A 113,372-nucleotide genomic window follows, 5' to 3' on the forward strand; every position below is an offset into this window, starting at 1 on the left:
CTGCTGCTGCGAAACCAGCCGCCAAGCCAGCGGCCAAACCTGCTGCTGCCAAGCCAGCAACACCTGCTGCCGCCCCGGCTGCAGCCACCGCTCCAACTGCACCGGCCAGCAGCACGCCTGCCCCGGTAGCGCCAAGCACCACCCCAACCAGCGCCTCCTAAGTGCTGGTGGCCGCGACGCGCAGCTGTTGCAGCGCGTCGTGGTCAAGGTTGGCGGTGTCCTCAGCCGCCAGTCCTTCCAACCATCGTTGCTGACCCTGCGCATCGCCTGTCGGCCATGTTTGTGCCAACGCTTCCAGGCGCTCCAGCAACTGCCGTTCGGCGTCCAGCTCCAGGGTCTTGACCCGCTCGCGTAAGCCCGCCAAATCCTGATCCTGCAGCGCCATGGCGCGCCATTGCATGCGCACCTGTCGTAACGGTTTGATTACGTGTGTCTGCCAAGTCCCGGCGATCTGTTTCAGCGCCTGCATGCGCTCGGCGGTCGCTATCACCGCACGCTGCTCGAGCCACGCACCACACAGCAACAGGCACACGTCCGCACCTTGCTCCTGCAAACGCAGGCAAGCGGCCTCGCATCCTGAGCGGGCGTAAGTCGAGAGGGCAAAGCTCCACAGGTCAGCGCACATATTCACACCCAAGCCAGCGGCCAACGAAGCTGGTAGACTCCGCCGCCATTATGATCCGACTTCAAAGCCTAACATTACAGCGTGGCCCGCAACGTCTTCTCGAAGACGCCGAGCTGACCCTGCACGCCGGTCACAAAGCCGGCCTGATCGGTGCCAACGGCGCCGGCAAATCCACGTTGTTCGCTCTGTTGCTGGGTGAGCTGACCCCGGATTCCGGGGACTGCCTGCTGCCGGCCGACTGGCGCATCGCCCATATGCGCCAGGAGATCGACACCCTCGACCGTATTGCAATCGACTACGTGCTCGATGGCGATCTGCGCCTGCGCCAGGTGCAACACGACCTGGCCGAGGCCGAGAAAGCCCAGGACGGCGCCGCACAGGCGCGCCTGCACTCGGAACTCGACAGCGCCGACGGCTACACGGCTGACGCCCGGGCGCGCAAAATGCTCGCCGGCCTTGGCTTTACCAACGAGCAGATGGACCGCCCCGTCGCCGACTTCTCCGGCGGCTGGCGAATGCGCCTGAACCTGGCGCAGGCGTTGATGTGCCCGTCTGACCTGCTGCTGCTCGACGAACCGACCAACCACTTGGACCTCGATGCGATCCTGTGGCTGGAAGACTTCCTCAAGAATTATCAGGGCACCTTGCTGTTGATCTCCCATGATCGGGATTTCCTCGACGCCGTGGTCGACAACATCGCCCACGTCGAGCAGAAAAAGATCACCCTCTATCGTGGCGGCTACACTGCGTTCGAACGCGCCCGCGCCGAACGCCTGGCCCAGCAGCAACAGGCGTACGAGAAGCAGCAGGCGCAACGTGCGCACATGGAAAGCTACATTGCCCGCTTCAAGGCCCAGGCCACCAAGGCCCGGCAGGCCCAGAGCCGGATCAAGGCCCTGGAGCGCATGGAAGAGCTGTCGGCGGCCCACGTCGACTCACCGTTCGACTTCGTGTTCCGTGAGTCGGTGAAGATCTCCAGCCCGTTGCTGGATCTTTCCGATGCGCGTCTGGGCTACGGCGACAAGACCATCCTGGAAAAAGTGAAGCTGCAGCTTACGCCGGGTGCGCGTATCGGTTTGCTCGGCCCCAACGGCGCGGGCAAGTCGACGCTGATCAAGAACCTGTCAGGCGAGCTGTCGCCACTGGCTGGGCGTCTGACCCGTGGCGAGAACACTGTGGTGGGTTATTTCGCCCAGCATCAGTTGGACTCGCTGGACTCCAAGGCCAGCCCGCTGCTGCACTTGCAGCGCCTGGCGCCAGCCGAGCGCGAACAGACCCTGCGCGACTTCCTCGGTGGTTTCGATTTCCGTGGTGCGCGTATCGACGAGCCGGTGCTGAATTTCTCCGGCGGCGAAAAAGCCCGTCTGGCCCTGGCGTTGATCGCCTGGGACCGTCCGAACCTGCTGCTGCTCGACGAACCGACCAACCACCTCGACCTGGAAATGCGCCTGGCGCTGACCATGGCCTTGCAGGAGTTCAGCGGTGCAGTACTGGTGGTGTCTCACGATCGCCACCTGCTCAAGAGCACCACCGACAACTTCCTGCTGGTGGCGGACGGTAAAGTCGAAGAGTTCGACGGCGACCTGGATGACTATGCGCGCTGGCTGACGGATTACCGCCTGCGCAACGCGCCGGTCAGCAACACCCCGGTCAACCCGGACAAGACCGACAAGAAAGCCCAGCGCCAGGCCGCCGCCGCGCTGCGTCAACAGCTGGCGCCGCACAAGCGTGAAGCCGACAAGCTGGAAGCCGAGCTGGGCAAGGTGCATGAGCGCCTGGCCAGGATCGAAACCAGCCTGGGCGACAGTGCCGTCTACGAGGCGGCCCGCAAGGACGAACTGCGCGACCTGCTGGCTGAGCAGGCCAAGCTCAAAGTACGCGAAGGGCAATTGGAGGAAACCTGGATGGAGGCCCTCGAATTGCTGGAAACCCTGCAAGCGGAGCTGGAGGCGCTGTCCTGATGGAAGCGTTGCAACTGCCGATACCGACGCAGTGGGTCGAACCCGCATGGGTCGGCGTGCAAATCCTGCTGATCCTGCTGGCCGGCTACCTCGCACAGCGGTTTGTCGCCAAGGGCCTGACTCGCCTGGGTGAGCGCTATCCGTTCCCGCCGCAATTGCTGATGCCACTGCGCGGTGGCTTGCGCTGGCTGATCATGGGCAGTGCGCTGATATTTGTGCTGGGTCGCCTGGGCGTGTCCGCCACGGTGTTGTGGACGGCACTCTCCGGGTTTGTCGCGGTTGCCGCCGTGGCGTTCTTCGCCATGTGGTCGGTGTTGTCCAACCTGCTGTGCGCCATTCTGATTTTCACCGTCGGGCCCTTTCGCCTGGGGGACATCGTCGAACTGGTGGATACCGTCGACAAACCGGGCGTGAAGGGGCGGGTCGTGGCGATCAACCTGCTCTACACCACGTTGGTCGAAGTGGCAGAGGCCGGTACCGACAGTGCGATGGTGCAGGTGCCCAACAGCCTGTTCTTCCAGCGCTCGGTGCGCCGTTGGCCAGGTACCCATGTCTTTCCGGGCGACCGCTAGTATTCACATCCTGTAAAAATCTATAGCCATCCTTTGGTCGGCGGAGTTAGCTTAAGGCACAACAGCAAACTCCCTCCTGAGGTGTGTAATGGCACTCGATACGTGGCTGGCCTTTTTCCTGGCCAGTTGGATCATCTCCCTTTCCCCTGGCGCTGGCGCCATCGCCTCGATGTCCAGCGGCCTGCAATACGGCTTCCTGCGTGGTTACTGGAATGCCATCGGCCTGCAACTGGGCCTGGCGATGCAGATTGCCGTGGTCGCGTGCGGCCTGGGTGCCATTCTGGCGACATCCTCCACCGCTTTCTATGCGATCAAATGGTTTGGCGTGGCGTACCTGGTGTACCTGGCCATCAAGCAATGGCGCGCCCTGCCCATGGACATGACCGATGACGCGGCCGTGCGCCCGATCGGTAAACCGATGGCGATGATGTTCCGTGGCTTCCTGGTCAACGCCAGCAACCCCAAGGCCCTGGTGTTCATGCTGGCGGTCCTGCCGCAATTCGTGAACCCACAGGCGCCGCTACTGATCCAGTACCTGATCCTGGGTGCGACGATGATCTGCGTCGATATGGTGGTGATGGCGGGGTATACGGGCTTGGCGTCGAAGGTGTTGCGCCTGTTGCGCACGCCTAAGCAGCAGAAACGGATGAATCGTACGTTTGCGGGGTTGTTTGTGGGGGCTGCGGGTTTCCTGGCCAGCTTGCATCGTGCCACGGCCTGACTGACGAAACGGGATTGAAAATGTGGGAGGGGCGAGCCCCCCTTCCACATGGGTGTCGATACCCACCCTCCAACTGTTCTGACAACTACCTTGCCTCAACCCACGACAAATCACTTGTGCCTTGAGTCAAACGCTTTAACGTTTGACAATGTGTTACTTCGTATTTCCATTTGAGACTCATTCATGACTGCCCCTTTTCGCTTTCTCGCCTGGCTGGTTTTGCCGGCGTTGATGTCGTGCAGCTTCAATCTGTTGGCCGCGACGGCCGAGGGTGCCCCACAAGCCCTGCATTTGCTGGATTACATTGGCGCTGACTACCCAGCGACGGTGGAGGCGGGCAAGGTCATCGATGAGTCCGAATACCGTGAACAGCTGGAGTTTCTCGGGGTGTTGCAGGGCCTGGTGGCAGAGCTGCCGCAGCGCCCGGAACGTGCGGCGTTGGTCAAAGGCGTCGACGAACTGTCAGCCGCTGTAACCGCCCATCAGGACGGTACGACAGTCGCCCGCCAAGCGCGTCAGTTAGGTGCCCAACTAGCCGTGGCCTACGAAGTCAGCCAGGCCCCGGCGATCACCCCTGATCCAACACGAGGCGCGCCGCTCTATGCCCAGCATTGCTCGGTGTGCCACGGCACCGCAGGTGCAGGTGACGGCCCGGCCAGCGTGGGCATGACGCCATCACCGGCCAATCTGCGTGACGCTGTGCGCTTGGATCGCCTGAGCCTCTACGCGATCTACAACACCCTGGGCCTGGGTGTTGAAGGCACCGACATGCCGTCTTTCGCCGATCAACTGGACGACCGCCAGCGCTGGGACCTGGCTACCTACATCGCCGGCTTTACTGCCGACCCGGCGGCTGCAAAAAGCGAGCAACCGTTTAACCTCGCCGACTTGGCCCGCCAGACCCCCAATGAAGTACTGGCGGCCAACGGCCCAGCCGCCGCCGCTACGTTCCGCGCCCAGCGTGCGCAACCGCCGCAGGTCAAGCGTGGCCCGGCGCAGTTGCTCGACTACACCGCGGCCACCCTGGACAAGAGTCTGGCGGCGTTCCAGAAGGGCGATCATGAGCAGGCCTACGACCTGTCTGTGGCTGCGTACCTGGAAGGTTTCGAACTGGTAGAAAGCTCGCTGGATAACGTCGACGCCAACGTGCGCAAGGACACCGAAAAGGCGTTGATGGCCTACCGGCAGTCGTTGCAGGACGGTCTGCCGGTTGAACAGGTGCAACAACGCCTGGACGTGGCCAAGGGCAAACTTACCGAATCCGCCGGTCTGCTTGGCGGTGATGGCTTGAGTTGGTCGCTGAGCTACATCTCCGGTTTGCTGATCCTGTTGCGTGAAGGTCTGGAAGCGATTCTGGTGCTGGCGGCGATCCTTGCGTTCCTGCGCAATACCGGCCAGCAATCGGCGGTGCGCAGCGTTAACGTCGGCTGGGGCCTGGCGCTGCTGGCGGGCCTGGCAACCTGGGCATTGGCCGCGTATGTGATCGATGTGAGCGGTGCCCAACGCGAGTTGCTTGAAGGCTGCACGGCGCTGTTTGCCAGTGTGATGGTGCTGTGGCTCGGCGTGTGGATGCACGACCGCCGCCACGCCGCCGCCTGGCAGGACTACATCAAGAGCAGCCTGGTAGGCGGCGGCGGGCGCTTCGGTTTTGCGGTGCTGGCGTTCTTCTCGGTGTACCGCGAGCTGTTCGAAGTGATCCTGTTCTACGAAACCCTGTGGCTGCAAGCCGGGCCGGCGGGGCATAACGCGGTGCTGGCGGGTGGCGCCACGGCGCTTGTGCTGTTGGTGGGCCTGGCGTGGGTGATCCTGCGGGGTTCGGCGAAGCTGCCGCTGGCGTTGTTCTTCGGCATCAACGCGGCGTTGCTGTGTGCGCTGTCGGTGGTGTTTGCCGGCCATGGGGTGAAGGCGCTGCAGGAGGCCGGCATCTTCGGCACCCGGCCGGTGGCGTTCTTTGATTTCGATTGGCTGGGCATCCACGCCGATGCGTACTCGTTGAGTGCACAGGCGGTGGCGATCCTGGCGATTGTGGTGCTGTACGGTCGCAGCCGTCTGGCCGAAAAGCGCCGGGTGGTTGCCTGAGCATGCGGGTGTGGATCGATGCCGACGCCTGCCCTCGGGCAGCCAAGGACCAGGTGGTGAAGTTCGCCCTCAAGCGCCAGTTCGAGGTGGTGCTGGTGGCCGGTCAGAGCCAGATCAAGCCGAGCTTCTCGTGTGTGAAGCTGATTGTGGTGCCCAGCGGCCCGGATGCGGCGGATGACTACCTGGTGGAGCACGCGGAGCCCGGGGAGCTGGTGATCTGCAGCGATGTGCCGCTGGCTGACCGCCTGGTAAAGAAGGGCGTTACGGCGCTTGATCCACGCGGCAAGGAGTTCAGCCCCGCCAACATGAGTGAACGGTTGGCGGTGCGCAATCTGTTCACTGATCTGCGTGAGCAAGGCCAGATGGGGGGCGGGCCACCGCCACACGGGGAGAAGGAAAAGCAGGCGTTTGCCAATGCGCTGGACCGCATTCTTACACGCTTGATGCGCCAACCCTGATCCGTGGCGAGCGGGCTTGCCCCGCGTTGGGCGGCGAAGCCGCCCCAATTCAAGCGATGCGGTGATTCCGTTAGACCATGGCTGCAGGTTTTAGGGCTGCTGCGCAGCCCAACGCGGGGCAAGCCCGCTCGCCACAACAAGCTGAGTCACCTACAAGCCTGCTCACCATAGGTGGGGCTATCAGTCGTTCTCGTGGGTCAGTTCCAGCACCCGATCCACCAGTTTGTTGATCCCTGAAGCGACCTCGCTGATGTTCTTGCCGAGCATATAGGCCGGGGTGCTCACCAGCTTGCGTGCCTTGTCTTCGACGATATCTTCCACCCCGCACTCCTGGTGGGTAGCGCCCATCTTGTCCAGTGCGGCGGCGGTGTCGGCGCAGTTGCCGATGGTGCAGGTCACGCCGGGGCCGTAGATTTTCGCCGCCAGGGCCGGGGAGATGCAGATCAGGCCCACGGGCTTGCCCGCTTCGGCAAAAGCTTCGGCCAGTTCCAGCACCTGCGGGTTGACGCTGCAGCCGGCACCCTCCACGGCAAAGTTCGAGAGGTTTTTCGCCGCGCCAAACCCACCGGGCACGATCAGCGCGTCGAAATCGCCGGCGTTGGCTTCGCGGATATCTTTCACGTCACCCCGGGCGATCCGCGCCGACTCCACCAGCACATTGCGCGACTCGGGCATCTCTTCGCCGGTGAGGTGGTTGATCACATGCAGTTGCGCAATATCCGGGGCAAAGCATTGGACCTGAGCGCCACGCTGGTCCAGGCGCAGCAAGGTGATCACGCTTTCGTGGATCTCTGCGCCGTCGTACACGCCGCAGCCGGAAAGGATCACTGCAATCTTTTTGCTCATGGGCATTTCTCCTGGGGTCTTGGCGTTAAATGTCTACTAATTTGTCATCTGTTGCCAATGGGATCTCACGCCGCTGCACCTAATCTTGATGTAACAAAAATAGACCGGACCAGACCATGGACTTCGTGCCTTACGCGGTACCGTTTTTCATTGCCTTGATCGTCGTGGAGTTGCTTGCCGACCGTTGGCGCGGCGAGCGTAACTACCGGGTGGCGGATGCCATCAACAGCCTCAGCACCGGGGTGCTGTCCACCACCACGGGGCTGCTGACCAAGGGCGTGGGGATTTTGACCTACGCGTTCGCCCTCAAGCATCTTGCCGTTATCGATCTGCCGGCCCAAAGCGTCTGGACCTGGGTGTTCGCCTTCGTGTTCTACGACTTCTGCTACTACTGGCTTCATCGCATGGGGCACGAACGCAACATCCTGTGGGCCGCACACTCGGTGCATCACCAGAGTGAGGACTACAACCTCAGCACCGCACTGCGCCAGACCAGTACCGGCTTCCTGCTGAGCTGGATTTTCTACCTGCCCTTGGCCGTACTCGGCGTGCCATTGGTGGTGTTTATCAGCGTGGCATCGCTTAATTTGCTCTATCAATTCTGGGTGCACACCCGGCACGTGCCGAAGCTCGGCTGGTACGAGTGGTTTTTCGTCACGCCATCCAATCATCGGGCTCACCATGCACAGAACGCTCTCTACATGGATCGTAACTATGGCGGTGTGTTCATTATTTGGGACCGGCTGTTCGGTACCTTCCAGGAGGAAGACGACAACGAACCGGTGATTTTCGGCGTAACCACGCCGTTGGCCAGTTGGAATCCGCTATGGGCCAACCTGCAGTTCTATGCCCAGTTGTGGAGTGATGCGCGGCGCACCGAGCGTTGGTGGGACAAGCTGCGCATCTGGTTCATGCGCACCGGCTGGCGCCCGGCGGACGTGAAGGCCAAGTACCCGATGGCCAGGCACGACCTGAGCCAGTTCCGTAAATTCGACGTGCCACTGGACGTGCGTCAACAGGTGTACATCGCACTGCAATTTGCGGCCTATGTTGGCTTTGGCAGCTATCTGATGAATTTCGGCGAAGGTTTGCCCACGGCGGCACTGATCCTCGGTTGGAGTGCCATGGCGCTGGGGCTGTTTACCTTGGGGGTGGCGCTGGAGAACCGGCCTTGGACGTTGAAGGCCGAGCTTTCGCGGCTGGTGCTGAACGTACCGCTGGTGTGGCTGGCACCGTTGGTCGGGTTATGGCCGGCCAGCAACCTGGGCTGGCTGGGCCTGCTGAGCTACAGCTTGCTCAGTGTGATTGGCCTCTACTGCTGCAGAAGCCGGTTTACTCGACTGGTGTCTTAGGCGGCTCGACCGGGTCCGGCTCTGCTGCGAGCCGGGCCTTGGCGTCGGCGCAGGCCTCGCGGGCGATGCGTGCATTCTTGATGCGACGGCGCAGCCACAGGCCGAAGCCCAGTATCAGCAAGGCACCCAATACCCACAGCTCGTATTTCTTGATGCTGCCCAGCATGCCTTCCAGTACGGCGCCGAAGTGATAGGCCGCAGCGCCCAAGGCCAAAGCCCAGATCGCAGCGCCAATGCCGTTGAGGATCAGATAGCGCAACGGTGGATAGCCGGAGAGGCCGATCGCCACTGGCATGACGGTGCGCAACCCGTACACGAAGCGAAAGCTCAGTACCCAGATATCCGGGTGCTTGCGGATATGCTCCAGTGCCTTGTCACCCATCAATTGCCAGCGTGGCTTGCGCGCCAACAGCTTGCGGCCGTGTCTGCGACCCATGTAATACCAAAGCTGGTCGCCGGCGTAGCTGCCGAAAAAGGCAACGACCACCACCAGGTTGATATCCATGTATCCACGGAACGCCAGGAAGCCTGCGAGAACCAGAATGGTCTCGCCTTCAAAGAAAGTGCCCAGGAAGAGCGCAAAGTAGCCGAAGTCATGCAGGAATTGTTGAAGCATGGTCTGGGGTGCTGGCGAAATGAACGCGCAGCCTACGCCTTCATGAAGATTCATGAAAGTATCGAGATGTGTCACGAAGTGAACAATTCCTACGGAAATGCCGAATGCGACTACAGGTCGCATCCTTAAGCACAACTGTCATACCTTCGTCATAATGGCCGCTTATAACTGCATCGCTCGCCCGTAAACCCGGGCTCAGGAGTCTGTCGTGAGCTTTACCCCTGCCAATCGCCTGTTCCCCGCCACCCGTCTGCGTCGCAATCGTCGTGATGATTTTTCTCGCCGTCTGGTGCGTGAAAATGTGCTGACGACCGATGATCTGATCCTGCCGGTGTTTGTGCTGGACGGGGAAAAACGTCGGGAAGCGGTGGCTTCGATGCCGGGCGTGGAGCGCTTGACCATTGATCTGCTGCTTGAAGAAGCCGCTGGTTGGGTCGAGTTGGGGATTCCGGCCTTGGCACTGTTCCCGGTCACGCCGTCTGAACTCAAGTCGCTGGATGCTGCCGAAGCCTGGAACCCGGACGGGATCGCCCAGCGCGCCACCCGTGCCCTGCGCGAGCGTTTTCCGCAGCTTGGGGTGATCACCGACGTGGCGTTGGACCCGTTCACCACCCACGGACAGGATGGCATTCTTGACGAAGACGGCTATGTTCAAAACGACATCACCGTCGATGCGCTGGTCAAGCAAGCCTTGTCCCATGCGGCAGCCGGCGCCCAGGTGGTTGCCCCGTCGGACATGATGGACGGCCGCATCCAGGCGATTCGTGAAGCCCTGGAGCTGGCCGGCCACGTCAACGTGCGGATCATGGCCTACTCGGCCAAGTACGCCAGCGCCTATTACGGCCCGTTCCGCGATGCGGTGGGCTCGGCGCTGAACCTGGGCAAGGCCAACAAGGCCTCGTACCAGATGGACCCGGCCAACAGCCATGAAGCCCTGCACGAAGTGGCGGCCGACCTGGCCGAAGGTGCTGACATGGTGATGGTCAAGCCGGGGATGCCGTACCTGGACATCCTTTACCGGGTCAAAGACCAATTCAAAGTGCCGACCTTTGTCTATCAGGTCAGTGGCGAATACGCCATGCACATGGCTGCAATACAGAATGGATGGCTGAGCGAAGGGGTGATCCTTGAATCCCTGACAGCCTTTAAACGCGCCGGGGCTGATGGCATCCTGACCTACTTCGCCGCCCGCGCCGCCCAATTGCTTAGAGAGCAACAATAGCCCTCACAGGAACACTCGATGAATACCGAAGGACTCACAGAAGTTGCCGTAAAAGACGCTCACCCGGTGGTTGAACAAGTCACCGAGACCCCGCCTGAGCATGAGCCCGCCGCGCCCGTCGTGGTGGCCGAACCGCCCGTGCCGGCCCCGGTAGCGGCGGTGACCAACCTGGATGACAGCAGCCTGTACATCCACCGCGAGCTGTCACAACTGCAATTCAACATCCGTGTGCTGGAACAGGCGCTGGATGAGTCCTACCCGCTGCTGGAGCGGCTCAAGTTCCTGCTGATCTTCTCCAGCAACCTGGATGAGTTCTTCGAAATCCGCGTGGCCGGCCTCAAGAAGCAGATCACCTTCGCCCGTGAACAGGCCGGCGCCGACGGTCTGCAGCCGCACCAGGCCCTGGCGCGCATCAGCGAGCTGGTGCACGGCCATGTGGACCGCCAGTACGCGATCCTCAACGACATCCTGCTGCCGGAGCTGGAAAAGCATCAGGTCCGTTTCATCCGTCGCCGTCACTGGACCACCAAGATCAAGACCTGGGTGCGTCGCTACTTCCGCGACGAGATCGCGCCGATCATCACCCCGATTGGCCTGGACCCGACTCACCCGTTCCCGTTGCTGGTGAACAAGAGCCTCAACTTCATCGTGGAGCTGGAAGGTATCGACGCCTTCGGTCGCGACTCGGGCCTTGCAATCATCCCGGCGCCCCGTTTGCTGCCACGGATCATCAAGGTACCGGAAGAGGTGGGGGGCGCAGGCGATAACTATGTATTCCTATCCTCCATGATCCATGCGCACGCCGATGACCTGTTCCAGGGCATGAAGGTAAAAGGCTGCTACCAGTTCCGCCTGACCCGTAACGCCGACCTGGCGCTGGACTCCGAAGACGTCGAAGACCTGGCCCGTGCCCTGCGCGGCGAGCTGTTCTCGCGGCGCTACGGCGATGCGGTGCGCCTGGAAGTGGCCGACACCTGCCCGAAACATCTGTCGGACTACCTGCTCAAGCAGTTCAACCTGGGCGAGACCGAGCTGTATCAAGTCAATGGCCCGGTGAACCTGACGCGCCTGTTCAGCATCACCGGCCTGGACAGCCATCCGGAGCTGCAATACACGCCGTTCACCCCGCAGATCCCGAAACTGCTGCAAAACAGCGAGAACATCTTCAGCGTGGTGAGCAAGCAGGACATCCTGCTGCTGCACCCGTTCGAGTCCTTCACCCCGGTGGTCGACCTGCTGCGCCAGGCCGCCAAGGACCCGCATGTGTTGGCCGTACGCCAGACCCTTTACCGTTCCGGCGCCAACTCGGAAATCGTCGATGCCTTGGTCGACGCCGCGCGTAACGGCAAGGAAGTCACCGCGGTGATCGAGTTGCGTGCGCGGTTCGACGAAGAGTCCAACCTGCAACTGGCCAGCCGTCTGCAAGCAGCCGGTGCGGTGGTGATCTATGGCGTGGTCGGCTTCAAGACCCACGCCAAGATGATGCTGATCCTGCGCCGTGAAGCCGGCGAGATCGTGCGTTACGCCCACTTGGGCACCGGCAACTACCACGCCGGCAACGCCAAGCTTTACACCGACTACAGCTTGCTGACCTCCGACGACGCCTTGTGTGAAGACGTCGGCAAATTGTTCAGCCAGTTGATCGGCATGGGCAAGACCCTGCGCATGAAGAAGTTGCTGCACGCGCCGTTCACGCTCAAGAAGGGCATGCTCGACATGATTGCCCGCGAAACCCAGTTCGCCCTCGACGGCAAGCCGGCGCACATCATCGCCAAGTTCAACTCGCTGACCGATCCGAAGATCATCCGCGCGCTGTACAAGGCCAGCCAGTCCGGCGTGCGCATTGACCTGGTGGTGCGCGGCATGTGCTGCCTGCGCCCTGGCATTGTCGGGGTTTCGCACAACATTCATGTGCGCTCGATCATCGGCCGCTTCCTGGAGCACACACGGGTGTTCTACTTCCTCAACGGCGGCGAAGAGCAGATGTTCCTCTCCAGCGCCGACTGGATGGAGCGCAATCTCGATAAGCGCGTAGAGACGTGCTTCCCGGTGGAAGGCAAGAAGCTGATCATGCGGGTCAAGAAGGAACTGGAAAGCTACCTCACCGACAACACCCACAGCTGGAGCCTGCAGTCGGACGGTCGCTACGTGCGCAACACGCCGACCGGCAACCAGAACCCGCGCAGTGCGCAGGCGACGTTGCTGGAGAAGTTGGGTAGCCCGATTCTGACGGTGAACTAAAACCCTGCGGGGGTCTAAAAATGTGGGAGGGGGCTTGCCCCCGATGGCGGTGTGTCAGTCACCAAATACTTGGACTGATCCACAGCTATCGGGGGCAAGCCCCCTCCCACAATTGTTTTGCAGAGTTCTTCAGATCAGCGCAGGTTCAGGCTGAACCCCACCCGCTTCAGCCACTCCGCTTCCAGGCCAAAATCCGCCTGGGTCAGCTGGTTCTCATCCAGCCAGCCTTTCGGGAATACCACATCCAGGCTGTCGCCGTCGGCGCGCAGGGTCACCTGGGGCATTGCCTGGGTGCCACGGATGTGGTGGAACAGGATCGCAAAGCGCAGCAGCACGCACAGGCGGATCAGCTTGATGCCTTCGTCGCCGAATTCAGCAAATTTGTCCTTGGGGATGTTACGGCGATGGCCGCGCACCAGCAGGGCGAGCATTTGCTGGTCTTCACGGGAGAAGCCGGCCAGGTCCGAGTGCTCGATCAGGTAGGCGCCGTGCTTGTGGTAATGGTAGTGGGCGATGTCCAGGCCCACTTCATGCACCTTGGCGGCCCAGCCCAGCAACTCGCGCCAGACGCCGTCTTCCAGGTCCCAGTCCTCGGCCACCTGGTCGAAGGCGTGCAGGGCTTTGCGCTCCACGCGGGCGGCTTGTTCCAGGTCGACGTGGTAACGCTCCATCAACGAAGTGAGCGTGCGCTCACGCACGTCTTCGTGGTGATGGCGACCCAGCAGGTCATAGAGCACGCCTTCACGCAGGGCGCCGTCGCAGTGGTCCATGCGTTGCAGTTCAAGAGCATCGAAGATCGCTTCGAGAATCGCCAGACCGGCCGGGAAGATCGCGCGACGATCAGGCTTGATACCGTCGAAGTCGATTTTCTCGGCATCCCCCAGCTTGAACAGCTTGCGCTTGAGCCACGCCAAGCCCTCGGCATTCACCTCACCCGTGCCATGGCCGCCGGCTTTCAGGGCCAGGCCGATGGCGCGGATGGTGCCGGACGAGCCGATGGCTTCATCCCAGGTCAGGCGGTGCAGGGCGTGTTCGATGCTCATGATCTCCAGCCGCGCCGCGGTGTAGGCCTGGGCGTAGCGCGCCGGGGTGATCTTGCCGTCCTTGAAATAGCGTTGGGTGTAGCTGACGCAGCCCATCTGCAGGCTTTCGCGCAGCAATGGCTCGAACCTTTGCCCAATGATGAATTCGGTACTGCCGCCGCCGATGTCGGCGACCAGGCGTTTGCCTGGTGTATCGGCCAGGGTGTGGGACACGCCCAGGTAGATAAGACGGGCTTCTTCACGGCCGGAGATGACTTCTACCGGGTGCCCGAGGATCTCCTCGGCGCGGCGGATGAATTCACCACGGTTACGCGCTTCACGCAACGCGTTGGTGCCGACGATTCGAACGGCGCCCAGGGGCATGCCGTTGATCAGTTGCGCAAACCGCTTCAGGCAATCGAGCCCGCGTTGCATGGACTCTTCGTTGAGCTGGCGCTCGTCGTCGATCCCGGCAGCCAGTTGCACTTTCTCTCCGAGCCGCTCAAGGATGCGGATTTCACCGTTCTGGGCCTTGGCCACGACCATGTGAAAGCTGTTGGAGCCCAGGTCGATGGCGGCGATCAGGGACAGATTCTTGGCTTGGGATTGCGGCATGGTTTGGGGTCTCGGTCGATAACCTGACCATCGTGCCACGATCGACCGCTGGCGCCAACGCGTAGTGCGCCGGTAATTTTCCTGCGGGTGTCTGTGAGGAATTCTTGTGGGAAATGTAGGGTGGTTTTCAGGGCTATCAACGAAAGCGGTTTTAGCTTTGTAGGAGTATTTAACTTTTTATTGTCATCATGCTGTTTATGATTTTGCCTACAAGGGAGCGGTTAATAATTTATTGATTTTGCATTTGTGCCTACTCGGTATTTTGACATGGCTCACTGCTTGTCTTTACGGTTCCCACAACAACTGGCGCCCCATCTGATTCTTTAATCACGAGCCAAAACGACAGACTGTCACCCGGCAATTTCGCCGTGGTGTTATTTATTTATGGTCGGAGTTTTCGGCTGTCGTAAATGCACCTACTCATTACAGATGACAGGTTGATCATGAAAAAAATGCTTGGTGTGACAGTGGGTGCTCTTTGCTTGGCCGCAAGTATTGGGGCTCATGCTACGAATGTTGCCGAACTGATTGTACGGGGGACTATCAAGCCAGTGGCTTGCAACCTCAGCCTCGCTGGAGGCGGCATCGTCGATTATCAGACAATTCCAGCCGCAAACCTGTCCCCGACGCAGTTCAATCCTCTTGCAGCTAAAACGGTCAGCTTGAGCATCAGTTGCGGCCAGAGCCCAGCGCAGTTCCGAGTGGCGCTCACAGACCTGCAACCTGCCCAAAGCAAGGTGGTAGGTATCCTCGGTGCCGGGTTCACCGAGGCGCAGAACTACAGCCTGGGCCTTGCCAATGGCAAGCGCACTGGTGGGTACTCCGTCACGCTCAAGGACCTGAGATCGTCCACTGGGAGCCTGAGCCCCATCATGCGGAGCAGTCAGGGCGCGTCCTGGCAGATCAGTGACGGTAAAGTCGCGCAATCGCCAGCCCAGTATTCATGGCGTAGCGGTGCCACTGCGGTACCTGCATTCGTTACCACGCTTACAGGCACGCTTGAAGTGAAGGCCGTTATCAACCGCGCGAACGATTTGGACCTGGCCCGCGATGTAACGCTGGACGGTCGCACCAGTCTGTTAGTGGATTACATCTAAAAACATCATTAACGGCCGACATTTAGCCAGAGATACTTACCTGTCTCTGTTAAATGTCGGTAGTTGTAATGTGTGCATTTGTTGGTGTTCGACTTCTTTTGGTTGTGGGGAAAATCGGTGAATGGTTTATCAATAACCGTTATTTCGTTGCTGCGATATATAGGTTTGTCTCTTTTTTTGTGCGGTATGGCCATGGCAGACGGAATGCAGCCCGAAACAACCGTTGTCATTCTGAATGAGGAAGAGGGCGAGGCAACGCTTAATGTTAAAAATACGGACCCTGGCCCTGCATTGCTTCATTCCGTCATACAAAACATACCCGAAGACCCCGAACACTTGTTGATCGTGACGCCCCCGATTACGCGGGTCGAAGCGGGCGACACCCAACTTGTTCGCTTTATCAGTACTACAAAGCAACCCCTCAAGACCCAGCGCCTGAAACGCGTTTCCTTTGAAGGTATCCCTGAGGCACGTGCACCCGGCGGTGCGACCATTGGTATCACCCTGCGCCAGAGCCTGCCATTGATCCTGCATCCCAAAGGCTTGCCCAGGCATGACGCGCCCTGGCAGTTGCTGACATGGGAGCGTAAAGGAGATCAGTTGAGGGTCCACAACAACAGCGCTTATGTCGTCCGCCTAGGGATGGAAGTGCAGCTGCATCCGCAGGCAAGCGTGGCAACGTTGCCGAGAACCTACATCCTGCCGGGCGAAGTGCTGACGCTCGCGTCGGCAGGCTCTGTGGCGGGAGTGGTGGCGGTGGAGATTCACCCGGCCACGGTCTACGGGTTTACGGTGGACAGTTACCGCGCACCCGTTACGGCTGGTGCGGATTGACGGGCCTATGAAAAAGATCAGGCCTACCCGTCGCTCTGCCAATAGCGTGCCGAGCAGTGTTTCCCAGGCTCGCTCCAGGATTCTGCTGGGGCTCGCGACGCTCTGGAGTCTGCCCGGCACCAGCGCAGCGGTTGGGCTGGGGCAGGGGTTTGACTTGGCCGCGTTGACCTCCCTTGGAATAGATCCACAGGTTTCTGAATACTTTCGCAGCGCAGCGCGCTTTCGCGAAGGTGTCCATGTCGTCGGGCTGCGAGTCAATGGCACGCCGCTGGGGTTGGTTGACGCGCGTTTCGATTATCAGGGCCAGTTGTGCTTCACTCCTGCGTTGCTGGCAAAAGCCGGTCTGGTTACCCCGTCCAGGCTTCTGCGCGAGGGCATCACCCCTGACCAGGCCTGCCATGATTTTGTTGGAGAATACCCGGCGACCATGGTGCGTCTGCGCCCTAGCAGCGATGAGGTCGCCCTGGTGGTGCCGACCCAGTCCCTGCGTGCGCCGGAGTGGGAGGGCGGGGATTTTTCCGAGGGTGGCGCGGCCGCCATCTTCAACTACGACGTATGGGGTTTTGATACCCACTCTCGCGGTAGGCCAAGTCGCGTCGTATCGGCCTATACGGAGGCGGGATTCAACCTGGGTAACTGGATCGTTCGCAGCCGCCAGTTCTATATCTCCGACAATGGCAAGACGCGTACCGAACAGGTAAGCGCCTATGCCCAGCGTGATATCGCGGCGTTGCAGTCGACCTTCCAGGTGGGGCAGATTTCCAGCAACAACCCGATTTTTGGCGGTGTGCAACTGACCGGCGTGCAGTTCTCTCCAGACGGCCAGCAGCGCAGCGGTGCGGGCGACAGCAATGTCGTGGTTGAAGGGCTGGCTCAAAGCCAGTCGCGGGTGGAAGTTCGTCAATCAGGCGCATTGATCCATTCCACCCTGGTGCCGGAAGGTCCGTTCAGGCTGACCGGTTTACCGTTGCTGAACAGCACCAGTGACCTTGATGTGAGCGTGATTGACGTGCGTGGGGCAACGCGCAGTTTCGTGGTGCCCGCTGCGTCCTTTCGGGGTGGGGCTCCGATCAAGCCGGGATATTACTTTTCCCTCGGCAAGGTGCGTGAAACGTCCATCGACAACCAGGATTCACCCGTGGTTGCCATGGGCAGCGGCACCTGGGGGCTGGGCCAGCGCTCGTCGTTGGGTTTCGGTCTGCTGAGTACCGATGAGTACCAATCGGCAGGTGGAACCCTCAGCAGTGTGTTTTTCCATCAGATGACCGTGGGCGTGCGCCATAACCTTTCCCGTGATGCTCAAGATGAGGTGGGTGGCACGCGTAGCACGCTGTCATTGGGGGCTCCTTTATTCGCCAATCTTGATATCAACCTGAGCGCTTCGGTACAGAGTCGCGGTTACCGGGAGGTACTGGACGCCGGTCAGGCTTCGCGGGGGTACAGCCTCGATGCCCGTTTCAAGCGCCAGTACACGGCAGGTTTGAGCTGGACGGCCCCATACCTGGGTGGATTCTCCCTCGGTTTCACCCGTAGCTCTCAGTTTGACGGGCAATCCAGCGATCACCTCTTTGCCTCGTGGAACGACACCTTCAAAGGCGTAGGGGTCGCACTGATTGCCGACGCCCAGGTCGGTGCGACCGCCCCTCGGCGCCATGACCCGGTTCGAGGTGGCCGCCGCGACGAGCGGCTGGACGAGGGCACGTCGGTCAGGCTGCAGGTCACGGTGCCCCTCGGCACTGATCGGCGCATGACCACTTACGTCAGTCGTCGAGGTGACCGGCTGGAAGCTGGCACCGCCCTCAGCGAGCGGGTCAACGACTATGTGAACTATGAGGTCGGTGTCGATCGGGACGTGAAAGAACGAGAACAAAGCGTGCGCGCTCGTGTGGGTGTCTTGCCGCGGTATACCCGCGTGACCCTGGGCGTCAGCCGTGACCCGACGAACACCAACTATTCCGGCCAACTGCAAGGCGGCATCGTGGCCCATGAGCACGGGGTGACCTTCTCGCCGTATACCGTGCAGGACACCTTTGGCATTGTGTCGGTGGGAGATATCGGAGCGGCCAAGGTCTCCACGCCCCAAGGGCCGGTATGGACCGATTTCAGTGGCCAGGCGGTGATCCCCGGGCTGCAGGCCTACAGCAACAACCACCTGCAGGTGCAGACCCAGTCGCTGCCCAAGCGCGTCGACTTGAAGAACGGCACCAAGGTACTCGCTGCCGGTCGGGGGTCAGTCAATATTCTCAACTTTGATGTGGTGAAAGTCCGTCGTCTGCTGCTTGAAGCCCAGGACGAACAGGGTCGGCCACTGCCACAAGGCGCCGCAGTGTTCGGTCAGGACAACACCTTTGTGACCAGTGTGGTGGGTGACGGCATGATTTTCCTCAGCAATATCGATGGTCCGCAAACCTTGAAGGTTTCACTGCCGGATTCGCAATCCTGCGTGCTGCAAGTCAACCCGGAGCAAGAGCCTGACGATGACAAACTCTATGAAACCGCACCGGTGGTCTGCCATGTTCGCTAAGCACAGGAACCTGTGGCTGTTGTGGGTAGCCCTGGTGACGACCCAGGCGCAGGCTGAAAACTGCCGGATGACCCTGAGTGAGCCCCGTGTCGACTATGGCGTGATTCGCCCTGCGCAAGCCTCCTCCGGCAGGGCGCTAATGACGCTGGACACGCCGCGTACGCTGCACTTGAGCGTGCTTTGCGCGGATCCTTCGGCAATGGCGCTGCGTTTCAGCAGTGTCGCCGCCGATGCACAGGGCTTTCAGTTCGGGCGACAAGGGCGTTTCACCTTGAACCTGAGGCAGGCTCAGGTCGATGGCAGGCCGGTATCGTGGCAGTCCGATGACACCTCCAGCGGACAGCTGCTACCGGGTCGTACGTTGTATGCAAGCGCAAGCGGTACGCCGGTGATGGGCCGTCGGCTGACAGCCCAAGTAGAGGTCACGGTTCAACTGCCGGCCAATGCCCTCGCGGTGCCTCGGGAGACGCTGCTGGAGGGCCATGGCCAATTCGAACTGGTCAGCCCGGCTGTTCCGTAGAACCAATGAAGCTCGCCAGCTCGGCGGTTTGCGGGTGGGCGAATAGCACTTTGGGATCGCCCACCTCATGCACTTTGCCCTGGTGCATGAACACCAGCTTGTCGCCGACTTCACGGGCGAAGCGCATCTCGTGGGTCACCATGATCAGGGTCATGCCGTCCTTGGCCAATTGGCGCACCACGCTGAGCACTTCATTGACCAGTTCCGGGTCGAGGGCCGAGGTGATTTCATCGCATAACAGCACCTTGGGCGACATGGCCAAGGCGCGCGCAATCGCCACGCGTTGTTGCTGGCCGCCGGACAAGCGATCGGGGTAAGCGTCGAATTTTTCACCCAGCCCGACGCGCTCCAGCATTTGCCTGGCCAATTGCGCCGCTTTGGCCTTCGATACTTTCTGCACCACTTGCGGCGCGAGCATGACGTTCTCGCCTACCGTCAGGTGCGGGAACAGGTTGAACTGCTGGAACACCATGCCGACTTTCTGCCGCAGGCTGCGCAGATCGGCGCGGGCGGCGTCGAGGTACTCGCCATCGACCTCGATCACGCCGTCGTTGATGGACTCCAGGCCGTTGAGCGTGCGCAGCAATGTGGATTTGCCCGAGCCACTGCGGCCAATGATCGCCACCACCTGGCCTTCATCCACGGTCAGGTCGATGCCCTTGAGCACATGGTGATCGCCGTAATACTTATGCAGGGCGGAAATTCTAAGCAGAGGCATGCAGTCTCCTTTCCAGGTAGCGGGCACTGAGGGACAGGGGGTAGCAGAGTAAAAAGTAACCAAGGGCCACCAGGCCGTAGACCATGAAGGGTTCGAAGGTGGCGTTGGCGAGCATGCCGCCGGTCTTGGTCAGTTCGGTGAAGCCGATGATCGAGGTCACGGCGGTGCCCTTGACCACCTGTACCGAGAAGCCCACCGTCGGCGCTACGGCAATGCGCAGTGCCTGGGGCAGGATCACATAGCGCAGTTGCTCCAGCGGGTTGAGCGCCAGGCTGGCCGACGCTTCCCATTGCCCGGGGGCGATGGAGTCGACGCAGCCGCGCCAGATCTCGGCGAGGTAAGCGCTGGTAAACAGAGTCAGGGCAATCGCCGCCGCCAGCCAGGGCGAGATATCCACACCCAGCAGGGCTATGCCGAAAAACACCAGGAACAGCTGCATCAATAGCGGCGTGCCCTGAAACAGTTCGATATAGGTGCGCGCCACATTGCGTGGGAAGGCGTTGCGGCTGATGCGCATCGTCATCACCAGCAAGCCGATCACGCCGCCCCCGACAAACGCCACCAGTGACAGCAGCAGCGTCCATTGCAGGCCGGTGGCCAGGTTGCGCACGATGTCCCAGAACGAGAAATCACTCATCGACTGTTCCTCATCACGAAGCGGCGACCGATCCAGTTGAGCAACTGGCGAATCATCAGCGCCATGCACAGGTACACCAGGGTGGTCAGGGCGTAGGTTTCGAACGCACGGAAGTTGCGCGACTGGATAAAGTTGGCGGCAAAGCTCAGTTCCTCAGTGGCGATCTGCGAGCACACCGCCGAGCCGAGCATTACGATGATGATCTGGCTGCTCAGGGCCGGCCACACCTTGCCCAGCGCCGGCAGCAGTACCACGTGGCGGAAGGCTTCGAAGCGCGTCATCGCCAGCGCCGCAGCGGCTTCCAGCTGCCCGCGAGGAATGGCCTGGATACCGGCGCGGATGATTTCCGTGGAGTAGGCCCCCAGGTTGATCACCATCGCCAGCACGGCGGCTTGCCACTCGGTGATCTTCAGCCCCAGCGACGGCAGGCCGAAGAAGATGAAGAACAACTGCACCAGGAACGGTGTGTTGCGGATCAACTCGACATAAACGCCGAAGAACCAGGCGAACGGCTGGATCTTCCACGCCCGCACCACAGCGCCGACGGTGCCCAGGGCCACGCCGAGGATGGCGCCGATGGCCGTGAGCTCGAGGGTGAACAGCGCGCCGCGCAGCAGCAGGTCGGTGTTGGCCAGCACCGGCACAAAGTCAAATTGATACGCCATGAGTCAGCTCCGCTTTCAGAGATCGGCGGGCAGTGGCTCTTTCAGCCATTGCATAGCGTTCTTTTCCAGGCTGCCATCGGCCTTGGCCGCGACCAGGATCTGGTTGACCTTATCCAGCAATGCCGGCTCGTTCTTGTTCACGCCCACGTACACCGGCGAGTCCTTGAGCTTTACCTTCAGCGCGGGTACGCGTTTTGGGTTGCGTTCGCTGATCGCCACCATTACCACGTTGCCGCTGGCAATCAGGTCGACCTGGCCGGCCAGGTAGGCGGCGATGGTGGAGTTGTTGTCTTCGAAGCGCTTGATCGTGGCTTCCTTGGGGGCGACGGCGGTCAGTTCGATATCTTCGATGGCACCACGGGTCACGCTGATGGTTTTGCCCTTGAGGTCGTCGGTGCTGCTGATGGTGGCTTCAGGCGGGCCGAACACGGCCAGGTAGAACGGCGCGTAGGCCTTGGAGAAGTCGATGACCTTTTCCCGCTCAGGGTTCTTGCCCAGGCTGGAGATCACCAGATCGACCTTGCCGGTGGTGAGGAACGGAATACGATTGGTGCTGTTGACCGGGGTCAGTTCCAGCTTGACCTTGAGCTGGTCGGCCAGCAGCTTGGCGGTGTCGATGTCCAGGCCACGTGGCTTCATGTCAGGGCCGACCGAGCCGAAGGGCGGGAAGTCCTGGGGTACGGCGACCTTGAGGGTGCCACGGGCGACGATGTCGTCCAGACCATTGGCCTGGGCGGGTGCCTGGCTCAGCATCAGGCTGGCAAACAGGGCAGTAAGCAGGGCGCTGTAGCGTTTGGTCATGGCAACTCTCCGAGAAGGGCGAAGGGATTTTCTGGGTTTGCCCAGTGCACAGCCCATGCCATCAACCTCAGAATGGTCTGCAGGGCCAGTATTTGTTGAGTTCTGGTGGTCGGACTGGTCTGAACAGTGTCGGGGCTTTGCGCACTGTTTTCGAGCGTCGGCAAAACCCGGCGAGCCCCTTTGGGGCGTGGCTTGCCGCCCGCCACGAATAGCTTTACAACTAGCCATTCAGCTGACTGGAACCTTGAGTTTTTTATGAATTCCATTGCCCAAGCCGTACCGGAAGCGGCCCTGCAGGCCATCCGCAAACTGATCAAGGAGCAAGGCTTCGGGCCGGGCGATGCACTGCCGTCCCAACGTGACCTGGCAGTGCAGTTGGGGGTGAGCCGAGCGTCGTTGCGTGAGGCATTGTCGTCCCTCAGTGCGTTGGGTGTGGTCAGTGTGCAGCCGGGCAAGGGCGTGTTCGTGCAGGCGGTCGAGGAGTCACCGGGGTTCGCCTGGCCCTTCGCGGCGCAGGCTACGCCACTGGATATCTTCCAGTTGCGCTATGCCCTGGAAGGTTTCGCGGCGGGGTTGGCGGCGGTGACGCTGACCCTCGATGAGTTGGACAGCCTGGAAGACAATGTCGAGGCCATGCGCAAGGTGCTCAAGGCCGGCGACTTCGAAGCCGCCGCCAGGCTCGACTTCGAATTTCACCAGCGCATCCTGCTCGCCAGCGGCAACCAGGCGATGGTGAGCATTCTGAGCGCGAGTGCCGAAGTTTTTCTGGAGAGTCAGAAGCTACCGTTCATCCGACCGGAGCGTGCCATGGAAACCTGGCAGGAGCATCGCCGGATAGTACGCGCGCTGGCCCGGCGCGCCAGCGCGGCGGCGCAAAAAACCATGCAGGAGCACGTACGCAATGCGGCGTTGCGCACCGGCATAGCCTTCGTGACTCCCATAACGCCCTGAGTTGGGCTATACCCAGACTCATGGGCCATCATAGGAAGACTCAATCAGAGGCGGCTTCCTGAACGGGGGAAGGGCGGCTATGATGGGCCACGTTTTTTTTGCTTACAATCCGGAGACATCCATGAGCAACGATCTTATCAAGCACGTCACCGACGCGACCTTTGAGGCCGAAGTACTCAAGGCTCAAGGCCCGGTGCTGGTTGACTACTGGGCTGAATGGTGCGGCCCTTGCAAAATGATCGCTCCAGTCCTGGACGACATTGCGACCACCTACGAAGGCAAGCTGACCATTGCCAAGTTGAACATCGACGACAACCAGGAAACCCCGGCCAAGCACGGCGTGCGTGGCATCCCGACCCTGATGCTGTTCAAGAACGGCAACGTCGAAGCGACCAAGGTAGGCGCGCTGTCGAAGTCTCAGCTCCAAGCTTTCCTGGACGCGAACATCTAAGCGTCGTCAAAAAGGCCCCGCAAAATAGCGGGGCTTTTTCGTGAAACAGGGCTAGACGCTCCGAAACTCAGGTGGTACATTCGGCCCCGCACTGGTTTCTCCACTGCCCCCTGCAAGCCGTCGCCGACGCATTCCTTTTCGATTAGTACGCGATCCTGTCGCCTTCTCTGCGGCGCGGCCTCATTAAGCCAAAAGCTTAATTCCCCCCTCCATAAATGATTACGTCATTCCTATATGAATCTGACTGAACTCAAGCAAAAGCCGATTACCGACCTGCTCCAATTGGCCGAAGAAATGGGCATAGAAAATATGGCCCGTTCGCGCAAGCAGGACGTGATTTTCTCCCTGCTCAAGAAGCACGCGAAAAGCGGCGAGGAAATCTCCGGTGATGGCGTGCTGGAGATTCTCCAGGACGGCTTCGGCTTCCTCCGCTCTGCTGACGCGTCCTATCTCGCCGGCCCAGACGATATCTACGTCTCGCCAAGCCAGATCCGTCGCTTCAACTTGCGCACCGGTGACACCATCGTTGGCAAGATCCGCCCACCGAAAGAAGGCGAGCGTTATTTCGCCCTGCTCAAGGTCGACACGATCAACTTCGATCGTCCCGAGAACGCGAAAAACAAGATTCTCTTCGAGAACCTGACCCCGCTGTTCCCGACCGTGCGCATGAAGATGGAAGCCGGTAACGGTTCCACCGAAGACCTCACCGGTCGTGTGATCGACCTGTGCGCCCCGATCGGCAAGGGCCAGCGTGGCCTGATCGTCGCCCCGCCGAAAGCCGGTAAGACCATCATGCTGCAGAACATTGCCGCGAACATCGCGCGTAACAATCCTGAAGTTCACCTGATCGTGCTGCTGATCGATGAGCGTCCGGAAGAAGTAACCGAAATGCAGCGCACCGTGCGCGGCGAAGTGGTTGCCTCCACGTTCGACGAGCCGCCAACCCGCCACGTGCAGGTTGCCGAAATGGTGATCGAGAAGGCCAAGCGCCTGGTCGAACACAAGAAGGACGTGGTGATCCTGCTCGACTCCATCACCCGTCTGGCCCGTGCCTACAACACCGTGATCCCGAGCTCCGGCAAGGTATTGACCGGTGGTGTCGATGCCCACGCCCTGGAGAAACCGAAACGTTTCTTCGGTGCCGCGCGGAACATCGAAGAAGGCGGCTCGCTGACCATTATCGCCACCGCACTGGTTGAAACCGGTTCGAAGATGGACGAAGTGATCTACGAAGAGTTCAAGGGTACCGGCAACATGGAACTGCCACTGGATCGTCGCATCGCGGAAAAACGCGTGTTCCCGGCGATCAACATCAACCGTTCCGGCACCCGCCGCGAAGAGTTGCTGACCGCTGACGACGAACTGCAGCGCATGTGGATCCTGCGCAAGCTGCTGCACCCGATGGACGAAGTAGCCGCCATCGAGTTCCTGGTCGACAAGCTGAAAACCACCAAGACCAACGACGAGTTCTTCCTGTCGATGAAGCGTAAGTAGTACGACGTTTCAGGTCGAAAAAATGGCGCACCAAGGGGCGCCATTTTTTTGCGCCAAAAAAGGGAGGTTTGTGCGGCATAAGTGTCAGTTAAGAAACAAAAAAGGGGAGTGAGGCTACGCTCACTCCCATTCGTATCAGGTTGACTACGTTTTATGACTGTTCTTGCTTACCGAAGAGACATCGATGGGCTACGCGCCGTTGCAGTGCTGGCTGTGGTGCTGTTCCATTTTGGGGTGCCCGGTGTAACAGGCGGCTTCGTCGGTGTAGATGTATTTTTCGTGATTTCAGGGTTCCTGATCACCTCGATCATCTGTCGGGAACGCCAGGCCGGGCGCTTCAGCTTTGTGGATTTCTGGGCGCGGCGTGCCCGGCGCATCCTGCCGGCGCTGTTTGTCATGATGGCGGCCACCCTGGCGGTGGGCTGGTTCCTGTTGGCGCCCAAGGACTACGAGGAGCTTGGGCGGTCGGTGCACTACCAGGCGATCTTCACCTCCAACCTGCTGTTTTCTCGCCAGCACGGTTACTTTGAGGCGGCCTCCGACATCAAGCCGTTGTTGCACACTTGGTCGCTGGCGGTCGAAGAGCAGTTCTACATCATCTTCCCGCTGCTGTTGACCTTGCTGGCCAGTCGCCTGAAGCATTGGCGCCTGGCGCTATTCGGGATTTTGCTGGTGTCGTTCGGCATGAGCCTGTGGGCGGTGGTCCATGCGCCGCAAAAGGCGTTCTACCTGTTGCATCTGCGTGCCTGGGAGTTGCTGGCCGGCGCCATGCTGGCGGTGATGCCCCTGCGTGAATGGCGAGCGTCGCCCGCTCTGGCCCAAGGGATCAGCCTGTTGTCGATGACACTGATACTGATCGCCGTTTTAGTATTTGATTCAGCCACACCGTTTCCCGGCGCGGCCGCGTTGTTGCCGGTGCTGGGTGTGGTCGGGCTGATCTGGGCCAACGGCCAGCAACCCACCTGGGTCGGGCGCCTGCTGAGTTCACGGGTGATGGTGGGCGTGGGGTTGATTTCCTACTCCTGGTACCTGTGGCACTGGCCGGTGTTCGTGTATGCCAGCTATGCCGCGGTTGATGGCCTGAGCCCGCTGGAACTGGGCGGTCTGATGCTGCTGAGCCTGGTGTTGGGCTACCTGTCCTGGCGTTTTGTGGAAACTCCGTTTCGGGAGAAGCGCCTGCTGCCCGGGCGTAAGGCGATTCTGGCGGCGGCGTGCGTCGGGATCCTGTGCCTCGGCATCACAGGTGTGGCGTTGCGCAAGGCCGACGGTGTGCCATCGCGCTTATCCGAGCAGGCCCTGCGTTATGCCCAGGCAAAAAAGTGGAGCCCGGAGTTGATGGCGTGCATGGCCGACAAAGACACGCCCGACGAGCGGCTGTTCTGTTATTTCGGTTCTAAAGACAGCGCGGTTTCCGCACTGGTATGGGGTGACAGTCACGCCACGGCCTTGATTCCAGCACTTGAGATGGCGGCCAAGCGGCACGACATCAGCCTGGTAGAGGCCAGTTTTGCGGGTTGCGTGCCTTTGGATGGCCTGGAAAACATTGCCCGCTGCGCCCATTTCAATCATCGCGTGGAAAAAGCGCTGGCCGAGCGATCCTTCAGCGATGTGGTGCTGGCGGCGCGCTGGAGCTTGTACCTCTATGGGCAGATGTCAGGTGACAAAGAGCACGCGCTCAAGGACCCCGCGACAGGTCAATACGTGCGTGCCATCGCTGAGCAACGCTTCGCTGAGGGGCTGCGCGAGCGCATCAAGGATTTGCGCGCCGCAGGCCATAGAGTCTGGCTGATCAAGGAGGTGCCGTTGCAGGAAATCATCGTGCCTTACCGTCTCAGTCGCCTGGCGATGATGCACCGGCCGGTGGACCGAGAAGGCCTGCCCGTGGCCGAGCACCTCAAGCGCCAAGCCTTTATCTCCCAGCTGTTTGACGAGTTGGCAGCGGCCGACAGCGGTGTCACGGTGCTCGACCCCGCGCCCTTGCTGTGCGGCGCCGATGGCTTGTGCCGGGTTGAGTTCAACGGCCGAGCGCTGTACACCGATGACAATCACCTCTCTGATGTCGGTGCGCGGCACGTCGAGGCCTTCCTGGAGCCGTTGTTTCGTTCGCTGCAATCACGAGGGCTAACGGCCAATTAAGCTGCCAGCCGCCCTCAGAGCAGGTAGGATGTACGCCTATTTTACGGGTGGCATGGTTAATGAAATTCAAGGATCTTCGGGATTTCGTGCAGCAACTTGAGCAGCGCGGAGAGTTGAAACGTATTCAGATGCCGATTTCCCCGGTGCTGGAAATGACTGAGATTTGCGACCGTACCCTGCGCAACAAGGGCCCGGCGCTGCTGTTCGAGAACCCGACCGGCTTTGATATCCCGGTGCTCGGCAACCTGTTCGGTACGCCGGAGCGCGTGGCCTTTGGCATGGGCGCCGAGTCGGTCAGCGAATTGCGCGAGATCGGCAAGCTGCTGGCCTTCCTCAAGGAGCCCGAGCCGCCCAAGGGCCTCAAGGATGCCTGGTCGAAGCTGCCGATCTTCCGCAAGATCATTGCCATGGCCCCCAAAGTGGTCAAGGACGCGGTGTGTCAAGAGGTGGTCATCGAAGGCGATGACGTCGATCTCGCCATGCTGCCGGTGCAGACCTGCTGGCCCGGCGACGTCGGCCCGCTGATTACCTGGGGCCTGACCGTCACCAAAGGCCCGAACAAGGACCGCCAGAACCTCGGCATCTACCGCCAGCAAGTGATCGGCCGCAACAAGGTCATCATGCGCTGGTTGAGCCACCGTGGCGGCGCGCTGGACTACCGTGAGTGGTGCGATAAGCATCCCGGCAAGCCCTTCCCGGTCTCCGTGGCCCTGGGTGCCGACCCCGCCACTATCCTCGGTGCCGTGACCCCAGTGCCCGACAGCCTGTCCGAATACGCCTTCGCCGGTCTGCTGCGCGGTAACCGCACCGAGCTGGTGAAATGCCGCGGCAACGACCTGCAAGTACCGGCCACTGCCGAAATTATCCTCGAAGGCGTGATCCACCCGGGTGAAATGGCCGATGAAGGCCCTTACGGCGACCACACCGGCTACTACAACGAAGTCGACAGCTTCCCGGTGTTCACCGTCGAGCGTATCACCCATCGGATCAAACCGATCTACCACAGCACCTACACCGGCCGGCCGCCGGACGAGCCGGCGATTCTCGGCGTGGCACTCAACGAAGTGTTCGTGCCGATCCTGCAGAAGCAATTCCCGGAGATCACTGACTTCTACCTGCCGCCGGAAGGCTGCTCGTACCGCATGGCCATCGTGACCATGAAAAAGTCGTACCCAGGTCATGCCAAGCGGGTAATGCTCGGTGTGTGGTCGTTTTTGCGACAGTTCATGTACACCAAGTTCGTTATTGTCACCGACGACGACATCAACGCCCGCGACTGGAACGACGTGATCTGGGCCATCACCACGCGCATGGACCCCAAGCGCGACACGGTGATGATCGACAACACGCCAATCGACTACCTCGACTTCGCTTCGCCGGTGTCGGGCCTGGGTTCGAAGATGGGCCTGGATGCCACCCACAAATGGCCGGGTGAAACCACCCGCGAGTGGGGCCGGGTGATCGTCAAGGATGAAGCCGTCACTGCCCGTGTCGATGCGATCTGGAAAGAATTGGGAATAGATTGATGCGTGTAACCCTGCAACCTTCCGGCGCCGTGCTGGAGCTGGTCCCTGGCGAGCGAATCCTCGAAGGCGCACGCCGCCTGGGCTACGAGTGCCCACAGGCCTGTCGCAACGGTGTGTGCCATGTGTGCGCCGCGCTGTTGGTGGAAGGCCGCGTGCAGCAGGCTGGTGAAGTGCGTGATCACGGTGAGTTCTACACCTGTATTGCCGAGCCGCTGGAAGATTGCATTGTGTTGTGGGATGGCGTGCTGGCGCCGGGAGAGTTGCCGTTGCGCAAGCTGTCGTGCCAATTGAGTGAGTGCGTAGAGGTCGGTGGCGATGTGTGGCGAGTGCGCCTGCGTGCGCCGGCTGGCAAGGCGGTGCGTTACCACGCCGGGCAATACCTGATGATCGAGCGGGAGAATGGCGAGAAATCCGCCTTCTCCCTGGCGTCGGCGCCTCATGCCGGGCGTGAGCTGGAGTTACATGTACTGGCTCGCGAGGACAGCGCGCGCACTTTGCTTGCGCAACTGCAGCGCAACCAGATGGCCCGCGTCGAGCTGCCGTTTGGCGACACCCACCTGGCCGAGCTGCCCGATGGGCCGTTGGTGTTGATCGCCGCCGGCACCGGCATGGCGCAGATGCACAGCCTGATCGAACATTGCCGCGCCTCCGGCTTCAAGCACCCGGTGCACCTGTACTGGGGCGTGCGTCGACCGGAAGATTTCTACGAGATCGAACACTGGGATCAGTGGCTGCAACTGCCCAACCTGTTCCTGCACAAAGTCGTCAGCGATCTGTGCGGTTGGGAAGGGCGCTGCGGGTTGTTGCATGAAGCGGTGTGCGAAGATATTGCCGACCTCAAGTCGGTGCACGTCTACGCCAGCGGCTCACCGGCCATGGTCTATGGCACCTTGGATGCGTTGGTCGAAGCCGGCATGGATGCGCACCAGATGCGAGCTGATGTGTTTGCCTATGCGCCGCGTGCTTAAAATCGTACGCCGGTCGTCACCATCGCTGCATTGAACCCCAGCAACACCAATTCCGCCGCTACCGGCCCGTAATGGGCGCCCACCGACGGAATGATCACTGGCGCCACGCCGAAACGGTTCAACGGGATCTTGTCGCGGTACTTGCCGCGATATCCCTGGATCGCCCCACCGGTCAGCTTCAGGTACACCGGATAGTCCGCCAGGTCGTAGCGTTTACCCGCGTACGCGTAGAACGAGCGCTGGCTGAACGAGTTGCGAAACGTCGCCCCGCCATACACAAAACCTGAGGCTTCATTGCGCTCCAGGCCGATCAGGTCCTGGTTGTTGTTGTGGTTCGGGTCCGGCGCAAAGTGCCGGGTGTAGACGCTGGTCTGGGCGTACCAGAAACCTTTGTCGTCCTCGGTGGCTGGTGCTTCGCCCGCCAGAGCGGTGGTGGCCTGGGCCAGGAACAGCAGGCCAGGCAGTCGGAATTTTTTCATGGGTGCGACCTCGATAGTCTGTTTGACAGGCGGCTAGGTGGGTCGTGACGTGTGCGCTATTTTGACGGCTTGGCGCGTTCCCAGGCTGAACCGGGACTGAAACTACCGGGATTGGCACGCGCAATCCTGACGAATGGGCGAGTTTGCATATGCAATCGCTTATGCTTTAAAGGTATTTAATTTGTTACATGAATATCCTTAAGCTATATCGCAACGGACTACCGACTCATTCACAACCACCAATCACTGACCGCCACCGCCCGCCAGCCGGACCGATCGTATGAACTCAGAACGCGATGTTCTGGTTTTTTGATTCAAAGGGGAGCGGTATGGGGAGCTACAAGCAACACGCGCTGTACACGGCGATTTTGTCAGCCAATTTGCTGACCGCCGTGGGTTTCAATCCTGTCTTCGCGGCCGAAACCTCGGCTACCGATGCACCCAGGCTCGACACCGTGATCGTCACCGGCACCCGGGCCCAGGAGCGCACGGCCAGTGCTTCGCTGTCACCCATCGATGTGATTTCCGGCGATACCCTGCGCAGCACCGGCTCCGATGAGCTGGGCGCCGTGCTGGCGCGGCTGATTCCGTCGATCAACTTCCCGCGCCCGAGCCTGGTGGACGGTGCTGAGCTGGTGCGTCCTGCGCAGTTGCGTGGCCTGTCGCCAGATCAGGTGCTGGTGCTGGTCAATGGCAAGCGTCGCCATACCAGCGCGTTCGTCAACCTGGGCGGTGCGGTGGGTCGCGGCTCGGCGCCGGCGGACCTGAATGCGATCCCGCTGTCGGCGGTAGACCATATCGAGGTGCTGCGCGATGGCGCTTCCGCGCGCTACGGCTCGGACGCCATTGCCGGGGTGATCAACGTGATCCTCAAGCACGCCGACCATGGTGGCTCGATCTCTACCAAGTTCGGCAAATACAAGAAGGGCGACGGTATCCAGCGTAATGTCAGCGGCAATACTGGCCTGGCGCTGGGCGATAACGGCTTTATCAACCTCTCGGCCGAAGGTGCCGATAACGATTACACCAACCGTGCGGGAGATGATTACCGCCCAGGCAGTGTCGGCTCCACCACCTACGGCCAGCGCGTGTTCCGCCAAGGCGAGCCGGCCACCAATGAGGGCAAGTTCCAGTTCAACTCGGAATATTCGTTCAACGATGCCGCCGAGTTCTACACCTTCGGCGGCTACAGTAAGCGGCGCGGTGAGACGGCGGCGTTCTACCGGGCGAGCAACGCTTCCAATAACATCCCGGCGCTCAACCCCAACGGTTATCTGCCGCTGATCAAGGGCAACCTGGAAGACACCTCGCTGGTGGTGGGCCTGCGTGGGCTGTTGGCCTACGACTGGCATTACGACCTGTCGGCCAACTACGGCAAGAACCAATACGAGCTGGGCACGGAAACCATCAACACCTCCCTGGGCCTGGCCACGCCGCGCAAGTTCGACAACGGCACCCTGAGCAACGACCAGAAGCAAGTCAGCCTCGACCTGTCCCGTGAGTTCGACGTGGGCTTGCTGCCATACCCGGTCTCCGTGGCCTTTGGCGGTGAATACCTGCGCCAGGGTTACGAGATTGAAGCGGGTGAACCGGCGTCCTACTACCAGACCGGCAGCTCGGGCCTCGGTGGCTTCCGTGATGCCGACGCCGGCAGCAGTTCGCGCCACAACTGGGCCCAGTACCTGGACCTGGAAACCAACTTCACCGAAAAACTCAGCGCATCGGCCGCCGTGCGGCATGAGGATTACAGTGACTTCGGTTCCAATGTCAGCGGCTCGCTGTCGGCCCGTTACGACTTCACCCCGCAGGTGGCCTTGCGCGGCAGTATCTCCAACGGTTTCCGCGCACCGTCCCTGGCGCAGCAGAACTTTGCGTTTACCTCGTCGCAATTGATCGGCAGTGATATCCGCGAGGCCGGCACCTTCCCGGCGTCGAGCCAGGTGGCCCGCCTGCTGGGCGCGGAAGACCTCAAGGCCGAGAAGTCGCGCAACTACAGCCTTGGCCTGGTACTGGAACCTGCCGACGACCTGACGGTAACGGTGGACGTGTACCGCATCGATATCCGCGACCGTATCAGTCTGTCGTCCAACCTTAACCTGGACCCGGCCACCCAGGCCTATCTGCGCGCCAATGGTGTCGGCAATATCAACTACACCACTGCCCGCTACTTCACCAACGCCACCGACACCAGCACCGACGGCGTCGACCTGGTGGCCAACTATCGCTATCAGTTCGATAACGGCATCCGCTGGAACAGCACCGTGGGCTACAACTACAACCACACCCGGGTGACGGACGTAAAGCCCAACCCGGCCATCCTCGACAGCCTGGGTGCCAACCTGGTGCGGGTAGACCGTCGCGAAAAGAGCGGTTTGTTGGGCGATACCACGCCTGAGCACAAGCTGAGCCTGGGTAACGACTTCACATTCGGCAATTGGGCGCTGCACAGTAACCTGGTGCGCTATGGTGAATTCACCAGCTACCAGGCCGACAAGGTCAACGACCAGACCTTCAAGGCGGCCTGGGTCCTGGATTTGTCGGCGGACTACAAGTTGAAGAACTGGACCTTCACCCTGGGCGGCGACAACGTCACCGATAAATATCCGGAGAAGGTCAACGCGTTTGCCAGCAGCGGTGGGAATTTGGCCTATAGCACTTTTTCGCCATACGGTTACAGCGGTGCGTTCTATTACGGTAAAGTTGCCTACAACTGGTAAAGCACAGGAGACCTAAGCGATTTGCCATGACCGTTATTGAATCCGATCTTTTGCAATTGGCTTACCCTCCGCGGCTCGATCTTGGGCCGCAACTCACTCACGAACAGTTGATGAGCTCGATGCAGGCCACTATGGCGCGGCATAAGGGTGGGCCGGTCTGGTTATTCGCTTATGGTTCGCTGATCTGGCGCCCTGAATGCTCCTCGACCGAGCGGGTGCGGGCACGGGTCCACGGTTATCACCGGGGCCTGTACCTGTGGTCTCACGAGCATCGGGGGACACCGGAGTTGCCGGGGTTGGTCTTTGGTCTGGATCGCGGCGGCTCTTGCAGCGGGTTTGCCTACCGTTTGCCGGACGATCAGTTGGAGGCCTCGCTGTACGCCCTGTGGCAGCGCGAGATGCCTTACCCGTCCTACCGGCCACACTGGCTCAACTGCCGTCTGGAAGATGGCAATACCGTACAGGCGCTGGGGTTTGTGTTGGAACGGCACTTGCCCAGCTACGCCGGTAACTTGCCCGATATCGTGCTGAACCATGTGCTGCAAAGCGCTTGCGGGCGTTACGGCACCACTCGCGATTATGTCGAGCAGACCGTCAACGCCCTGCGTAGCCACGCCATGCCAGATAAGAACCTGGAGGCGCGGCTCAAGCGCTGTGCAAAGGATTGCCCAGGCGGTTAACGCGCCGAGCTGACGCTGTTGGTGTGCCACAGGGTTGGGATCAGGAAGGCGATTGCCAGCAGGCACGCGCCGATCAGCAGCACGAAACCACCGTCCCAGCCGAAATGGTCCACGGTGTAACCCATGGCCGCACTGGCTGCCACCGAGCCGCCCAGGTAACCGAACAGGCCGGTGAAGCCCGCAGCGGTGCCGGCGGCTTTCTTCGGTGCCAGTTCCAGCGCCTGCAGGCCGATCAGCATCACCGGGCCGTAGATCAGGAAGCCGATGGAGAACAGCGCGATCATGTCGATCATCGGGTTGCCCGGCGGGTTGAGCCAGTACACCAGGGTCGCCACAGTCACCAACGCCATGAACACGATGCCGGTCAGGCCACGGTTGCCACGGAAGATCTTGTCCGACATCCAGCCGCACAACAGCGTGCCCGGGATACCGGCCCACTCATAGAAGAAGTACGCCCACGACGATTTATCCACCGTGAAGTGCTTGGCTTCTTTCAGGTAGGTCGGTGCCCAGTCCAGTACGCCATAGCGCAGCAGGTAGACAAACACGTTGGCGAAGGCGATGTACCACAGCATTTTGTTGCGCAGCACGTACTTGACGAAGATTTCCTTGGCGCTGAATTCGTCTTCGTGGCTGGCGTCGTAGCCTTCCGGGTAATCGTTCTTGTATTGCTCGATTGGCGGCAGGCCTACCGATTGCGGGGTGTCGCGCATGGTGATGAAGGCAAAGGCCGCGACCAGCAACGCCACGGTGGCCGGTACGTAGAACGCCGCGTGCCAGTCGTTGAACCAGGCCATGCCCAGCAGGAACAGCGGGCCGATCAGGCCGCCGCCGACATTGTGCGCCACGTTCCACACCGACACCACGCCGCCGCGTTCTTTCTGCGACCACCAGTGCACCATGGTCCGTCCACTCGGCGGCCAGCCCATGCCCTGAGCCCAACCGTTGATGAACAGCAAAATGAACATCATGGTCACGCTGGACGTCGCCCAAGGTGCGAAACCGAAAATGAACATCACCCCGGCGGAAACCAGCAGGCCGAAGGGCAGGAAGTAGCGCGGGTTGGAGCGGTCGGACACCAGGCCCATGAGGAACTTGGACAGGCCGTACGCAATCGCGATGGCCGACATCGCCAAGCCCAGTTCGCCGCGGGTATAGCCCTCGTCGATCAGGTAAGGCATGGCCAGGGAGAAGTTCTTGCGCAGCAGGTAGTACCCGGCGTAACCGAAGAAAATACCGGCGAAGATCTGCCAGCGCAGGCGTCGGTAGGTACTGTCTATTTTTTCTTCAGGCAGGGGCGCCTGATGTGCGGCAGGACGAAAGAAAGCAAACATTCAAGAGCTCCAGATTTCTTGTTTTGACTGCGGATGCGAATGTTACAGTTTCGTTACCGAAAATAGCATCGCCTCTTATCTGTAAACAACAAGAAATGAACCCTAATGAATGTTCCCTTACGAACACCGGAGATCAAAATGTGTGAGGGGGGCTTGCCCCTCCCACATTGACCCTATTTCAAATTTTTTATCGAGTCTGGACGACCACTTTACCAACCGCCTTGCGCTGCCCCAGGTCATTGATTGCCTGGGCGGCCTGTTCCAGCGGATACACCTGCGACACCAACGGCTTCAACTTGCCCTCGCCGTACCAGGTGAACAACTGCTGGAAGTTCGCCGCATTATCCTGCGGCTGGCGCTGAGCGAACGAACCCCAGAACACCCCTACCACCGCCGCGCCCTTGAGCAGCGCCAGGTTCACCGGCAACTCCGGAATGCGCCCGCTGGCAAACCCCACCACCAGCAAGCGGCCGTTCCAGGCGATGGCGCGGATGGCCTGGTCAAACAGGTCGCCCCCCACCGGGTCGTAGATCACATCGGCGCCATTGCCGTCCGTGAGGCGCTTGATCTCGTCTTTCAGGCTGGCTTCGCTGTAGTTGATCAACTCATCGGCGCCGGCGGCCTTGGCCACCGCGAGTTTGTCGGCGCTGCTGGCGGCGGCGATCACACGGGCGCCCATGGCTTTGCCGATTTCTACGGCGGCCAGGCCCACGCCACCGGAAGCGCCGAGTACCAGCAGGGTTTCGCCGGCTTGCAGGTTGGCCCGTTGCTTGAGTGCGTGCATCGACGTGCCGTAGGTCATGCTGAACGCGGCGGCGGTGTTGAAATCCATGCTCGGCGGGATCGGCAGTACGTTATAGCCCGGCACCGCGACCTGTTCGGCAAAGCTGCCCCAGCCGGTCAGCGCCATGACCCGGTCACCGACTTTCAAGTGGCCGACTTTTTCGCCCACTTCACTGACCACGCCTGCCGCCTCGCCACCCGGCGAGAACGGAAAGGGCGGCTTGAACTGGTACTTGCCCTCGATGATCAGCGTATCCGGGAAGTTGACCCCGGCCGCGTGCACGTCCAGCAGGATTTCGTTCTTCTTGATCGCAGGGCTTGCGACATCTTCCAGCACCAGGGTTTCGGCAGGGCCGAAGGCTTTGCACAGCACAGCTTTCATCGGACTATTCCTTTTGGCGTCGTGGCCGATAAGTGTAGGAGGGTACGCCCGTGGGTCAACGAGCATGCCCAGGCCTGATAAGCCGCCATAAGCTTGTGCTCTGCCTTGCTAGCGTTATGCTACCCGGCAACCGAATGTGAGGAATGAACTGTGAAAGCGTGGATCCTGTTGATGCTGGCCCTGACCTTGCCGATGGCGGCCCAGGCCGAAGAAGCCAAAGAAGGCGAGGCGCCGAAGGTCAGCTATATCAGCCTGAGCCCGCCGTTCGTGGGCAACTACGGCCTGGATGGCACGGCGAAACTCAAGGTGTTCAAGGCCGACATCGCCCTGCGCGTGACCGGCACCGAAGCGGCCGCCGCCGTCAAAGCCAACGATGCGTTGATCCGTAACCAGTTGGTGGCGCTGTTCACCCAGCAGACCAACGAGGCGATGAGCACCGTCGAGGGCAAGGAAAAACTGCGCCAGGAAGCGTTGAAGCAAACCCAGCAAGTGATGAGCGATGAGACCGGCAAGCCGGTGGTGGAAGACCTGTTGTTCAATAACCTGATCATCCAATAAGTCGCTACGCGACTATCGGGGGCAAGCCCCCTCCCACAGTTGGAATGCGATCAAATGTGGGAGGGGGCTTGCCCCCGATGACGGCGGTACAGGCGCCTCAGGACGCCAGGCTCTTCCTGAACCGCGCCAACGCCACCACAAAAAACACCAACCCAATCCCCGCCAGCGCCAGCAAGTCCGGCCACACCACGCTCACCCCCGCATCACGAAACAGAATCGCCGCACTCAAACTCACAAAATGCGTCGACGGCGACCCCTGCATCACCCACTGCAACCACTCGGGCATGCTGTCCAGCGGCGTACTGCCGCCTGAGAGCAACAGCATCGGGATAATCACCGGAATTGCCAGCAGGCCGAATTGCGGCGTCGAACGGGCGAGCGTGGCGAGGAAAATCCCCAGCGCCGTGCTGGCAAACAGGTACAGCGCTGTCACGAACAGGAATAACCCCAGCGATCCGGCCAGTGGTACACCGAGCAAGCCTCTGACCACCACCTCCAGCGACAGCCAGGTGCACAGCACCACCACCAGCATGTTGCTCCAGATTTTTGCCAGCATGATTTCCAGCGCCGTCAGCGGCAGCACCAGCAGGTGGTCGAGGGTGCCGTGTTCACGCTCACGCAGCAGGGCAGTGCCGGTGAGGATAATGGCGAGGATGGTGATGTTGTTGACGATCTGGATCACCGCCAGGAACCAGCCGCCCTCCAGATTGGTGTTGAACAGCGCCCGGGTAGTGAGCTGCGCGGGTGCCCTGCTGGCGGCATCGGCTTGTCCGCTGTAGGTCAGCAGTTCCCGCTGGAAAATCCGCCCGATGTAGCCCGCCCCCATGAACGCCTGGCTCATCGCCGTGGCATCCACATTCACCTGCACCCCCGGCTGGCGCCCCGCCAACAGGTCAGCCTGGAAGTTCGCCGGCACATTGATTACGAAGGTGTACTTGCCGCTGTCCATGACCCTGTCCAATTGGTCATAGGCCAACGGTGCAGGCGCCTGGAATTCGGGCGGTTGCAGCGCTTCGGCCATCTGCCGTGAGAGGGCGCTGTGGTCTTCATCGACAAACGCTACGCTGGCATTGTGCACACCGATCACCGAACCGGCGGCGGGCATATAGATGGCGACGGTGAAGGCGTAGAACAGAAACAGCAGCAATACGCTGTCGTGGCGCAGGCTGGTCAGTTCCTTGATTCCCAGCCGCAGAATGTGCGCGAACTTATGCATCAGGCCTCCTGCTTCTTGAGCATGACCAGGCTCAGCCCGGTAAACCCGACGAAGAACCCGAACAGCGCCAGGCACTGGGGCCACAACTGGCGCAGGTCCAGGGCCTTGGTGAAGGTGCCCACGGCAATATCCAGGAAGTGCCCCGCCGGAAACAGCATACCCATCAAGGCTGCCGCGCCCTCCAGGGACGAGCGCGGCACGATCAGCCCGGAGAACTGGATCGTCGGCAAGCTGGTGATGATCATGGTGCCGAGGATCGCCGCGATCTGCGTACGGGTGAAGGCCGAAATCAGCAGGCCCATGCTGGTGGTCGCCAGCACGTAGAGCAGGCCGCCGAACGCCAGGGTGAGGGCGCTGCCCTTGAAGGGGACGCCGAACAGCCAGCGGTTCATCGCCACCAATACCGCCAGGTTGACCAGGCTCACGGCCAGGTACGGTGCCTGTTTGCCTAGCAGGAACTCCAGTCGGGTCAGCGGCGTGGCGTAGAAGTTGGTGATCGAGCCCAGCTCCTTTTCGCGCACGATGCCGAGCGCGGTGAGCATGGCCGGGATAAATGCCAGGATCAGCGCCATCACGCCGGGGCCGATGGCATTCACGCTGACCACGTCCTGGTTATAGCGAAAGCGCGTTTCCAGCCTGGCGGCGGCCGGGGTGTTGCGCGGCAGGCTGCTCAGTTCGGCCAGTTGCTGCAGGTTCTCCTGATGCACGGCCTCGACATAGTTACGGCTGGTTTCCGCGCGAAACGGCATGCCGCCGTCCAGCCACGCGGCCACCGTAGGCTGGCGGCCGGCATAGAGATCGCGACCAAAACCCGGCGGGATCTCCAGGGCCAGTTTGATTTCTGAACGTTGCAGGCGCCGGTGCAGTTCAGTCGAGTCCTGGATCGGCGCTTGCTCGGCGAAATAGCGCGAACTGCGAAACGCCTCCAGGTAGGCGCGGCTTTGCGGCGTCTGGTCCTGGTCGTAGACGGCGAAGGCGAGGTTTTCCACATCCAGGGAAATGCCATAGCCGAAGATCACCATCATGAACATCGCCCCCAGCAGGGCGAAGGCCATGCGCACTCTGTCGCGCAGCAGTTCCTTGCCTTCGCGGCTGGCCACGGCCACCAGGCGGGCCAGGCTGAACCCACGTTTACTCATGGGCGGTGTGCTGGTTTCGCTGACAGTCTTGGCGGGCACGGTAGGCTCGGCTTCGCCCTGGGCGTGCTCCAGGCAGGTGACGAACGCCGCTTCCAACGTATCGCCGTGGAATTGCTGTTGCAGCGCATCCGGCGTATCGCAGGCCAGCACCTTGCCCGCGTGCATCAGGGAGATGCGGTCGCAGCGCTGGGCTTCGTTCATGAAGTGGGTGGACAGGAAGATGGTCACGCCTTGCTCGCGGGACAGCTCGATCAGCAATCGCCAGAAGTCATCCCGCGCGGCCGGGTCGACGCCCGAGGTGGGCTCGTCGAGAATCAGCACTTCCGGACGATGCAGCACCGCCACCGCCAATGACAAGCGCTGGCGCAGGCCCAAGGGCAGCTCGCCGGACGGTTGCTCGGCGACGTCACCGAGGTCGAAACGCTGGATCAGCTCATCGATGCGCGGGCCGCTGTCCGCCTTGGGCAGGTCGAACAGTTGCGCATGCAGCACCAGGTTCTGGCGCACGCTGAGTTCGCCGTACAGCGAGAAGCTTTGCGACATGAATCCCACGCGCTTGCGGGTGGCCAGGTCCTTGGCGTTCACCGGGTTGCCCAGCAGCGTCGCGCTGCCCTCGGTGGCCGGCATCAGCCCGGTGAGGACTTTCATGGTGGTGGTCTTGCCGCAGCCGTTGGAGCCGAGGAAACCGAAGATCTCGCCGCGACCAATGGCGAAGCTGACCTTGTTCACTGCGGTGAAATCGCCAAAACGCAGGGTCAGGTCATGGGCCTCGATGGCTATATCGGTGTTGTCGCTTTGCCTCGGCGGGATCACCAGCGGCTGGTTGTCGTGAGCGCTGTCACCCTGGAAGTGGGTGAAGGCTTCGTCCAGCTTGCCGCTGGGTGTCGCGGCGGCCAAGTCGCTGCTCAGGCCATCGGCGATCAGCTTGCCGCGATCGAGCATCAGGCAGTGTTCGAACTGCTCGGCCTCTTCCATGTAGGCCGTGGCCACCAGCAGCGTCAGTTGCGGGCGTTCGCTGCGTACGCTGTCGACCAGTTCCCAGAAGCGCCGACGTGACAGCGGATCGACGCCGGTGGTGGGTTCGTCGAGGATCAGCAGGTCCGGGTCGTGGATCAGCGCGCAGCACAAACCGAGCTTCTGCTTCATGCCGCCGGAGAGCTTGCCCGCCGGGCGTTCGGCGAAACGCGCGAGGTCGGTGGCCAGCAGCAGGTTGTGCATGCGCTGGTCGCAATCGGCTTGGGACAGGCCGAACAGCGTGGCAAAAAAGCGGATGTTTTCGCTGATGGACAGCTCGGGGTACAGGTTGCCGCCCAAACCCTGGGGCATAAAGGCAATGCGCGGGTACAGGCTGTTGCGGTGGCGGCGATCTTCGATGGCGCCGCCGAGCACCTGCAACTGGCCGTCCTGGAGCTTTTTAACCCCGGCGATCAAGCCCAGGAGGCTCGACTTGCCTGCGCCATCCGGGCCGATCAACCCGCAGCGCGTACCAGCCGGCAGGCTGAAAGCGATATCAACCAGGGCCTGTTGCTTGCCGTAGCGATGATGGATCCCCGTGGCCTGCAGCGCCAGGGCGGTCATTGCAGGTTGGCCGGCCAGTCAATGTCAGCCGTGCGCACATAACCGGCGCCGGGCATGCCCGGTTTGGCCTGGGGCACGGCGCTGGGTTGGGTCAGGCGCAGTTTGACGCGGAACACCAGTTTCTGGCGTTCGTCGCGGGTTTCCACTTCCTTGGGGGTGAACTGGGATTTGGCGGCGACGAAGCTGATCCTGGCCGGCAGCGGCTGGTCGGGCAGGGCGTCGAGCAGGATGCGTGCGTCGCTGCCGACGGTGAGGCGGCCGCTCACGGAAGCGGGCAGGTAGAGGTTCATGTACTGATCATTAGGATCGATCAGTAGCAGCACGCGGCCACCCGCGCCGAGCACTTCGCCGGGCTCGGCCAGGCGCAGCTGGATGATTCCGTCGATGGGCGCGCGCAGGCTGCTGTCGTCGATCTCGCTGGTGAGCTGGGCGACCTGGGCCTGGGCGGCGCCAATCGCGGCTTTCACCGAATTGACCTGGGCCTGGGCGGCAGTCACCGCGGCGTTGCCGGTGTTCTGCCGGGCTTGCTGCTGGTCGATCAACTGGCTGCTGGCGAAGCCGCGCTTGTACAGCTCCTGGGTGCGCTTGAGTTCCTGGTTGGCCAGCAATTGTTCGCTCTGGCGCAGTTGTACGTTGGCCTCGGCAGCGGCGAAGTTTTCCTTGGCGCGCAGCACTTCGGCCTCGGCCTGGGCGCGTTGGGCTTCGAGGGTGCGGGTGTCCATGCGCGCGAGCAGTTGGCCTTTGAGCACCTTATCGCCTTCGTCTACCCGCACTTCGGCCAGGCGCCCGGGGATCTTGGCAGCGATCTGCACTTCGGTGGATTCCAGGCGCCCATTGCCCATGCTCAGGCCTTCGGGCAGGCGGTCCTGGGTGGAGCGCCAATAACCGAAGCCGCCGGCACCCAGCAACAGGGCGATGAGGGCAACGGCGAATAGGCGGGAGGTGTGGTGGTTCGTCGACATGGCTGCTTCCTGCGGCGTTAGCGTCCTAGTGTGAGCGGTTTGCCCCGGTGCGGCGTTGACGCCGGTCAGTCAAATCAACTTGATGACGGCGGCCCATTGCTCGGGCGTGACGGGCATCACCGAAAGCCGGCTGCCTTTTTGCACCAGAGGCAATTCGGCAAGGGCCGTTTGCTGTTTGAGATAGCCCAGGCCGAGCACCTTGGGAAAGGTCTGGACATGGGCGACGTTGATCGCGCTCCACGGATTTTTTTCCGGGCTGGCCTTGGCGTCGAAGTAGTGGCTTTCGGGCTCCAGCGCGGTGGGGTCCGGATAGGCCGCCTCGATGATTTTGCCGATGCCGGCAATACCCGGCTCCGGGCAACTGGAGTGATAGAAGAAAAACTCGTCACCCACCGCCATGGCCCGCAGGAAGTTACGCGCCTGGTAATTGCGCACCCCGTCCCAGCGGGCTTCGCCGAGTTTTTCCAGGCCTTTGATGGAGAGTTCGTCGGGCTCGGATTTCATCAGCCAATAGGCCATTTTCGGGCTCCTGAAATAAGCAGTGGGCAAGTTGTCCTGCAATTTAATGACAAACCGACAGTCGGTTGGCGCCAAGGTTTGCGTGTTGGTTCACGTTACCGCAGAATGCCGGCTTTTAAAGCTTGACGCAGCTGCAACGGACTACTTTGGAACGTTGTTGTCATCGTGTACGAGATGCCTGAAGGGGGGCAATCGATGCAACGTAAACCGGATTTACTATGGATTTTGGTGATTTTGTTTGGTCTGGGCGTCGTGACCACCGGGTATGCCCAAAGCTTGTGGTCGAACAAGACCGATGCGCCCGTTGAACTGGCTCAGCAGCAGCCGCAACCGTTCAAGCGCTGACCCTTCTTCAAGGCGCCGCTGACTCCAGTGGCGTCTTCGCAATATACCAATGCTTATCGGTGACGGTGCCCGCCAACGGCACATCCCAGCTTGCCTGTGCCAATCGACCGACCTTCTGACATTCATGGGCCAGGCCCAGCAGTGTTGGCTTGCGCCAGCTCCGGCGGCGCGCCAGATAAGCCAGGCTGCGGTCGTAGAACCCGCCACCCATGCCCAGGCGTCCGCCGACATCATCGAACCCCACCAACGGCAGCAGCACCAGGTCCAGCGCCCAGATGTTGCGTTGGCGGCTGATATTCCCCCGTGGTTCCAGGATGCGAAAGCGATTGGGCAGCAGCTTTTCCCCAGGTCTCACCCGTTGAAACACCATCTTGGTGCGGGGCCAGGCGCTGAGTACCGGCAGGTAGGTGGCTTTGCCCCGGCGCTGTGCTGCACGCAGCAGCAAGCGCGGATCGATTTCACCGTCCGTCGGTAGATACAAAGAAATATGCTTGGCCCGGCGAAACAGCGGATGCTGTGCCAGTTGCCGATACAGGCCCTGGGCGGCCTTGCGCTGCTCGCTCGGCGTGAGGGCGCGGCGGGCTTTGCGCAACATGCGTCGAAGTTGCGGACGGGAAAGCGGCGCAGGTTCGGTCATGGTTTCGGCTCATAAAACAATGCCAGTCCGGAGACTGGCATTGAGTTTGGGAATTCAGGCTCCCCGACAGAGCCGCTGTCGACTTAGCCCTTGAACCCGAAAGTTCAAGGTGGAAGATGCAGTAGGCTTTAAGGCTTTCCGTCTAGCGGACATGCACACCAGCCCAACGTGCAACTTCCAGGGTAGTGCGAATCGGCTCAGGGACATCGCCGACTGGCAAACACGCCAGGGAGTGGGGCGAGTATACCTTAAACCGTCGCGGCAATCAGCCCTTGGGTGCTTCCGGGTCGCTGGAAAGCACCAGATCGACACGTTCCAGCAAGTCACGCACCTGCTCACGCGTCGAGCCGCTGGCCTGCACGTCAGGGCGTTCCTGCTTATGCAGCAGATCGTGGGTAATGTTCAGGGCGGCCATCACGGCGATGCGGTCAGCGCCGATGACTTTGCCGCTGCTGCGGATTTCACGCATCTTGCCATCCAGGTAGCGGGCGGCGCTCACCAGGTTGTTGCGCTCTTCCTGGGGGCAGATGATCGAATATTCTTTGTCGAGGATCTGCACGGTGACGCTATTGCTTGAACTCATGAGTCTTGCTCCAGGGCCTTCAGGCGCGAAATCATCGATTCGACCTTACGCCGGGCGATTTCGTTTTTTTCAATGAGGTGAGCGCGTTCCTCGCGCCAGGTCTTTTCCTGAGCTAATAGGAGTCCGTTTTGACTCTTAAGTTGCTCGACCCGAGTAATTAGCAATTCGAGTCTGGCCATCAGCGCTTGCAGGTCGGTGTCTTCCATTGGGTTCCACTGGATTTGTCTGATGAATGGCAACTGCAGGATAAACGATCTGACGCCCTTGATAGTCTTGGTACGTCTGCCGGTGCTAGGATACAGCGCTCCATTCTAGACATTGCGCCGTCTGGCGCCTAGCTCACCATGCCTATTCAGAACTCCCCGTACGATGCTTTCTCCAAACTGCTGAGCGCCAGCGGCCACCCCTGCTCACCAGCCGAACTGCACGGCGTGTTGCTGGGCCGTAGCTGTACCGGCGTCGGCTTTGATGCCGACAACTGGCTGGCCGACGTGGCCGAGCTGCTGGAAACCGAACCGACCGACAACGTGCGCAACGCGCTGATCGGCCTGCAAGAGATGGTCAAGGGCGAGCTGACCGGTGATGACGTCACCGTGGTCCTGCTGCTGCCGACCGACGACGCGCCGCTTACCGAGCGTGCCGCCGCACTGGGCCAATGGTGCCAGGGCTTCCTCCACGGCTTCGGCGTGAACGCCGGCGGCCTGGAACTGAGCACCGACGCCAAGGAAGTGCTGCAGGACCTGGCAGCCATCTCCCAGGTGCAAGACGCCCTGGAAGAGTCCGAAGACGGTGAGGGCGACTACATGGAAGTGATGGAATACCTGCGCGTCGCGCCGCTGCTGCTGTTCACCGAGACCAAAAAATCGGCTGAGCCGGCTGCACCCAAGCCGTCGCTGCACTAAGAAAGGAAACCCATCTGCCCATGATCCATATCCCGAAAGCGGAATACACCCGGCGCCGCAAGGCGCTCATGGCGCAGATGGAACCCAACAGCATCGCGATCCTGCCGGCCGCCGCCGTGGCGATCCGCAACCGTGATGTCGAGCACGTCTACCGCCAGGACAGCGACTTCCAGTACCTGAGCGGCTTCCCCGAGCCGGAAGCGGTGATCGTGCTGATGCCCGGTCGCCAGCACGGCGAGTACGTGCTGTTCTGCCGCGAACGCAACGCCGAACGCGAACTGTGGGACGGCCTGCGCGCCGGCACCGAAGGCGCAATCCGTGACTTTGGCGCCGACGATGCCTTCCCCATCACCGATATCGACGACATCCTGCCCGGCCTCATCGAAGGCCGCGACCGGGTGTACTCGGCCATGGGCAGCAATGCGGAGTTCGACCGGCACCTGATGGAATGGATCAACGTGATCCGCTCCAAAGCCCACCTGGGCGCCCAGCCACCGAACGAATTCGTTGCGCTGGATCATCTGTTGCACGACATGCGCCTGTATAAATCGGCGGCGGAAGTGAAAGTGATGCGCGAGGCGGCGCGAATCTCCTGCGCGGCCCACGTGAAGGCGATGCAGGCCAGCCGGGCCGGGCTGTATGAGTTCAGCCTGGAAGCCGAGCTTGATTACGAGTTTCGCAAGGGCGGCGCAAAAATGCCGGCCTATGGCTCCATCGTCGCTGCCGGGCGCAACAGCTGCATCCTGCATTACCAGCAGAATGACGCGGTGCTCAAGGACGGCGACCTGGTGCTGATCGACGCCGGTTGCGAGATCGACTGCTATGCCAGCGACATCACCCGCACCTGGCCGGTCAATGGCAAGTTCTCGCCGGAACAAAAGGCGATCTACGAGATTGTGCTGGCCTCCCAGGAAGCGGCCTTCGCCGAGATCGCCCCGGACAAGCATTGGAACCAGGCCCATGAGGCGACCGTGCACGTCATCACCGCCGGGTTGGTCAAGCTGGGATTGTTGCAGGGTGACGTCGACGAACTGATCGCCAGCGAAGCCTATAAGGCGTTTTACATGCACCGCGCCGGCCATTGGCTGGGCATGGATGTACATGATGTGGGCGAATACAAAGTGGGCGGTGAATGGCGTGTGCTGGAAGTCGGCATGGCGTTGACCGTGGAGCCGGGGATCTACATTTCGCCGGACAACCAGAACGTGGCAAAGAAATGGCGTGGCATTGGCGTACGCATCGAGGACGACGTGGTAGTGACCAAGCAAGGCTGTGAAATCCTGACCGGCGGTGTGCCCAAGACCGTCGCCGACATCGAAGCGCTGATGGCGGCTGCCCGATGAGCCGGGTTAACCTGGCGATCATCGGCGGCGGCCTGGTGGGTGCCAGCCTGGCACTGGCGTTGCAGGCCGGGGCCAGGGCCCGTGGCTGGAAGATCGTGCTGATCGAACCCTTCGCGCCGGGCGACAGCTACCAGCCGAGCTACGATGCACGTTCGTCGGCGCTGTCCTTCGGCGCCCGGCAGATCTATCAGCGCCTGGGCCTGTGGCAGGACATTTCCCGCCGCGCCGAGCCGATCAAGCAGATCCATGTGTCCGACCGTGGGCGTTTCTCCACTGCACGTCTGTCCGCGATGGAGGAGGGCGTGCCGGCCCTCGGCTACGTGGTGGAAAACGCCTGGCTGGGCCAATGCCTGTGGCAAGGCCTGGACAAAGACGTGGTCAGCTGGCGTTGCCCGGCCGAGGTCACACGCATGGAGCCGCTGCCCGATGGCTACCGCCTGACCCTCAATGATGAAACCGTGCTGGAGTGTGATCTTGCCGTACTGGCCGACGGCGGCCGCTCCGGCCTGCGCGAGCAATTGGGCATTGGCGTGAAAACCCGCCCGTACAATCAGAGCGCGCTGATCGCCAACATCACCCCCAGCGAAGCCCACAACGGCGAGGCGTTCGAGCGCTTCACCGATGAAGGCCCGATGGCCTTGCTGCCGCTGCCAGACAACCGCTGCGCGCTGGTCTGGACCCGCATCGGCATGGATGCGCAGCGCCTGGCCAGTCTCGATGAGCGCAGTTTCCTGAGTGAATTGCAGGGTGTGTTCGGCTATCGCCTGGGCACCCTCAAGCAGGTCGGTGCCCGCCACCTGTATCCGCTGACGCTGGTGGAAGCCGAGGAGCAGGTGCGTTCGCACCTGGCGATCCTTGGCAATGCCGCCCACAGCCTGCACCCGATTGCCGGGCAAGGCTTCAACCTGTCCCTGCGTGACGCGAATGCCCTGGCCGAGGCCTTGCTGGCCGGGCCGCAGGTGCCGGGTGATTTAGCCACCTTGCAGGGCTATCGCGAGCGCCAGCGCCTGGACCAGAGCCTGACCGTGGGCTTCTCCGACCAGGTCACCCGCCTGTTTGCCAGCGCCCAACCGTTGGTCGCGGTGGGGCGCAACCTGGGTTTGCTGGGCCTGGACCTGTTGCCGCCGGCCAAGCGCTGGTTCGCCCGGCAGGCCATGGGCCTGGGCACGCGCCCCGATGCGTAAGTGGTTGATCGCGCGTCTGGGCAAGGCGCGGTTGTTGCGTTGGATCATGACCCTGTACCCGCCGTATCTGGGCGCGGGGGTCAGCGTGCAGCACATGAGCGCCGATTTTCGTCACGTCAAAGTGCGCATGGGCCTGGGCTGGTACAACCGCAACTATGTCGGCACGCAATTCGGCGGCAGCCTGTACTCGATGGTTGACCCGTTCTACATGTTGATGCTGATGGAGAACCTGGGCCGCGACTACATCGTGTGGGACAAGGCTGCGAGTATCGATTTCATTTCGCCCGGCAAAGGTCCGGTGTATGCCGAATTCTCCATCGACGAGACCTTGCTGGACGAGATCCGTCGACACACCGAAGGTGGCGAGAAGTACCTGCCCCACCTCGAGGTGCAGATTCATGACGGCTCCGGCACCCTGGTGGCGCGGGTCGACAAAACCCTTTACGTGCGGCGCAAGCCGCCAGTGAGACAGGCTTAAAGCATGGATATGCGCGCAGATGTGCTGATTGTCGGGGCCGGAATGGTCGGAAGCGCCCTGGCGCTGGCATTGCAGGGCAGCGGCCTGCAGGTGCTGCTGCTCGACGGCAGCCCGCTGAGCGTCAAGCCGTTCGACCGTGACGCGGCGTTTGAACCCCGCGTGAGCGCCTTGTCGGCTGCCAGCCAACGCATCCTCGAACGCCTGGGCGTGTGGGACGGCATCCTGTCGCGCCGCGCCAGCCCTTATGGCGAGATGCAGGTGTGGGACGGCAGCGGCACCGGGCAGATCCACTTCTCGGCGGCCAGCGTACATGCCGAGGTGCTCGGGCATATCGTCGAGAACCGCGTGGTGCAGGATGCCTTGCTCGACCGTCTGCACGACTGCGACCTGGGCCTGCTGGCCAATGCGCGCCTGGAACAGATGCGCCGCTCCGGCGATGACTGGCTGCTGACCCTGGCCGACGGGCGCAAATTGCGCGCGCCGCTGGTGGTGGCCGCCGATGGTGCCAACTCCGCCGTACGCCGCCTGACCGGCACTGCCACCCGCGAATGGGATTATCTGCATAACGCCATCGTTACCAGCGTGCGCAGCAGCCAGCCGCATCAGCGTACGGCGTGGCAACGCTTTACCGATACCGGCCCGCTGGCATTTTTGCCGCTGGTGCGGGATGGGCATGAGGATTGGTGTTCGATCGTCTGGTCAACCACGCCGGCCGAGTCCGAGCGCTTGATGGCGCTGGATGATGAACGTTTCTGCCGTGAACTGGAACGCGCCTTTGAAGGGCGCCTTGGTGCGGTGCTGAGCGCCGACCCGCGCGTGTGCGTCCCGTTGCGTCAGCGCCACGCCAAACGCTACGTGGCCGAAGGCCTGGCATTGATCGGCGACGCAGCCCACGTCATCCACCCATTGGCGGGGCAGGGCGTGAACCTGGGCTTCCTTGATGCGGCGACATTGGCTGAAGTCTTGTTGGCGGCGACCGAGCGCGGCGAGCGCCTGGCGGACGTGAAGGTGCTGAGCCGATACGAGCGTCGACGCATGCCGCATAACCTGGCGCTGATGGCGGCGATGGAGGGCTTTGAGCGGTTGTTCCAGGCCGATCAACTACCGCTGCGCTGGCTGCGCAACGCCGGGCTGAAGATGGTCGACCAGATGCCCGAGGCCAAGGCCGTGTTCGTACGCCAGGCTCTCGGCCTGACTGGCGATCTCCCGGACCTTGCCAAACCCTGGTATTGAAATGCGACCCCTTGTGGGTGGGGGCTTGCCCCCGATGAGGCCATCAGCCTACAAGCAATATCCGTCATGCAACATCTGGTAACGCCTCCACCGAGCGCTACCAAATGTGAGTCCTTATCATTTGCCCTCTTTTTGCAAATGAGAGACCGCACCCATGTTGGCACCCAAACGCCTCCTGACTGCCCTGGCACTCACCCTGATCGGCAGCACCACCGTGCAGGCCGCCGACGAAGTGGTGGTCTACTCCTCGCGTATCGATGAGCTGATCAAGCCGGTCTTCGACGCCTACACCCAAAAAACCGGCGTGCAGGTCAAGTTCATCACCGACAAGGAAGCGCCGCTGATGCAGCGCATCAAGGCCGAGGGCGCAAACGCAACCGCCGACCTGTTGCTCACCGTCGATGCCGGCAACCTCTGGCAGGCCGAGCAGATGGGTATCCTGCAACCGTTCACCTCTCCGGTGATCGACAAGAACATTCCCCTGCAATATCGCTCGTCAAAACACACCTGGACCGGCTTGAGCCTGCGCGCACGCACCATCGCCTATTCCACCGACCGGGTAAAACCGGGTGACCTCACCACCTACGAAGCCCTGGCCGACAAACAATGGGAAGGCCGCCTGTGCCTGCGTACGGCGAAAAAGGTCTACAACCAGTCGCTGACCGCCACCCTGATCGAAACCCACGGCGCGGCCAAGACCGAAGAGATCGTCAAGGGTTGGGTCAACAACCTGTCCACCGACGTGTTCTCCGATGACATCGCCGTGCTCGAAGCCATCAACGCCGGGCAGTGCGACGTGGGTATCGTCAACACCTACTACTACGGCCGCCTGCACAAGCAGAAGCCGGACCTGGCCGTGAAGCTGTTCTGGCCGAACCAGGGTGACCGTGGCGTGCACGTGAACCTGTCGGGTATCGGCCTGACCCAGCACGCGCCGCATCCGGAAGCCGCCAAGGCGCTGGTGGAGTGGATGACCACGCCTGAGGCGCAGAAGATCTTTGCCGACGTGAACCAGGAGTTCCCGGCCAACCCGGCGGTGCCGCCGTCAGCCGAAGTGGCGACGTGGGGCAAGTTCGTCGCGGATACCTTGCCGGTGGAAGTCGCGGGCAAGCGCCAGGCTGAGGCTATTCGGTTGATGGATCGCGCCGGCTGGAACTGACACACTACGGGTCAAAATGTGGGAGGGGGCTTGTCCCCGATAGCGGGATATATCAGTTCACTCATCATGGACAGATCCACCGCCATCGGGCGCAAGCCCCCTCCCACATTGGATTGAGTTGAATTTAAGACATTCATTGAGAGCTGACTTTGGCCCACCCCGCCCAACGCCGCTGGTACCTGCCGGTCTTTACCGTCGCCGCCCTGGTGCTGTTGCCGCTGAGCGTGCTGTTGCTGTCCTGGCAAAGTATCGATGCACAGGTCTGGTCGCACCTGTGGGAAACCCAGATGCCGCGCCTGCTGGGCAACACGCTCATCCTGGTGCTGGGCGTCGGCATTGGCGTGACCCTATTGGGCGTCAGCCTGGCCTGGCTGACCAGCCTCTGCGAATTCCCCGGACGACGCTGGCTCGATTGGGCACTGATGTTGCCGTTCGCCATTCCTGCCTATGTGCTGGCCTTTGTATTTGTCGGCCTGCTGGACTTCTCCGGCCCCGTGCAAACCCTGTTGCGTGAATGGTTCGGCACCGGGCTGCGCCTGCCACGGGTGCGCTCCACCGGCGGTGTGATCATCGTTCTGGTCCTGGTGTTCTATCCCTATGTTTATCTATTGGCGCGCACCGCATTCCTGGCCCAGGGCAAAGGCCTGATGGAGGCCGCGCGGGTGCTCGGGCAATCGCCATGGCGAGCGTTCTGGCACGTGGCTCTGCCCATGGCGCGCCCGGCGATTGGGGCTGGAGTCGCCTTGGCGTTGATGGAAACCCTGGCGGATTTCGGCGCGGTCTCGGTGTTCAACTTCGATACGTTCACCACCGCCATCTACAAGACGTGGTACGGCTTCTTCAGTCTTTCCAGCGCCGCCCAACTGGCCAGCCTGTTGCTGCTGGTGGTGATGCTGGTGCTGTACGGCGAGCGGCGCGCCCGCGGCGCCAGCCGGCCGGGCAATGAGCGGCCACGGGGCAAGGCGTTGTACCACCTGCGCGGGGTCAAGGCGGCCGCAGCCAGCAGTTGGTGCGGGTTGGTGTTCGCCTGCGCGTTTGTCATCCCGATGCTGCAACTGGTGGCCTGGTTCTGGCAGCGCGGCCGCTTCGATCTGGATGAGCGCTATTCGGGCCTGATCCTCCATACGCTTTACCTGGGCGGCATCGCGGCCTTGATCACGGTCAGCGTGGCGCTGGTACTGGCGTTCGCCAACCGCCTGGCGCCGACACGGGCGATCCGTTCCGGTATCAGCCTGGCCAACGTCGGCTATGCCTTGCCGGGCTCGGTGCTGGCGGTATCGATCATGTTGGCGTTCAGCTATCTGGACCGTGAACTGGTGGTGCCGCTGTCCGGCTGGCTCGGCGGGGCGGGCAAGCCGTTGTTGCTGGGCAGCCTGTCGGCGTTGGTGCTGGCGTATCTGGTGCGTTTCCTGGCGGTGGCCTATGGGCCGTTGGAAAACAGCCTGGCGCGTATACGTCCGTCCCTGCCGGAAGCTGCACGCAGTCTTGGCGTCAGTGGTCCACGACTGTTTTGCAAAGTGTATCTCCCGTTGCTGTTGCCGGGGACGTTGAGCGCAGCACTCCTGGTGTTTGTCGATGTGCTCAAGGAAATGCCTGCCACCTTGCTGATGCGCCCGTTCGGCTGGGACACGCTGGCGGTGCGGATCTTTGAAATGACCAGCGAAGGCGAGTGGGCACGGGCCTCTTTGCCGGCGTTGACCCTGGTGCTGGTGGGCCTGTTGCCCGTGATCGGGCTCATCCGACGCTCTGCACGGCAAATCGGTTAGGTGCCAGTCCTACGGCTTGCGGCTACAATGCGCGGCATTCGGTGCGCTTCGTCTTTTGGAGCGGGTCGCTGGACGTGGCTGCAGGCCTTGTGAATCAAGGTGTTCAGCGCGGACAGTAGCTCCGCGCACCTTCGCCAAGCCCGGAAGGAGAAACCCATGGGACAGCGTACGCCTCTGTATGACCTGCATCTCGCCCTCGGCGCGAAAATGGTCGATTTTGGCGGTTGGGATATGCCTCTGCACTACGGCTCGCAAGTTGAGGAGCACCATCAGGTGCGACGCGACTGCGGGGTGTTCGATGTATCTCATATGACCGTGATCGATGTCAGCGGCCCCCAGGCCAAGGAGTGGCTGCAGCACCTGCTGGCCAATGATGTCGAACGCCTGCACGACTGCGGCCGTGCGTTGTACAGCGCCATGCTCAACGAGCAGGGCGGCGTGGTGGACGACATGATTGTCTACCGAACCGAGGCCGCCTATCGGCTGGTGGTCAACGCCGCCACCCGCGACCAGGATATGGCCTGGATGCACGCGCAACTGGGCGACTATCAGGTGCAACTGCATGAGCGCGCCGAGTTGGCGATGCTGGCCATCCAAGGCCCCCACGCCCGGCAGAAGATCGCTGAGCTGGTCACTCAATCGCGCAGCACCCTGATTCACCAGCTCAAGCCCTTCGAAGGCCGCGCCGATGGTGACTGGTTTATCGCACGTACCGGGTACACCGGCGAAGACGGCCTGGAAATTGTCCTGCCTGCCGATCAGGCACCGGGCTTTTTCAATGACCTGGTGGGCGCTGGTATTTCACCCATCGGCCTCGGCGCCCGCGATACCTTGCGCCTGGAAGCGGGCATGAACCTGTACGGCCAGGACATCCACCAGGAGGTTTCGCCCCTGGCGTCGAATATGGCCTGGAGCATCGCCTGGGAACCGGCCGAGCGTAATTTCATTGGCCGCACCGCACTGGAAGCGGAAAAAGCAGCTGGTGTGCAGTTCAAACTGGTCGGGCTGGTGCTGGAAGAACGCGGGGTTTTGCGTGCTCACCAGGTGGTTCGTATCGCCAATATTGGCGAAGGGGAGATCACCAGTGGTAGTTTCTCTCCTACGCTGAGCAAATCCATTGCGCTGGCGCGTGTACCGACGGCAACCGCTGATCGGGCCGAAGTGGAAATCCGCGGCAAGTGGTACCCGGTTCGAGTGGTCAAACCGACCTTCGTGCGCCATGGCAAAACCTTGATCTAACCTATTTCCGGCAGGCCGAAGGCCGCTGACATTACTTCTTGAGGACACAGACTATGAGCGATATCCCTGCCGACCTGCGTTTTGCCGAAAGCCACGAATGGGCACGCCTGGAAGCTGACGGCACCGTGACCGTCGGTATTTCCGACCATGCCCAGGAAGCGTTGGGTGATGTGGTGTTTGTTGAGTTGGCCGAAGTGGGCGCTCAGTTTGACGCGACTGGCCAGGCGGGTGTGGTTGAGTCGGTCAAGGCCGCCTCGGATATCTACGCCCCGGTTGCAGGCGAAGTGATTGCCGTCAACGAAGAACTGAGTGGTAGCCCGGAGCTGCTGAACTCTGATCCCTACGGCGCTTGGATCTTCAAGCTCAAGCCAAGCAACCCGGCTGATCTGGACAAATTGCTGGATGCTGCCGGCTACAAAGCCGCCATCGGCGAGTGATCCTGTTGCGGGAGCCGGTCAAACGGCTCCCGCAATGTGTTTTCAGGGCTGTAGAACCGCCTTCACGGCTGCCACCGACCGCTCCACATCCGCCTCTGTCATCGCCGTAAACATGGGCAACGACACGATCAAACGTCCCACTCTCTCCGCCACCGGGAACATGCCTTCCTTGAACCCCTGTGCCCGATAAAGGCTCAGCAGGTGGATCGGCGGGTAGTGATAGCCAATGCCGACGCCATGAGCCTGCATCTGCTCCATGAAGGTGGCGCGGGCTGGCAGACCGTCTTGACGTTCCGGCAGCACCAGTTGAAACAGGTGCCAGTTGCTGTTCTCGAAGTCTGCCGGCGGCAGTTGTGCGCCGTACTGCTCTTCAAAGTCACTGCCAAAGCATTTGAAGTAGTGCCGCGCCAGGTTCTGGCGGTGAGCAGTGATCTGCTCGATATGGGCAAATTGCCCCAGGCCAATGGCGGCGGCGATGTCGGTCATGTTGAACTTGCCGCCCAATACATCCACGTCGAGGCCGTCGAAGCCGGTGCGGGTAACGCCCTGCAGGCGGTATTTTTCCGCCAGCCGTGCCTCTTCGGCGTTGTTCAACACCAGGCAGCCGCCCTCGGAAGAGGTGATGTTCTTGTTGGCCTGGAAACTGAACGACACAAAATCCCCGGTGGCGCCAATACGCTCGCCATCCCAGCTGGAACCCAGCGCCTGCGCCGCATCTTCGATAATGCGCAGGTTGTACTTGTTCGCCAGTGCATACAGCATCGGCATATCCAGGGGCAGGCCGGCCAGGTAGACCGGGATGATCGCCTTGGTGCGCGGGGTAATCGCCGCTTCCACCTGGGACAGGTCGATATTGCGGGTCACCGGGTCAATATCGGCAAACACCGGCGTAGCGCCCACTTCCAGGATCACGTTGGCCGTGGCCACCCAAGAGATTGGCGTGGTGATGACCTCATCGCCCGGACCGATGCCGGCAATGCGCAAGGCAATCTCCATGGTGCAGGTGCCCGAATTGAAGGTGCGCACCGGCCGACCGCCAAGGTACTCCGACAACTGCGCCTCGAAGGCCTGGACCTTCGGCCCGCTGGTGATCCAGCCCGAGCGCAGTACATCGCCGACCGCTGCAATGGTGGCTTCATCAATGGTGGGTTTGGAAAACGGCAGGAAGGGCAGTTGGCTCATGACGACGAAGGCATCCGTTTCAGGTTGGCGATGAGTAAGCGAGGTATCAGTACCGGCATGGTTGCACGGGTTGACTGAATATAGCCTGTCGCCCGTGAATGAATTGTCATGCGCGGGGAAAAACGTGGACAAAAAAATGCCGCTTCAACAGCGGCATTTTTCAGAGCGATGGAATCACTCGGTGACAGCATTTTTCGCAAGGATGGCGTTGGCCAACTCCATGTCCGTGGCCTGCAGACCAGGGTTGTCAGCGCGAACTTTCTGCATTGCTGCTTCCAGGTATGGACCACGGATGCCGCCGTCGCTGGCAACGAAGCTGCCTGCGTCGTCTTGTGCAGCGACCACCAGCTTGTGGTCCTTGAAGGTCAGGTACGTCGAGCCGGTAGTGGCGCCGGACGAGATGACATTGCGCCAGAAACTGTCGGCCATGGCTGATCCGACAGGGAGGGAAAGCACAGCAAGGGTTGCGACAGCATATTTGAGACGCATGATGGGTGACTCCGGGTGGGTTATCTGTACTTTATGATTGTAGTTAGCCCAATCGAGTTCCATCACTGACTAAACAGTTTCAACCCTTAACACCACGCCTTCCTGGCCAACCACCCGTACTTGAGCGCCTACGGGGCTGTCCGGGCCGGTCACCATCCACACGCCATCACCGACTTTCACCTTGCCCCGGCCATCCACAATCGCCTGGTGCACCACGAAGGTGCGGCCGATCAGCTCGGAGCCGCGTTCGTTGAGCCCCGGCTGGTCGCTGGCCTTGGCGCTGCTGCGCTGACGTTTCCACCAGTACACCGCCGTCATTATCGACAACACGGCAAACAGCAGGAGTTGCCATTCCAGCCCCAGGGGTGGCACCAGAAACTTGATCACGCCCACGGCCGCCGCGGCGATACCCATCCACAACAGGTAACCGCCAGCGCCGAATACCTCAAGAATCAGCAGTACCGTGCCCAGTGCCAGCCAATCCCAGAACGACAGATGCTGCAGGAAATCCCACATGGCGCTGGCCTCAGCCTTTCTTGTTGTCGAACGTTGCCTTGACGATCTCGCCGATACCGCCAACTGCGCCGATCACCTGGCTGGCTTCCAGCGGCATCAGGATGACCTTGCTGTTGTTGGCCGAAGCCAGCTTGCCCAGGGCGTCGATGTATTTCTGTGCGACGAAGTAATTGACCGCCTGCACGTTGCCCGACGCGATTGCTTCCGATACCACCTGTGTGGCGCGGGCTTCGGCTTCGGCCTGACGCTCACGGGCTTCGGATTCAAGGAACGCCGCCTGGCGGCTACCTTCGGCCTCGAGAATCTGTGCCTGCTTCTTGCCTTCGGCCGTCAGGATCGCCGAGGCGCGCAGGCCCTCGGCTTCGAGGATCTGCGCACGCTTGATCCGTTCGGCTTTCATCTGGCCCGACATCGCGGCCATCAGGTCGGCGGGCGGGCTGATGTCCTTGATCTCGATACGGGTGATCTTGATCCCCCATGGCGCGGTGGCTTCGTCCACGGTCTTCAGCAGTTTTTCGTTGATGCCGTCACGCTGGCTGAGCATGGCATCCAGTTCCATGGAGCCGAGCACGGTACGGATGTTGGTTTGCAGCAGGTTGCGGATGGCGTGTTCGAGGTTGTTCACCTCGTAGGCGGCCTGGGCGGTGTTGACCACCTGGAAAAAGCACACGGCGTCGATCTGCACGGTGGCGTTGTCGGCGGTGATGACTTCCTGGGGCGGGATATCCAGTACGCTTTCCATCACGTTGATCTTGCGACCGATGCGGTCCATGACCGGGATGATGATGTTCAAGCCAGGCTTGAGGGTATTGGTGTAACGGCCGAAACGCTCGACCGTCCATTGGTAGCCCTGGGGGACCACCTTGAAGCCCATGAACAGGATGGCGATGGCCAGCCCCACGAAAAGAAGCAGTACGGTTCCGATCTGCATAGCGATTCCCTATCTGATGGTGTCAGTGAAACGACGTTGGGCGATTGTAACGGTGTTGTCACCGATAAGAACGGTTTCACTGCTTAACAAACAAAGGATTTGTTACCGAATCCCCGGGAGTCACCCGCAAGACTTCCGCCATCGTGGTGAGCCCCGCCGCGACCTTCCGCATGCCGGCCATACGCAAGCTGCGCATGCCGTGAGTCACTGCTGCCTGGCGCAGGGCCTGCACATCGGCCCCAGGCGTGATCAAAGTCCTGAGCGCTTCGTTCAAAACCATGATTTCGTAAACGCCGGCCCGCCCCTGATAACCGCTGTGTCGACATTCGACGCAACCGACCGCTTCATGGGCGTCACCCAACGCACGCTTGCAGTGGGGGCACAGAACCCGCACCAAACGCTGCGCCATTACGCCGAGCAAGGTGGCTTTGATCAAATAATGCGCAATGCCCAGCTCCTGCAGGCGGCTGATGGCGCTGGGCGCATCGTTGGTATGCAGGGTCGACAGCACCAGGTGCCCGGTCAATGCAGCCTGGATCGCCATTTCGGCGGTCTCCTGGTCGCGGATCTCGCCGATCATGATGATGTCCGGGTCCTGGCGGAGCAGGGCGCGGATGCCGCTGGCGAAGGTCAGGTCGATATTGTGCTGAACCTGCATCTGGTTGAACGCCGGCTCGACCATCTCGATCGGGTCTTCCACCGTGCACAGGTTGACTTCCCGCGTGGCCAATTGCTTGAGCGTGGTGTAGAGGGTGCTGGTCTTGCCTGAACCGGTAGGGCCGGTGACCAGGATGATGCCGTTGGTCTGGCTCGTCATGGCTTGCCAGCGTTGCTGGTCCTCAACCGATAAACCAAGCTGGTCAAAGCCCTTGAGCAGCACCTGTGGGTCGAAGATCCGCATCACCAGCTTTTCGCCAAATGCCGTGGGCAAGGTGGACAGGCGCAGCTCCACTTCTGCTCCGGTCGGGCTTTTGGTCTTGACCCTGCCGTCCTGGGGCCTGCGCTTTTCCGCCACGTTCATGCGGCCCAGGCTTTTGAGGCGGCTGACGACTGCCATCGTGACCTGGGGCGGGAACTGATAGACGTCGTGCAACAACCCGTCGATGCGAAAGCGCACACGGCCCTGTTCACGGCACGGTTCAATGTGGATATCGCTGGCACGCTGGCCGAAAGCGTACTGCAACAGCCAGTCGACGATGTTGACGATATGCGCGTCGTTGGCATCCGGCTCCTGGTCGCTGGCGCCGAGGTTGAGCAGTTCGTTGTTGCCCGGTGCCGCAACTTTTTGATCGGCGCCGCTGACGGACTTCGCCAGCCGGTAGAACTCGCCGATACAGCGCGTTATGTCATGGGGGTTGGCAACCACACGCTTGATCGAGCGCTTGAGCACCTGCGCCAGCCCGGCTTCCCAACTGGTGACGTGGGGCTGGGCGCTGGCGACGGTGACCGTCTGCGCGTCCACCGCCACTGCAAGGATGGCGTGGCGTTGGGCGAACGCATGGGACATCAGCGGCACGACCGTCGCCACATCGATCTTCAACGGATCGATGCGCAGGTACGGTTGCCCGGCATGTTGGGCCAGCCATTCGGTCAGGGTTTCCAGACTGGGGCCAAGGGCTGCGATGCTTTCCAGGGGATGCAAGGTGTTGCTGGCCGGCAGCGCCGACAACTGCTGTGCAACTTCCGGGGTGATCACTCGCCCTTCGAGCAAAGCCGGCAGCAGCTGACGCAGTTCCAATCGTTGATCAACCGGCATGGAGATTTTCCTGAGGGCAGTGTGCGTAAATCCCAGGCTAGCCAGCCCCTGAATATCTTCCTCCCGGCGTGTATTGCAGGGTCTTACTGAGCAACCGCCATCACTGCCTGAGGCGCCACGGAATCAGCCGACCACACGTCCAGTGTGCACACGCTGATCAGGTTTCGAATCTTTTCACCGATCACCTGGGCGCGGTGCCAGCTCAGGCCGTCCATCACGATGGCGATGTTCAACAGGTCTTCTTCGCGGTTGACTGTAACCTGCTGTGGCGTGAGGAATTGCAGAGCGAAATAGTTGAGTACCCGGCACACAACGTCGGGCTCCGCCTCGGCGACGATGTGGTAATGGGCCTGGCAATGGGCGCTGTTGACGGCCCACGCATCGACGCGGGTGGCGGGGTGGTTGGTTTCGACGGCATGCATGGGAAAGCTCCGGATTCGACTGGAGAAATTTTTACATTCGCGACGGGAGATTTCTTATCTAAGATGGGCCTTATTTGTCGAAAATCGAATCAATCAATTCAGAATAAGTGCGATGGAGGGTATTTATATGCACAGCGAGTTGGACGCCTACGACCGCCGTATCCTGGCCCTGTTGCAAGAAGACGCTTCTCTCTCCAGCGCGCAGATCGCCGAACAGGTCGGCCTGTCCCAGTCGCCTTGCTGGCGACGTATCCAACGGCTCAAGGAAGAGGGCGTGATTCGTGGCCAGGTGACCTTGCTGGATCGCAAGAAGATCGGCCTCAACACGCAGATATTCGCCGAGGTGAAACTCAACGCCCACGGCCGCTCCAACTTCACCGAGTTCACCGATGCGATTCGCGGGTTCCCGGAAGTGCTGGAGTGTTATGTGCTGATGGGGGCGGTGGACTTTCTGCTGCGTATCGTCACCTCGGACATCGAGGCGTATGAGCGGTTTTTCTTCGAGAAACTGTCGATGGTGCCGGGGATTCAGGAGGTTAATTCGATTGTGGCTTTATCCGAGATCAAGTCCACCACCAGCCTGCCAGTATTGCGCTGACAGGCTGGTGATAGCGTCCTTACAGACGCAGCAGAGTCTTCCACGCCCGGTTCTGATACACCGCAATCGCCTGATGCATCCGCGCATCCAGCGACTCATCGGTAATCGGCTGGTTGGCCAGTTGCACCAGCTTGTTCAGCTCGCCGTACAGACGGTCCAGTTCCGGAATGTCGACCACCTGGCGCGCATGGTGCAGCCAGGCCTGGATGCGTTCGATACGCGGCAGTTGCTCGGCCAGGTCTTCCGGCTGTTGCTGGTAGCGCGGCAGTTGCAGGGCGACAGCGTCGTCGGCCAGCAGGCGCGGCAGCCAGTTGGTGATTTGCGCGGCGCCCTGGCGGTTGCCACGCACGGTGCGGTCGGCGGTCCAGCTGCGGGCGAGCAGCCAGCGTGAAGCGTTCAGTGAGAACAGGCCCCAGCGCACGTCGTCCAGTTCTTCGGCGAACTGTTCCGGTGCGGCTTTGCGGATGTCCTCGTCGTCATCACCGGCCTGTACCAGTGGACGCCAGTCTTCCAGCAGGGCATCGAGCGCGCTGCGCAGTTCGCTGGTGGACTGACGCGGTGCCGCCTGGCCAAGGCTGCCGACCAGGGCCCGCAGTTCGCCGAGGTTGTCGACCCAGTCTTGCAGCAGGCGCCAGTGGCCATTGAAACGGTATTGCTCGGCCAGGCGTTGGCTGCTGCCCAGCAGGTGCCACATGATCGCAGCGAAGGCATCGTCCAGCGGCATTTCAGCGTGGATCTGCGGCGCCGGCAGGCTCAGGGAGTAGCTGCTGGCGTCGTACAAGCGGTAGCCGCGCTCGGCCTTGCTGATATCGCACGGCATCAACGCCAGGGTCGCGGCCAGCTCGGCGGCCAACTCCAGCAGGGCGGCCGGTTCGCCTTCGCGCAGTTCCAGTTCCAGCTCGCAGATTTCTTCTTTCTGCTTGCCGACCACCACGTGGCCCAGATCCAGGGCGGCTTCGATCACCACCTTGGCCTTGCCGCGACCCCAGGCGATTTCGGCGCGCTCACGCACGAAGTCGGTGGTGAAGATCGGCTTGAGAGTCTTTTTGTCCAGCTCGGCCAGTTGCTCGGGCCAGCATTCGCCGTCGAGCTTCTTCACGTCGAGCTTGGCTTTAGGCAGTTCCCAGTTGTATTCGTTACGTTCCGACAAGCCGGCGACGCTCTGGCCGCGGGTCTTGAGGGTCTGGATGATGTCGTCACCGTCCTTGCGCAGGCGCAGGGCGACTTTGGCCTGGGCCAGGTCGCGCTCGGGGGTGTCGAAGTACTGGTTCATCAACTCACGGCGTTCCCAGCCACTTTTGTTGCGTTTTTTCAGGAGCGGGTGCTCACGCAGCGCGGCGAGGGTCTCGCGGCTGACGCGGAGCTTGATTTCAGTTTCTTTTTGCATGGCCGGAACATCCAGGATCGGGAGCGCAGCCGGGGAAATGAGTGGCTGCCAAGGTCGTGCAGTGTACAGGACTGAGCCCGGCAACGCGCCGCAACGGTTTATTGTGTCGTGCAGATGGCTCTATAGTGAGGCTCATCCGGGAAGTCGAGAGGCCGAGCATGCCGTTACCGTCCATGAAAGAGCAGTTTGCCGCGTTGATTGCCGCGCCATCCGTGAGCTGCACCCAGGCGTCTCTCGACCAGACCAACCGCCCGGTGATCGACTTGCTCGCCGCTTGGCTGGGGGATCTGGGTTTCGCCATCGACATCCAGCCAGTCAGCCCCGGCAAGTTCAACCTGTTGGCCAGTTACGGCAGTGGGCCCGGAGGCCTGGTGCTGGCGGGTCATAGCGATACCGTCCCTTATGACGCAGCGCTGTGGAAGACCGACCCGCTCAAGCTGACGGAAGTTGACGGCCGTTGGGTAGGATTGGGCAGCTGCGACATGAAGGGCTTTTTCGCGCTGGCCATCGAAGCGGTGTTGCCGCTGCTGGATCAGCCGTTCAAACAGCCGCTGCTGATTCTCGCCACCTGTGATGAAGAAAGCTCCATGTCCGGTGCTCGCGCACTGGCCGAAGCGGGCCGCCCGCTGGGTCGCGCAGCGGTGATCGGCGAGCCGACCGGCCTCAAGCCGATCCGCCTGCACAAAGGCGTGATGATGGAACGCATCGATATTCTTGGCCAAAGCGGCCACTCGTCGGACCCGAGCCTGGGCCACAGCGCGCTTGAAGCCATGCACGACGCCATCGGCGAACTGCGCGGCCTGCGCCTGGCCTGGCAGCGCGAGTACCGCAACCCTCAGTTCAGCGTGCCGCAACCGACCATGAACTTCGGTTGCATCCACGGCGGCGACAACCCCAACCGCATCTGCGGCCAGTGTTCCCTGGAGTTCGACCTGCGCCCACTGCCGGGCATGGACCCCCAGGTGCTGCGCGATGCGATCCGCCAGAAGCTCCAGCCGGTGGCCGAGCGCCATCAGGTCAAGATTGACTATGCGCCCCTGTTCCCCGAAGTACCCCCGTTCGAGCAACCGGAAGATGCCGAACTGGTACGGGTGGCGGAACGATTGACCGGCCATCGTGCCGAAGCAGTAGCGTTCGGCACCGAAGCGCCTTATCTTCAGCGCCTTGGTTGTGAAACCCTGGTGCTCGGCCCCGGCGACATCGCCTGCGCACACCAGCCGGGCGAATACCTCGAAATGTCACGCTTGACGCCTACAGTGCGTCTATTGCGGGAACTGATCGAACATTACTGCCTGAAACCTGCATAAATTAACCCCTGCCTGTTCGTACATAGAAGGAGAGTGAGCGTGTCGCCAAGCCTGTTCCGACGATAACCATCAGCCCGCCGTGCGCTTTCACGATTCATCCTTTTTCGGCTGCTTTTTATTACAGGCCCAGGTTCTATGCCCGACTACGTTAACTGGCTTCGCCATGCGTCCCCCTACATCAATGCCCACCGCGACTGTACCTTTGTGGTCATGCTGCCTGGCGATGGTGTGGAACATCCCAACTTCGGCAATATCGTCCACGACCTGGTGCTGCTGCACAGCCTGGGTGTGCGATTGGTGCTGGTCCACGGTTCGCGCCCACAGATCGAAGCGCGCCTTGAAGCGCGGGGCCTGACCCCGGCTTACCACGAAGGCTTGCGCATCACCGATGCCGCAACCCTGGAGTGCGTGATCGACGCGGTCGGCCATCTGCGTATCGCCATCGAAGCGCGCCTGTCGATGGACATGGCCTCGTCACCGATGCAGGGCTCGCGCCTGCGCGTTGCCAGCGGCAACCTGGTGACGGCACGTCCGATCGGTGTACTCGAAGGCGTGGACTACCATCACACTGGCGAAGTGCGCCGCGTCGACCGCAAGGGTATCAATCGCTTGCTGGATGAGCGCTCCATCGTGTTGCTGTCGCCGCTGGGGTATTCGCCCACCGGTGAGATCTTCAACCTGGCCTGCGAAGACGTCGCGACCCGCGCCGCCATCGACCTGGGCGCCGACAAACTGCTGCTGTTTGGCGCCGATATGGGCTTGATCGATGAGAACGGCCGCCTGGTACGCGAGCTGCGCCCGCAACAGGTGCCGGCTCACCTGCAGCGCCTGGGTAAAACCAACTATCAGGCCGAATTGCTCGATGCCGCCGCCGAAGCGTGCCGGGGTGGAGTAGGGCGCAGCCATATTGTCAGCTATGCCGAAGACGGCGCCTTGCTCACCGAGCTGTTTACCCGGGACGGCGGCGGTACGCTGGTGGCCCAGGAGCAATTCGAGCAGGTGCGCGAAGCGGCGATTGAGGATGTCGGCGGTTTGCTCGACCTGATCAGCCCGCTGGAAGAGCAGGGCATCCTGGTACGCCGTTCGCGGGAAGTGCTGGAACGTGAGATCGAGCAGTTCAGCGTGGTGGAGCGCGAAGGCATGATCATCGCCTGTGCAGCGCTGTATCAGATCGCCGATTCGGACGCGGGAGAGCTGGCTTGCCTGGCAGTGAACCCGGAATATCGCCATGGCGCTCGTGGCGATGTGTTGCTGGAGCGCATCCAAGCCCGTGCCCGGGCGCAGGGGTTGAAGACCTTGTTTGTCCTCACCACCCGCACCGCGCACTGGTTCCGTGAGCGGGGGTTTGTGCCGAGCAGTGTCGACCGCCTGCCGTCGGCGCGGGCGTCGCTGTACAACTATCAGCGTAATTCGAAGATCTTCGAGAAGGCCCTGTAACCCACACCCTGTAGGAGCCGGTTAACCGGCTCCTACAGGGTGCAGGGCTTGACGAATTTGTCGGTCACGAAGGCCGAGTCATCCGGCAGCACTACCTCGACCTTTCCCTGTTACTCCAAGAGCTGCGCCGTCTCCCCGATCGCCTTCGCCGTGCCGCCTTTTGGCAGCGCATCGGTTTGTTGTGCCTGGGCATCCGGGAATGTCGTGCCGGCTAGCAGCTCATGAATGTCTGCGGCGTCGGTGCCTGTCATTTTCGCGATTTTCTGCAGCGGTTTCGAATCTACTAATGAGAGGTTGAGACAAACGGCGTCGCGATGGTTTTACCGAACAAATCCTTGGGTGCGTCAATGTGGCTGTCCGTACGCGCCACCGATGCTTCAGAAGTATTGATCTGGGCCGATACGATGAACGCGACGATGGATAGATTCCGTGATGCCGCTGCGGCAGCGGCGCTGGAACCGAGGTTGCCGATTTGCACGTCGCCCGAGGCGATGGCGGTTACGACTTCCGGCCCACTGTTGAATGGCGCCAGGCAATTTTCTAGCCGATGGGCAAATCGGCCGCTTTGACACCAAAAGAAACTATTAGTGACACAAAAACTGTAACAAATTGACGGGAGGATATGCGTTTGGCCATGATGGCGTCGCCTTTTTGATCGTGGGTGACGTATGCAACCTTACGGCCACACTAATCGATCTAAAAAAGTGCTAACAAATACCCTTTAGGAATTAGCTTGTGAAGCGGTTCGTCTACGCTGACGGGTTCGCGTCATGCAAAGGCTTATTCCCGAATCGTATGAAAAAGAATGAAATAATTCTTTTTGGGTGTATGAAAAACTCATTACCCTGCAGGGACCAAATCAACTGCGATTAGACGAAGGTAGTAGACACACAAGGTTACGATTGACTTGGTGGTCACTATCTGGCGCTAATCGCGCATCTGTGGATCGAGGGCGTCAGACCCGAGACCAAAGAAATACAAAAATTAGAAATGAGAGGAGCGGTACATGAAGAAGTCAACATTGGCGTTGGCCGTAGCTTTGGCTGCGATTGCCCAGCAGGCAAACTCCGCCGGTTTCATCGAAGACAGTAAGGCAACACTGGGGCTGCGTAACTTCTACATCAACACCGATAACCGTGACGGTCACCCTAACGCCACGTCCAACACGCGTAGCAAAAACGCTGAATGGGGCCAAGGCTTCGATCTACGTTTCATCTCGGGTTACACCCAAGGTACTGTGCAGTTCGGTGTTGACGCGATCGGTCTGTACGGCGTGCGTCTGGATTCGAGCCGTGCTGATCACGGTAACTACACTGGCACTGCTTCGGGCGGTACCATCTTCCCAAGCGACGGCAACAAAGCTGTCCACGATTACGCCAGCCTGGGCGTGACCGGTAAGGTGAAGATCTCCCAGACCGAACTGAAGTTGGGCACCCTGCAGCCAAAACTGCCGGTTATCGTGACCAACGATGGTCGTCTGCTGCCGCAAACCTTCCAAGGTGGCCAGATCACCACCAACGACATCAAGGATTTGACCTTGGTGGCCGGTCAGGTGGAAAAGGCCAAGGGCCGTAACTCCAGCAATAACGAAAACCTGTCGATTGGCGGCGCCAACGGTAGCTCCAACTACAACGCCGGCAAGTTCAGCAACAAGTTCTACTACGCCGGTGGTGACTACAAGCTGACCAAAGACCTGACTGCCCAGTACTACTACGGCAATCTGGAAGATTTCTACAAGCAGCACTTCCTTGGTCTGACCCACAACTGGGCAATCGGTCCAGGCGTTCTGAAGTCTGACCTGCGTTATTTCAACAGCTCGGACGATGGCAAGAACGGCAACACTGCCGCTTACTACTCCAGCGGTAACTACAACAACTTCAACGCGGGTAAAGGCAAGGTCGACAACAACCTGTACAGCGGCCTGTTCCTGTACACCGTTGCCGGTCACACCTTCGGTGGTGGTTACCAGGTCAGCAATGGTAGCAGCGACTTCCCTTGGTTGAACCAGGGCGACGGCTCGTCGGCTTACATCACTACCGACATGCAGATCCAGAAGTTCGCCCGCGCTGGCGAGCGTACCTGGCAAGCTCGCTACGCTTATGACTTCGCAAAAGTCGGTGTACCTGGCCTGACCGCTGGTGTTGTTTACCTCAAAGGTAGCGACATCGACACCATCGCCAACAACAATGGCCGTGCCGAAACCACTGGGCAATCCGAGTGGGAGCGCGACATCACTGTTGCCTATGTGATTCCGGAAGGCCCGCTGAAAAACCTTGGTGTTGCCTGGAAAAACGCTATGTGGCGTACCGACCTGGCGAACACCCGTTCCCAGGACGAAAACCGCCTGATCGTCAGCTACTCGCTGCCACTGTTCTAGTAGTGTGACGCTGTTGTAAGCCTGTAAAGCCCTGCCCGGTGCAACACCGGGCAGGGTGTCTTGCTTTCAAGTCGGGCCAAACCCCCGCAGGCCCTTCCTGACCCCTCTTTGTACAGCGTCTCAAGGCCTTCTCGAACCTTGAAAGCGATGTTGCTCCTCGTCTGCCCCCGCGTCCAATGAACAGATTTTTAATATTCCTTTATCGTCTAGATAAATTGATATTTATTCTTTTTAAATAATCCACAATCCATGCACAGTGGGCTCCATAAGCACTCACCAGGAGCCACACCATGAGCCTAAGACTGGGCGATATCGCCCCCGACTTCGAACAGGATTCCAGCGCCGGCACGATTCGTTTCCACGAATGGCTGGGCGATAGCTGGGGTGTGCTGTTTTCCCACCCGGCGGATTTCACCCCGGTGTGCACCACCGAGCTGGGTTTCACCGCCAAGCTCAAGGACGAATTCGCCAAGCGCGGCGTCAAGGCCATCGCCCTGTCGGTCGACCCGGTGGATTCGCACCACAAGTGGATCGAAGACATCAACGAAACCCAGAACACTGTTGTCAACTTCCCGATCCTGGCCGACGCCGATCGCAAAGTGTCCGACCTCTACGACCTGATCCACCCCAACGCCAGTGACACCCTCACCGTGCGTTCCTTGTTCGTGATCGACCCGAACAAGAAGATCCGCCTGACCATTACCTACCCGGCCAGCACCGGGCGCAACTTCCACGAGATCCTGCGGGTCATCGACTCGTTGCAGCTCACCGACAGCCACAAGGTCGCCACGCCCGCCAACTGGCAGGACGGTGATGAGGTGGTGATCGTGCCTTCGCTCAAGGATGAGGAAGAGATCAAGAGACGCTTTCCGAAGGGCTATCGCGCGGTGAAGCCGTACCTGCGCCTGACACCACAACCGAATCGCTGATCACATAGCAGGGGTTTTGAGGCCGTTTCGACGGCCTTTTTTTTCGGCTGCGATTTCATATCTGGTATATGCATTTTAAGAATAAACAAATGAAAAAATAAGATTTATAGATATATGAATCTGCTGATAAGGTCTGTTCCATCTTGGCGCCATCGTCACACAGCGAACCGCCGACACCTGCTCAAGGAATTCCTGCATGTTGGTCGTAACACTTGGAGGCAGCCCCAGCCAGCGCTCCCGCTCCGGGGTATTGCTGGATAAAACCCGTCAGTGGTTGCAAGACAAAGGCGTAGAAGTGGTGAGTTACCAGATACGGGACTTCCCGGCTGAGGACCTGCTGCATGCGCGCTTCGACAGCCCCAAGGTCATCGACCTGTTGCAACAAGTGGCTAACGCTGACGGCCTGGTGATCGCTACGCCGGTGTACAAGGCCTCGTTCTCCGGCGCGCTGAAGACCGTGCTGGACCTGCTGCCCGAACGCGCCCTGGCCCACAAGATCGTGTTGCCGATGGCCACCGGCGGCAGCATCGCCCACATGCTGGCGGTGGACTATGCCTTGAAGCCGGTGCTGTCGGCGCTGAAGGCCCAGGAATTGCTCCACGGCATCTTTGCCGAAGACAGCCAGATCGCGTATGGCGAAGGCAGTGCCCAGGCGCAGTTGGTGCCAGTGCTCGAACAGCGTTTGCACGAAGCCCTGGAAACACTGTACGGCGCAATGGCCCGTCGCCCGAAACCGCTGGACCCCCACGTGTTGAACGAACGTTTGTTGAGTGCTCGCTGGAGCATCTGAGCCTCACTGATATACCGAAACACTCACCTTACTCAGCCGCCAACGGCCAAGCAGGTGCAGCCAAAACCCCTAATCGCATTTTTGGAGAGAGCGCCATGCGCACTGTCATCCTGCGTCGTGGTCTGGTCGCACTGTTTGCTGCGGCTGTGTCCTTCGGCGCCATTGTTCAAGCTCAAGCGGCCGAGACCCTGCGGATCGGCTATCAGAAATACGGGACGTTGGTGCTGCTCAAGGCCAAGGGCACCCTGGAAAAACGCCTGGCGGCCCAGGGCGTGAATGTCCAGTGGACCGAGTTCCCTGGCGGCCCCCAGCTGCTTGAAGGCCTGAATGTCGGCTCCATCGACTTTGGCGTGACCGGCGAAACCCCGCCGGTGTTCGCCCAGGCTGCCGGTGCCGACCTGCTCTACGTGGCCTACGAACCACCGGCGCCGACCAGCGAAGCGATCCTGGTGCCGAAAGACTCACCGATCAAATCCGTGGCCGAGCTCAAGGGCAAGAAGATCGTGCTCAACAAAGGCTCCAACGTGCACTACCTGCTGGTGCGGGCCCTGGAAGATGCCGGCCTGAAATACACCGATGTGCAAACCGTATTCCTGCCGCCCGCCGATGCCCGTGCCGCTTTCGAGCGTGGCAGTGTGGACGCCTGGGTGATCTGGGACCCGTACCAGGCCGCCGCCGAGAAACAACTGCAGGCCCGCACCCTGCGTGACGGCACCGGCATCGCCGACAACCATCAGTTCTACCTGGCGACCAAACCGTATGCCGAACAACACCCGCAAGTGATCAAGGCGCTGGTGGAAGAAGTGCGCGCCGTGGGCGAATGGTCCAAGGCCAACCCCCAGGAAGTCACCGAACAAGTCGCACCGCTGCTCGGTCTGCCGGCTGACATCACCCTGACCTCGGTAAAACGCCAGGGCTACGGCGCGCTGTTCCTGACCCCGGAAGTGGTCGCCGCCCAGCAGAAAATCGCCGACAGCTTCTACCAACTCAAATTGATCCCCAAACCCTTGAGCATCAAGGACGTGATCTGGACGCCACCCGCCGCCGTTGCCAACGCGCCGTAATCCGACTTCTTCAGGAGACAACTCCATGAGCCTCAATATTTTCTGGTTCCTGCCTACCCACGGCGACGGCCATTACCTTGGCACCGCCGAAGGCGCTCGCGCCGTTGACCACGGTTATCTGCAGCAAGTGGCCCAGGCCGCCGATCGCCTGGGCTTCGGTGGGGTGCTGATCCCGACCGGGCGCTCCTGCGAAGACTCGTGGCTGGTGGCCGCTTCGCTGATCCCGGTGACCCAGCGCTTGAAATTCCTTGTCGCGCTGCGCCCCGGGATCATTTCCCCGACGGTGGCTGCGCGTCAGGCCGCGACCCTGGATCGTCTGTCCGGTGGCCGTGCGTTGTTCAACCTGGTGACCGGCGGCGATCCGGAAGAATTGGCCGGCGACGGCTTGTTCCTCAGCCATGAAGAGCGCTACCAGGCCTCGGTGGAATTCACCCGCATCTGGCGCCGTGTGCTGGAAGGCGAGACCGTGGATTACGACGGCGAGCACATCAGCGTCAAAGGCGCCAAGCTGCTTTACCCGCCGATCCAGCAACCGCGTCCGCCACTGTACTTCGGCGGCTCCTCCGAAGCGGCCCAGGACCTGGCAGCCGAGCAGGTGGAAATGGTGTTGACCTGGGGTGAGCCACCGGCCGCTGTCGCGGAAAAAATCGAACAGGTACGCGCCAAGGCCGCCAAGCTCGGGCGTACCGTGCGCTTTGGTATCCGCCTGCATGTGATCGTGCGTGAAACCAACGAAGAAGCATGGAAGGCCGCCGACAAACTGATCTCCCACCTGGATGACGACACCATCGCCCGTGCCCAGGCCTCTTTGGCACGCTTTGATTCTGTCGGCCAGCAACGCATGGCGGCGTTGCATGGCGGCAACCGCGACAACCTCGAAGTCAGTCCCAACCTGTGGGCCGGCGTCGGCCTGGTGCGTGGCGGTGCGGGGACGGCGCTGGTGGGCGATGGCCCGACCGTGGCGGCACGCGTCAAGGAGTACGCCGCGCTGGGTATCGACACGTTTATTTTCTCCGGTTATCCACACCTGGAAGAGTCGTATCGCGTTGCCGAATTGCTGTTCCCTCACTTGGATATCGAGCGACCCGAGCTGCCGAAAAGCGCCGGCTACGTCAGCCCGTTCGGCGAGATGGTCGCCAACGATATCCTTCCCAAAGCTGCGTCACAGAGCTGAGGCCGCCCCATGATCTATGAAAAACTAAGCCACCGCGTGGCGCCCTGGGTACTGCCGGTGCTATTGCTCGCGGTGTGGCAGTTGTCGGTATCGGCGGGGTGGTTGTCGACCCGTATCCTGCCGGCGCCCAGTGCCGTGATTGCTGCCGGCGTGCATCTGGTCGCCAGCGGTGAGATCTGGACGCACCTGGCGATCAGTGGCTGGCGTGCCGGCCTGGGGTTTGTGATCGGCGGCAGCATCGGCCTGGTCCTGGGCTTTATCACTGGCTTGTCGAAGTGGGGCGAACGCCTGCTGGACAGTTCGGTGCAGATGATCCGCAACGTGCCGCACCTGGCGCTGATTCCGCTGGTGATCCTGTGGTTCGGCATTGATGAGACGGCGAAGATTTTCCTGGTTGCCCTCGGCACGCTGTTCCCGATCTACCTGAATACCTACCACGGCATCCGCAATGTCGACCCGGCGTTGGTGGAGATGTCGCGCAGCTACGGCTTGTCCGGGTTCAGCCTGTTCCGCCAGGTGATCCTGCCGGGTGCGCTGCCGTCGATCCTGGTGGGCGTGCGCTTTGCCCTGGGCTTCATGTGGCTGACGCTGATCGTGGCGGAAACCATATCGGCCAGCTCCGGCATCGGCTACCTGGCGATGAACGCTCGTGAATTCCTGCAAACCGACGTGGTGGTGTTGGCTATCGTGATGTACGCCATCCTCGGCAAACTCGCCGATCTGGCTGCTCGTGGCCTGGAGCGTGTGTGGCTGCGCTGGCACCCGGCCTATCAAGTGAATAAAGGAGGTGCGGCATGACAGCTCAACAACCTCCGCGCCTGCTCAAGGGCATCCCCCTGGCGGTACGCAAGTTGCGCAAGGCCTTTGGCGCACGGGAAGTGCTCAAGGAGATTGACCTGCACATACCTGCCGGCCAATTCGTGGCGGTGGTCGGCCGCAGTGGCTGCGGCAAAAGTACCTTGCTGCGCCTGCTGGCCGGGCTGGACAAAGCCAGCGGCGGCGAGCTGCTGGCCGGTTCCGCACCGCTGAGCGAAGCGCTTGAAGACACGCGGTTGATGTTCCAGGAAGCGCGCCTGTTGCCATGGAAAAAGATCATCGACAACGTCGGCCTTGGCCTTAAAGGCGATTGGCGCCCCAAAGCGTTGGAAGCCCTGGAGGCGGTCGGCCTGGCTGAACGTGCCAACGAGTGGCCGGCGGCGCTGTCCGGTGGGCAGAAGCAACGCGTGGCCCTGGCTCGTGCGCTGATCCACCAACCGCGCCTGCTGTTGCTGGATGAGCCGCTGGGGGCGCTGGATGCCCTGACCCGCATCGAGATGCAGCAACTGATCGAAAACCTGTGGCAGAAGCATGGCTTCACCGTGTTGCTGGTAACCCACGATGTCAGCGAAGCCGTGGCAATTGCCGACCGCGTCATCCTGATCGAAGACGGCGAAATCGGCCTCGACCTGATCGTCGACCTGCCACGCCCGCGTGCACGGGGCTCACATCGCCTGGCCGCGTTGGAAGCTGAAGTGCTCAACCGTGTGCTGTCGTTGCCCGGCTCGCCACCGGAACCCGAACCTGTTTCACCGCTGCCTACGCAATTGCGTTGGGCTCAATAACTCACTCGTCCCCTGAAGGAAGAACACCATGACTATTAAAGCCATCAACGTGCGTAACCAGTTCAAAGGCACCATCAAGGAAATCGTCGAAGGCGACGTGCTGTCGGAAATCGACGTGCAGACCGCGTCCGGCATCGTCACTTCCGTGATCACCACCCGCTCGGTCAAAGAGCTGGAGCTGGTGATTGGCAGCGAAGTGATTGCCTTCGTGAAATCCACCGAGGTGTCGATCGCCAAGTTGTGATCGCGCTTGAGACCGCCATCGGGGGCAAGCCCCCTCCCACATTTTGAATGTATTCACAAATCAAAGTGTGGGAGGGGGCTTGCCCCCGATGAGGCCGGCCCAGCCCCCACAAAATTAACGCTTGGGCAGGTAGGGCGGCAGGTACAGCCCTACATACGCATCAAACACCCGCATCCCTTCCTCCGCCATGCGCGGTGTGATCAGCCCATGCTGATGCACCGAGCGCGCATACACTCGGTCGCTCAGCTCCAACGCCAGGGCAAATACATCCACATCCTTCGGTAGCGTCGGCACTTCGAAGTGGCGGTTGAACACCGCGAGCATCAAATCTCCCAGCTCCAGATCATGCTGACGATCCGCCTGGGTCACTTCGGTCAGCCCATGCTGGGCCAGGATCAACTGGCGTGCGGCGGCGTCGTGCTCGTAGATGCTGAGCATGCGCTGTTCGACGATGCAGGACAGGTCGCGCCAAAGCTTGAGTGAGTCGTGGTCGATGGGCGCCTGAATCGCCGCCCGGAAAGCGGCATGCACATCGGTGGTCAGAGCTTCCAACAGCGCCGGCACACTGGCGAAGAAGTGATACACCGACGACGGCGGAATCTGCGCCCGCTCGGCCACGCCGTAGATCGACAAACCCGCCACGCCTTCGGCAGCCAGCAAGGTGCGGGCGGCGTCGAGGATCGCGTCGATCCGGGCCTGACTGCGGGCGCGGGGTTTGCGAAGGGCGGCGGGGCGGGTGGTCATGGAAGTCTCCTACAAGGCAGCGGGCATTGTACGCAGAGCCTGAAGATGATCCATACCTGGGGCGAGGGCTTTTGTGGTGAGCGAGTTTGTTGTGGCGAGCGGGCTTGCCACAACAAGCCTGCTCACCACATTTACAGTCGCAACCGCTTACACGGTATGCAGGTACCAGTTGTACTCAAGGTCGGAGATGGAGTGTTCGAACTCTTCCAGCTCACTTTCCTTACAGGCGACGAAGATATCGATGTATTTAGGATCGATGTACTTGGCCATCACCTCGCTGTCGTCCAACTCGCGCAATGCATCGCGCAGGTTGTTCGGCAGGCTTTGCTCGTTTTGCTCGTAGCTGTTGCCTTCCACTGGTGCGCCAGGCTCGATCTTGTTGGTCAGGCCATGGTGCACGCCTGCCAGGACCGAAGCCATCAGCAGGTAAGGGTTGGCGTCGGCGCCGGCCACGCGGTGTTCGATACGCACGGCATCGGACGAGCCGGTCGGTACGCGAATCGCCACGGTACGGTTGTCCAGGCCCCAGCACGGCGAGTTCGGCACGTAGAACTGTGCGCCGAAACGACGGTAGGAGTTGACGTTGGGGCACAGGAACGCCATCTGGGCGGGCAGGGTCTCGAGCACACCGCCGATCGCGTGACGCAATGCGGCGTTCTGCTCGGGATCCTCGCTGGCAAAAATGTTCTTGCCGTCTTTGTCCAGGATCGAGATGTGTACGTGCAAACCGTTGCCTGCCTGGCCCGGATACGGCTTGGCCATGAAGGTGGTGTCCATCTCATGGTCGTAGGCGATGTTCTTGATCAGGCGCTTGAGCAGTACCGCGTAGTCGCAAGCCTTGATCGGGTCGGCCACGTGGTGCAGGTTCACTTCGAACTGCGCCGGGGCACTTTCCTTGACGATGGCGTCGGCCGGGATGCCTTGTTCTTTCGCACCTTCCAGGATGTCCTGGAGGCAGTCGACATATTCGTCGAGGTCGTCGATCAGGTAGACCTGTGTCGAGTGCGGGCGTTTGCCGGAAATCGGCGAGCGGGGCGGTTGTGGGCGACCGTTCACGTTCTCCTGGTCGATCAGGTAGAACTCAAGCTCGAAGGCGGCGCAGATGGTCAGACCGAGGTCGTCGAATTTGCTTACAACTTGGCGGAGCACTTCGCGCGGATCGGCGAAGAAAGGTTCACCTTCCAGTTCGTGCATGGTCATCAGCAGTTGCGCGGTGGGGCGCTTTTGCCAGGGTTCATTGCACAGGGTGTCGGGGATCGGATAACAGATTCGGTCAGCATCACCGATGTCCAGGCCCAGGCCGGTGCTTTCCACCGTAGAGCCGTTGATATCCAGGGCAAATAAAGAGGCAGGCAGGTTAATGCCCTTCTCGTAAACCTTGTGGAGGCTGGTGCGTTCGATGCGCTTGCCGCGCACCACACCATTCATATCCGCAATTAGAAGGTCTACGTACAGAACCTCAGGATGATCCTTAAGGAACGCGTTCGCTTCGTTAAGCTGAACGGCACGCGGGGGTACCGACATGATGCAACACCTTTGTTGTTAAAAATATCAATCATTGATCTTTTCTGGTTTCAGTCAACCCGAACGGCATGCCGAAGTCAAGCGAGGCCTTTTTTGCCCTAAAAAAGCGCCGTGAAGGCTTTTTTGGGGCTTTTTGGGGCGGTTTTTTGGGTTTGAGAGGCTTGGGACTCGCAGGCTTGAGCGGGCCGTGTTGTATTTTTTACGGGGGTGTTGTGTAAAAAAATGAACAAGGCTAAGCTCGATTCAAACCCATAACAGCAATAATACCGGGGTGCTTCATGTTTCACCTGCCGCCCAACGGCGTCTTGGCCTGCTTCAGCCAGGCTGTGTCATCCGTATTTTCCTCCCGCGTGATAGCGCGCCCCCCGGCCAATATTCTTGACGCCCGGTCTACCCTCTTTTTTGCTTCCTCATTTGTCAGAGAGCGGCGTGCGCCCTGCGTGCTGCTCAAGATTGCGCACAACTTTGGCGTGAGGAATGCAACGCAGCAGCAAATGGCAGGTAAGCTCCTACCCTGAACGAAAAAACGACGCGGATGCTGCGTCAAACAACGCCTGGCCTTTAATGGATGCCAGGAAACCCAGCCCAGAGGCATTTATGAGTAACAACCTCGACCAGCTCACCGATTGGTTGAAAGACCACAAGATCACAGAAGTCGAATGCATGATTGGCGACCTCACCGGTATCACCCGGGGCAAGATCTCGCCGACCAACAAGTTCATTGCCGAAAAGGGCATGCGCCTGCCCGAAAGCGTTCTGCTGCAGACCGTGACCGGCGACTATGTCGAAGACGACATCTATTACGAATTGCTCGACCCGGCCGATATCGACATGATCTGCCGCCCCGACCAGAACGCCGTGTTTCTGGTGCCTTGGGCCATCGAGCCGACCGCCCAGGTGATCCACGACACCTACGACAAGCAAGGCAACCCGATCGAGCTGTCGCCGCGCAACGTGCTCAAGAAGGTCCTCAAGCTCTACGCCGACAAAGGCTGGCAGCCCATCGTGGCGCCGGAGATGGAGTTCTACCTGACCAAGCGCTGCGAAGACCCTGACTTCCCGCTGCAACCGCCGATTGGCCGTTCCGGGCGCCCGGAAACCGGTCGCCAGTCCTTCTCTATAGAAGCCGCCAACGAATTCGACCCGTTGTTCGAAGACGTCTACGACTGGTGCGAACTGCAGGAACTGGACCTCGACACCCTGATCCACGAAGACGGCACGGCGCAGATGGAAATCAACTTCCGTCACGGCGATGCCCTGTCCCTGGCCGACCAGATCCTGGTGTTCAAACGCACCATGCGCGAAGCCGCGCTCAAGCACGACGTGGCCGCCACCTTCATGGCCAAGCCGATGACCGGCGAGCCCGGTAGTGCGATGCACCTGCACCAGAGCATCATCGACATCGCCACCGGCAAGAACGTCTTCTCCAATGAAGACGGGACCATGAGCCAGCTGTTCCTCAACCATATTGGCGGCCTGCAGAAATTCATCCCTGAACTGCTGCCGCTGTTTGCCCCCAACGTGAACTCGTTCCGCCGCTTCCTGCCCGACACCTCGGCGCCGGTCAACGTCGAGTGGGGCGAAGAAAACCGCACCGTCGGCCTGCGCGTACCGGATGCCGGCCCGCAGAACCGCCGTGTGGAAAACCGCCTGCCGGGCGCCGACGCCAACCCGTACCTGGCGATTGCCGCCAGCCTGTTGTGCGGCTACATCGGCATGGTCGAAGGCCATAACCCGAGCGCGCCGGTGGTGGGCCGTGGTTACGAGCGGCGCAACCTGCGCCTGCCGTTGACCATCGAAGACGCCCTGGAGCGCATGGAAAACAGCAAGACCATCGAGAAATACCTGGGTCAGAAATTCATCACAGGCTACGTCGCGGTCAAGCGGGCCGAGCATGAAAACTTCAAGCGCGTGATCAGTTCGTGGGAGCGGGAATTCCTGCTCTTTGCCGTCTGATACGCCGGGCGCGCCCTTTGAACGGCGCGCCCTTTACTGAAAAGTCTAGGAGATTGGTATGTCCAGCAACAACCCGCAAACCCGTGAATGGCAAGCCTTGAGCAGCGATCACCACCTGGCGCCGTTCAGCGACTTCAAGCAATTGAAAGAGAAAGGCCCACGGATCATCACCAAAGCCCACGGCGTTTACCTGTGGGACAGCGAAGGCAACAAGATCCTCGACGGCATGGCCGGCCTGTGGTGCGTGGCGATCGGTTATGGCCGCGATGAACTGGCTGACGCCGCCGCCAGGCAAATGAAAGAACTGCCGTACTACAACCTGTTCTTCCAGACCGCTCACCCGCCAGTGCTGGAACTGGCCAAGGCCATTTCTGACATCGCACCAGCCGGCATGAACCACGTGTTCTTCACCGGTTCCGGCTCCGAAGGCAACGACACCATGTTGCGCATGGTCCGCCACTACTGGGCGATCAAGGGCCAGCCGAACAAGAAAACCATCATCAGCCGCAAGAATGGCTACCACGGTTCCACCGTGGCCGGCGCCAGCCTGGGCGGCATGACCTATATGCACGAGCAGGGCGACTTGCCGATCCCGGGCATCACTCACATCGCCCAGCCGTACTGGTTTGGCGAAGGCGGCGACATGAGCCCCGAAGAATTCGGCGTGTGGGCTGCCAACCAGTTGGAAGAAAAGATCCTGGAACTGGGCGTGGACAACGTCGGCGCCTTTATTGCCGAGCCGATCCAGGGTGCCGGTGGCGTGATCGTGCCGCCGGCAACCTACTGGCCGCGCATCAAGGAAATCCTCGCCAAGTACGACATTCTGTTTATCGCCGACGAAGTGATCTGCGGTTTCGGCCGCACCGGTGAGTGGTTCGGTAGCGACTTCTACGACCTCAAGCCCCACATGATGACCATCGCCAAGGGCCTGACCTCGGGCTACATCCCCATGGGCGGCCTGATCGTGCGCGATGACGTGGTGGCGGTGCTCAACGAAGGTGGTGATTTCAACCACGGCTTCACCTACTCCGGTCACCCGGTGGCCGCTGCAGTGGCGCTGGAAAACATCCGCATCATGCGCGATGAAAAAATCGTTAACCGTGTGCATGATGAAACGGCACCGTATTTGCAGAAACGTCTGAGGGAGTTGGCGGATCATCCGCTGGTGGGCGAAGTGCGCGGCGTGGGCATGCTCGGTGCCATTGAACTGGTGCAGGACAAGGCCACCCGCAAGCGCTACGAAGGCAAGGGTGTCGGCATGATCTGCCGCACGTTCTGCTTCGAAAATGGCCTGATCATGCGCGCCGTGGGTGACACCATGATCATTTCGCCGCCGCTGGTGATCAGCAAGGCAGAAATCGACGAGCTGGTGACCAAGGCTCGGCAGTGCCTGGACCTGACTTTGGCGGCATTGCAGGGCTAAGTGCTAGGCTCAGAACGCAGCGGCTTTCGGGTGCTGCGTTCAGGGCAGTTATAAATGAGGCTTTGGTTGAAAGCCGGCCTCGGAACTTGCCAGACTGTCGCCCTGTTTTGTTGCCCTTTGGCTGGGCTACTCAACATTGAAAGCTTGTGGCCCAAAAAAGAAAAAATCGGAGCATCACCAAATGAAGGCATTAGGTTTGAAGAACGCTGGCAAGACCCTCCTCGCCTTGTCCCTGATGGGCGCAATGGCGGGCGCGGCCCAGGCAGACGATAAAGTGCTGCACGTCTACAACTGGTCCGACTACATTGCACCGGACACCATCGCCAACTTTGAAAAAGAGTCGGGCATCAAGGTGGTGTACGACGTTTTTGACAGCAACGAAACCCTGGAAGCCAAGTTGCTGGCAGGCAAGTCCGGTTACGACATCGTCGTGCCGTCGAACAACTTCCTCGCCAAGCAGATCAAGGCCGGTGTCTACCAGGAGCTGGACAAGTCCAAGCTGTCCAACTACGACAACCTGAACAAATCCCTGCTCAAGGCCGTGTCGGTCAGCGACCCGGACAACAAGCACGCCTTCCCGTACATGTGGGGCTCGATCGGTATCGGCTACAACCCGGAGAAGGTCAAGGCCGCGCTGGGCGTGGACAAGATCGACTCGTGGGACGTGCTGCTCAAGCCTGAAAACATCGCCAAGCTCAAAAGCTGCGGCGTGAGCTTCCTCGATTCGCCAACCGAAATGCTGCCGATCGCGCTGCACTACCTGGGCCTGCCGACCGACAGCCAGAAGAAAGACGACCTCAAGCAGGCCGAAGCGCTGTTCCTGAAGATCCGTCCTTCGATCGGCTACTTCCACTCGTCCAAGTACATTTCCGACCTGGCCAACGGCAACATCTGCGTGGCCGTGGGTTACTCGGGTGACATCCAGCAGGCCAAGTCCCGCGCGGCCGAAGCCGGTGGCAAGGTCAAGGTGGCCTATGACATTCCGAAAGAAGGCGCTGGCAGCTTCTTCGACATGGTCGCCATCCCTAAAGATGCCGAGAACGTCGACGCGGCCTACAAGTTCATGAACTACCTGCTCAAGCCGGAAGTCATGGCGTCGATCACCAACAGCGTGCGTTTCCCGAACGGTAACGAGAAGGCCACCGCACTGGTCGACAAAGATATCACCAGCGACCCGGGCATCTACCCGCCAGCGGAAGTGCAGGCCAAGCTCTACGCCATTGCCGACCTGCCGGCTGCGACCCAGCGTGAAATGACACGCAGCTGGACCAAGATCAAGTCCGGTAAGTAAGCCCTGAAACCGGTGGAGGGGCAGTTTGACTGCCCCTCTCACAAATTAAATAACAGAAAGTTTTGCCGGATCGGTTTATCGAGGGTAAGTTGCGCGCCGGTTTTGTTGCCGGGCAACAACTTTGGGCCCAACTATTTAAGAGGACCTCCACTTGCCAATTTCTTTATTTCGCAAAGCCATGCTGGTGGGTGCAGGTATCACGCTGACGTTGAGCGTACAGGCCGCACCGACCGTGCATATTTATAACTGGTCGGATTACATCGGCGACGACACCCTGGCCAACTTCGAAAAGGCCAGCGGCATCAAGCCCGTGTATGACGTGTTTGACTCCAACGAAACCCTGGAAGGCAAGCTGCTGGCCGGGCGTACCGGCTACGACGTGGTGGTGCCGTCCAACCACTTCCTGGGCAAGCAGATCAAGGCCGGGGCATTCCAGAAGCTCGACAAGTCGTTGCTGACAAATTACGCCAACCTTGACCCGGCGCTGCTCAAGCGCCTGGAAAAGAACGACCCGGGCAACCAGTACGCCGTACCGTACCTGTGGGGCACCAATGGCATCGGCTACAACGTCGATAAAGTGAAGGAAGTGCTGGGCGTCGACCATATCGATTCCTGGGCCGTGCTGTTCGAGCCGGAAAACATGAAGAAACTGGCGACGTGCGGCGTGTCGTTCATGGACTCGGCGGACGAAATGCTGCCGGCAGTGCTCAACTACATGGGCCTGAACCCCAACAGCGAGAACCCTGAAGACTACAAGAAGGCCGAAGCCAAGCTGCTCAAAGTGCGGCCCTACGTGACCTACTTCCATTCTTCCAAATACATCTCGGACCTGGCCAACGGCAACATCTGCGTGGCGGCCGGGTTCTCCGGCGATGTGTTCCAGGCCAAGGCTCGCGCAAGCGAAGCGGGCAAGGGCGTGAACATCGCCTACGCGATTCCGAAGGAAGGCGGCAACCTGTGGTTCGACGTGCTGGCCATCCCCAAGGATGCCACCAACGTCAAAGAGGCCCACGCCTTCATCAACTATTTGCTGCAACCTGAGGTGATCGCCCAGGTCAGTGATTACGTCGGTTACGCCAACCCTAACCCAGGGGCGGACAAACTGATGAAGCAATCGATACGCACGGACGAAGCGGTTTACCCACCGCAGGCGGTACTCGACAGGACCTTCGTCAACTTCGAGCTACCCCCGAAAGTGCAACGTTTGATGACCCGTAGCTGGACCAAGGTCAAGACGGGCAAGTAAGGCTCAACCTATCCAAGGTTCGCCCGCCTCGGGCGCACAGAAATTTTTGTTGGGAGTTTCGTAAATGGCAGTTGCCTCCGGCGCCTATAAGAAAGCCCTCGAAGGGGACCAGACACCGAAGAAGGTGCTGGTCAAAATCGACCGGGTCACGAAGAAGTTCGACGAGACGATTGCCGTGGACGATGTGTCCCTGGAAATCAAGAAGGGCGAGATCTTCGCCCTGCTCGGCGGTTCGGGTTCGGGCAAGTCCACCTTGCTGCGCATGCTCGCAGGTTTCGAGCGCCCGACCGAGGGCCGCATCTACCTCGACGGCGAGGACATCACCGACATGCCGCCCTACGAGCGGCCGATCAACATGATGTTCCAGTCCTACGCCCTGTTCCCGCACATGACCGTGGCGCAGAACATCGCCTTCGGCCTGCAACAGGACAAGATCCCCAAGGCCGAGATCGACGCCCGCGTGGCCGAGATGCTCAAACTGGTGCAGATGAGCCAGTACGCCAAGCGCAAGCCGCACCAGTTGTCCGGTGGCCAGCGCCAGCGTGTGGCCCTGGCCCGTTCCCTGGCCAAGCGTCCGAAACTGCTGTTGCTCGATGAGCCCATGGGCGCCCTCGACAAGAAGCTGCGTTCGCAGATGCAACTGGAGTTGGTGGAGATCATCGAGCGCGTGGGCGTGACCTGCGTGATGGTGACACACGACCAGGAAGAGGCCATGACCATGGCCGAGCGCATCGCGATCATGCACCTGGGCTGGATCGCCCAGATCGGCAGCCCGATCGACATTTACGAAACGCCTACCAGCCGCCTGGTGTGCGAGTTCATCGGCAACGTCAACATCTTCGACACCCAAGTGGTCGATGACGCCGAAGGCCACGCGGTGCTCAAGTGCCCGGACCTGGACCGCGACATCTATGTGGGCTACGGCATCGCCACCTCGGTGGAAGACAAGTCGGTAACCTACGCCATCCGCCCGGAAAAACTGTTGGTCACCACCGAAATGCCGACCTGCGAGCACAACTGGTCCAGCGGCAAGGTGCACGATATTGCCTACCTGGGCGGCCATTCGGTGTTCTACGTGGAGTTGCCGAGCGGCAAGCTGGTGCAGTCCTTTGTGGCCAACGCCGAGCGCCGTGGCCAGCGGCCAACCTGGGGTGACCAGGTCTACGTATGGTGGGAAGACGACAGCGGCGTGGTACTGCGCTCATGAACATGAAGAAGCTCAAGCGCCGCCTGCAACGAATAACGCCCAGTGGCCGTCATGCGGTCATTGGCATTCCCTTCCTGTGGCTGTTCCTGTTCTTCATGCTGCCGTTCTTCATCGTCCTGAAGATCAGTTTTGCCGAAGCTGACGTGGCGATCCCGCCGTATACCGAGATCTACACCTTCGTTGAGCAGAAACTGCAGTTGGTGCTCAACCTGGGCAACTACGCGATGCTCGGCGACGACGAGTTGTACATCGCTGCGTACCTGGGCTCGCTGAAAATGGCGTTCTTCAGCACGCTGCTGTGCCTGTTGATCGGCTACCCGATGGCCTATGCCATCGCCAGTGCGCGCAAAGAGATGCAGACCGTGCTGGTGCTGCTGATCATGATGCCGACCTGGACCGCGATCCTGATCCGCGTGTATGCGTGGATGGGCATCCTCAGCAACAACGGTTTGCTCAATGGCTTCCTGCTGTCCATCGGGTTGATCAACGAGCCGCTGCAGATCCTCAACACCAACATCGCGGTGTATATCGGCGTGGTCTATTCGTACCTGCCATTCATGATCCTGCCGCTGTACGCCAACCTGGTGAAACACGACCAGAGCCTGCTGGAAGCCGCTTCGGACCTGGGTTCGAGCACCTTCAACAGCTTCTGGAAGATCACCGTGCCGCTGTCCAAGAACGGCATCATCGCCGGTTGCATGCTGGTGTTCATCCCCGTCGTGGGCGAGTTCGTGATCCCGGAACTGCTGGGCGGCCCGGAAACCCTGATGATCGGTAAAGTGTTGTGGCAAGAGTTCTTCAACAACCGTGACTGGCCGGTGGCCTCTGCCCTGGCGGTGGTGATGCTGGCGATCCTGATCGTGCCGATCATCCTGTTCAACCGCAGCCAAGCCAAAGAGATGGAGGGCAAGGTATGAAGCGCTTCAGTTTCTCGAGTTTCATGCTGGTGGCGGGGTTGCTGTTCATCTACCTGCCGATGCTGATCCTGGTGATCTACTCGTTCAACGAATCCAAGCTGGTAACAGTGTGGGGCGGTTGGTCGATCAAGTGGTACGTGGGCCTTCTGGACAACACCCAGTTGATGGGTTCGGTGGCGCGTTCCCTGGAAATCGCCTGCTACACGGCAGTGGCTGCGGTAGCGCTGGGCACCCTGGCGGCCTTCGTGCTGACGCGCATCAGCCAGTTCAAGGGCCGCACGCTGTTTGGCGGCCTGGTGACCGCGCCATTGGTGATGCCCGAGGTGATCACCGGTCTGTCGCTGTTGCTGCTGTTTGTGGCCATGGCGCAGATGATCGGCTGGCCCCAGGAGCGTGGCATCGTCACCATCTGGATCGCCCACACCACGTTCTGCGCGGCGTATGTGGCGGTGGTGGTGTCGGCGCGCTTGCGTGAGCTGGACCTGTCGATCGAAGAAGCGGCGATGGACCTGGGTGCGCGGCCGTGGAAGGTGTTCTTCCTGATCACCATCCCGATGATTGCGCCGTCGCTGGCGGCGGGCGGCATGATGTCGTTCGCGTTGTCCCTGGATGACCTTGTGCTTGCCAGTTTCGTATCGGGCCCGGGCTCGACGACCCTGCCGATGGAAGTGTTCTCGGCGGTGCGCCTTGGGGTCAAACCCGAAATCAACGCCGTGGCCAGCCTGATCCTGCTGGCGGTGTCGCTGGTGACCTTCCTGGTGTGGTTCTTCAGCCGGCGTGCCGAAGAGATGCGCAAGAAGGCCATTCAGCAAGCGATTGAAGAAGCCGCTGCCGATGGCTGGCAGCAGCCGGACAAGCGCCGGGCAGCTGCACCGGTCTAAATGTGGGAGGGGGCTTGCCCCCGATGACAGTGTGTCAGCCAATGGATATGTGGCTGATGCTCCGCTATCGGGGGCAAGCCCCCTCCCACGTTTGACTGCATTTCAAGTCCAGGGCGACTTGCGGATCACCTCCACAAAATTCATCGGTTTGAACCCTGGCTCCTGATCCACCAGCACATCCGTCTTCACGTTGCCGAACGTGGTCTGAGGACGATGGCGCAAGCCGTCGGCAAACGCGCAGATGATGCACTCCTTGAACCCCTCGCCGCGTGGGTGCGCATGCACCACGGCTTCGCGCTGCAAGCTGGAAAACGCGGCGTAGTCCATGCCCAGCACGTCCATTTCGACGCCGGCCGTCACCAGTGCCACAGTCGGGCGCAAATGCTGCGGCACGCCCGGCGTGGTGTGCAGGGCGATGGACAGCCACACCTGTTCGATATCGTCATCGCTCAGCCCGTACGGCTTGAGGAACGCGGCTGCGGCGTTGGCGCCATCCACTTCGAAGCGCTCGTTGTCACTGCGATGCCCCTCCACCAGGCCCAAGTCATGGAACATCGCGCCGACGTAAAGCAGCTCCGGGTTGTAGGCCAGTTGCTTGCGTTCACCGCTCAAGGCGCCGAACAGGAATACCCGGCGCGAGTGGTGGTAGAGCAGGTCGGATTCGACGTCGCGGATGTATTCGGTGGTGGCCTTGGCCAGGGCGCTGTCCGGAATCGGGATGCCGGCGATGGTGGTGGTCATGGTGGTTCTCCTCAACAAAGCGCCGGGGGTGGCGCCGATGAGTCCAGTCTGTTCGCGTGCCCGCCAAGGGGCCATCGCGGCGGGGGAGCGATCCCGGCCAATGTGCTGGCATATCACGCCAAGGGTGTACTCGGGCAAATGTGGGCGCTGGCTTGTCGGATCGCCGCACCGCTGCGATATCATCACCTCGGTATACCTGATGGACCGAGTCGCTTGCATCGCAGGCAAGCCAGCTCCCGCAGGGTTTTGCGTTCGCCCGGACATAAAGGTCTACCCATGCAAAAAACCGTAGCCATCCTGATCTTCCCCGGCGTCCAGTCACTGGACGTGAGCGGTCCCATGGACGTGTTCTGCGAAGCCAACCGTTTTCTGCCGTCGCAGGATCATTACCGGTTGGACGTCATCGGCTTCGGTCACGGCAACATGGTTGCTTCCAACGGCCTGTCATTGCAGGCCCACCGGCACTACAGCGAAGCGTTGCAAGCATATGACCTGCTGCTGGTGGCGGGTGGTCCGCAGTTGCCCTTCGAAGACTTCGGCGCCGAGTTCGATGCTTGGTTGCGTGGCGCCACGGCGCGTGCGCAGCGCTTCGGCTCGATCTGCAACGGCGCTTTCCTGCTGGCCCGCGCCGGGCTGCTGGACGGGAAAACCGTCACCACCCACTGGAACGATGCGGCGGATCTGGCGCGCTTGTGCCCCACGGCTCAGGTCGAAGCCGACCGTCTCTACGTGCAGGACGGCAGTCTCTACACCTCGGCCGGGGTCACGGCGGGCATCGATCTGTCGTTGTATCTGTTGGCCCAGGATCATGGCCCGGAAGTCGCGCTGAGCGTGGCCAAGCGCCTGGTGGTGTTCACCCAGCGGTCTGGCGGGCAGTCGCAGTTCAGCCCGTTTCTGACGCCCCACGCCGAAACCACCTCGGCGGTAGCGCTGGTGCAGTTGTATGTGTTGGCGAACCTGACCGGGGACCTGACCATTGCCGATCTGGCCAAGGCCGCGAACATGAGCGCACGCAACTTCTCCCGGGTGTTTGCCCGTGAGGCGCGGATCACGCCGGCGGAGTTTGTCGAGCGGGCGCGGGTGGATGCGGCGCGGGTCATGCTGGAAAGCAGCCCCGCACCGCTCAAGACCGTGGCCTACCAATGCGGCTTTCGCGACGCCCAGCACATGCGCAGTGTGTTCAACCGCCGCCTGGGCGTGACGCCGCAACAGTTCCGGCTTAACTTTGCGGCGCCGGTATAGGCGCCGGTTACTGCGGCGCGCGCGCGGGCAACAGCTTCAGTGTCCCGCGCGTATTGGCCGTCACTTCCTCATCGGTGAAATGCGCCTGTTCGTAGCCACCTTCAATGTAGGTTTCGGCCTGGTCGCTGTAGTGTCGGTCAAACGGCACGCCACTTTGCCCGACCGGGTTGATGGTCAGTGCGTGAGCCGCATCGGCGAAGTCGATCAAGCGGCGGGTCGAGGGGCCGTAGGTGACCGGCCACGGCGCCGGGCCGATCATGGCCGACTGGTTGTTCGGCACTTCATGGGTGCCCGGCGCAGGGAACGGGCCGACGTTGAACACCTTTTCCAAAGGCTTCTGCATGCCCAATGGATGGCCGTGGGTCAGGGTATGCGCGGTGCCCCACTGCCATTGGCCCGGGTCATCGCCGAGGGTGGCCTTGAGGTGCGCGAGGCTGTTGTCCCAGGCGAGCTTGACGGTGTCAGCGCGCTTGCCGTCCCACCACGGCGAATCCGGCGTGGCGGCCAGGCGTGGCAGGGCGGCGTCGATCACGCGGGTGGTGAGCAGGGTCTTGAACATACCGTCGCCGAGCTTCGGGTGGAAGGCCGCGTCCGCGAGGTTGAACAGGAACTGGTTGAACAGCGTGGCGCTGGTGGAGTCCAGCGGGTAGTCACCCTTCCAGCTGGCAAGCTGCTCCACCAGTTTCAGCTGCGCCGGGTCCTTGACCACCTCACGCAGTACCGGCAGCAGCGGCGCCAGCAGGCGCGGGCCGAAAGCCGTGGTGGTGCCCAGTTGCAAGGCCTGACTGTTGTTCACATCCCATTTCACGCTCTTGTCGCTCAACTGCGCATTCAACTGCCGGCCACGGTCGGCCAGGTTGTAATAGCCGGGGATTTCCATGCCGGTGGGCGACACGGGCTGAGCGTTGGCTGACACCACATAGCCGCGCGCCGGGTTCTCTTCCTGCGGGTTGGCGGTGAAGGGGTAGAAGCCCAACTTGTCGGCTTGTTCGGTACTGCCATCGAGGATGAAACCGGGGTTGACTCCGGCCGGGCGGATCGGCAATTGCGCCGCTGCCCACCAGCCGATATCGCCCTTGGCGTTGGCCCACACGATATTCAGGCCCGGCGCGGAGACCTTGGCTGCAGCAGCTCGCGCCTTGGCCAGCGTGTCGGCGCGGTTGAGCTGGTAGAAGCCTTCGAGGATAGGGTTCTGGGTATCGAGGAACGCCCACCACATGGCAATCGGGGTCTTGCCGGCGTTCTCGCCGAGCACGTCATTGATGATCGGGCCGTGTGGCGATTGGCGCAGGGTCAACGTCACCGGCGCCTGGCCCTTCACCGCGATCTGTTGCTCGGTGCGGGTCATGTCGACCCACTGGCCGTGGTACCAGACCTGGTTGGCGTTGTCCGGGTTGACCTTCTCGGCGATCAGGTCGAGGTCGTCGTTCTGGAACATGGTCAGGCTCCAGCCGAAATCCAGGTTGTGTCCCAGGAACGCCATCGGCACCAGTGCGTTGTGATAGCCATACAGCTCGAAACCCGGCGCCGACAGCTGCACTTCGTACCACACCGACGGCACCGAGAAACGAATATGCGGGTCACCCGCCAGCAACGGCTTGCCGCTCTTGGTACGGTTGCCGCTGATGGCCCAGGCGTTACTGCCTTCGAACTGCGGCAGGCCGTTGTCGGCCAGGGCCTGTTCGCTCAGTGACGCGAGGGCGCCGAGGGTCTGCCAGTCGCTGGCGGCGAGGTTGAGGGCGCCCTTGGGCTGCCAGTCGAGGTCAAAGATTTTCAGGTAGTCGCTGCCCAACTGGTCGCGTACGTAAGTCAGCAAAGGCTCGGTGCGAAACGCGGCGGCAAAGCTGTAGGCCATATACCCGGCGACGCTGATGGTGTCTTCGGCGGTGAACGGCCGCTTGGGGATGCCCAGCACGTCGAACTCCATCGGGCGGGCGTGGCTGTCCTGATACTGGTTGATCCCGTCCAGATAGGCTTGCAGGGCCTTCCAGTGCGCCGACTCATGATCCAGTTGCGCCACATAGGTCGCGGCGCGGTCGCGAATGCGCAGGCTGCGGAACAGTTTGTCGGTCTCCAGCACCTTCGGCCCGAGCACTTCGGCCAGTTCGCCACGCGCCAGGCGCCGCATGATTTCCATCTGGAACAGACGGTCCTGGGCATGCACATAGCCCAGGGCGCGATACAGGTCGGTTTCGTTCTCGGCGCGGATATGCGGCACGCCACGGTCGTCGTAGCGCACCGTGACCGAGCCTTGCAGGTTGGCCAGCGTCACCGTGCCCTGGCGGGTGGGCTGCTTGCTATAGACGTATGCGCCTGCGCCAAGGGCAGCCAGCACGACCAGAACCGCGAACACCTGCAAGACGCGCTTCATGAACATTCCTTACCAAGAGAGAGGCGGGTTACGAGCCTTTTGGCCACGAACAATAGCAGCCCACCGCCAGGGTGTGAGTAGCATTTATCTCGCGCCCCGCTTCAAGGGCCTTCAGGATCGGCTCAATAAAGCTGTTGCTGGAATTGCACGTAAGGCCCTCGCTGTAGGGCCCGAAATACGCGAGCTTGCCTGTGCGATCCCAGATCCCCACGGCCGGGCTGGCCGGCACCTGGTCGGCGCCGGGCAGGGCGGCGAGGGTTTTCATCGTGCGCAGGTTGTCGGGCAGTTGGCCGTGGCTGCCGGGCTTTTGCAGGGCGTAGAACTCGACGCCTTGGGGCGCGTACTGCTCGATCAACTCGCCCAGGTGCTGCTGGTTGCCGACGTTGCACGGGCAGGCTGGGTCCCAGAAGTGCACCAGGCGGATCGGGCCGGGGCCGGCGAGGTCGGCGGGCAGCTTCAATGGATCACCGGAAAACACCGCCGTGTGTTCGCTGAAGGCGCGCAGGTAGCGGCCCTGGAACCAGTCATACGCCGCCCACAGCACGCCGGCGCAGATAACCAGGATCAGGCTGGCGAATAGAGCGGTGCGGTAGGGCTGTCGCATTCAGATGTATCCTCGAAGGTCGCGTAGCTTGCCATGCTTGTCCTGACAGATGAATATCGCAGCTCGATATTCATCTTCGCCGCCAGTCTGGAAGCCTTTATGCCCGTCACCTTTGACCCCGATCATCTGCGCGAAAGCTTGCAGCCCCTGGTGGATGCGCAACCGCTTTCAGCCGAGGCACGGGTCTACCAGCGTTTCTATGGGCTGGACCAGGCGGTGAGTCGCCTGGGGCGCTTCGAGGTGGATGGATTCGAGGTGGTCGCGCAAGTGTGGTGGCCGCCCACACCGGTGGCCACGATGTTCATGTTCCACGGCTTCTACGACCACATGGGGCTGTACCGTCATGTGGTGAAGTGGGCGCTGGACCAGGGCTTCGTGTTGATCGCCTGCGATCTGCCCGGGCATGGGCTGTCCAGCGGCGCACGTGCCAGCATCGACGATTTTGCGGTGTACCAGCACGTGGTGCAGGCCCTGTTTAGCCAGGCCGAAGCCCTGCAATTACCACAACCCTGGCACCTGTTCGGGCAAAGCACCGGCGGCGCGGTGGTGGTGGACCACCTGCTCCACCACGGCGCCGACAGCCCCGCCCAGGGCAAGACCTTCCTGCTGTCCCCCCTGGTGCGGCCGCGTGCGTGGGGCTGGTCGCAGGTCAGCTATTACCTGCTGCGCCCCTTCGTCAAAGGCATTGCGCGGCGGTTCAGCGAAAACACCAACGACCCCGCGTTCAAACCGTTCCTTGAAGCCGACCCGCTGCAGCCGCGCCAGTTGCCGACCGCCTGGGTGGGCGCCTTGGCGCGCTGGATCAAACACATCGAAGCCGCACCGCGCAGCCCTCGGCGGCCGGTGATCGTGCAGGGTGAAGAAGACATGACGGTGGACTGGCAGCACAACCTGCAGGTGTTGCGGAGCAAGTTCGACCAGCCGGAGGTGTTGATGCTGCCGCGTGGCAGGCATCACTTGGCCAATGAGATTCCGGAGATTCGCGAGCAGTACTTCAGGTATCTCACCCAGCACCTGAACTAAGACGATCCAAATGTGGGAGGGTGCTTGCCCCTCCCACATTTTTTACTGCGCAAGGCTTGAGGTGCTTTGGCCGACCGCCAGGCCCGCGCGAATAGCGGCAAGGGCTGCCTGGTAATACGCCTTACCTTCCGGCGACTCCGCAAACGTCGCGAATTCTTCCAACTCCGGGTCGGACAGATCCCGATAGACGTACAGCAGCGTGTTGTTCAGATCCTTGTCGATCTGCTGCATCAACCGTTCACGTTGACCGTTCAACATGCCTTGGGCCTGGCCGCCGCCCAGCAGGCCGGGGATCATCTGGCTCAGGCTGTCGGCCGCCACGCCGGCAATCGCCAGGCTGACTTCCGCGCCGGCTTCACGGGCCGGCAGGGCCTGGGCCAGGTGGCCGATGATCAGGCTGCGTGTGGCGCCGGCTTCGATTTTCGGCAAACCCTGGGCGTTTTTCGCCAGTTGGTCACGGCGGGTGGCGAGCAATTCGGCGGCGACAATCTTGCGGCCCAGGGGCGATTGGAAAAACGCCAAGGCAGGCGCAGGGTCCGCCAGGTGTTTGCGCAATTGCGCTTCGGCACGCTGGTCCATGGCCTGGGCGGCAAAGCGTTTATTGCTGTTGTCCACCAGCGCCTGGTACACCGCCGGCGGCAGGCTATTGCGATAGCGTTGCTGGGCGGCACTGAGGGCGTCATTGAAATGCGCACGTTGTTCGGCCCAGCCGGCGACCTTGTACAACTGGTCATGGCCGTCTGCCCAGGCGGGCAAAACGCAGAACATCAGTAAGGAAAAAAACAAACGACGCATAGGGACTCCTGTCAGTCGGCCACTATTGTCCGTGTCGGGCGTAGGATTTGTCGAGAAGTCCTATCAGTCACCTGACTAAAGTGTATTCAGACGCTCGGCGGCTCTGTCGGATTCACAGGCGTATGGATACTATGCGCGCCATGCAAATGCCCTTCGATCACCCCTTGCTGCAACGTATTGTCGACGACCTGGCCGAAAAGGGCTGGTCCCGACAGGACGGCTTCCTGCCCCAGGCTCTGACCCTGGAACTGGCGGCTGAGTGCCGTAAACGCAAGGCCGAAGGTGAGCTGGCCCCGGCAGCGGTAGGGCGCGGCCCGAGCCAGGAGATCCGTGAAGGCATTCGCGGTGACCACATCCAGTGGCTGGAAGAGGGCGATGCGGCGGTTTGCGACACCTATATGGCGGTGATGGACAGCCTGCGCCTGGCCATGAACCGTGGCCTGTTCCTGGGCCTGGAAGACTTCGAAAGCCATTTCGCGATGTACCCGCCGGGGGCGTTTTACCTCAAGCACCTGGACCGTTTCCGCGACGATGACCGGCGCATGGTCTCGGCGGTGATCTACTTGAACGATGCCTGGCTGCCCGAACATGGCGGCCAGTTGCGCATGTACCTCAAAAACGGCGTCGAATACGACGTGGTGCCCACCGGCGGTAGCCTGGTGGTGTTCCTGTCGGGCGAAGTGCCCCACGAAGTGATGCCCGCCACACGCGAACGCCTGTCCCTCACCGGCTGGTTTCGCCGGCGGGGCAACGAGCCGTTCTGAGCATGCAAAAGATTCTGATCAGCCGCTGCCTGCTCGGGCACAAGGTGCGTTACGACGGTGGCGCCAGCGGGCCGTTCGACCAGTTGGCCGCGTGGCAGGCCGAGGGGCGTGTGGTTGCGATCTGCCCGGAAGTGTCGGGTGGTTTGCCAACGCCACGACCTGCTGCCGAGATCCCAGGCGGGCAGGGTGTGGATGTGTGGGAGGGGCGTGCCCAGGTGCTGACGGCCGAGGGCGAAGATTTCAGCGCAGCGTTCCTTGATGGTGCCCGCCAGGCACTGGCTCTGGTTCAACGCCACGCTATCCGCATCGCCGTGCTCAAGGCCAATAGCCCGTCCTGTGGCAACCTGCTCACCTATGACGGCACTTTTACCGGCGTGAAAGTGAGTGGCGAGGGCGTAACCGCGGCACTGCTCAAGCGCCACGGCGTGCAGGTGTTCAGTGAGCTGGAGCTGCCTGAGGCTGCGCGGGCACTGGCGCGGCTGTAGTCGGGGTTTCTCCTTCAAACCACTTCTGCGACAGCGCCTTTAACCGGCCATCCTCCTTCACCCGCTTCAGCGCGCCGTCCAGGCTCGTCTTGAACGCCGGGTTACCCTTCTGGAACGGGATCACCAAATCAGGCTCCTCGCGATAAACCTCGCTGAAATCGAACTGATCCTCAAGGTCGGCAGTCTTAGCGATATGGTTGATGGCCACGTCGTACTTGCCGGTTGCCACGCCGGGCAGCAAGTCGACGTCATCGGTGGTGATGAACGAGGAGCGCACATCCATTTCCTTTGCCAGCAGCTCACCCAGTTCCACTTCGAAACCGGTGAGTTTGTCGCCTTCCTTGAAGTTGAACGGAGGTGTATTGGCTTCAAGGGCGATGCGCAGTTCGCCACGATCGAACACATCATCGACCAGCTCGGCGTGAGCCAGGGGGCTCAGAAGGGGAAGCAGCAGTAACAGGCCAGGCGAAAAGCGCATGGTCACTCCTAGAGAATTTTTATGTGCGAGGCGCCGGTCAGCATCGCTTTGCTATGGTGTTGAGTGCCTTGGACAGCAATTTGTCGCGAAGTTGTCTTAACCCTACAGATTTCACAGAAAAACTGGAGAAGCGAATGAAAGCCCTTTTGTCCCGTGCCACCCTGGCCTCCCTGATGCTGGGTGCTTCGATGTTGGCAAACGCTGCTGATGTTCCCCGCACCCCCGCACCCAAGGGCGCCGAGGTGTTTATCGTCTCGCCCAAAGATGGCGCCACCGTCGACAAGACCTTCACCGTCAAGTTTGGCGTGAAGGGGCTGGACCTGGAACCGATCGACAAGCAGGTGCCCGGTGCCGGTCACCATCACCTGCTGGTCGACCAGGACGTGAAGTCGCTCAAAGCAGACGAGGCGATCCCGGCCACCGCCACCTCTATCCATTTCGGCAAGGCGCAAACCGAAACCGAACTGACACTGGCCCCAGGCAAGCACACCTTGCAACTGGTGGCGGGCGATAACGTGCACCGCCAGTTCGAGCCCACTGTAGCCTCGAAAGTGATCACGGTTAACGTCAAGTAAGATTTGTTCAGATGCAAAAAAGGGAGCCCCGAGGGGCTCCCTTTTTCGTGGTGCGGTCGAAACCTTAGAACAACACGCGGCTACGGATAGTGCCGTTGATGTGCTGCAGCTTCTCTTGCGCCAGGTCCGAGTACTCGGCGTCGACGTCGATCACCACGTAGCCGACCTTCTCGTTGGTCTGCAGGAACTGACCGGAGATGTTGATGCCGTTTTCCGCGAAGACCTTGTTGATCTCCATCATCACGCCAGGGATGTTCTGGTGGATGTGCAGCAGACGGTGTTTGCCAGGGTGAGCCGGCAGGGCCACTTCCGGGAAGTTCACGGACGATACCGAGGTACCGTTGTCGCTGTACTTGACCAGCTTCTCGGCCACTTCCAGGCCAATGTTGGCTTGGGCTTCAGCGGTGGAACCGCCGATGTGCGGGGTCAGGATCACGTTGTCCAGGCCACGCAGCGGGCTTTCGAAGATGTCGTCGTTGGAGCGAGGCTCAACCGGGAACACGTCGATGGCGGCGCCGATCAGGTGCTTGTCCTTGATCGCATCGGCCAGGGCGTCCAGCTCGACCACGGTGCCGCGTGCGGCGTTGATCAGGATGCCGCCCTTCTTGATGGCGCGGATTTCCTTCTCGCCGATCATCCACTGGGTCTCGGCGGTTTCCGGAACGTGCAGGGTCACGATGTCGGACATGCCCAGCAGCTCGGTCAGGCTGGCCACTTGGGTGGCGTTGCCCAATGGCAGCTTGGTCAGGGTGTCGTAGAAGAACACCTGCATACCGAGACCTTCAGCCAGGACCGACAACTGAGTGCCGATCGAGCCGTAACCGACGATGCCCAGCTTCTTGCCGCGGATCTCGAAGGAGTTGGCCGCGCTCTTGATCCAGCCGCCACGGTGGCAGGACGCGTTCTTCTCGGGAATGCCGCGCAACAACAGGATGGCCTCGGCCAGCACCAGCTCCGCCACGGAACGGGTGTTGGAGTACGGTGCGTTGAACACCGCGATGCCGCGCTCGCGCGCAGCAGAGAGGTCGACCTGGTTGGTGCCGATGCAGAAACAGCCGACCGCCACGAGTTTCTTGGCGTGATCGAAGATTTCTTCGGTCAGCTGAGTGCGGGAGCGAATGCCGATAAAGTGCGCGTCGGCGATCTTTTCCTTGAGCTGGGCTTCCGGCAGAGAACTGGTGATGTACTCAATGCTGGAGTACCCGGCGGCCTTCAGTACTTCGACGGCCGATGGGTGGACGCCTTCCAGAAGAAGGAACTTGATCTTGCTCTTATCGAGAGAAGTCTTGCTCATCTGCGTAAACCTGTATCCCGGAGAAAAATGGCAGGGAATCGGATCGCTTAAGCTGACCCGGACGGCAGGAAAGCCGTCACCGCAGAAACGCCCTTGGGCTCTGTCCTGCGGGGGCGGTATGCTAGCATACGCGCCCCGCTAAACACTCATTCCTGCGACGTGAAGCGTTCTCAGGATGACCATGAATTGTTCGAGAGTTCTGTCGATGACCCATCCTGCCCTGATTGATGAGCTAAAGACCCTGGTTGAGCCCGGCAAAGTGCTGACCGATGCAGACTCCCTGGAGGCTTACGGCAAGGATTGGACCAAGCACTTCGCACCCGCCCCGACCGCCATCGTCTTCCCCAAGACCACCGAGCAGGTCCAGGCCATCGTGCGTTGGGCCAATACCCACAAGGTGGCGCTGGTGCCATCCGGTGGGCGTACTGGCCTGTCGGCCGCTGCCGTGGCGGCCAATGGCGAAGTGGTGGTGTCGTTCGACTACATGAACCAGATCCTCGACGTGAACCTCACCGACCGCACCGCCGTGTGCCAGCCGGGCGTGGTCACCAAGCAATTGCAGAACGTTGCCGAAGAAAAAGGCCTGTACTACCCGGTGGATTTCGCATCGTCGGGTTCCAGCCAGATTGGCGGCAACATCGGCACCAATGCCGGCGGAATCAAGGTCATTCGCTACGGCATGACCCGCAACTGGGTGGCCGGCATGAAGGTCGTCACCGGCAAGGGCGATGTACTGGAGCTGAACCGCGACCTGATCAAGAACGCCACCGGCTACGACATGCGCCAACTGTTCATCGGCGCCGAAGGCACCCTGGGCTTTGTGGTCGAAGCCACCATGCGCCTGGACCGTGCGCCGAAAAACCTCACCGCCATGGTGCTCGGCACTACTGACTTTGATTCGATCATGCCGGTATTGCACGCGTTCCAGAGCAAGCTGGACCTGACCGCCTTCGAGTTCTTCTCCGACAAGGCCCTGGCCAAGGTCATGGGCCGTGGCGACGTGCCGGCGCCGTTCGAAACCGAGTGCCCGTTCTATGCGCTGCTGGAATTCGAAGCAACCACCGAAGAAGTCGCCAACCACGCACTGGAAACCTTCGAGCACTGCGTGGAACAAGGCTGGGTGCTGGACGGTGTGATGAGCCAGAGTGAAACCCAGCTGCACAACCTGTGGAAACTGCGCGAGTACATCTCCGAGACCATTTCCCACTGGACCCCATACAAGAACGATATTTCGGTGACTGTCTCCAAAGTACCGGCGTTCTTGAAGGAAATTGACGCGATCGTCGGCGAGCACTATCCGGACTTCGAAATCGTCTGGTTCGGCCACATCGGCGACGGCAACCTGCACCTGAACATCCTCAAGCCGGAAAACCTGAGCAAGGACGAGTTCTTTGCCAAGTGCGCCACCGTAAACAAGTGGGTGTTCGAAACCGTCGAGAAATACAACGGCTCGATCTCCGCCGAACACGGCGTTGGCATGACCAAGCGCGATTACCTGACCTACAGTCGCTCGCCGGTTGAAATCGAATACATGAAGGCTGTCAAAGCGGTGTTCGACCCGAACGGGATCATGAACCCTGGCAAGATCTTCGCTGTTTAATCGCCCTGAAGGAGTCGTTCCATGAGCTACCAGCACAAGTATGTCGACGGCACCAACATCCACTTTCCGGTGGGGAAAGTGGTGTGTATCGGGCGTAACTACGCCGAACATGCCAAGGAACTGGACAACCCGGTACCGACCGAACCGTTGCTGTTCATCAAGCCGGGCAGCTGTGTGGTGCCGTTGGGCGACAGTTTCACTATCCCCACCGAGCGCGGTTCGGTGCATTACGAAGCGGAGATCGCGGTGTTGATCGGCAAGCCATTGTCGAACAAGCCCAGCCGTGAAGAAGTGCTGGATGCCATCTCCGGCTTCGCCCCGGCCCTGGACCTGACCCTGCGCGACAAGCAGGCCGAGTTGAAAGCCAAGGGCCTGCCGTGGGAAATCGCCAAGTCCTTCGACGGTGCGGCGGTGATTGCGCCGTTCGTGGTGGGCAGTACCTTTGCGGACGTGACCGACATCGGCATCCGCCTGACCATCAATGGCGAGGTGCGCCAGGACGGCAACAGCGCGCAGATGCTCAACCCGATCATCCCGATGATCCAGCACATGGCCGGCTGCTTCTCGCTGCAGGCGGGCGACGTGATCCTCACCGGCACCCCGGCCGGTGTAGGCCCGCTGAATGTGGGGGATGAGTTGGTGCTGGAACTGGCGGGCCAGCATCGTTTTGAAAGCGTTGTTCGTTAAGCACTGACAAAACGTGGTCAAAATTGTGGGAGGGGGCTTGCCCCCGATGGCGGTTTATCAGTCAAACATCTGTTGCCTGACACTCAGCAATCGGGGGCAAGCCCCCTCCCACATCCCAGGCTTTTGCATTTTTTTCACACGCCATCCGGATAATCCTCAGCCTCGTTCGCGCAGGCCCGTTGTTCCTGTGCTATCACCTAACGCTGACTTTCCGGAAAAAGCGCCCAATGGCCGTGTCCCTGCCCTCCGCTTCACCCAAGCCGCGTTCCCGTTTTGCCATGCGCTGGTATTCCTGGCTGTTGCTGACAGGGGTGATCCTGTATGGCGTGGCCTGGGCCCTGCACTGGGATGATCGCGGTGTGTTGTGGGTGCTGGAGCGCTTTGAGACGCCGGCTGAACGCCAGCAGAGCGTATGGCTGCCGGACTACCATGCGGTCATCGATGGCAAGCTCTTACCCGGGATGGAGAAGGACGAAGCGTCAGACGTTGCCTACAACCCACAGACCAAAACCCTGTTTTCCGTGATGGGCAAAAACCCGTTCCTGGCCGAGTTGAGCCTGCAAGGCGATGTATTGCGCAAGATGCCGCTCAACGGCTGGGACAACCCGGAAGGCGTGACCGTGATGGAGAATGGCCTGTTGGCGGTGGTCGACGAGCGCCAGCACACCCTGACCATCGTCAAGGTCGATGCGAGCACCACCCAACTGAACAAGGCCGACTTCACCAGCTATGACCTAGGCCCGTCCAAGGACCAGAACAAGGCCTTCGAAGCCATCACCTGGGACAAGCGTAACCAGCAGTTGATCCTTGGCGAAGAGCGCCCGCCCGCGCTGTTTACCTGGAAAAGCGACGGCGGCCCGACCCTGGCGGGCGATAAACAAACGCTGGCGAGCAAAGAACTGGACATGCGCAACCTCTCGGCCCTGTCCGTCGACCCGCGTACCGGGCATTTGCTGGTGCTGTCGGCCGACTCCCATCTGTTGCTGGAGCTGGACGAGAAGGGCCAGCAAGTCAGCTTCATGACCCTGCTCGGCGGTTTCAACGGCCTCAAGCGCACCATTCCCCGTGCCGAAGGGGTGACCATGGACGAGGAGGGCACGCTGTACATCGTCAGTGAGCCAAACCTGTTCTATCGGTTCGAAAAGCAGAAATAGCGCACCGATTACGTCAGATATGTCTCTGTGAGCGGCATCTGCCAGACATCCGGGCGTGTTTAAGTTTAAATTCAGATGGGCGTGATATTCATTCGCCACTTTTGAATTTGAGCCCGCCCGATGCAACGACTAGCCCGCCCCAAACCCCTGTTCATCATGCTTGCGCTGATCGCCCTGGTCAGCGCCGGGGCCGTTGCGCAGCATTTTCGCCTGTTCGAACGTGCCTGGTTCAATTGGCAGGTATGGCGCCAGCCAGCGGACGAACGCTCCATCGGGCTGGCGGACTACCGCGTCACGCTGGAGGCCCAGGCCATTGAGGGGCTCGACGACGATGTCTCGGCCCTGACCTACGACCCGGTGCGCAAAAGCCTGTTCACCGTCACCAATAAAAACGCCGAGCTGATCGAGTTGTCCCTGGAAGGCAAGATCTTGCGGCGCATCCCCTTGATCGGGTTCGGCGATGCCGAAGCCGTGGAGTTCATCAGCGACAACATCTATGTCATCAGCGATGAGCGCCAGCAGCGGCTGATCAAGGTGCATGTGGACGATGACACCCAATTCCTCGACGCCGCTGACGCGGAGCAGATGACCCTGGGCCTGCACGTCGGTGGCAACAAGGGCTTTGAAGGCCTGGCCTACGACTCGGTGGGCAAGCGCCTGTTCGTGGCCAAGGAGCGCGACCCGATGCTGATCTATGAGGTGCATGGCTTCCCGCATTTCAAACCGGAAAAAACCTACTCGGTACACGTGATCAATAACCCCAAGCGCGACGCCGGGTTGTTTGTGCGTGACCTGTCGAGCCTGCAATACGATGAGCGCAGCGGCCATCTGCTGGCGCTGTCGGATGAGTCGTTTCTGGTGCTGGAACTGGATATCGACGGTCGCCCGTTGAGCAGTCTGTCACTGCTCAACGGACGTCATGGCCTGACGAAGCGAGTGCCGCAGGCCGAAGGCATCGCCATGGATGACGAGGGCGCGCTGTACCTCGTCAGCGAGCCGAACCTGTTCTACGTCTTCAAGAAGCCTTGAGGGTTTTGACGCCTTCGGCGGTGCCCAGCAGCAGCACATCGGCCGGACGCGCCGCGAACAGGCCGTTGGTGACCACGCCGACAATCGCGTTGATCTGCGTTTCAAGCTCCACCGGATTGGTGATCTGCATGTTGAACACATCGAGGATAATGTTGCCGTTGTCGGTCAGCACACCTTCACGGTACACCGGGTCGCCGCCCAGCTTCACCAGCTCGCGGGCCACGTGGCTGCGGGCCATCGGGATCACTTCCACTGGTAACGGGAAGGCACCGAGCACCGGCACCAGCTTGCTGGCGTCGGCGATGCAGATGAAGGTCTTGGCCACGGCCGCGACGATCTTCTCGCGGGTCAGGGCTGCGCCGCCGCCCTTGATCAGGTTCAGGTGTTCGTCGCTTTCATCGGCTCCGTCGATGTAGAACTCCAGGTCGCTCACGGTGTTGAGCTCGTACACCGGAATGCCGTGGCCCTTGAGGCGTGCGGCGGTGGCTTCGGAGCTGGCCACGGCGCCATCGAATGCGCCCTTGTGCTGGGCCAGTGCATCGATAAAGCAGTTGGCGGTGGAGCCGGTGCCGACACCGACGATGCTCTTGTCGTCGAGTTTAGGAAGGATTAAATCGACGGCGGCCTGGGCCACTGCCTGTTTGAGTTGATCCTGGGTCATGCGGGCTCCGGAACGGGCGGGGAGTTATCGAGGGGCGCGAGTATAACCCAACAAAACCTCTGGATTCGTGTGGTCGCCCGCCCAAACGCTGGGTTAGACTCCTTGGCCCTGCCCAACCCGCCCAGTGATATCCGCCGATGCTTGAACAGTACGTCAAAAAGATCCTCACCTCGCGCGTTTACGACGTTGCCGTAGAAACACCGTTGCAGACCGCCCGTCAGCTCTCCGAGCGGCTGGGCAACCAGGTCTGGCTCAAGCGTGAAGACTTGCAGCCGGTGTTCTCGTTCAAGATTCGCGGCGCCTATAACAAGCTGACTCAACTGAGCGCCGAAGAACGAGCGCGCGGCGTGGTCACCGCGTCGGCCGGCAACCATGCCCAGGGCCTGGCCCTGGCGGCGAAGGTGCTGGGGGTCAAGGCCACCATCGTGATGCCCAAGACCACGCCTGAAATCAAGGTCGAAGGCGTGCGCTCCCGTGGCGGCAAAGTGGTGCTGCATGGCGATTCGTTCCCGGAAGCCCTGGCCTACTCGCTCAAACTGGTCGACGAAAAAGGCTACGTGTATATCCACCCCTACGATGATCCGCACACCATTGCCGGGCAGGGCACCGTGGCGATGGAGATCCTGCGCCAGCATCCAGGGCCGCTGGACGCGATTTTCGTACCGGTGGGCGGCGGCGGGCTGATCGCCGGTATTGCGGCGTACGTGAAATACCTGCGCCCCGAGATCAAGATCATCGGCGTCGAGCCGGACGACTCCAACTGCCTGCAAGCCGCCATGGCTGCTGGCGAGCGCGTTGTGCTGCCGACCGTGGGCATCTTTGCCGATGGCGTGGCGGTGGCGCAGATCGGCCAGCACACCTTCGACATCTGCAAGGACTATGTGGATGAAGTGATCACCGTGAACACCGACGAGATCTGTGCGGCGATCAAGGACATCTACGACGATACCCGTTCCATCACCGAGCCGGCAGGGGCTTTGGGCGTGGCCGGGATCAAGAAGTACGTCGAGACCCGTGGTGTCACCGGACAGACCCTGGTCGCCATCGACTCCGGCGCCAACGTCAACTTCGACCGCCTGCGCCACGTGGCCGAACGCGCCGAGCTGGGTGAAGGCCGCGAAGCCATCATCGCCGTGACCATCCCCGAGAAGCCCGGCAGCTTCAAGGCGTTCTGCGAGGCCGTGGGTAAACGCCAGATCACCGAATTCAACTACCGCTACCACTCCGGCAGCGAGGCGCACATCTTTGTCGGCGTACAGACCCATCCGGAAAACGATCCGCGCAGTGCCCTGATCGCCAGTCTGACCCGCCAGGGGTTCCCGGTGCTGGACCTGACCGAGAACGAACTGGCCAAGTTGCACATTCGTCACATGGTGGGCGGGCACGCGGCCAAGGTCAGCGATGAAGTGGTGTTGCGCTTCGAGTTTCCGGAGCGTCCGGGGGCGTTGTTCAACTTTCTTAACAAATTGGGCGGGCGCTGGAACATCTCGATGTTCCACTATCGCAACCACGGCGCAGCAGACGGCCGTGTAGTCGCCGGCCTGCAAGTGCCGGCGGATGAACGTCACCTGGTACCGGCCGCCTTGGAAGCCATCGGCTACCCGTACTGGGATGAAAGCGATAACCCGGCCTACAAACTGTTCCTCGGTTGAGCGACTACGCTGAAGGGGCGGCCTTCAAGGAAAACGACACATGGAAACCCTGACCACCCTGAAAGTTATCCACATGGCAGCCACCGTGGTGTTGCTGCTCAGTGGCCTTGGCCTGGCGCTGCTGGCCTGGCGCAAACGCAGCGCCGGCCCGGCGGTGACCGTGCAGCGCCCGTGGGCGTTCGTCTGGTTGCTGATGGGCGCGTGCGTGGTCAGCATGCCGTTTACCGGCTGGTGGCTGGTGCACCTGGTTGGCTGGCCGCTGGGCCAGACCTGGATCCTGGGTTCCAGCATCCTCTATACCGTGGCGGCGCTGGCCTGGTTCTGGCTGGTGGCGCGGCTCAATCGCCTGCGCAAAGGCGAGGGTGGTAGCCTGAACTTCACGCTGGTGCTGGCGGTGGTCAGTCTGGCGGGGTTTGTGGCGATTGCCGGTCTGATGGGCGCCAAGCCGGTTTAAGGCTTTGGACCGCGTCGTCTGCATCGGGGGCAAGCCCCCTCCCACATTTTGACCGTGTGAACCCGATCAAGTGTGGGAGGGGGCTTGCCCCCGATAGCTTCATCAGCTGCGCAGCGTGATCACCGGCCAGCCGCGCTTCTCGGCCTCGGCCCGCAGGTTCGGATCCGGATCCACCGCTACCGGGTGAGTCACTTTCTCCAGCAGCGGCAAGTCGTTCATCGAGTCGCTATAAAAATAGCTGTCTTGCAGGCTGTACCCGGTTTCTTCCAGCCAGCGGTTCAAGCGCGTCACCTTTCCTTCACGGAAGCACGGCACATCGGTGCTGCGCCCGGTGTAGCGGCCGTTTTCCATCTCGCACTCGGTGGCGATCAAGGTTTCAACGCCCAGGCGTGCGGCAATCGGCGCGGTGACGAAACGGTTGGTGGCGGTGATGATGACCAACTTGTCACCGGCGGCGCGGTGTTTGGCCAGCAGCTCAATGGCCAGCGGCAGCATGATCGGCTCGATGCAGTCGCGCATATAGTCGTTGTGCCACTCGTTCAACTGGGTGATCTCGGTGCGGCCGAGGATCTCCAGGCAGAAGTTCAGGTAGGCGGCGTTGTCCAGCTTGCCGGCCAGGTAATCCTGGTAGAACTCGTCGTTGCGGGCCTTGTAGGCCACCGGGTCGAGAATCCCGCGTTCACAGAGGTAATCGCCCCAGGCGTGATCGCTGTCACCGCCGAGAAGGGTGTTGTCCAAGTCGAATAAAGCCAGGCGCATTGCAGTTACTCGCTGAAAAGTCTGTAAAAAGGCGTCCAGAATACGGTCTTTTCACAAGAGTGCACATAAGGTACGAAGCCTCGTTGCCGCTTCATCAACCTTTGTGGAACAATGCGGCGACATGCGTTTGCGAGGTTGTTGCCGTGATCGACCCCGATGGTTTCCGTCCTAATGTCGGGATTATTCTTACGAATGATGCCGGACAGGTGCTATGGGCTCGCCGAATCAACCAAGATGCCTGGCAGTTTCCTCAAGGTGGAATCAACCCCGACGAGACCCCTGAAGACGCCTTGTACCGCGAGTTGAACGAAGAAGTCGGCCTTGAGCGCGAAGATGTGCAGATTCTGGCCTGTACCCGTGGCTGGTTGCGCTATCGTTTGCCGCAACGCCTGGTGCGTACCCACAGCCAACCGCTGTGTATCGGCCAGAAGCAGAAATGGTTTCTCCTGCGCCTGATCTCCAATGAGCAGCGGGTGCGGATGGATTTGACCGGTAAACCGGAGTTCGATGGCTGGCGCTGGGTCAGCTATTGGTATCCGTTGGGCCAGGTGGTGACATTCAAGCGCGAGGTTTATCGTCGCGCGCTCAAAGAGCTTGCCCCGCGCCTTTTAGCGCGCGACTGACGACGGAGTTCGACCCCGAGCCATGCTCAATACGCTGCGCAAGATCGTCCAGGAAGTTAACTCCGCCAAGGATCTCAAGGCGGCGTTGGGGATTATTGTGTTGCGCGTCAAGGAAGCCATGGGCAGCCAGGTCTGCTCGGTTTACCTGCTGGACCCCGAGACCAACCGTTTTGTGCTGATGGCCACGGAGGGCTTGAACAAGCGCTCCATCGGCAAGGTCAGCATGGCGCCCAATGAAGGTCTGGTGGGCCTGGTGGGGACGCGTGAAGAACCCCTGAACCTTGAAAACGCGGCCGATCACCCGCGCTATCGCTACTTTGCCGAAACCGGTGAAGAGCGTTACGCCTCGTTCCTTGGGGCACCGATCATTCACCACCGCCGCGTCGTCGGCGTGTTGGTCATCCAGCAGAAAGAGCGCCGTCAGTTCGACGAAGGTGAAGAAGCCTTCCTCGTGACCATGAGCGCGCAGCTCGCCGGGGTTATCGCCCACGCCGAGGCCACTGGCTCGATTCGCGGCCTGGGGCGCGAAGGCAAGGGTATCCAGGAAGCCAAGTTCGTTGGTGTACCCGGTTCGCCAGGCGCTGCGGTCGGTACGGCGGTGGTCATGCTACCGCCGGCGGATCTGGACGTGGTGCCGGACAAGACCGTCACCGACATCGACGCTGAAATCAAACTGTTCAAGACCGCCCTGGAAGGCGTGCGCGCCGACATGCGCAACCTGTCGACCAAGCTGGCCACCCAACTGCGCCCCGAAGAGCGCGCGCTGTTCGACGTGTACCAGATGATGCTCGACGACGCGTCGCTGGGTAATGAAGTCAAGACCGTGATCAAGACCGGCCAGTGGGCCCAGGGTGCGCTGCGCCAGGTGGTCACCGATCACGTCAACCGTTTCGAACTGATGGACGACGCCTACCTGCGCGAACGGGCCTCGGATGTGCGCGACCTCGGTCGCCGTCTGCTGGCGTACCTGCAGGAAGATCGCACCACCAACCTGGTCTACCCCGACAACACCATCCTGATCAGCGAAGAGCTGACCGCGACGATGCTTGGCGAAGTGCCGGAAGGCAAACTGGTCGGCCTGGTGTCGGTACTCGGCTCGGGTAACTCCCACGTCGCGATCCTGGCCCGGGCCATGGGCATCCCGACGGTGATGGGCCTGGTAGACCTGCCGTATTCCAAGGTGGATGGTATCGACATGATTGTCGATGGCCATCGCGGCGAAGTCTTCACCAACCCCAGCGAAGTGCTGCGCAAGCAATACGCCGAAGTGGTCGAGGAAGAGAAGCAACTGGCGCTGGGCCTCGATTCATTGCGCGAGTTGCCATGCGTGACCACCGATGGTCACCGTGTGCCGCTGCTGGTGAATACCGGCCTGCTCGCCGACGTGGCCCGTGCGCAACAGCGTGGCGCCGAAGGGGTGGGGCTGTACCGCACAGAAGTGCCGTTCATGATCAACCAGCGTTTCCCGAGCGAGAAGGAGCAGCTGGCGATTTATCGCGAGCAACTGCAGGCCTTCCACCCGTTGCCGGTGACCATGCGCAGCCTGGACATCGGCGGCGACAAGTCACTGTCGTATTTCCCGATCAAAGAGGACAACCCGTTCCTCGGCTGGCGCGGCATTCGCGTCACCCTCGACCACCCGGAAATCTTCCTGGTTCAGACCCGCGCCATGCTCAAGGCCAGCGAAGGCCTGAACAACCTGCGCATCCTGCTGCCGATGATCTCCGGCACCCATGAGCTGGAAGAGGCGCTGCACCTGATCCACCGCGCCTGGGGCGAAGTACGCGATGAAGGCGCCGACGTACCGATGCCGCCGATTGGCGTGATGATCGAGATCCCGGCGGCGGTGTACCAGGCCAAGGAACTGGCGCGGCAGGTGGACTTCCTGTCAGTGGGGTCCAACGACCTGACTCAATACCTGCTGGCTGTGGACCGTAACAACCCACGGGTGGCCGACCTCTACGACTACCTGCACCCGGCGGTGCTGCAAGCCCTGCAACATGTGGTGCGCGACGCCCATGCCGAAGGCAAGCCGGTGAGCATCTGCGGCGAAATGGCTGGTGACCCGGCGGCGGCGGTGCTGTTGATGGCGATGGGCTTTGACAGCCTGTCGATGAACGCCACCAACTTGCCTAAGGTGAAGTGGATGCTGCGCCAGGTGGAGCTGAGCATGGCCAAGGAGCTGCTGGCGAAGTTGATGACTATCGACAACCCGCAGGTTATCCACAGCTCGTTGCAGTTAGCCTTGAAAAACCTGGGACTGACGCGGATGATCAACCCGGCCTCGGCCAAAACCTTGTAAGGCCTGACACAAATCAAAATGTGGGAGGGGGCTTGCCCCCGATGAGGGAGTGTCAGCAGCAAATGTGTTGCTGACACACCGCTATCGGGGGCAAGCCCCCTCCCACATTTGGTTTTGTGGTGTGGCTAGATATTGAGTTCAACCTCGCCAAGCCGCCCACCATGCGGCCCAAAACTGCGCTCCACCATCCGCCGCGACCCATCCGCATTCACGATCAACGCCGTACTCGCCCTGGTCCCATAACTTGGGCTGGCGATAAACACGCTCGACAATAAACTTTCCGTCGCCAACCCCACCCCTGTATCTGGCAGATCGGCAAACGGCGCTGTCTGCGGATCACTCAAAATCCCCAACAGTGCCTCCGGCTGCGGATCATCCAACAGCGCGCTCAACGCCGCCCTGGCCTTGAGCAACTTGGGCCACGGCGTATCCAGCCCCGCGTTGGATAGCCCATACACCCCGGCCTTCAGGCGCGTGGGCTCGGTATGGTTGGCGTTGTAATGCCACAGCTCATCCCGCGTGCCCACCAGCAGATTGAATCCGGCATATTCAATCGAACGGCCGTTAACATCGGCTAAATATTCGTCAATCGGCAGCGAACCGTTGAGAAACCGCGCCACTAATTCCCCCCGTGACTTACGGGCCGGCGGTTGATGAGGATCACGGATATTGGTCAGGGCAGCGAAGCGCCCGTCGGCGTTCACGCCCAGCCAAGTGCCACCGGCTTCCTGGTCACGGCCGGCGTACACCTGTGGCGCATCCGGCCACTGGGCCAGCGGCAGGCTGGGGCGGGCGTAGAACTCATCGCGGTTGGCCGCGACGATCAGCGGCTGGGCGTGGCCCGGCCGCCAGGCAAAAACAATCAGGCACATCAGGCGATCCCTTTTGTGTTTTCAACCACTCTACCCACTCAAGCAGAGGCGTTCCATCGTATCCAGTTGGGTCGCATGCCTTCCATCCGTTAACATGCCGGACTTGGTTCGGGGGCTCCCATGGAATTTCTGCTGTATTTGCTGCTCGGCGCCTGTGCGGGCGTGCTCGCCGGGCTGTTCGGCGTGGGCGGCGGGATCATCATCGTGCCGGTGCTGGTGTTCAGCTTCACCTTGCAGGGGTTTGACCCGCAGGTGCTGACCCACCTGGCGGTGGGTACTTCCCTGGCGACGATCATCTTTACCTCGGTGAATGCCGTGCGTGAACACCACCGGCGGGGCGCGGTGCGTTGGCCGATCTTTGTGTGGATGACCGTGGGCATCCTGATTGGCGCCGGCTTTGGCGCGCTGACTGCCGAGGCGATTTCCGGCCCGCACCTGCAAAAGATCATTGGCGTGTTTGCCTTGCTGGTGGCCGTGCAGCTGGCCCTGGAGGTCAAGCCCAAGGCCAGCCGTACGGTGCCGGGCAAGGTTGGCCTGACCGTGGCGGGGACGTTTATCGGCTGGGCCTCGGCGATTTTCGGAATTGGCGGCGGTTCGCTGACCGTGCCGTTCCTGACCTGGCGCAGCGTGCCGATGCAGCAGGCGGTGGCCACTTCATCGGCCTGTGGCTTGCCGATTGCGGTGACCAGTGCATTAAGTTTCATGATTCTGGGCTGGCATGACCCGCTGTTGCCCGCTCATAGTCTAGGGTTCGTGTATTTGCCAGCGCTGTTGGGCATTGCCCTGACCAGCATGGTGTTCGCCCGTTTCGGCGCACGCCTGGCGCATCGCTTGTCGCCGCGGTTGCTCAAGCGGTTGTTCGCCGGGTTGCTGTTCTGTGTCGGTTTGAACTTTTTGCTTTGAAAAAACTTGAGTAATGCAGGCTTAATCGCGGCCCGGCATGGTCCGCACGCCTAACGAATGATTTAACGAGGAGTCGCAATGCTGCCTTACCCGCAGATCGACCCGGTGGCCCTGGCCATCGGTCCGCTGAAAATCCACTGGTACGGGTTGATGTACCTGATCGGCATCGGCGGTGCCTGGTTTCTGGCCTCCCGACGCCTGAACCGGTTCGACCCGACCTGGACCAAGGAGAAACTCTCCGACATGGTCTTCTGGCTGTCGATGGGGGTGATTGTCGGCGGGCGACTCGGCTACGTGCTGTTCTATGATCTGTCCGCGTACATCGCCAACCCGACATTGATCTTCGAAGTATGGAAAGGCGGCATGGCGTTCCACGGCGGCTTTATCGGTGTGATGATCGCTGCCTGGTGGTTCGGTCGCCGCAACGGCAAGTCGTTCTTCCAACTGATGGACTTCGTCGCGCCGATGGTGCCGATCGGCCTGGGCGCCGGGCGTATCGGCAACTTCATCAACGCCGAGTTGTGGGGCAAGCCGACCGACGTGCCGTGGGCCATGGTGTTCCCGCCGTTCAGCGATCCGGCGCAACTGCCGCGCCACCCGTCGCAGCTCTACCAGTTTGCGTTGGAAGGCGTGGCGCTGTTCCTTATCCTGTACATCTTTTCGCGCAAACCGCGCCCGACCATGGCGGTTTCCGGCATGTTCGCGCTGTTCTATGGGATCTTCCGCTTTATCGTCGAGTTCGTGCGTGTGCCGGATGCGCAACTGGGCTACCTGGCGTTCGGTTGGGTGACCATGGGCCAGATCCTCAGCCTGCCGATGATCATCGGTGGCCTGGGCCTGCTGTGGTGGGCGTACAACCGCCCGCAACCTCTGAAGAACACCGCGCTTTAAATTCGAATGCCCAGGTCTTTATCTGGCCTGGGCTTCAACGATACGGGTACCAACATGAAGCAATATCTCGAGCTACTGAACGACGTCGTGACCAATGGATTGACCAAGGGCGATCGCACCGGTACCGGCACCAAAGCCGTGTTTGCCCGTCAGTATCGGCATAACCTGGCCGACGGCTTCCCGCTGCTGACCACCAAGAAGCTTCACTTCAAAAGCATTGCCAATGAACTGATCTGGATGTTGAGCGGCAACACCAACATCAAGTGGCTGAACGAAAACGGCGTGCGCATCTGGGACGAATGGGCCACCGAAGACGGCGATCTGGGCCCGGTGTACGGCGAACAGTGGACCGCCTGGCCAACCAAGGACGGCGGCACGATCAACCAGATCGACTACATGGTCCACACCCTCAAGACCAACCCCAACAGCCGCCGCATCCTGTTCCACGGCTGGAACGTCGAGTACCTGCCGGACGAAACCAAGAGCCCCCAGGAAAACGCCCGCAACGGCAAACAAGCCCTGCCACCGTGCCACCTGCTGTACCAGGCGTTCGTGCATGACGGTCACCTGTCGATGCAGCTGTATATCCGCAGCTCCGACGTCTTCCTCGGCCTGCCGTACAACACCGCCGCGCTGGCCTTGCTCACCCATATGCTGGCCCAGCAGTGCGACCTGATCCCCCATGAGATCATCGTCACCACCGGCGACACCCACGCCTACAGCAACCACATGGACCAGATCCGCACCCAGCTGGCGCGCACGCCGAAGAAGCTGCCGGAACTGGTGATCAAGCGCAAACCTGCGTCGATCTACGACTATAAGTTCGAAGACTTCGAGATCGTGGGCTACGACGCCGACCCAAGCATCAAGGCTGACGTCGCCATCTAACGACTGTCCTGGTGTTAAAGTGTGGGCTTGCGTGGGAGGGGGCTTGCCCCCGATAGCGGTGGATCAGCCAAGTATTGGGTGGCTGAAACTCCCCATCGGGGCAAGCCCCCTCCCACATTGGAACCGTGTTGCCTTGAGTTAATGGCCGTGGCTTCTGCCCACATGTGAGGGCTCGGCCTCGCTGGCGGCAACACCTCCGCTGACCTCCAGTTGCTGCAAAATCCCACAGTGATCCCCGCCACCACAGCGCTGGCGCAGGTCCAGCAATTGCTCCTGCAACGCCAACAGCCCATCGATCCGCGCTTTCACGTGGTGGATATGCTCGTCGATCAGCGCATTCACGCTTTCGCACTGGTCCTGGGGGCTGTCCCGTAGCCCCAGCAGGCTGCGGATTTCTTCCAGGGTCATGTCCAGGCTGCGGCAATTGCGGATAAACACCAACCGCTCGGTGTGTGCCTGGGTGTATACGCGGTAGTTGGCATCGGTGCGCGCCGGCGGCGGCAGCAGGCCTTCCTTCTCGTAGTAACGGATGGTTTCCACCGGACAGTCGGTCAGTTTGGCCAGTTCGCCGATCTTCATCGCAACAATCTCCAAATGGGTGCTTGACCCTATAGTGGCTACAGGGTCTTTACTTGGCAACAGGCACCTTTACGGACGCGACAGAATGAGCGATTCCATCCACACCCCGCATAAACACGAGCATGATCACGATCATGGCCCGAAAAAACTCACGCCCGTGCATGACCATGGCCACGGTGGCTCCTGCTGTTCCGGCACCCCGGCCCCGGCGTTGGTGCAATTGAGCGAAGCGCCCACCGCCGGCTCGCGGCTGAGCACCTTTCGCATCGAAGCCATGGACTGCCCCACCGAGCAGACGCTGATCCAGAACAAACTGGGCAAGCTTGCGGGTGTGCAGCAACTGGAATTCAACCTGATCAACCGCATCCTCGGTGTCACCCACGACCTGCCGACGACGGCGCCGATCATTGACGCCATCAAGTCCCTGGGCATGCAGGCCGATCCCATCGAAGAAGGCACACCCGCCGCCGAACCGCCCGCCAAGAAACACTGGTGGCCGCTGGCGTTGTCCGGCATCGGCGCGTTGGGCGCCGAAGTGCTGCACTTCACCAGCGCCGCGCCGACCTGGGCGATTGCCATCGTCGCGCTGGTGTCGATCCTCAGTGGCGGGCTCACCACCTATAAGAAGGGCTGGATTGCCCTGAAAAACCTCAACCTGAACATCAATGCCCTGATGAGCATCGCGGTAACCGGTGCGATCCTGATCGGCCAGTGGCCGGAAGCGGCGATGGTGATGTTCCTGTTCACCGTGGCCGAGTTGATCGAAGCCAAATCCCTGGACCGTGCGCGCAATGCCATCAGCGGCTTGATGCAGATGACGCCCGAGCAGGCCACCGTGCAACAGGCTGATGGTTCGTGGGCTGAGCAAGAGGTCAAGAGTATCGATCTTGGCGCCATCGTGCGGGTAAAGCCTGGCGAGCGCATCGGCCTGGACGGCGAAGTCACCGCTGGCCAATCCACCATCGACCAGGCGCCGATCACTGGTGAAAGCCTGCCGATTGAAAAGACCGTGGGCGACAAAGTCTTCGCCGGCACCATCAACCAGGCTGGCTCCCTGGAATATAAAGTCACTGCCGCCGCCAACAACTCCACCCTGGCGCGCATCATTCACGCGGTGGAGCAGGCCCAGGGCGCACGGGCACCGACCCAGCGCTTCGTCGACAGCTTCTCGAAAATCTACACCCCGGCGGTGTTCCTGTTTGCCCTGGGCGTGGCGGTGATCCCGCCGTTGTTCATGGCCGGCGCCTGGTTCGACTGGATCTACCGCGCCCTGGTGCTGCTGGTGGTCGCCTGCCCATGTGCACTGGTGATTTCCACCCCGGTGACTATCGTCAGCGGCCTCGCGGCGGCAGCGCGCAAAGGCATCCTGATCAAGGGCGGCGTGTACCTGGAGGGCGGTTACAAGCTCGATTACCTGGCTCTCGACAAGACCGGCACCATTACCCACGGTAAACCGGTGCAAACCGATTACCTGGCGCTATTCCCCAACGTCGAAGACAGCGCACCGGCATTGGCCGCCAGCCTGGCTGGGCGTTCCGATCACCCGGTGTCGCTGGCGATCGCCAATGCGGCTGTGGATAAAAATCTGCCTACCCACGTTGTGGATAACTTTGCCGCCCTGGCCGGTCGTGGCGTGCGCGGCGAGATCAACGGCGAAACCTTCCATTTGGGCAACCACCGCCTGGTGGAAGACCTGGGCCTGTGCTCGCCGGCGCTGGAAGAAAAACTCTTCGCCCTGGAGAAACAAGGTAAGTCCGTGGTGCTGCTGCTCGACAAGTCCGGCCCACTGGCGCTGTTCGCCGTGGCCGACACGGTCAAGGACAGCAGCCGCGAAGCCATCCAGCAGTTGCACGAACTGGGCATCAAGACTTTGATGCTTACCGGTGACAACACCCACACCGCCCAGGCGATTGCCGCGCAGGTTGGTATCGACCAGGCCCAGGGCGACCTGTTGCCGACCGACAAGCTGCAAGCCATCGAAACCCTCTACGGCCAAGGCCACCGCGTGGGCATGGTCGGCGACGGCATCAACGACGCCCCGGCCCTGGCCCGCGCCGAGATCGGCTTTGCCATGGCTGCAGCGGGTACCGACACGGCTATCGAGACTGCTGATGTGGCCTTGATGGACGATGACCTACGCAAGATTCCGGCTTTCATTCGTCTGTCGCGGCAAACGTCGAGTATCCTCAAGCAGAACATCGCCCTGGCGCTGGTGATCAAGGCGATCTTCCTCGCGGTCACCTTCCTGGGCATGGCCACGATGTGGATGGCGGTGTTCGCCGACATGGGCGTGAGCTTGCTGGTGGTGTTCAATGGCCTGCGCCTGTTGCGCAAATAGACGATGAGAGGGTGGTGTGCTGAGTGCCGAGTTGAAGGCGTTTTATATGGTCGCCCGCCTGGGCAGCATTACCCAGGCGGCGAAAAAACTCGGCCTGAGCCAACCCACGGTCACCACCCAGATCCGCAATCTGGAAAGCCACTACGGCATTGAATTGTTCTACCGTGGCGGGCGTCGCCTCACCGTCAGCGACGAGGGCGCGCGGCTGCTGCCGATGGTCAAGGCGCTGTTGCAGCAGGAAGCGGATATCGAGTTTTTCCTGCGCAACAACGGCCAGGTCCAAGGCGCACTGAGGATTGCCGCGACGGCGCCGTACTACATCCTCGACCTGGTCAAAGCCTTTCGCGAACGCCTGCCGCAGGTGGAAGTGTCGGTGGAAATCGGCAACTCCCAACAAGTGCTAGAAGCCTTGGACGATTACCGCGTCGACGTTGCCGCCTCCTCGCAACTGCTGGAAGACCCACGCCTGATTCGCCGTGTTCTGGGCACCGACCCGTTGGTGCTGGCGGTGCACCGCAACCATCCGTTGGCCAAGCTCGACCATGTGCCGCTCAACGCGTTGGCCGGGCACACGCTGTTGATGCGTGAAGCGGGCTCTACCACGCGACGTTTGACCGAAGAACTGTTGCAGAGCGCAGGTGTGAGCTTCGGACCGCTGCTGGAAATCGGCAGCCGCGAGTCGATTCGTGAAGCGGTGCTGCGCAACATCGGCATCAGCATCATTGCCCGCCAGGAAGTGCCCCATGACCCGCAATTGCGCGTATTGACCATCGAGAATGCACCGCAGATTCCTGAGTATCTGTACTGCCTCAAGGAAAGAAAGGGCGCGCGGTTGCCGGCGGCCTTTCTTGGGCTGGCGCAGGAAATGTCGCCAATTTAAGTTTTTGGTTGGCTTTTCGGGCCTCATCGGGGGCAAGCCCCCTCCCACACGTTTCGGGTTCACACGCTCGGAATGTGGGAGGGGGCTTGCCCCCGATAGCGATAGACCAGGCAACTCACCGCTGAGAGCCCTACCCAAATCCACGAATACCACTATCATCGGGTTTTGCCTTTCTGCCACACTAGGGACGTATTGCCCCCCTAGCATGGCCTTCATCCGTTCGATGAGGTGCCTTGCATGAACACAGCCCTGACCCAACCCGGCGCGCCCATGAAGGTGCGGGGTATCCAGAAACGCTTCGGTGCGTTTACCGCGCTGGATAACGTATCCCTGGACGTCGCCGCTGGCGAGTTGGTGTGCCTGCTGGGCCCGTCCGGTTGCGGCAAGACCACCTTGCTGCGCTGTATCGCCGGCCTGGAACGCCAGGACAGCGGCGAGCTTTACCTGGGCAACCGCGATGTTTCCCTGCTGCCGCCCCAGGCGCGGGACTACGGCATCCTGTTCCAGTCCTACGCGTTGTTTCCCAACCTCACCGTTGAAGCGAACATCGGCTACGGCCTCACCGGCAGTGGTCGCGATGAAGTGCGCCAGCGCGTCGGCCAGATGCTCGAACTGGTCGGCCTGGTCGGTAGCGAAAAGAAATACCCCGGTCAGCTGTCCGGCGGCCAGCAGCAACGCGTCGCTTTGGCCCGTGCCTTGGCGCCCGCGCCTTCGTTGTTGTTGCTGGATGAACCGATGTCGGCCCTCGACGCCCGCGTGCGTGAGCATCTGTGTACCGAGCTGCGCCAACTGCAACGGTGCCTGGGCATTACCACGCTGATGGTCACCCACAATCAGGATGAAGCGATGCTGATGGCCGACCGCATCGCCGTGATGAACAACGGCAAGGTCGAGCAATACGCCACGCCCCAGGAGATCTACGACCGTCCGGCCACGCCGTTCGTGGCGGAGTTTGTCGGCCAGGGCAATTGGCTGCCGTTCAGCCGCAACAGTGCCAGTCACGCCCAGGTCGGCGGGATGAACATGCGCCTGGCCGACGATGCCGCCATGGCCAAGTCCGGGCGCCTGTTCTGTCGCCCGGAGGCGATCAGCGTCAACCCGTCGGTGCATGAAGAAAACCTGTTCCCGGCCAAGGTGCGCGAGATCACCTTCCTTGGCAACCGCTGCCGCATGAGCTTTGAGCTGGAGCAATTGCCCGGCCACCCGCTGCTCGCCGAACTGGCCCCGGAAGCCATGCCGCGCCTGGGGGCACAGCACATCTGGGTGGCCTTGCCGCCGCGCAGCCTGCAGGTGTTTGCCTGAGATGGCTGCTGTGATGACACTGCCACGCCAGGTTTCGCGCGCCGAAACCGGCGACAGAGTTTTCGTCGTCGGCGGCAAACTGCTGTGGCTGTTGCTGTTGGGTATCGCTGTATTGATGCCGTTGCTGGCGATCTTCTGGCGCGGTTTCAGCAGCGAGGCCGGGCAGGGCGGTGGCCTGGTGGCGGCGCGGGAGCTGGTGACCAGCGCCAACTTCCATTGGCTGCTGGGCAATAGCCTGAAAGTGTCCCTGAGCGTGGCGGCCATCGTCGTACCGCTGGCCTACCTGTTTGCCTACGCCCTGCAACGCACCTTGATTCCCGGCAAGGCGATCTGGCGCGGTATGTCACTGCTGCCGCTGATGGCGCCGTCGATGCTGCCGGGCATTGCGCTGGTCTATCTGTTTGGCAACCAGGGCATGCTGCGCGGGCTGCTTTCGGAGAACATCTACGGTTTCTGGGGCATTGTGCTGGGGGAGGTGATCTACACCTTCCCACATGCCTTGATGATTCTGCTGTCGGCGCTGTCCCTGGCGGATGCACGCCTGTTCGATGCCGCCTCCAGCATGGGCGCCAGCCCGGCCCGGGCGTTTCGCAGCATCACCTGGCCGGCCACGCGCCAGGCGGTGTTCGCCGCGTTTTGCCTGGTGTTCACCCTGACCATCACCGACTTCGGTGTGCCCGTGGTGGTGGGTGGCGATTATCAGGTGCTGGCCCTGGAGGCCTACAAGG

The 113,372-nt window shown here is 61.1% G+C and carries 106 protein-coding genes, 1 other RNA gene and 1 pseudogene (1 of these 108 only partly in view); 69 read left to right on the plus strand and 39 right to left on the minus strand.

Features of this window, described 5'->3' with window-relative positions; all coding sequences use genetic code 11:
* Positions 1-157 precede the first annotated feature (157 nt).
* Positions 158-625 carry a TIGR02444 family protein gene (locus BM026_RS01730; protein ID WP_093514083.1) on the minus strand — a complete coding sequence of 156 codons (468 nt, stop codon included), beginning with the start codon at positions 623-625 and terminating at the stop codon, positions 158-160.
* 50 nt (positions 626-675) lie between these two features.
* Here BM026_RS01730 and BM026_RS01735 point away from each other — a divergent pair, with 50 nt between their 5' ends.
* From BM026_RS01735 to BM026_RS01755, 5 genes are all read left to right on the plus strand, one after another.
* The gene (locus tag BM026_RS01735; RefSeq protein ID WP_093527186.1) at positions 676-2,586 is read left to right on the plus strand and encodes an ATP-binding cassette domain-containing protein; all 1,911 of its coding nucleotides are present in this window, start codon (positions 676-678) and stop codon (positions 2,584-2,586) included.
* Entirely contained in the window at positions 2,586-3,158 is a 573-nt protein-coding gene (locus BM026_RS01740; protein WP_093514084.1) for a mechanosensitive ion channel family protein, read from the plus strand. The genes BM026_RS01735 and BM026_RS01740 overlap by 1 nt, the downstream gene beginning before the upstream one ends.
* A gap of 88 nt (positions 3,159-3,246) precedes the next feature.
* Entirely contained in the window at positions 3,247-3,879 is a 633-nt protein-coding gene (locus BM026_RS01745) for a LysE family transporter (protein WP_028618426.1), read from the plus strand.
* Positions 3,880-4,062: 183 nt separating this feature from the next.
* Positions 4,063-5,958, plus strand: coding sequence for an FTR1 family protein (locus tag BM026_RS01750; RefSeq protein ID WP_093527188.1), 1,896 nt, complete (start codon positions 4,063-4,065; stop codon positions 5,956-5,958).
* A gap of 2 nt (positions 5,959-5,960) precedes the next feature.
* Positions 5,961-6,416: a YaiI/YqxD family protein gene (locus tag BM026_RS01755; protein ID WP_071490476.1), complete on the plus strand. Its 456-nt coding sequence runs from the start codon at positions 5,961-5,963 to the stop codon at positions 6,414-6,416.
* 180 nt (positions 6,417-6,596) lie between these two features.
* Here BM026_RS01755 and elbB read toward each other — a convergent pair whose 3' ends face one another.
* Positions 6,597-7,262: an isoprenoid biosynthesis glyoxalase ElbB gene (gene elbB / locus BM026_RS01760; protein ID WP_071490475.1), complete on the minus strand. Its 666-nt coding sequence runs from the start codon at positions 7,260-7,262 to the stop codon at positions 6,597-6,599.
* 116 nt (positions 7,263-7,378) lie between these two features.
* Between elbB and BM026_RS01765 the strand changes: the two genes are divergently transcribed.
* Entirely contained in the window at positions 7,379-8,614 is a 1,236-nt protein-coding gene (locus BM026_RS01765; protein ID WP_092241740.1) for a sterol desaturase family protein, read from the plus strand.
* Here the strand turns inward: BM026_RS01765 and BM026_RS01770 are convergent.
* Positions 8,595-9,230 (minus strand): DedA family protein, encoded by a 636-nt coding sequence (locus tag BM026_RS01770; protein ID WP_071490485.1) that lies wholly within the window; start codon positions 9,228-9,230, stop codon positions 8,595-8,597. The two genes, BM026_RS01765 and BM026_RS01770, sit on opposite strands and share 20 nt — an antisense overlap.
* 208 nt (positions 9,231-9,438) lie before the next feature.
* Between BM026_RS01770 and hemB the strand changes: the two genes are divergently transcribed.
* Together hemB and ppk1 are read left to right on the plus strand one after the other, a co-directional pair.
* On the plus strand, positions 9,439-10,452 hold the full coding sequence (hemB, locus tag BM026_RS01775) for a porphobilinogen synthase (protein WP_092241742.1): 1,014 nt from the start codon (positions 9,439-9,441) through the stop codon (positions 10,450-10,452).
* A gap of 18 nt (positions 10,453-10,470) precedes the next feature.
* On the plus strand, positions 10,471-12,693 hold the full coding sequence (gene ppk1, locus BM026_RS01780; protein ID WP_058426437.1) for a polyphosphate kinase 1: 2,223 nt from the start codon (positions 10,471-10,473) through the stop codon (positions 12,691-12,693).
* Between the two features lie 134 nt (positions 12,694-12,827).
* Here the strand turns inward: ppk1 and ppx are convergent, their stop codons facing one another.
* Positions 12,828-14,330, minus strand: a complete 1,503-nt coding sequence (gene ppx / locus BM026_RS01785; protein WP_093514085.1) for an exopolyphosphatase — start codon at positions 14,328-14,330, stop codon at positions 12,828-12,830.
* 443 nt (positions 14,331-14,773) lie between these two features.
* Between ppx and BM026_RS01790 the strand changes: the two genes are divergently transcribed.
* The 4 genes from BM026_RS01790 (at position 14,774) to BM026_RS01805 (ending at position 19,305) form a co-directional block, all read left to right on the plus strand.
* Positions 14,774-15,427: a DUF1120 domain-containing protein gene (locus BM026_RS01790; protein ID WP_092242381.1), complete on the plus strand. Its 654-nt coding sequence runs from the start codon at positions 14,774-14,776 to the stop codon at positions 15,425-15,427.
* 186 nt (positions 15,428-15,613) lie between these two features.
* Entirely contained in the window at positions 15,614-16,261 is a 648-nt protein-coding gene (locus BM026_RS01795; protein ID WP_093514186.1) for a fimbria/pilus chaperone family protein, read from the plus strand.
* 7 nt (positions 16,262-16,268) lie between these two features.
* Positions 16,269-18,785 carry a fimbria/pilus outer membrane usher protein gene (locus BM026_RS01800; RefSeq protein ID WP_256575484.1) on the plus strand — a complete coding sequence of 839 codons (2,517 nt, stop codon included), beginning with the start codon at positions 16,269-16,271 and terminating at the stop codon, positions 18,783-18,785.
* Positions 18,775-19,305, plus strand: a complete 531-nt coding sequence (locus BM026_RS01805) for a DUF1120 domain-containing protein (protein WP_170856041.1) — start codon at positions 18,775-18,777, stop codon at positions 19,303-19,305. Before BM026_RS01800 ends, BM026_RS01805 begins: the two co-directional genes overlap by 11 nt.
* Here the strand turns inward: BM026_RS01805 and BM026_RS01810 are convergent.
* Genes BM026_RS01810 through BM026_RS01825 form a run of 4 tightly spaced genes read right to left on the minus strand, consistent with a single transcriptional unit; the run spans position 19,286 to position 22,126 of the window.
* Entirely contained in the window at positions 19,286-20,023 is a 738-nt protein-coding gene (locus BM026_RS01810; protein ID WP_092241746.1) for an amino acid ABC transporter ATP-binding protein, read from the minus strand. The genes BM026_RS01805 and BM026_RS01810 overlap by 20 nt on opposite strands.
* Positions 20,010-20,660 carry an amino acid ABC transporter permease gene (locus tag BM026_RS01815; RefSeq protein ID WP_092241748.1) on the minus strand — a complete coding sequence of 217 codons (651 nt, stop codon included), beginning with the start codon at positions 20,658-20,660 and terminating at the stop codon, positions 20,010-20,012. The genes BM026_RS01810 and BM026_RS01815 overlap by 14 nt, the downstream gene beginning before the upstream one ends.
* Entirely contained in the window at positions 20,657-21,325 is a 669-nt protein-coding gene (locus BM026_RS01820; protein WP_017736949.1) for an amino acid ABC transporter permease, read from the minus strand. Before BM026_RS01820 ends, BM026_RS01815 begins: the two co-directional genes overlap by 4 nt.
* A gap of 15 nt (positions 21,326-21,340) precedes the next feature.
* Entirely contained in the window at positions 21,341-22,126 is a 786-nt protein-coding gene (locus BM026_RS01825) for a transporter substrate-binding domain-containing protein (RefSeq protein ID WP_093527190.1), read from the minus strand.
* Between the two features lie 255 nt (positions 22,127-22,381).
* Between BM026_RS01825 and BM026_RS01830 the strand changes: the two genes are divergently transcribed.
* The 6 genes from BM026_RS01830 to BM026_RS01855 all read left to right on the plus strand — a co-directional run bounded on the left by BM026_RS01830 (position 22,382) and on the right by BM026_RS01855 (position 29,652).
* Complete coding sequence (locus BM026_RS01830) at positions 22,382-23,077, plus strand: FadR/GntR family transcriptional regulator (RefSeq protein ID WP_092241750.1); 696 nt, start codon at positions 22,382-22,384, stop codon at positions 23,075-23,077.
* A gap of 121 nt (positions 23,078-23,198) precedes the next feature.
* Complete coding sequence (gene trxA, locus BM026_RS01835; protein ID WP_003213989.1) at positions 23,199-23,528, plus strand: thioredoxin TrxA; 330 nt, start codon at positions 23,199-23,201, stop codon at positions 23,526-23,528.
* Positions 23,529-23,762: 234 nt separating this feature from the next.
* Positions 23,763-25,022, plus strand: coding sequence for a transcription termination factor Rho (gene rho, locus BM026_RS01840; protein WP_016973082.1), 1,260 nt, complete (start codon positions 23,763-23,765; stop codon positions 25,020-25,022).
* Positions 25,023-25,175: 153 nt separating this feature from the next.
* Positions 25,176-27,158, plus strand: a complete 1,983-nt coding sequence (locus BM026_RS01845; RefSeq protein WP_093120476.1) for an acyltransferase family protein — start codon at positions 25,176-25,178, stop codon at positions 27,156-27,158.
* 59 nt (positions 27,159-27,217) lie between these two features.
* Positions 27,218-28,684 carry a 4-hydroxy-3-polyprenylbenzoate decarboxylase gene (ubiD, locus tag BM026_RS01850; protein ID WP_092241754.1) on the plus strand — a complete coding sequence of 489 codons (1,467 nt, stop codon included), beginning with the start codon at positions 27,218-27,220 and terminating at the stop codon, positions 28,682-28,684.
* The gene (locus BM026_RS01855) at positions 28,684-29,652 is read left to right on the plus strand and encodes a CDP-6-deoxy-delta-3,4-glucoseen reductase (RefSeq protein ID WP_092241756.1); all 969 of its coding nucleotides are present in this window, start codon (positions 28,684-28,686) and stop codon (positions 29,650-29,652) included. The genes ubiD and BM026_RS01855 overlap by 1 nt, the downstream gene beginning before the upstream one ends.
* Here BM026_RS01855 and BM026_RS01860 read toward each other — a convergent pair.
* Positions 29,649-30,131 (minus strand): sn-glycerol-3-phosphate transporter, encoded by a 483-nt coding sequence (locus tag BM026_RS01860; protein WP_093120481.1) that lies wholly within the window; start codon positions 30,129-30,131, stop codon positions 29,649-29,651. The genes BM026_RS01855 and BM026_RS01860 overlap by 4 nt on opposite strands.
* 329 nt (positions 30,132-30,460) lie before the next feature.
* Between BM026_RS01860 and BM026_RS01865 the strand changes: the two genes are divergently transcribed.
* Positions 30,461-32,848, plus strand: coding sequence for a TonB-dependent receptor plug domain-containing protein (locus tag BM026_RS01865; RefSeq protein WP_093527192.1), 2,388 nt, complete (start codon positions 30,461-30,463; stop codon positions 32,846-32,848).
* A 26-nt stretch (positions 32,849-32,874) separates the two neighbouring features.
* Positions 32,875-33,528: a gamma-glutamylcyclotransferase gene (locus tag BM026_RS01870; RefSeq protein ID WP_093527194.1), complete on the plus strand. Its 654-nt coding sequence runs from the start codon at positions 32,875-32,877 to the stop codon at positions 33,526-33,528.
* Here the strand turns inward: BM026_RS01870 and glpT are convergent.
* Together glpT and BM026_RS01880 are read right to left on the minus strand one after the other, a co-directional pair.
* A complete protein-coding gene (gene glpT / locus BM026_RS01875) occupies positions 33,525-34,862 on the minus strand; it encodes a glycerol-3-phosphate transporter (protein WP_025857408.1) in 1,338 nt (445 codons plus the stop codon). The two genes, BM026_RS01870 and glpT, sit on opposite strands and share 4 nt — an antisense overlap.
* Before the next feature lie 187 nt (positions 34,863-35,049).
* The gene (locus tag BM026_RS01880; protein WP_071490458.1) at positions 35,050-36,027 is read right to left on the minus strand and encodes an NADPH:quinone oxidoreductase family protein; all 978 of its coding nucleotides are present in this window, start codon (positions 36,025-36,027) and stop codon (positions 35,050-35,052) included.
* Between the two features lie 150 nt (positions 36,028-36,177).
* Here BM026_RS01880 and BM026_RS01885 point away from each other — a divergent pair, with 150 nt between their 5' ends.
* Positions 36,178-36,585: a flagellar basal body-associated protein FliL gene (locus BM026_RS01885; RefSeq protein WP_093120488.1), complete on the plus strand. Its 408-nt coding sequence runs from the start codon at positions 36,178-36,180 to the stop codon at positions 36,583-36,585.
* Positions 36,586-36,682: 97 nt separating this feature from the next.
* Here BM026_RS01885 and BM026_RS01890 read toward each other — a convergent pair whose 3' ends face one another.
* The 4 genes from BM026_RS01890 to BM026_RS01905 form a co-directional block, all read right to left on the minus strand.
* Positions 36,683-37,801, minus strand: coding sequence for an ABC transporter permease (locus BM026_RS01890; RefSeq protein WP_092241763.1), 1,119 nt, complete (start codon positions 37,799-37,801; stop codon positions 36,683-36,685).
* A complete protein-coding gene (rbbA, locus tag BM026_RS01895; protein ID WP_093527196.1) occupies positions 37,801-40,518 on the minus strand; it encodes a ribosome-associated ATPase/putative transporter RbbA in 2,718 nt (905 codons plus the stop codon). The genes BM026_RS01890 and rbbA overlap by 1 nt, the downstream gene beginning before the upstream one ends.
* Positions 40,515-41,480 carry an HlyD family secretion protein gene (locus BM026_RS01900; RefSeq protein ID WP_093527198.1) on the minus strand — a complete coding sequence of 322 codons (966 nt, stop codon included), beginning with the start codon at positions 41,478-41,480 and terminating at the stop codon, positions 40,515-40,517. The genes rbbA and BM026_RS01900 overlap by 4 nt, the downstream gene beginning before the upstream one ends.
* Positions 41,481-41,549: 69 nt before the next feature.
* Positions 41,550-41,999 carry an EVE domain-containing protein gene (locus BM026_RS01905; RefSeq protein WP_093120496.1) on the minus strand — a complete coding sequence of 150 codons (450 nt, stop codon included), beginning with the start codon at positions 41,997-41,999 and terminating at the stop codon, positions 41,550-41,552.
* A 195-nt stretch (positions 42,000-42,194) separates the two neighbouring features.
* Here BM026_RS01905 and BM026_RS29120 point away from each other — a divergent pair, with 195 nt between their 5' ends.
* On the plus strand, positions 42,195-42,344 hold the full coding sequence (locus tag BM026_RS29120; protein WP_010207387.1) for a hypothetical protein: 150 nt from the start codon (positions 42,195-42,197) through the stop codon (positions 42,342-42,344).
* Positions 42,345-42,351: 7 nt separating this feature from the next.
* Here the strand turns inward: BM026_RS29120 and BM026_RS01915 are convergent, their stop codons facing one another.
* The 4 genes from BM026_RS01915 to BM026_RS01930 all read right to left on the minus strand — a co-directional run bounded on the left by BM026_RS01915 (position 42,352) and on the right by BM026_RS01930 (position 43,770).
* Positions 42,352-42,981 carry a 5-formyltetrahydrofolate cyclo-ligase gene (locus BM026_RS01915; RefSeq protein WP_093527200.1) on the minus strand — a complete coding sequence of 210 codons (630 nt, stop codon included), beginning with the start codon at positions 42,979-42,981 and terminating at the stop codon, positions 42,352-42,354.
* Between the two features lie 56 nt (positions 42,982-43,037).
* Positions 43,038-43,216: non-coding RNA, 6S RNA (gene ssrS / locus BM026_RS01920), on the minus strand.
* A gap of 30 nt (positions 43,217-43,246) precedes the next feature.
* Positions 43,247-43,564 (minus strand): cell division protein ZapA, encoded by a 318-nt coding sequence (locus tag BM026_RS01925; protein WP_058426457.1) that lies wholly within the window; start codon positions 43,562-43,564, stop codon positions 43,247-43,249.
* Positions 43,561-43,770 (minus strand): TIGR02449 family protein, encoded by a 210-nt coding sequence (locus BM026_RS01930; RefSeq protein ID WP_007982902.1) that lies wholly within the window; start codon positions 43,768-43,770, stop codon positions 43,561-43,563. Before BM026_RS01930 ends, BM026_RS01925 begins: the two co-directional genes overlap by 4 nt.
* Before the next feature lie 138 nt (positions 43,771-43,908).
* On the opposite strand from BM026_RS01930, the gene BM026_RS01935 reads away from it, so the two are divergent.
* From BM026_RS01935 to gcvH, 9 genes are all read left to right on the plus strand, one after another.
* Positions 43,909-44,466, plus strand: a complete 558-nt coding sequence (locus tag BM026_RS01935) for a YecA/YgfB family protein (protein WP_058426458.1) — start codon at positions 43,909-43,911, stop codon at positions 44,464-44,466.
* A gap of 20 nt (positions 44,467-44,486) precedes the next feature.
* Positions 44,487-45,809 carry a Xaa-Pro aminopeptidase gene (gene pepP / locus BM026_RS01940; protein WP_071490452.1) on the plus strand — a complete coding sequence of 441 codons (1,323 nt, stop codon included), beginning with the start codon at positions 44,487-44,489 and terminating at the stop codon, positions 45,807-45,809.
* Entirely contained in the window at positions 45,806-46,993 is a 1,188-nt protein-coding gene (gene ubiH, locus BM026_RS01945) for a 2-octaprenyl-6-methoxyphenyl hydroxylase (protein WP_093120501.1), read from the plus strand. The genes pepP and ubiH overlap by 4 nt, the downstream gene beginning before the upstream one ends.
* Positions 46,986-47,471, plus strand: a complete 486-nt coding sequence (locus BM026_RS01950; protein WP_092241773.1) for a DUF4442 domain-containing protein — start codon at positions 46,986-46,988, stop codon at positions 47,469-47,471. The genes ubiH and BM026_RS01950 overlap by 8 nt, the downstream gene beginning before the upstream one ends.
* 9 nt (positions 47,472-47,480) lie before the next feature.
* Entirely contained in the window at positions 47,481-48,704 is a 1,224-nt protein-coding gene (locus BM026_RS01955) for a 2-octaprenyl-3-methyl-6-methoxy-1,4-benzoquinol hydroxylase (protein ID WP_175507927.1), read from the plus strand.
* Positions 48,705-48,858: 154 nt separating this feature from the next.
* Positions 48,859-49,863, plus strand: a complete 1,005-nt coding sequence (locus BM026_RS01960; RefSeq protein ID WP_071490448.1) for an extracellular solute-binding protein — start codon at positions 48,859-48,861, stop codon at positions 49,861-49,863.
* 149 nt (positions 49,864-50,012) lie between these two features.
* Positions 50,013-51,629: an ABC transporter permease gene (locus BM026_RS01965; RefSeq protein ID WP_092241776.1), complete on the plus strand. Its 1,617-nt coding sequence runs from the start codon at positions 50,013-50,015 to the stop codon at positions 51,627-51,629.
* A gap of 156 nt (positions 51,630-51,785) precedes the next feature.
* Complete coding sequence (gcvT, locus tag BM026_RS01970) at positions 51,786-52,868, plus strand: glycine cleavage system aminomethyltransferase GcvT (RefSeq protein ID WP_071490446.1); 1,083 nt, start codon at positions 51,786-51,788, stop codon at positions 52,866-52,868.
* A gap of 53 nt (positions 52,869-52,921) precedes the next feature.
* Entirely contained in the window at positions 52,922-53,305 is a 384-nt protein-coding gene (gene gcvH / locus BM026_RS01975; RefSeq protein WP_071490445.1) for a glycine cleavage system protein GcvH, read from the plus strand.
* A 42-nt stretch (positions 53,306-53,347) separates the two neighbouring features.
* Here the strand turns inward: gcvH and BM026_RS01980 are convergent, their stop codons facing one another.
* The 6 genes from BM026_RS01980 to BM026_RS02005 all read right to left on the minus strand — a co-directional run bounded on the left by BM026_RS01980 (position 53,348) and on the right by BM026_RS02005 (position 58,601).
* Positions 53,348-54,487 (minus strand): DegT/DnrJ/EryC1/StrS family aminotransferase, encoded by a 1,140-nt coding sequence (locus BM026_RS01980; RefSeq protein ID WP_092241782.1) that lies wholly within the window; start codon positions 54,485-54,487, stop codon positions 53,348-53,350.
* Between the two features lie 174 nt (positions 54,488-54,661).
* Positions 54,662-54,976 carry a DUF2388 domain-containing protein gene (locus tag BM026_RS01985; RefSeq protein ID WP_003176799.1) on the minus strand — a complete coding sequence of 105 codons (315 nt, stop codon included), beginning with the start codon at positions 54,974-54,976 and terminating at the stop codon, positions 54,662-54,664.
* A gap of 69 nt (positions 54,977-55,045) precedes the next feature.
* The gene (locus BM026_RS01990) at positions 55,046-55,492 is read right to left on the minus strand and encodes an NfeD family protein (RefSeq protein ID WP_071490443.1); all 447 of its coding nucleotides are present in this window, start codon (positions 55,490-55,492) and stop codon (positions 55,046-55,048) included.
* 10 nt (positions 55,493-55,502) lie between these two features.
* A complete protein-coding gene (locus BM026_RS01995) occupies positions 55,503-56,423 on the minus strand; it encodes an SPFH domain-containing protein (protein WP_010207363.1) in 921 nt (306 codons plus the stop codon).
* A 76-nt stretch (positions 56,424-56,499) separates the two neighbouring features.
* On the minus strand, positions 56,500-58,179 hold the full coding sequence (locus BM026_RS02000) for a GspE/PulE family protein (RefSeq protein ID WP_092241784.1): 1,680 nt from the start codon (positions 58,177-58,179) through the stop codon (positions 56,500-56,502).
* Positions 58,180-58,262: 83 nt separating this feature from the next.
* Positions 58,263-58,601, minus strand: coding sequence for a hypothetical protein (locus tag BM026_RS02005; RefSeq protein WP_092241787.1), 339 nt, complete (start codon positions 58,599-58,601; stop codon positions 58,263-58,265).
* A 127-nt stretch (positions 58,602-58,728) separates the two neighbouring features.
* On the opposite strand from BM026_RS02005, the gene BM026_RS02010 reads away from it, so the two are divergent.
* The gene (locus BM026_RS02010; RefSeq protein ID WP_010207358.1) at positions 58,729-59,199 is read left to right on the plus strand and encodes an Lrp/AsnC family transcriptional regulator; all 471 of its coding nucleotides are present in this window, start codon (positions 58,729-58,731) and stop codon (positions 59,197-59,199) included.
* Positions 59,200-59,218: 19 nt separating this feature from the next.
* Here the strand turns inward: BM026_RS02010 and BM026_RS02015 are convergent, their stop codons facing one another.
* Complete coding sequence (locus BM026_RS02015; protein WP_092241790.1) at positions 59,219-60,586, minus strand: CYTH domain-containing protein; 1,368 nt, start codon at positions 60,584-60,586, stop codon at positions 59,219-59,221.
* A gap of 158 nt (positions 60,587-60,744) precedes the next feature.
* On the opposite strand from BM026_RS02015, the gene argE reads away from it, so the two are divergent.
* Complete coding sequence (gene argE, locus BM026_RS02020) at positions 60,745-61,893, plus strand: acetylornithine deacetylase (RefSeq protein ID WP_071490438.1); 1,149 nt, start codon at positions 60,745-60,747, stop codon at positions 61,891-61,893.
* A gap of 135 nt (positions 61,894-62,028) precedes the next feature.
* Positions 62,029-63,330, plus strand: coding sequence for an amino-acid N-acetyltransferase (gene argA / locus BM026_RS02025; RefSeq protein ID WP_071490437.1), 1,302 nt, complete (start codon positions 62,029-62,031; stop codon positions 63,328-63,330).
* A gap of 32 nt (positions 63,331-63,362) precedes the next feature.
* Here the strand turns inward: argA and BM026_RS02030 are convergent.
* Positions 63,363-63,966, minus strand: a pseudogene (locus BM026_RS02030) (ABC transporter substrate-binding protein).
* 370 nt (positions 63,967-64,336) lie between these two features.
* Here BM026_RS02030 and BM026_RS02035 point away from each other — a divergent pair.
* The 8 genes from BM026_RS02035 to BM026_RS02070 all read left to right on the plus strand — a co-directional run bounded on the left by BM026_RS02035 (position 64,337) and on the right by BM026_RS02070 (position 71,509).
* On the plus strand, positions 64,337-65,707 hold the full coding sequence (locus tag BM026_RS02035; RefSeq protein ID WP_092241793.1) for an OprD family porin: 1,371 nt from the start codon (positions 64,337-64,339) through the stop codon (positions 65,705-65,707).
* Positions 65,708-65,997: 290 nt separating this feature from the next.
* Complete coding sequence (locus BM026_RS02040; RefSeq protein WP_071490435.1) at positions 65,998-66,636, plus strand: peroxiredoxin; 639 nt, start codon at positions 65,998-66,000, stop codon at positions 66,634-66,636.
* 196 nt (positions 66,637-66,832) lie between these two features.
* Positions 66,833-67,426, plus strand: a complete 594-nt coding sequence (ssuE, locus tag BM026_RS02045) for an NADPH-dependent FMN reductase (RefSeq protein ID WP_058426479.1) — start codon at positions 66,833-66,835, stop codon at positions 67,424-67,426.
* Between the two features lie 95 nt (positions 67,427-67,521).
* Positions 67,522-68,490, plus strand: a complete 969-nt coding sequence (locus tag BM026_RS02050) for a sulfonate ABC transporter substrate-binding protein (RefSeq protein WP_071490434.1) — start codon at positions 67,522-67,524, stop codon at positions 68,488-68,490.
* A 25-nt stretch (positions 68,491-68,515) separates the two neighbouring features.
* Positions 68,516-69,664, plus strand: coding sequence for an FMNH2-dependent alkanesulfonate monooxygenase (gene ssuD / locus BM026_RS02055; protein WP_071490433.1), 1,149 nt, complete (start codon positions 68,516-68,518; stop codon positions 69,662-69,664).
* Positions 69,665-69,673: 9 nt separating this feature from the next.
* Positions 69,674-70,462, plus strand: a complete 789-nt coding sequence (gene ssuC, locus BM026_RS02060) for an aliphatic sulfonate ABC transporter permease SsuC (RefSeq protein ID WP_093527205.1) — start codon at positions 69,674-69,676, stop codon at positions 70,460-70,462.
* Complete coding sequence (gene ssuB / locus BM026_RS02065; protein ID WP_092241799.1) at positions 70,459-71,265, plus strand: aliphatic sulfonates ABC transporter ATP-binding protein; 807 nt, start codon at positions 70,459-70,461, stop codon at positions 71,263-71,265. The genes ssuC and ssuB overlap by 4 nt, the downstream gene beginning before the upstream one ends.
* Positions 71,266-71,293: 28 nt before the next feature.
* A complete protein-coding gene (locus BM026_RS02070; protein WP_003213899.1) occupies positions 71,294-71,509 on the plus strand; it encodes a TOBE domain-containing protein in 216 nt (71 codons plus the stop codon).
* Positions 71,510-71,623: 114 nt separating this feature from the next.
* On the opposite strand, the gene BM026_RS02075 is transcribed toward BM026_RS02070, so the two are convergent.
* Complete coding sequence (locus BM026_RS02075; protein WP_093120529.1) at positions 71,624-72,253, minus strand: TetR/AcrR family transcriptional regulator; 630 nt, start codon at positions 72,251-72,253, stop codon at positions 71,624-71,626.
* A 147-nt stretch (positions 72,254-72,400) separates the two neighbouring features.
* Positions 72,401-73,777: a glutamine synthetase family protein gene (locus BM026_RS02080; RefSeq protein WP_003213894.1), complete on the minus strand. Its 1,377-nt coding sequence runs from the start codon at positions 73,775-73,777 to the stop codon at positions 72,401-72,403.
* 597 nt (positions 73,778-74,374) lie between these two features.
* On the opposite strand from BM026_RS02080, the gene BM026_RS02090 reads away from it, so the two are divergent.
* From BM026_RS02090 to BM026_RS02120, 7 genes are all read left to right on the plus strand, one after another.
* Positions 74,375-75,733, plus strand: coding sequence for a glutamine synthetase family protein (locus BM026_RS02090; protein ID WP_003176780.1), 1,359 nt, complete (start codon positions 74,375-74,377; stop codon positions 75,731-75,733).
* Between the two features lie 58 nt (positions 75,734-75,791).
* The gene (locus tag BM026_RS02095) at positions 75,792-77,156 is read left to right on the plus strand and encodes an aspartate aminotransferase family protein (protein ID WP_092241813.1); all 1,365 of its coding nucleotides are present in this window, start codon (positions 75,792-75,794) and stop codon (positions 77,154-77,156) included.
* A 196-nt stretch (positions 77,157-77,352) separates the two neighbouring features.
* Positions 77,353-78,447, plus strand: a complete 1,095-nt coding sequence (locus BM026_RS02100; RefSeq protein WP_093120911.1) for a polyamine ABC transporter substrate-binding protein — start codon at positions 77,353-77,355, stop codon at positions 78,445-78,447.
* A 151-nt stretch (positions 78,448-78,598) separates the two neighbouring features.
* Positions 78,599-79,693 carry a polyamine ABC transporter substrate-binding protein gene (locus tag BM026_RS02105; RefSeq protein WP_071490428.1) on the plus strand — a complete coding sequence of 365 codons (1,095 nt, stop codon included), beginning with the start codon at positions 78,599-78,601 and terminating at the stop codon, positions 79,691-79,693.
* Positions 79,694-79,757: 64 nt separating this feature from the next.
* Positions 79,758-80,900, plus strand: coding sequence for an ABC transporter ATP-binding protein (locus BM026_RS02110; RefSeq protein WP_010207336.1), 1,143 nt, complete (start codon positions 79,758-79,760; stop codon positions 80,898-80,900).
* A complete protein-coding gene (locus BM026_RS02115; RefSeq protein WP_092241816.1) occupies positions 80,897-81,817 on the plus strand; it encodes an ABC transporter permease subunit in 921 nt (306 codons plus the stop codon). Before BM026_RS02110 ends, BM026_RS02115 begins: the two co-directional genes overlap by 4 nt.
* A complete protein-coding gene (locus BM026_RS02120) occupies positions 81,814-82,698 on the plus strand; it encodes an ABC transporter permease subunit (RefSeq protein ID WP_058426490.1) in 885 nt (294 codons plus the stop codon). The genes BM026_RS02115 and BM026_RS02120 overlap by 4 nt, the downstream gene beginning before the upstream one ends.
* A gap of 102 nt (positions 82,699-82,800) precedes the next feature.
* On the opposite strand, the gene BM026_RS02125 is transcribed toward BM026_RS02120, so the two are convergent.
* The gene (locus BM026_RS02125) at positions 82,801-83,439 is read right to left on the minus strand and encodes an HD domain-containing protein (RefSeq protein WP_071490426.1); all 639 of its coding nucleotides are present in this window, start codon (positions 83,437-83,439) and stop codon (positions 82,801-82,803) included.
* 276 nt (positions 83,440-83,715) lie between these two features.
* Between BM026_RS02125 and BM026_RS02130 the strand changes: the two genes are divergently transcribed.
* Positions 83,716-84,681, plus strand: coding sequence for a GlxA family transcriptional regulator (locus BM026_RS02130; protein WP_093120535.1), 966 nt, complete (start codon positions 83,716-83,718; stop codon positions 84,679-84,681).
* A 7-nt stretch (positions 84,682-84,688) separates the two neighbouring features.
* Here BM026_RS02130 and BM026_RS02135 read toward each other — a convergent pair whose 3' ends face one another.
* Both BM026_RS02135 and BM026_RS02140 read right to left on the minus strand, forming a co-directional pair.
* Entirely contained in the window at positions 84,689-87,052 is a 2,364-nt protein-coding gene (locus BM026_RS02135) for a penicillin acylase family protein (protein ID WP_093527209.1), read from the minus strand.
* 28 nt (positions 87,053-87,080) lie between these two features.
* A complete protein-coding gene (locus tag BM026_RS02140; RefSeq protein ID WP_093527211.1) occupies positions 87,081-87,656 on the minus strand; it encodes a DUF6436 domain-containing protein in 576 nt (191 codons plus the stop codon).
* 99 nt (positions 87,657-87,755) lie between these two features.
* On the opposite strand from BM026_RS02140, the gene BM026_RS02145 reads away from it, so the two are divergent.
* The gene (locus BM026_RS02145; RefSeq protein WP_093527363.1) at positions 87,756-88,679 is read left to right on the plus strand and encodes a phospholipase BipL; all 924 of its coding nucleotides are present in this window, start codon (positions 87,756-87,758) and stop codon (positions 88,677-88,679) included.
* A 42-nt stretch (positions 88,680-88,721) separates the two neighbouring features.
* Here the strand turns inward: BM026_RS02145 and BM026_RS02150 are convergent, their stop codons facing one another.
* Positions 88,722-89,474, minus strand: coding sequence for a DUF2059 domain-containing protein (locus tag BM026_RS02150; protein ID WP_071490422.1), 753 nt, complete (start codon positions 89,472-89,474; stop codon positions 88,722-88,724).
* Between the two features lie 131 nt (positions 89,475-89,605).
* Between BM026_RS02150 and BM026_RS02155 the strand changes: the two genes are divergently transcribed.
* Both BM026_RS02155 and BM026_RS02160 read left to right on the plus strand, forming a co-directional pair.
* Complete coding sequence (locus BM026_RS02155) at positions 89,606-90,238, plus strand: 2OG-Fe(II) oxygenase (protein WP_071490421.1); 633 nt, start codon at positions 89,606-89,608, stop codon at positions 90,236-90,238.
* Between the two features lie 2 nt (positions 90,239-90,240).
* Positions 90,241-90,723 carry a 2-thiouracil desulfurase family protein gene (locus BM026_RS02160; RefSeq protein ID WP_071490420.1) on the plus strand — a complete coding sequence of 161 codons (483 nt, stop codon included), beginning with the start codon at positions 90,241-90,243 and terminating at the stop codon, positions 90,721-90,723.
* Here the strand turns inward: BM026_RS02160 and BM026_RS02165 are convergent.
* Entirely contained in the window at positions 90,674-91,201 is a 528-nt protein-coding gene (locus BM026_RS02165) for a transporter substrate-binding domain-containing protein (RefSeq protein ID WP_093514100.1), read from the minus strand. The genes BM026_RS02160 and BM026_RS02165 overlap by 50 nt on opposite strands.
* A 134-nt stretch (positions 91,202-91,335) precedes the next feature.
* Between BM026_RS02165 and BM026_RS02170 the strand changes: the two genes are divergently transcribed.
* A complete protein-coding gene (locus tag BM026_RS02170; protein ID WP_092241842.1) occupies positions 91,336-91,776 on the plus strand; it encodes a DUF4399 domain-containing protein in 441 nt (146 codons plus the stop codon).
* Between the two features lie 64 nt (positions 91,777-91,840).
* On the opposite strand, the gene serA is transcribed toward BM026_RS02170, so the two are convergent.
* Entirely contained in the window at positions 91,841-93,070 is a 1,230-nt protein-coding gene (gene serA / locus BM026_RS02175; protein WP_071490418.1) for a phosphoglycerate dehydrogenase, read from the minus strand.
* A 205-nt stretch (positions 93,071-93,275) separates the two neighbouring features.
* Here serA and BM026_RS02185 point away from each other — a divergent pair, with 205 nt between their 5' ends.
* The 4 genes from BM026_RS02185 to BM026_RS02200 all read left to right on the plus strand — a co-directional run bounded on the left by BM026_RS02185 (position 93,276) and on the right by BM026_RS02200 (position 97,540).
* A complete protein-coding gene (locus BM026_RS02185; protein WP_016979015.1) occupies positions 93,276-94,670 on the plus strand; it encodes an FAD-binding oxidoreductase in 1,395 nt (464 codons plus the stop codon).
* 21 nt (positions 94,671-94,691) lie between these two features.
* Positions 94,692-95,357 carry a fumarylacetoacetate hydrolase family protein gene (locus BM026_RS02190; RefSeq protein WP_071490417.1) on the plus strand — a complete coding sequence of 222 codons (666 nt, stop codon included), beginning with the start codon at positions 94,692-94,694 and terminating at the stop codon, positions 95,355-95,357.
* Between the two features lie 227 nt (positions 95,358-95,584).
* Entirely contained in the window at positions 95,585-96,511 is a 927-nt protein-coding gene (locus BM026_RS02195) for an SdiA-regulated domain-containing protein (RefSeq protein WP_092241847.1), read from the plus strand.
* 120 nt (positions 96,512-96,631) lie between these two features.
* A complete protein-coding gene (locus tag BM026_RS02200; RefSeq protein WP_092241850.1) occupies positions 96,632-97,540 on the plus strand; it encodes an SdiA-regulated domain-containing protein in 909 nt (302 codons plus the stop codon).
* On the opposite strand, the gene rpiA is transcribed toward BM026_RS02200, so the two are convergent.
* Positions 97,527-98,201, minus strand: coding sequence for a ribose-5-phosphate isomerase RpiA (gene rpiA / locus BM026_RS02205; protein ID WP_016979019.1), 675 nt, complete (start codon positions 98,199-98,201; stop codon positions 97,527-97,529). The genes BM026_RS02200 and rpiA overlap by 14 nt on opposite strands.
* Before the next feature lie 137 nt (positions 98,202-98,338).
* On the opposite strand from rpiA, the gene ilvA reads away from it, so the two are divergent.
* Positions 98,339-99,853, plus strand: coding sequence for a threonine ammonia-lyase, biosynthetic (gene ilvA, locus BM026_RS02210; RefSeq protein ID WP_092241852.1), 1,515 nt, complete (start codon positions 98,339-98,341; stop codon positions 99,851-99,853).
* A gap of 40 nt (positions 99,854-99,893) precedes the next feature.
* The gene (locus tag BM026_RS02215) at positions 99,894-100,307 is read left to right on the plus strand and encodes a DUF2269 family protein (protein WP_092241854.1); all 414 of its coding nucleotides are present in this window, start codon (positions 99,894-99,896) and stop codon (positions 100,305-100,307) included.
* 102 nt (positions 100,308-100,409) lie between these two features.
* Here BM026_RS02215 and BM026_RS02220 read toward each other — a convergent pair whose 3' ends face one another.
* Positions 100,410-101,066, minus strand: coding sequence for a histidinol-phosphatase (locus BM026_RS02220; protein WP_093527214.1), 657 nt, complete (start codon positions 101,064-101,066; stop codon positions 100,410-100,412).
* Positions 101,067-101,209: 143 nt separating this feature from the next.
* Between BM026_RS02220 and BM026_RS02225 the strand changes: the two genes are divergently transcribed.
* Positions 101,210-101,689, plus strand: a complete 480-nt coding sequence (locus tag BM026_RS02225) for an RNA pyrophosphohydrolase (protein ID WP_003176750.1) — start codon at positions 101,210-101,212, stop codon at positions 101,687-101,689.
* Between the two features lie 22 nt (positions 101,690-101,711).
* Positions 101,712-103,991: a phosphoenolpyruvate--protein phosphotransferase gene (gene ptsP / locus BM026_RS02230; RefSeq protein ID WP_092241860.1), complete on the plus strand. Its 2,280-nt coding sequence runs from the start codon at positions 101,712-101,714 to the stop codon at positions 103,989-103,991.
* A gap of 125 nt (positions 103,992-104,116) precedes the next feature.
* On the opposite strand, the gene BM026_RS02235 is transcribed toward ptsP, so the two are convergent.
* Positions 104,117-104,863, minus strand: a complete 747-nt coding sequence (locus BM026_RS02235; RefSeq protein WP_092241863.1) for an NRDE family protein — start codon at positions 104,861-104,863, stop codon at positions 104,117-104,119.
* 120 nt (positions 104,864-104,983) lie between these two features.
* On the opposite strand from BM026_RS02235, the gene BM026_RS02240 reads away from it, so the two are divergent.
* The 3 genes from BM026_RS02240 (at position 104,984) to BM026_RS02250 (ending at position 107,545) form a co-directional block, all read left to right on the plus strand.
* Positions 104,984-105,766, plus strand: a complete 783-nt coding sequence (locus BM026_RS02240) for a sulfite exporter TauE/SafE family protein (protein WP_093527216.1) — start codon at positions 104,984-104,986, stop codon at positions 105,764-105,766.
* A 78-nt stretch (positions 105,767-105,844) separates the two neighbouring features.
* Positions 105,845-106,657 (plus strand): prolipoprotein diacylglyceryl transferase, encoded by an 813-nt coding sequence (gene lgt, locus BM026_RS02245; protein ID WP_071490408.1) that lies wholly within the window; start codon positions 105,845-105,847, stop codon positions 106,655-106,657.
* A 54-nt stretch (positions 106,658-106,711) separates the two neighbouring features.
* Positions 106,712-107,545: a thymidylate synthase gene (locus tag BM026_RS02250; RefSeq protein WP_092241868.1), complete on the plus strand. Its 834-nt coding sequence runs from the start codon at positions 106,712-106,714 to the stop codon at positions 107,543-107,545.
* Between the two features lie 138 nt (positions 107,546-107,683).
* Here the strand turns inward: BM026_RS02250 and cadR are convergent, their stop codons facing one another.
* Positions 107,684-108,124 (minus strand): Cd(II)/Pb(II)-responsive transcriptional regulator, encoded by a 441-nt coding sequence (cadR, locus tag BM026_RS02255; RefSeq protein WP_092241870.1) that lies wholly within the window; start codon positions 108,122-108,124, stop codon positions 107,684-107,686.
* Positions 108,125-108,209: 85 nt separating this feature from the next.
* Between cadR and BM026_RS02260 the strand changes: the two genes are divergently transcribed.
* The 4 genes from BM026_RS02260 to BM026_RS02275 form a co-directional block, all read left to right on the plus strand.
* A complete protein-coding gene (locus BM026_RS02260; RefSeq protein ID WP_093527218.1) occupies positions 108,210-110,462 on the plus strand; it encodes a heavy metal translocating P-type ATPase in 2,253 nt (750 codons plus the stop codon).
* A gap of 16 nt (positions 110,463-110,478) precedes the next feature.
* On the plus strand, positions 110,479-111,342 hold the full coding sequence (locus tag BM026_RS02265) for a LysR family transcriptional regulator (protein WP_093527220.1): 864 nt from the start codon (positions 110,479-110,481) through the stop codon (positions 111,340-111,342).
* A 237-nt stretch (positions 111,343-111,579) separates the two neighbouring features.
* Positions 111,580-112,644, plus strand: a complete 1,065-nt coding sequence (locus tag BM026_RS02270) for a putative 2-aminoethylphosphonate ABC transporter ATP-binding protein (RefSeq protein WP_093527222.1) — start codon at positions 111,580-111,582, stop codon at positions 112,642-112,644.
* Between the two features lies 1 nt (position 112,645).
* Positions 112,646-113,372, plus strand: the 5' portion of a protein-coding gene (locus tag BM026_RS02275; RefSeq protein WP_093527224.1) for a putative 2-aminoethylphosphonate ABC transporter permease subunit. It continues 980 nt past the right edge of the window; the window shows 727 of its 1,707 coding nt (coding positions 1-727); its start codon is at positions 112,646-112,648; the stop codon falls past the right edge of the window.

Origin of the sequence: Pseudomonas sp. NFPP24, assembly GCF_900112095.1 — a bacterium.
GTDB lineage: Bacteria > Pseudomonadota > Gammaproteobacteria > Pseudomonadales > Pseudomonadaceae > Aquipseudomonas > Aquipseudomonas extremorientalis.

Bases quoted from the DNA above. Each gene is read 5' to 3' on its own strand.
- BM026_RS02070 (WP_003213899.1), top strand. From the start codon at position 71,294: ATGACTATTAAAGCCATCAACGTGCGTAACCAGTTCAAAGGCACCATC.
- trxA (WP_003213989.1), top strand. From the start codon at position 23,199: ATGAGCAACGATCTTATCAAGCACGTCACCGACGCGACCTTTGAGGCC.
- BM026_RS02155 (WP_071490421.1), top strand. From the start codon at position 89,606: ATGCGCGCCATGCAAATGCCCTTCGATCACCCCTTGCTGCAACGTATT.
- BM026_RS01860 (WP_093120481.1), bottom strand. From the start codon at position 30,131: ATGAAAAAATTCCGACTGCCTGGCCTGCTGTTCCTGGCCCAGGCCACC.
- BM026_RS01810 (WP_092241746.1), bottom strand. From the start codon at position 20,023: ATGCCTCTGCTTAGAATTTCCGCCCTGCATAAGTATTACGGCGATCAC.
- BM026_RS01985 (WP_003176799.1), bottom strand. From the start codon at position 54,976: ATGCGTCTCAAATATGCTGTCGCAACCCTTGCTGTGCTTTCCCTCCCT.
- serA (WP_071490418.1), bottom strand. From the start codon at position 93,070: ATGAGCAAGACTTCTCTCGATAAGAGCAAGATCAAGTTCCTTCTTCTG.
- BM026_RS02220 (WP_093527214.1), bottom strand. From the start codon at position 101,066: ATGCGCCTGGCTTTATTCGACTTGGACAACACCCTTCTCGGCGGTGAC.
- BM026_RS02135 (WP_093527209.1), bottom strand. From the start codon at position 87,052: ATGAAGCGCGTCTTGCAGGTGTTCGCGGTTCTGGTCGTGCTGGCTGCC.
- BM026_RS02215 (WP_092241854.1), top strand. From the start codon at position 99,894: ATGGAAACCCTGACCACCCTGAAAGTTATCCACATGGCAGCCACCGTG.
- BM026_RS01900 (WP_093527198.1), bottom strand. From the start codon at position 41,480: ATGTCGACGAACCACCACACCTCCCGCCTATTCGCCGTTGCCCTCATC.
- BM026_RS02040 (WP_071490435.1), top strand. From the start codon at position 65,998: ATGAGCCTAAGACTGGGCGATATCGCCCCCGACTTCGAACAGGATTCC.
- BM026_RS01825 (WP_093527190.1), bottom strand. From the start codon at position 22,126: ATGACCAAACGCTACAGCGCCCTGCTTACTGCCCTGTTTGCCAGCCTG.
- ppk1 (WP_058426437.1), top strand. From the start codon at position 10,471: ATGAATACCGAAGGACTCACAGAAGTTGCCGTAAAAGACGCTCACCCG.
- BM026_RS01770 (WP_071490485.1), bottom strand. From the start codon at position 9,230: ATGCTTCAACAATTCCTGCATGACTTCGGCTACTTTGCGCTCTTCCTG.
- BM026_RS29120 (WP_010207387.1), top strand. From the start codon at position 42,195: ATGCAACGTAAACCGGATTTACTATGGATTTTGGTGATTTTGTTTGGT.
- BM026_RS02160 (WP_071490420.1), top strand. From the start codon at position 90,241: ATGCAAAAGATTCTGATCAGCCGCTGCCTGCTCGGGCACAAGGTGCGT.
- BM026_RS01930 (WP_007982902.1), bottom strand. From the start codon at position 43,770: ATGGAAGACACCGACCTGCAAGCGCTGATGGCCAGACTCGAATTGCTA.
- BM026_RS02080 (WP_003213894.1), bottom strand. From the start codon at position 73,777: ATGTCGGTACCCCCGCGTGCCGTTCAGCTTAACGAAGCGAACGCGTTC.
- BM026_RS01830 (WP_092241750.1), top strand. From the start codon at position 22,382: ATGAATTCCATTGCCCAAGCCGTACCGGAAGCGGCCCTGCAGGCCATC.
- BM026_RS02185 (WP_016979015.1), top strand. From the start codon at position 93,276: ATGACCCATCCTGCCCTGATTGATGAGCTAAAGACCCTGGTTGAGCCC.
- BM026_RS02240 (WP_093527216.1), top strand. From the start codon at position 104,984: ATGGAATTTCTGCTGTATTTGCTGCTCGGCGCCTGTGCGGGCGTGCTC.
- BM026_RS02110 (WP_010207336.1), top strand. From the start codon at position 79,758: ATGGCAGTTGCCTCCGGCGCCTATAAGAAAGCCCTCGAAGGGGACCAG.
- BM026_RS02150 (WP_071490422.1), bottom strand. From the start codon at position 89,474: ATGCGTCGTTTGTTTTTTTCCTTACTGATGTTCTGCGTTTTGCCCGCC.
- BM026_RS01865 (WP_093527192.1), top strand. From the start codon at position 30,461: ATGGGGAGCTACAAGCAACACGCGCTGTACACGGCGATTTTGTCAGCC.
- BM026_RS02000 (WP_092241784.1), bottom strand. From the start codon at position 58,179: ATGCCGGTTGATCAACGATTGGAACTGCGTCAGCTGCTGCCGGCTTTG.
- BM026_RS01950 (WP_092241773.1), top strand. From the start codon at position 46,986: ATGCGTAAGTGGTTGATCGCGCGTCTGGGCAAGGCGCGGTTGTTGCGT.
- glpT (WP_025857408.1), bottom strand. From the start codon at position 34,862: ATGTTTGCTTTCTTTCGTCCTGCCGCACATCAGGCGCCCCTGCCTGAA.
- BM026_RS02170 (WP_092241842.1), top strand. From the start codon at position 91,336: ATGAAAGCCCTTTTGTCCCGTGCCACCCTGGCCTCCCTGATGCTGGGT.
- BM026_RS02125 (WP_071490426.1), bottom strand. From the start codon at position 83,439: ATGACCACCACCATCGCCGGCATCCCGATTCCGGACAGCGCCCTGGCC.
- BM026_RS01980 (WP_092241782.1), bottom strand. From the start codon at position 54,487: ATGAGCCAACTGCCCTTCCTGCCGTTTTCCAAACCCACCATTGATGAA.
- argA (WP_071490437.1), top strand. From the start codon at position 62,029: ATGCCCGACTACGTTAACTGGCTTCGCCATGCGTCCCCCTACATCAAT.
- BM026_RS01735 (WP_093527186.1), top strand. From the start codon at position 676: ATGATCCGACTTCAAAGCCTAACATTACAGCGTGGCCCGCAACGTCTT.
- BM026_RS02260 (WP_093527218.1), top strand. From the start codon at position 108,210: ATGAGCGATTCCATCCACACCCCGCATAAACACGAGCATGATCACGAT.
- BM026_RS02165 (WP_093514100.1), bottom strand. From the start codon at position 91,201: ATGCGCTTTTCGCCTGGCCTGTTACTGCTGCTTCCCCTTCTGAGCCCC.
- BM026_RS02090 (WP_003176780.1), top strand. From the start codon at position 74,375: ATGAGTAACAACCTCGACCAGCTCACCGATTGGTTGAAAGACCACAAG.
- BM026_RS01755 (WP_071490476.1), top strand. From the start codon at position 5,961: ATGCGGGTGTGGATCGATGCCGACGCCTGCCCTCGGGCAGCCAAGGAC.
- BM026_RS01890 (WP_092241763.1), bottom strand. From the start codon at position 37,801: ATGCATAAGTTCGCGCACATTCTGCGGCTGGGAATCAAGGAACTGACC.
- BM026_RS01740 (WP_093514084.1), top strand. From the start codon at position 2,586: ATGGAAGCGTTGCAACTGCCGATACCGACGCAGTGGGTCGAACCCGCA.
- BM026_RS01990 (WP_071490443.1), bottom strand. From the start codon at position 55,492: ATGTGGGATTTCCTGCAGCATCTGTCGTTCTGGGATTGGCTGGCACTG.
- BM026_RS01815 (WP_092241748.1), bottom strand. From the start codon at position 20,660: ATGAGTGATTTCTCGTTCTGGGACATCGTGCGCAACCTGGCCACCGGC.
- BM026_RS01845 (WP_093120476.1), top strand. From the start codon at position 25,176: ATGACTGTTCTTGCTTACCGAAGAGACATCGATGGGCTACGCGCCGTT.
- BM026_RS02035 (WP_092241793.1), top strand. From the start codon at position 64,337: ATGAAGAAGTCAACATTGGCGTTGGCCGTAGCTTTGGCTGCGATTGCC.
- rpiA (WP_016979019.1), bottom strand. From the start codon at position 98,201: ATGACCCAGGATCAACTCAAACAGGCAGTGGCCCAGGCCGCCGTCGAT.
- BM026_RS01800 (WP_256575484.1), top strand. From the start codon at position 16,269: ATGAAAAAGATCAGGCCTACCCGTCGCTCTGCCAATAGCGTGCCGAGC.
- BM026_RS02075 (WP_093120529.1), bottom strand. From the start codon at position 72,253: ATGACCACCCGCCCCGCCGCCCTTCGCAAACCCCGCGCCCGCAGTCAG.
- BM026_RS02250 (WP_092241868.1), top strand. From the start codon at position 106,712: ATGAAGCAATATCTCGAGCTACTGAACGACGTCGTGACCAATGGATTG.
- gcvT (WP_071490446.1), top strand. From the start codon at position 51,786: ATGGGACAGCGTACGCCTCTGTATGACCTGCATCTCGCCCTCGGCGCG.
- BM026_RS01790 (WP_092242381.1), top strand. From the start codon at position 14,774: ATGAAAAAAATGCTTGGTGTGACAGTGGGTGCTCTTTGCTTGGCCGCA.
- argE (WP_071490438.1), top strand. From the start codon at position 60,745: ATGCCGTTACCGTCCATGAAAGAGCAGTTTGCCGCGTTGATTGCCGCG.
- elbB (WP_071490475.1), bottom strand. From the start codon at position 7,262: ATGAGCAAAAAGATTGCAGTGATCCTTTCCGGCTGCGGCGTGTACGAC.
- BM026_RS01880 (WP_071490458.1), bottom strand. From the start codon at position 36,027: ATGAAAGCTGTGCTGTGCAAAGCCTTCGGCCCTGCCGAAACCCTGGTG.
- ssuC (WP_093527205.1), top strand. From the start codon at position 69,674: ATGATCTATGAAAAACTAAGCCACCGCGTGGCGCCCTGGGTACTGCCG.
- rho (WP_016973082.1), top strand. From the start codon at position 23,763: ATGAATCTGACTGAACTCAAGCAAAAGCCGATTACCGACCTGCTCCAA.
- BM026_RS01960 (WP_071490448.1), top strand. From the start codon at position 48,859: ATGTTGGCACCCAAACGCCTCCTGACTGCCCTGGCACTCACCCTGATC.
- BM026_RS02140 (WP_093527211.1), bottom strand. From the start codon at position 87,656: ATGCGACAGCCCTACCGCACCGCTCTATTCGCCAGCCTGATCCTGGTT.
- cadR (WP_092241870.1), bottom strand. From the start codon at position 108,124: ATGAAGATCGGCGAACTGGCCAAACTGACCGACTGTCCGGTGGAAACC.
- pepP (WP_071490452.1), top strand. From the start codon at position 44,487: ATGATCCATATCCCGAAAGCGGAATACACCCGGCGCCGCAAGGCGCTC.
- BM026_RS02095 (WP_092241813.1), top strand. From the start codon at position 75,792: ATGTCCAGCAACAACCCGCAAACCCGTGAATGGCAAGCCTTGAGCAGC.
- lgt (WP_071490408.1), top strand. From the start codon at position 105,845: ATGCTGCCTTACCCGCAGATCGACCCGGTGGCCCTGGCCATCGGTCCG.
- BM026_RS01905 (WP_093120496.1), bottom strand. From the start codon at position 41,999: ATGGCCTATTGGCTGATGAAATCCGAGCCCGACGAACTCTCCATCAAA.
- BM026_RS02010 (WP_010207358.1), top strand. From the start codon at position 58,729: ATGCACAGCGAGTTGGACGCCTACGACCGCCGTATCCTGGCCCTGTTG.
- BM026_RS01750 (WP_093527188.1), top strand. From the start codon at position 4,063: ATGACTGCCCCTTTTCGCTTTCTCGCCTGGCTGGTTTTGCCGGCGTTG.
- BM026_RS01935 (WP_058426458.1), top strand. From the start codon at position 43,909: ATGCCTATTCAGAACTCCCCGTACGATGCTTTCTCCAAACTGCTGAGC.
- BM026_RS01925 (WP_058426457.1), bottom strand. From the start codon at position 43,564: ATGAGTTCAAGCAATAGCGTCACCGTGCAGATCCTCGACAAAGAATAT.
- BM026_RS01795 (WP_093514186.1), top strand. From the start codon at position 15,614: ATGGCCATGGCAGACGGAATGCAGCCCGAAACAACCGTTGTCATTCTG.
- BM026_RS01765 (WP_092241740.1), top strand. From the start codon at position 7,379: ATGGACTTCGTGCCTTACGCGGTACCGTTTTTCATTGCCTTGATCGTC.
- ptsP (WP_092241860.1), top strand. From the start codon at position 101,712: ATGCTCAATACGCTGCGCAAGATCGTCCAGGAAGTTAACTCCGCCAAG.
- gcvH (WP_071490445.1), top strand. From the start codon at position 52,922: ATGAGCGATATCCCTGCCGACCTGCGTTTTGCCGAAAGCCACGAATGG.
- BM026_RS02270 (WP_093527222.1), top strand. From the start codon at position 111,580: ATGAACACAGCCCTGACCCAACCCGGCGCGCCCATGAAGGTGCGGGGT.
- ppx (WP_093514085.1), bottom strand. From the start codon at position 14,330: ATGCCGCAATCCCAAGCCAAGAATCTGTCCCTGATCGCCGCCATCGAC.
- BM026_RS02130 (WP_093120535.1), top strand. From the start codon at position 83,716: ATGCAAAAAACCGTAGCCATCCTGATCTTCCCCGGCGTCCAGTCACTG.
- ssuD (WP_071490433.1), top strand. From the start codon at position 68,516: ATGAGCCTCAATATTTTCTGGTTCCTGCCTACCCACGGCGACGGCCAT.
- BM026_RS02235 (WP_092241863.1), bottom strand. From the start codon at position 104,863: ATGTGCCTGATTGTTTTTGCCTGGCGGCCGGGCCACGCCCAGCCGCTG.
- BM026_RS02115 (WP_092241816.1), top strand. From the start codon at position 80,897: ATGAACATGAAGAAGCTCAAGCGCCGCCTGCAACGAATAACGCCCAGT.
- BM026_RS01915 (WP_093527200.1), bottom strand. From the start codon at position 42,981: ATGACCGAACCTGCGCCGCTTTCCCGTCCGCAACTTCGACGCATGTTG.
- BM026_RS01855 (WP_092241756.1), top strand. From the start codon at position 28,684: ATGCGTGTAACCCTGCAACCTTCCGGCGCCGTGCTGGAGCTGGTCCCT.
- ssuE (WP_058426479.1), top strand. From the start codon at position 66,833: ATGTTGGTCGTAACACTTGGAGGCAGCCCCAGCCAGCGCTCCCGCTCC.
- BM026_RS01995 (WP_010207363.1), bottom strand. From the start codon at position 56,423: ATGCAGATCGGAACCGTACTGCTTCTTTTCGTGGGGCTGGCCATCGCC.
- BM026_RS01820 (WP_017736949.1), bottom strand. From the start codon at position 21,325: ATGGCGTATCAATTTGACTTTGTGCCGGTGCTGGCCAACACCGACCTG.
- BM026_RS02145 (WP_093527363.1), top strand. From the start codon at position 87,756: ATGCCCGTCACCTTTGACCCCGATCATCTGCGCGAAAGCTTGCAGCCC.
- BM026_RS02050 (WP_071490434.1), top strand. From the start codon at position 67,522: ATGCGCACTGTCATCCTGCGTCGTGGTCTGGTCGCACTGTTTGCTGCG.
- BM026_RS02195 (WP_092241847.1), top strand. From the start codon at position 95,585: ATGGCCGTGTCCCTGCCCTCCGCTTCACCCAAGCCGCGTTCCCGTTTT.
- rbbA (WP_093527196.1), bottom strand. From the start codon at position 40,518: ATGACCGCCCTGGCGCTGCAGGCCACGGGGATCCATCATCGCTACGGC.
- ubiD (WP_092241754.1), top strand. From the start codon at position 27,218: ATGAAATTCAAGGATCTTCGGGATTTCGTGCAGCAACTTGAGCAGCGC.
- BM026_RS01955 (WP_175507927.1), top strand. From the start codon at position 47,481: ATGCGCGCAGATGTGCTGATTGTCGGGGCCGGAATGGTCGGAAGCGCC.
- BM026_RS02120 (WP_058426490.1), top strand. From the start codon at position 81,814: ATGAAGCGCTTCAGTTTCTCGAGTTTCATGCTGGTGGCGGGGTTGCTG.
- BM026_RS01870 (WP_093527194.1), top strand. From the start codon at position 32,875: ATGACCGTTATTGAATCCGATCTTTTGCAATTGGCTTACCCTCCGCGG.
- BM026_RS02190 (WP_071490417.1), top strand. From the start codon at position 94,692: ATGAGCTACCAGCACAAGTATGTCGACGGCACCAACATCCACTTTCCG.
- BM026_RS01745 (WP_028618426.1), top strand. From the start codon at position 3,247: ATGGCACTCGATACGTGGCTGGCCTTTTTCCTGGCCAGTTGGATCATC.
- ssuB (WP_092241799.1), top strand. From the start codon at position 70,459: ATGACAGCTCAACAACCTCCGCGCCTGCTCAAGGGCATCCCCCTGGCG.
- BM026_RS02005 (WP_092241787.1), bottom strand. From the start codon at position 58,601: ATGCATGCCGTCGAAACCAACCACCCCGCCACCCGCGTCGATGCGTGG.
- BM026_RS01805 (WP_170856041.1), top strand. From the start codon at position 18,775: ATGTTCGCTAAGCACAGGAACCTGTGGCTGTTGTGGGTAGCCCTGGTG.
- BM026_RS02015 (WP_092241790.1), bottom strand. From the start codon at position 60,586: ATGCAAAAAGAAACTGAAATCAAGCTCCGCGTCAGCCGCGAGACCCTC.
- ilvA (WP_092241852.1), top strand. From the start codon at position 98,339: ATGCTTGAACAGTACGTCAAAAAGATCCTCACCTCGCGCGTTTACGAC.
- BM026_RS01730 (WP_093514083.1), bottom strand. From the start codon at position 625: ATGTGCGCTGACCTGTGGAGCTTTGCCCTCTCGACTTACGCCCGCTCA.
- BM026_RS02200 (WP_092241850.1), top strand. From the start codon at position 96,632: ATGCAACGACTAGCCCGCCCCAAACCCCTGTTCATCATGCTTGCGCTG.
- ubiH (WP_093120501.1), top strand. From the start codon at position 45,806: ATGAGCCGGGTTAACCTGGCGATCATCGGCGGCGGCCTGGTGGGTGCC.